This window comes from Stygiolobus caldivivus (assembly GCF_019704315.1).
Classification (GTDB): Archaea; Thermoproteota; Thermoprotei_A; order Sulfolobales; family Sulfolobaceae; genus Stygiolobus; species Stygiolobus caldivivus.
This window is the reverse complement of sequence record NZ_AP024597.1, coordinates 288,357-403,699: the sequence shown is the minus strand read 5'-3', so window position 1 is coordinate 403,699 and position 115,343 is coordinate 288,357. Positions and strand designations below refer to the sequence as shown.

Here is a 115,343-nt window from a genome sequence, read left to right as displayed (position 1 = left end):
TACTCCCTACACATCTTTCCACGACCGCATTAGTTTTAGGGTTAAAACCCTTCTTAAAGGTGATAAAACATGCCCATTCCTGAGTTAGAAAAATCTATAATAAAAGGTGTAATTCAAAAAGATAAAGTAGTAGTAGATGGAGTAGAAATAGATGGAACTTGGAACGCCTTTTTAATGGAGAGGACGCAGACAGGATACGATCCTACAGTATGGGACGAGATTGCAAATACGCTAGAAGGGTATACGATAAGTGCTTGTTGGCAATGCGGGACATGTACTTCTGGATGTACTATGAGAGAATATGATCCGAATTACGGTCCTAGGAAGTTCATTGACCTAGCCAGAAAAGGTGATAAGCAAGGGTTAATAGAGCTACAAAATAGCATTTGGAGGTGTGTATCTTGCCAGAAATGTACTCATAGGTGTCCAAAAGGAGTATTGGTAGAAGAGGTGGTGCACGCAATCCATAATTACTTGCATAAGCACGGCCTTGTAAAGAAAGACCCCGGTACGATCTTCGATGAATTGTTCTTGGAAACTGTAATGAAGAATGGTGGGAGGATCTCAGAGTTGACTCTTGGTGCTGCGTCAGCGAAAGCCGGTTTCGTCTCTTTAGGGGTAAAGGATCTTATCATGATGAGCGGAGCCATGTTAAGGTCTGGGTTAATCAAGGAGTTAATGAAGCCCAGCAAAGTTAAAAACTGGGATAGGGTTAAGAAGGTATTGGAGGAGGCAATGAAGGAGGAGGTGAGGCCAGAATGACCATGAGGCTAAATAACCCATACGGAAAAGTAGCGTTTTATCCAGGCTGTTCATTAGACGGTTTAGGTAAGTCTTACGAGGTGTCACTAGCACTGGTAGCAAAAGACCTAGGTCTTCACTACGAGAAGATAGAGGACTATAACTGCTGTGGTGCTTTAGAGGTTAAAAACGTAAATACTATGGCAGGGTTGTTGCTCCCCGCAAGAAATCTGTCCTTAGCCAGGGAAATGGGTGCAGATGCTGTAATGTCTGCTTGTCCAGGCTGTCATTACTCGCTTTCGAGGACCCACTATTACATGACCAAGTACCCTAAGCTTAGAGAAAAGGTTAACATGTACCTCGAGAAGATGGGTGAAAAAGGATACGACCTTCAGTTATTGATGATTCATGCTGTAGAGTTCATTTACAACACAGCGGGTCCAGAAGGTGTTAAAAGCCTGGTCAAGAGACCATTAAATGGCTTAAAAGTAGCACCTTATTACGGATGCTTATACGCAAGACCTAAACAATATATCTTAACCGGTTATATGAAGATAAAGGACGACCCAGAAAGGCCTTTCTTCATGGACGAGTTGTTAAAAGCTGTTGGGGCTGAAGTAGTACCTTTCGAAGCTAAGACTATGTGCTGTGGAGGTCCTCACGTATACTCTGACCTAGATGTAGCACTTAACTTAGAAGCTAGGATACTAAAGGAAGCTAGGAGGAACGGTGCTGAAATGTTGGTTGTTGACTGCCCATTAGGCGGTGTAGCACTAGAGACTAATATGAATAAGATAGCGTCGAGATACGGAGAGGATCTGAGGATGCCTATAGTATACTTCAGCCAGTTATTGGCTTTCGCTTTTGGTCACTCTCCGGACGAAGCGTTGCTGACTGCTAACATAACTAATCCCATGCAAATACTCAAGAGATTTATGTAATATTTTCTTTTTTCCTTTTTTACTCTCTCAACTTTTATTTTTCATGAATTCCTTAAGCCATCCTATTACAGCATCATCGTTATTTTCACTTAAGAATGTAAGGTATTTTTGTAAGAAGTCTTGTGAAGACTTAGACGCGATATATGATTTTCTAAGTCCTTCTAAAGAAGTCTGCCTAGTAATTTTGAACGACTGTGTTATACTTCTTCTTCCTGAAAAGATTACTACTGTAGTCATTTTATCTGTTATTATTATTCTAGTTATGGTAGATGAGAGTAATAATAGCCTAAAAATTATTTCCTCTTTATCGCAGACCAGAGTTATTTTGTCATCTTCGAAAGTAGTGATAACGTTTTCATTGCCTTTTTTCTTCACTATTTTAAACCCTTCTCTTTCAAGTTTTTTCTTGTATTCATCATTTAACTTACCTTTTCGCAATAACTCTTGTTCTTCAATTAGGATACCTTTAAACTCCACAATTTCTAATGTGAATAATTGGATATGAAGATTTCGTTTATCCCGGCCTTTGTGGTCGTCTTACTAATAGCCCTTAACTCTGTTATAGTTACTGGATTTATCAACGGGAGTAACGCTACTGTGTCTTTTGTTAAGCAATTTGGTCCTAACCTTTTGGTAGGATTTTCAAACGGCACTATTGTTATCGAAACACCCTTTTGGCAGGTCTTGTTTATGGCTCAGATAAACTACACTAAGATAATAGGTGTTTCCGGGTCTCTTGTATTTCCTTGGGGGTACAAGCAGATCCCGTCAAGTTTTCAGCACAAGTTGCTAATATTTATGAACAATTCTGGCTATTATGGTTTGGTTTTGCCCAGTTTTTATTCGCCTATTCTAGTCTTGAATTCATCTAATTTAACGTACTTAGCATCCCAGCAGTTTCCAATTACTTCAAAGAAGATAATCTATATTTCTCCTCTATACCCCACTATGGAAGGTAAAATAATTAACAATTATTTGGTGTTATACAACACGTCAGAAGTAATACTAGTCAGCCTAGCTAATTCTATTATATTCTCCCTGAACCTCTCTAGCAATTCGGAGAATTATACTGTATACAAAAACTCTACTGTCTTCAATAACGTAATATTTGATGATAAGGGAGATGTGTTATACCCTTCTTATTACCACCTTAAAGTCCAAAATATTTCTTCCATTTACTTTTATGGTGGACAATATTTTTACATATCAAATAATACGTTATATGAGAACGGCGTGAAGTTAATTGCCCTGAATTTCTCGTCTGATATAGATAAGGTTTATATGCTTAATAATACCTATTACATATTTTTCACGAACGGTTTTGTATTAGAAAATAATAAGCTTATATATATTGGATATAACTTTAGTTTTCTAAACGACAAATACATTATAATAAATGACTCAGTGTATACGTTAAGTTTGACCAGAGTATCTCAACAATACAATTTCACACCTATATATTACTATGAGGGAATAGCGATCAGCGATAAGCTGGACGAGATACTGCCTAATAACTTATCGTCTTTACTCATAACTGAAAAGGGTCTCCCTAAAGGTACCCTTTGGGTTGCTAACTATAGTGGCATAATATATTATTCTACTTCAAGTACGTTACGTGTTTATAATTTAACCGATACACCTTCATTTTTTTCTGTGCTTCCGTACTTCGTTGCTTTATATAAAAATGATACGGTTTACTTTAAGCAGATCTATGTGAGTTTATGGGTAGAAACCCCCTTAGTGCCTAGTAACATAACAATAACACTGGTATACTCCCCTCTAGGTAACTTTAGGTTCAGTCTACATCTAACCATGACCTCTCACAGTCAAAGGATAATCCTACCCGTAGGTTACTACATTATAGGTTATCACGGGTTGAACTACGCTGTAAATTTGACTTCAAGTAAAACCGTGTATCTTAATATGACGTACTCTACGGGGAATTCTTCTGGTACAAGTACTGCTATCAGAGGCCCTTCGAGCCACTTTCATACTTTAACACTGATTATTCTTCTCCTGCTAATTATCGGGATTATATTGTTTATTTTAAGAAATATAATCAAAAGGTAATTATCACTCTATCAGCTATTTACTTAAAATACAAAGATTTAAATATGTGTATTTTAATTATATAATGTGATAAAGTATGGAATTGGAAATAAGTAGAGTTAGGTTACCATCAGGGAAGGAGGTAGGTCTCGTAGAGGCACTGAGTTTTTGTTATGACCTATCAGACACAGACTTTCAGGTACTCAAATCATTACTCAACAGTGATGGTAAGAATGAGGACATGTTGGCGGAGCAACTAAAACTGTCAAAAGCTTCTATTAATAGGAGCGTTAATAAATTAGTCTCTTTAGGTTTTGTAGAGAGGATGAAAGATTCTTCCTCTAAGGGAGGAAGACCTAGATATATTTATAAGGCCATCTCAGCCGATAGACTAATAGATAAGATCACGAATGATTTTAGGAAGTGTGCAGAGCTTTTTAGCAGTGTATTACCTAAAGAGTTAGAGAGTTAAACACTTTAAGACAAATCAATTTATTTCCTATGTCCGTTTTTCTCTTATGAAAAGTATACTTATAACGGGCCTAGGTTTTATTGCTACTAACAGTGCTTATTACCTAGCTTCGGATTACGATGTGACTGTAACATATAGAAATTTAAACCCCGTGAAAGAGGTATATCTAAAAATCTTGACAGAAAAAGGGGTAAAAAATGTCCAATTGGATATTGTGGAAGAGGAATCTAGACTCAAGGAAGTAATTAAGGACTTCGATATCGTGGTAAACTTTATAGGTGAGATAAGCGGTACCCCTGGAAATTTAAGACGTTCGAACGTAGAGATCCCTACCAAAATAGCCGAAGTTGTTAAGCAACAAGGAAAAATAATGATACATACTAGTGCCTCTACTTACGGTATTACCGGATTTGTTAAAGTCGAGGATCAACTAGGAGATGGGTTGAAGCCTGGAACAGAATTTGAAAAGTCAAAACTGGAGGGCGAACTATCTGTGTACAAGATCTTAGGGGATCACGCTTTTATATTTAGACCTACCTTGGTTTACGGTAGGTTTGCCGCCCATATACAATTTGTAACTATGTATAAATTAGTTAAAAGAGGACTTTTACCAGATTTAAATATTTCTTTCATGCCTGTTAGTGCTAAATATATAGCGCGGGGGGTTAAGGCAATTATAGAAGGTAAGAGACCATCTAAAAACTACTTCTATGTAACAGAATGCGAGCCTATTAAAATTTCAAAGATCTTTGAGGTATACTCACAAGCTTTAAATAAGAAAGCTATTAGGGTAAAGATTCCGACATTCATGGCTAAAGTAGCTCTCCCTTCAGACGTGCGCCAGTTATTGAAATACTCAGGGACTGTATTTGACTGTTCTGTGTTCAAGGAAATAGTCTCTGACTTAGCTTTTGACCAAAATGAGCTGATAGAAAATGCGAAGTTCCTAGCTGAGCTTGATAAAGAGAATATCTTGATCCCTACATGAAAAGGGGGATAACTTCTGGCCCACGGGCTAGTTCTAAAGCACCATATAATCCTCGGACAAACCTGCTTTCATAACCTTAAGTATGGTGCCCTTGTCTCCAGCCCGTAAGATTACTTTCCGTTTTTTGAACGTAGGCGTTTCTGAGCTACGAATGAAAGGTATGATGAAAGTGTCCTCGAACATATATCTTAACTATTTAGAATGAAATTTATGGCTCGGTCGAGATAGAAATAAAATAAGGAGAGAAACCAATAAAAAGACCGTAATCCCTAGGTTCAAATGAATAAAAATAAGGCTCTTGTCTACTTTATCTTAAAATTATCTAAATATTCGCTTGGTAAACTACAACATGCGTCGTAAAGTGGGAGGGCGAACTCTTTTAATACTTTAGGTGATGGGTTTGCAATTCTCTCCACTAAGCCTCTCCTAATAACTTCTTTATCTAACTCTTCCTTAGTTTTATGTGGTCTCATACATCCTAAGCTGACTTTGCCCTGCATTAGTTCGCTCCCTTGCTGTATTAGCTTAATTATTTCAGGTGTACTCGGCGTACTAAGGAATTGCGAAGGAGTCCCTTTAGTGGGGATTAGCACTAAGAAGTTAAGTAAATATGGTTTAAAACTTGAAGCAACTCTTATACTCTCTTCGACGTTATCATTAGGTAGTCCGAGCATTATATGAGGTACAATATACCTAGGTCCGTAATCTATCAATAATTCTAAAGTCTTTACGTAGTCCTCTCTAGTTCTTCCTGTTAATCCTTTAGACTGAAAGGCCTTAGGTGAGTATGCAAATTCGAAATCTACTATGTCTACGGCGTCTCTAAGTTCTTCAATAGTCTGTTTATCTAAGAGCCCAGGATGTATGTTGAAGACAATGCTATCCCCGTATTCTCTTTTTAAGTCCTTGAGGACGGGTATATATGGCCTTACTTCCAGCTCTCCCTTTTTGTTAAACCCTCCGCTGATTAAGAACCCGCGAGTACCGGTTTCATATCTTTTTTTAACATATTTATAAAGCTCTTCAGGGTTTATAGCTCCTTCCATTGAACTAATATATTTTGATGAACAGTAGAAGCAATTAAGGGAACAGGTTCCTCCAGTCAGGCTCAATACTGCAAATTTTTTCATTGTCATAAATCCTAGGACCATTTAAAATCCCTCAAAGGTATATTGTAAAGGGTTCTGTCTAAAGGGCTTTCATTATAGTAAGGCCTATCACATGAAGGACACCCTGATGTAAGGAACGCAATTTCACTGTCTTTGCCTGTTGATAATCTATACCTGATCTTCTGTATTTTACGATAATACTCCAGAGGAGGTCTTTGCTTACTCTCAAAGGGAGTCCCCTTTACCGGCGTAAAAGCAAAGAGTGCCACTTCAGCCCCTATACTGTAAAGTTCCTCCATAGTATTGACTAACTCTCCTTCACTCTCTCCTAAACCTACTATTAAATGGACGTAAACGTGTCTTGCCCCGAATACTTTTACAGCCCTCTTTATAAAGTCCATATAATAGTCAAAAGAATAAGGTTTCCCCACTTCTTTCCAGAGGCTTTTCACCGTGTCAAGACCAACACCTAAGTAGTCTACTCCTAATTCTTTCAACTTAAGTAGTAGTGCATCGCTTACAGGGGTTATAGTCACTGATTTATGGCGGGAGTTTATTTTAGACAGTACCTTTATTACTTCATCCTCAAACCCTTCTTTAATAACTGTCTGTAAACATACCCTGTCGAACGTGGATAAATAGTCCTTTATTTCCTCTAGTTCTAAAGGGTACCACTTAACTCTAGATAAATAAGTCTTGTCAGCTGTACTCAGGGCCGACTGTGTGCAGAACTTACATGAAGCTCTACACCCACCAGTCTGGAGTAGATAAGCCGTATTACTTATTTTTATTTGCTTTTTGATAAAATAGTAAGTCCCAGCTGAAACCAGTACTTTCAACTTGAAAACCTCCTCCTTATCTCTCGTATATCGTCATCCGTTAAATCAAACTTCAGGACTTCGGCTATTTCGTCTATGTGCTTTTTATCTTCAGACTTAGGTATTGGGATGGCGTCCTTCTTTACGTATGCTAAAGCTACTTGTGCTTGGCTTTTCCCATATTTCCTTGCTATGTCCGCCAGTCTGTCTTCAGCCTTTATCTGGCCTTGACCTAGGGGAGAATAAGCTATTACTTCTAAACCCTGTTTTTTTGCAAACGGGATGAGGTCTCTCTCAGGAGAAAGGTTGTATATACTGTACTCGATTTCATCTGCAACTATTTCATATTTCTTTGCGGTCGCAATAGCTTCCTTCAGTAATTCTACGTCAAAATTACTGACACCGATGCACCTAATAATCCCTTTATCTACTAGCTCCTCCATAGCCGATATGGTCTCACTCAGTTTAACGCTAGGGTTAGGCCAGTGGATAAGGTATAAGTCGATATACTTAACGTTTAGGCGCTTAGCACTATTCACAGCAGATTTTATTACGTCATCGTATTTCAGGTGGTTACTCCATACCTTAGTTATTATGAATACGTCATCTCTGTTAAAACTTGAGACAGCTTTACCTACTAATTCTTCTGTATGTCCACCCCCATACATCTCTGCCGTATCTATTACGTTTATCCCTTTTGTTATGGCATAAGATATTGCCTCAATGAATTTACCGTCATTAGAATAATCGGGAGTCCAAAAACCCCCGCCCATTCTCCACGTCCCCAAACCTATTTCGCTTACCTTTTTTTCACACAATTCCTTCAAACTCTCTCACCACTTCCCATATCGATTCGAGGTATGAGGGATGAGGGAAAGGAAAGTCAAATAGGGATCTAACATCGATGTTATACCTTATTGCCATTGCTAATAGTGTAATTATCTCCTCAGCCCTATCAGAGAACGCTACTCCTCCTATAACTCTTCCGTTTTCTTGACATATTTTCACAAACCCTTCCGTTTCCTTTTCTGCTATTGCCCTCGGTAATGAGACCATGTCTATTTTTTTACAATCACCTTCAGTCCTCCCCACATAAGCTATCTGTGGTATAGTGTATATCACCTTAGGTACGGCCGACCCGTTGTACGGCCTTTTATTTCCGGCCGCATTTAGGGAAGCTGTTACACCTTTGTGGATAGCCTCATGGGCGGTAAAAGACCCTGTTACGTCTCCTGCACCATAAACTCCTTGCATAGGTGTTTCTAAGAACTCGTTTACTTTTAACCACCTTTCTCCTCTTAACTCTTCAAACCCCTCAAGGTTGGGTTTCCTACCAAAGCTCAAGAGGACTAGGTCTCCCTCTATTCTTTCGCCTTTTGACGTAATTACGGTGTTCCCCTCGATCTTGGCCTCGACCCCCATATGTAGCTTAAACCCCAGTTTTAAGAAGTGGTTCGTTACGCTTTTTCTTAAATCTATATCGTGTTTAGGGAGGAGTAAGTCTTCCTTCTCAACTACGTGGACTTCCTTACCTACCATTCTCAGTAACCAGCCGTATTCTACTCCTCCTACTCCCCCACCGACCACTACCACTTTATTAAAATCTCTACTTAAGTAAGGCAGGTCGTCCGACGCTAGGGCGCCTATGGGTTTTAGCGTCCCGGTAGCTACGATAACCTTATCCGAATTTAGGGCTTGCCCGCCTACTTCAATTTCCCTGCCCTTTAACTTAGCTTTCCCGTGAATTACCTTAACCTCGTGGCTCTCCAACGCGTATTCTTCACCTTTTGAAACCCTATTTACTGCGTCTTTAGCAAGTTTCGTGAGTTCTTCATATGTGAAATTAATTGTCTTCCCTACTCTCGATATGGTATAACTTAGGACTAACGGGTGTAACATTGCTTTAGACGGAATACAGCCGAATAGTACACATGTACCGCCTAGCTTGTCCTTTTCTTCTACTAAAGTCACTTTTTCCCCTAGCGCAGACGCGGTAATGGCAGCGTAAAACCCTGCAGGTCCCGATCCTACTACTGTTATCATGATTTAATAATCATTCCAAAACTAAAATAACTTATATGAGGCTCATTAGAGAAGGTGGAAATCCAGCTGATAGGCAAATGGCCCTTGACGAGACGATGTTAATACTACTGGATAAAGATATCATACCCGAGACCGTTAGGCTCTGGAATTTTAGTCCTACGACACTCTCAATAGGACGGTTTTTAGCTGTAAAGGATTGGGTAAATGAAGACCTTCTGGCTAAATATTCTATTCCCCTAGTCAGGAGGTTTACCGGAGGGGGGCCAGCTCTTCATGATGAGAATGGCGAGATAACTTGGACTGTTGCATTAAAAGTTGATGATATGATGAAAGCCTATAGGGTAATAGCGGAGGGGTTGATCTTGGCAATTAGGGAGTTTGGGCTAAAAGGTGAATTCACCCCTATCAATGACGTTGTAATTGAAGGTAAGAAGGTAGTAGGAATGGCGGGTGCGATGAAGAAGAACGCAGTCATTGTACACGGGACTTTTATGTTCGATACTAACGTGGATTTGATGGAAGTGATAAAGAGCCCGCCGGTTAAAGAAAAAGAGAGGGGGAAGCCTAAGACAAGGATTACGACAATATCTGCTATTTTAGGTGAAAAGGTAAGCCGGGAAAAAGCTTTAGGTGCTCTTCTTAAAGGGTTTTCTGAAGTGTTTAATCTGGAAGACGGTGGACTTACGGAGCTCGAGTACGAGGTATCAAACCAGCTCAGGTGGAAATACAATAACCCTAAGTGGAACTACGTGAGGTAAGATGGTCTGCGAGGTCTCATTCCGGTCTAAACAAGGCAAGACAGTTGTACTCCGTGTTTATAGTGATAAAGTAGAGGTGACAGGGGATTTCTTTACATCAGAAGAAGATTTAGAAAAACTAGAGAAGTGTCTGGCAAACGGTAATAGAGAGTGTAACGTCTATATACTAGGTGTTGAAATAACCGAGCTCTTTGATGCGGTCCAGGAGTGCAGGAAGAGTAAAAAGGACTAACGGGTTACTAGATACCACTGTGATCACCTTTAACTATTCGTAACTTTAAACTTTCTCTTAGGATTTATAAACAGTTCTTATGCAAGAAACACACTAACTTAATTTTATAAGCGGTATATTTAGATATATCTAAGTATGTCGGAGTACGACCTAAAGTATGCTTATAAAGCTTTGGTGATCCTAGCCCCACTAGCGGTAGCCGTAATGTATACTGAAGGCATGTTGATCCCAGCTTTACCTTCAATAGCGAGCCAATTTGGCGTTTCGTCAGCTACAGTCAGTTGGGTGCTCTCAATATACTTGCTGACAGGGACTATTATGAACCCCATTGCCGGAAAACTAGGGGATATCTTTGGTAAAAAGAGGGTTTTAGAGTTAGTGATCTGGATCTATGCAATAGGAGTTACCCTTACAGGTTTCTCTCCCAATTTTCCATCTCTCTTAGTCTTTAGGGCGATCCAAGGACTAGGCTTAGCTATGTTCCCTTTAGCCTTCAGCTTAATCAGAGAAGAGTTCCCTCCCAACCTAGTCCCCAAAGCCCAAGGGTTAGTAAGCGCGATGTTTGGAGTAGGAAGTGCTATAGCACTGCCTTTAGGTGGTTATATCGCACAGAACTTCGGCTGGCAATATACGTATCATACTGTAATACCAATAGTCATCACACTAGCTATTCTCATCCACTTCTTTATCAGGGAATCTAGGATCAGGTTAAAGGCTAAAATCGATTACATAGGAGTTGCCCTATTAGGTTCAGCCCTAGGCACGTTGATATTCGGGTTTACAGAAGCCCCTACGTATGGTTGGACTTCAGCCACCACGCTAGGCTCTCTCCTAGTATCACTTGTCATATTCGTAGCCTTCTTCTACGAAGAGAAGATTTCTCCATCACCCTTAATGCCTTTAGGGCTAATGAAGAGGAGAAACGTGTTAGTAGCGAATATAGCGGCTATTGTAGCGGGTTTCGCTCTGTTTATGGCCTACCAGACTCTGACTTATTTATTAGAGGAACCTAAGCCTGTAGGTTTTGACTTAGATATACTCTCAACTGGCCTCTGGTTAATACCTTTAGCCTTGGTTCAGATGGCAGGTAGTGTAACAGCCGGTAGGTTTATTTCGAAGAAAGGCCCTAGACCGGTGCTAATCTTCGGCTCTTTCTTACTTATCCCAGCTTACTTAATACTCTCGCTCTTAATAGGTAATGCCGGTCTGGGTACAATAATATTATTTGCATCAGTTGCTAATTTGGCTGCAGCACTACTTAATGTGTCGTTAATAAATATCCTTGTTTTCTCTGTAGAGAGACAATATATGGGCATAGCTACTTCTCTCAATACCGTATTTAGGTTATTGGGAGGGACGATAGGTCCTGCTGTAGCTGGGGCAATTATGAGCACTTTTGAGACCAGTATAGTATACCCACTAGTCATTAACGGGCAAATAAGCTATATGCCAATCACCGTCCCCTCAGACTTCAGCTTTTCCCTAAACTATCTGGTAGCGATGGGTATTGCGATTGTTATGGCAGGCCTCTCATTAACGTCAAAGAACATAAGGCTAGGACAGAGTACTAACAGGGAATTATTAAGAGAGTAAAAAATAGTTTTTCCTTTCCTCTTTATTTAATTTTGTTTCATCATTCTATCCTTTAATTTTTCTTACTTGTTCTATCGCCCACATCATGGGGCAATACCCACCGCACATTGTACAAGCCTTAACTTTCGGTTTACCAAACTGAGTATATACCTTATAGGCATTTTCAGGGTCGATCAGTTGAGATATCATCTTATCCCACTCTAACTTACCTCTGTAGGTACTCACTTCATCGTCCCACTTTCTAGCCTTTTTACCTAATTTTACTATATCACCTACGTGTGCAGCTATTTTGTATGCTATAGCACCCTCTTCTACCTGATTAACCGTAGGTAGCCCTAAGTGTTCTGCGGGCGTTAGATAACAGAGTAAATCCGCGCCGGCTGAAGCAGCGAGTCCCGCACCTATTGCTGAAGCTATGTGGTCATATGGTGCAGCTATATCGGTTGGTAGAGGCCCTAATACGTAGTATGGGACTCCTCCGGTCAATTTTTTCATCAATTTAACATCCCATGCCACCTCGTCTAGGGGCATATGACCAGGGCCTTCTACCATTACTTGTACTCCTTTACTTAGCGCGTCCTTCACTAGCCTGGCAGTCTCGAGTAATTCTCCGACTTGAAATTCATCATGTGCGTCAGCCGTCGCTCCGGGTCTGAGCGCGTCACCCAGTGAGATTGTAGCATCGTATTCCCTGAAAAGCTCTAAGAGGTAGTCCCAGTTCTTCCTATATGGGTTTTCCGAATCATTGTGTATCATCCACCCTGCTATCATGTCTCCCCCTCTGGAAACTATTGGTATTACTCTACTACTTTTCAATGCTCTAACCGCTAAGTCTTTTGTAATACCGGCGTGTATTGTCATAAAAGCTACGCCGTCCTTTAACTGTTTTTCAATAGCAGTAACCAAATCATCTTCAGTAAAGTACGCTCCACCTGATTTTTTCTTAAATGACTCTATAAACACCTGATAAACCGGCACAGTTCCTACTGGGAGTTCGCTATGTCGGATAATTTCCCTCCTAATTTCATCTATATCACCGCCCGTTGATAAGTCCATTAATGTATCTCCCCATTTGTTGGCTACTTTCACTTTCTCTAGCTCCATTTCGAGGTTTACTACTTCACTTGACGTCCCTATATTAACGTTGACTTTAGTAGTAACGCCCTTTCCTACAGCGATGAGCCTTTTGCTGGGTCTTTTTATATTTCTTATCAGAATTATTTTGCCTTCAGCTATTCTTTTCCTTACCTTCTCAGGAGGGATCTTCTCTAATTTGCCTATTGATTTTATCTCATCTGTGATGATACCCTTACGTGCGTCTTCAATTATCGGCATATTGTACTATTGGATTAAATAACTTATAAACCTTATTATATCCAATATTAATACTATTAAGTAAAATTTAGTTAAAGTTAGTATATATTAAATTTAATAAAAATAATCGGACGACTTTATCCACGTTAATTTAAGGTAATACACGAGGTTCGTGAAGTAGAATTTGTTTTGTAGTAATAAGTAAACATCTGAATACAATGAACTATTTGTCCTTAAGACTGATAAAATGAGTCCCTTTTGAGTTCTGATTATCGGAGCTTTAACTATTACTAAACTAACCCATTCGATGGGTTTAGCACTGAGTTTATACCAGATCTCAGTCATAACTTTAACGGAGTTTCCTGAGTAATTCAATGCACTAACGTGGTTATGTTGTAGTCTAAGTCTCAGGAAATAATTAGATAACTTTAAACTTTAATATTTATACCTAGTCAGATACTATGGGTAAGTCCTTTTCCTCCCACAGTTGCAAACTTAAGTGTGTCGGAGGCACGTCATGTAGCGACTCGCACTTAGCTAGTGGCCCTTATATTAAGATTACTCTTGCCCTTTATTAACTGACAGGGTGTAAATACCTTGTTAACCGAGTTCCCACTCCTTCTTATTAAAGTTAGTATAAAGGAATTCTCTTATTTTTCCCATCATTAGTGGGGTTATAGGTAAAAACTTATCATTAAACAAGTGGTATTTATTTACTTTCACAACCACGATATATCCAATTCTACCTTTCCTTAACGCGAAGATCGAACTATTAACCATAGCCTTGAACCCACCCATAATAATGGTAAACTCAATATCAGCCCTGTACGGGGTTAGCCTTGCATTCCCTTTTTTTAACTTTATTGTAAACTCTGAGTCCATATATTCTACGTCTTCCCAACTAGCCACCAAATTAGAAGCATAAGATGACCAACCTAAGAAAATCTTTTGTTTTAAATTTGCGAAATACCCCCATATAAAAGGAATTAGTGATGCTATTAGAGAGTATTTAATGAGGTCGTTTGGACTTATAAAAAATAGGACGATAAACAAGATACATGATATTGCAAATTGTCTAGGATTTAACACCCACGTGAGAATAGAACCTAAAATATAAGTTATAGGTAAGGACAGCAATATAAGATAAGGGTAGAATTTATATGAAATGATTACTAGGGCTATAAACAGAGATAGTATTAAAATTATTCTATAATAAATTTTTCTCTTGACCTTTCGATAATTGTCAACTATTTCTCTAGGGTCTTCATATAACGGTTTTAGGTTTTTTATAGTTTCATTGAATTCATTTCTGCTTAATGAAATATTATTATCAGATATTACATTCCAAGGAATTTCCATGAATGTAATATTGTATAATTCTTACTTATATATAAAATCAATCGTAGATAGGACTACAGAAAGCCCTTTATACTATGGAATCTATCAACTTTATACTTTTTTTATCAAGTCTATTTAAATTAATCTCGAAGACGTCATCACTGGTATCGATTATAAAAAGCCTTCCGTCTATTTTAATAATACTTCCCCTTCCCCGTGTCCTTATTTTAGTATAACCTCGGTCAGTCTCGATATACCAAGTAAACTCGTCTCCCGTAGTCGTTATTTTATCTATTCTTAAGACCTTAGGTATGAAGTATTTCCTCTCTAAATAGCCGGAAATTATTTCATAACCTTTAGGTCTAAACGCGGTAAAGATATTGCCTTCCTTAGTTTTTAAAAGTAGTAAATCAGGGTTAGATAGTGGGAAGGGTTTAGATATCTCTACCTCGTAGGTTATCCCGTTTATCTTAGCCCTCCTCTCGTCCATGAATTCGACTTCTTTTACCGGCTCTAACATCTGTAAATAGTCAGAGAATGAAGACAATTCTTCTTCCCCATGTTTTTCTATGCTAGCTTGAAAATACTTAAGCTGGTTTTCAAATATAGAATAAAATTCACCTCTTTTATTTACTAGTGAGGTAATAGTCCCTTCTTCTACTATTTTACCCTCCTTTAGTACAATAATCCTGTTAACGTATTGGAGTGTGGAAGCCCTATGGGCAACAATTATAATAGTTTTGTCTTTAAATTCCCTGATTATTCTCTCCATTATTATCGATTCAGTTAAACTATCCACTGAGGCAGTCGCCTCATCGAGTATAATAACATTAGGTCGTTTTAGGAATAACCTAGCCGTTTCTATCATCTGCCGCTGCCCGCTGGAGATCTTATTACCTCTTTCACCTAGGTGGGTGTCATAGGCAAAAGGTAGTTCCATAATGAACTCATGAGCTCCGCTAGCTAAAGCTGCTGCTATAATCTCCCAAGGCTTAGCGTCAGTTTTCCCGTACCTTATATTGTATTCTACAGTGCCGTAAAATATAGTGGGCTCGGCCCTTATTAATCCTATTTGGTTCCTATACGACTTTAATTCAAGGTGTTTAAGCGGGAAACCGTCCACTAAAATCTCACCTTCGCTCGGGTCATAAAACCTCAGTAATAACTTAATAATCGTAGACTTCCCTGAACCGCTCCTCCCTACTATCGCAATTCTTTCCCCTTGATTGATTTTTAGTGAGATATTATCAACTACTTTTTTTGCTCCTTCGTAAGAAAAACTTACGTCTTTGAATTCGAAACTTCCCTTAACTTTTATTGATATAGGCCTTTCAATTTCCCTTATTTCACTCTTAGTGTTTAATACTTCTACTATCCTTTCCATTGAAGTTAGAGACTGTTGTGTAAAAGGTATGACTGAAGTAATTAAGTTTTGAACGGGTTGATAAAACATTGAGGTATAGGTCACAAAAGCTACTAAGGTCCCGAGCTGTAGTGTACCATTGAGTACAGATAACCCGCCTATATACCAGATAAGGACAGTGACCGTAGATATTGTAATAGAAATCAATGGGAACCACTTCAAATTAGTCTTTATTACTCTTAGCTGGGCATCTACTACTTCTTTGCTTAGTTTAGATAACCTAGATATTTCGAAGTTCTCTGAGGTATACGACTTTATACTGTCTATATTCGGAATAGTATCTGTAATCAGAGATGATATATCAGCACTCCTCCTCCAGAGTTTATGATAGGCGATCTTTGACATCCTCCTATAGCCAATTGTACCGAAGATTATCACCGGTAGGGGGATTAACGCGTATACACCTAAAGAAGGCAGGACTAAAAACAACGCCACTCCTACCCCCACTATAGTACCCATGGTAGTGACTAGTGAAGGTATCCCCCAAGTTACGAACCATAAAGTATTATTGATATCTGTAGTCAACCTGGACAAAATCCTTCCAGTGTTATATCGGTCTATAAAACTTGAGGACATCCCTAACACATGGGCGTAAAGCCTAAGTCTCAAATCATTAATAATTTTCTGCCCGTTCATATTAAGTAATAAGTTTTGGAGTGAAGACAGGAATACGTTGCCTACGTTTAAAATGAAAAGGAGGAGTATTAACTCAGGAAAAAGAGTAATATTCTTCTTCTGAAACACGTCGTTAATTAGCAACTTGAGAAGGTAGGGTGGTATTAAAGTAATCACTACCAGCGATGATGAGGCGATAATCCCTCCGACTATACGCCATTTATAAGGAGATAATAATGTTCCTAAAAAGTCTGTAACTTTTACCCTTTTATCCTCCTTCCTGCTTTCCGGTACTTCCTTACCTTTAAGGATCTCATATAAGTCTAGCATTTCCTCCTTTTTCTTGTTCGTAAATTCACAGAGTAATCTCCAATCCCCTTGATATTTTATCTCGATATAATTATATCCTAGCCCCTCTACTAACCTTACGTCTTCAATTTTGCTTAATTCATACAATCTCTCTTTTCCAACAACTACTCTATCCGTATCAACGACAATCTTTACTTCGGAAAATTTTCTGTCTTTTAGGTCAGCTGTGAATTCTCGCAAGCTTTAGATTACTCTTTCTCCGAAGTTTAATACTTTCCCTTAAAAATCACTCAAAAACCTTCAGGTGGTCGAACTCGCTCCTCATTATTACTTGTCTGGTAATAGCTTTAACTTCCTCTACTAGGCTAGGGTCGTAACTTAACTTTCTCGATGTGGGTGAATTACAAGATTCTTTTAGGTATTCATCTCTCATATCACCTAATTTTTTACTTACTTCTTTTAAAGACCCAGCGTTTTCTCCTACGCTTTCTACCAGGTAATATAAAGCCCTAACTTTTTTTCTGAACTCGTGGAAATCTTCTACCTTTAGAGACCCATAATAATCCCTTATCTTTTCAAATACCACGAGTCTACTCCCATAGAGTTTAGGGAGGTAACAAGAAGATACTCTTGGCAATATTTTTGTTACCTCAGATACCATATGCTCTCTATCTATAGGCATACATTGTGAAATATCGGAATCCCTTATTTTGCCTAAGATCTTTACAGCTTCCTTTGAATAATATATACAATGTGGGCTATAATATAACCTACTCAGAGTTAAAGCTAAGGTAAGGTATTTCCTTAAGGCTACTCTAGTGTCATGAACCGACTTAGGTGAGGGGTTGAATTCAAGAGCTTTTCTCAGGTTCTTATTTGCATAGACCTCAGGTCTCACTTGAGCTCACCTCTAACGTAGTTAATTATTTCCTTATGTACTTCCTCGTAGTTTCTATTAGTCCTTACTACCTTTAGGTCATATTCCCTAGAAATCTCGAGGAGATACCTCTGAAAGGTTCTAACGTGATAGCGGAACGAAGTATAAAGGTCCTTATTTATACACAAATCTATTGAGGAGGTTAACGGGTCTATCTTCCCGTTCTTCATAATTACCCTCCTGCTGATAGTACTCACTGGTGCTACCAAGGCTATAGCGAGGTCTGGCTTTAATGCAAAGGACAAGACGTCGTTTATCCAGTTTTTATCAAGGCCCCTAGTTAACCCCCATGCCATCAAAGTGTATACATACCCGTCGGCTAATACTACAAATCCCGAATTAAGTGCTTCTTTTACAGTATATTCTATTTGATCCGCTAGATCTGTAGCGTATGCTAGGAATAAGGTTATCCTCTGGAACACTAAGTCCCTCTTAACTTGGCTGAGTTTAGCACCCAGTAGTTGGCTGGACTGGAGCCCTATTATGGTTACACCATACCCTTCTTCCTCAAGGTATTTCTTCACTCCTTGGAGGTGGGTGCTCCTCCCAGACCCTTCTACTCCTTCAATAGCTATTAAGATTCCTCTTTCCACAATATTTCACCTACTTTTTCTCTGATTTCCATCTGTATCGATTTAGGGTCTTTCTCTCCGTCTATAACGTAAAAGTTTTCACTCTTTGAAAGTTTATCGTAAACAGAGAGCACGGCTCCCTGATACTTTATAAACCCATCTTCAGGCTTCAAATCTGGAAAAACGTCTACCCCTGCCTCATTAGGTTTGATTTTCCTCCTGTTTTCTCTTAAACGCCTTAACGCCTCTTCAGCAGTGACCCTGATAAAAAACACTATATCAGGCTTTATTGCGAAAGAGTAGAGTTTTGCTACCCAATCTATACTTAGCCCTCTTACAGAGTCCCTCGCATACGCTGTGTATATATATCTATCTGAAATCACCACGTACCCCGCCCTATACATCGGCAGAATATACTTTTCATATCTATCGGCGAAGTCTGTGGCGTGGATGAGGCTATATGTTAAAGGTGTAAGTAGGTTCTTCTTTTTAGCCTCCTTTATTATTTCATGTAACCACTCTGAAGAGTTCCACTCAGTTAAATACACTGGTACCCCTTTAGCCTCTAACCAGTCCTTAAGTAGCTTAGCTTGGCTAGATTTACCAGAACCATCAATCCCCTCAAAAGCTATAATATGCCCTACCATTTCCTGACCCCGAGTTCATAGGAGTCCGTTATTTCCTTAACTTTCTTTGCTTTGATAAGCAGAGTATCTTTATCTATGAGTTTTTTAACTTTGTTATAATACTTTTTCTTAAATTTCTTAGCTATTGCACAGATAGTAGTTACCAAATTTATCTCGTCCGCTCTGTATCCAGGTAATGTGAGTTCTCTTAATACCTTATAGCAGGCCATGTATGGGTCGATGAAATTGGACGCTTTCATTATCTGTAAAAAATAGAATGCTGTAGCCACTATAATGTCATTAGTCTCTGCTAAGACGTTTTCGAATGACGAGGTGAGCGGTTCAACATTAAACTGGTATGATAGACCTTCTAACCAAAATTCCCTTAATTTTTCTACAGTATCAATTTCAGACTCCATTAAAACTCCTTCACGGAGCCCAAAAGCTGAAGTTATTATGCTGTCCTTTCCGAGGATTTCCATTAACTCCTTTATGACTATTGCAGCAGAGTGTATCGTTAATGCCCTTTCCGTATCAATACCGGGTAGTTGCGACCTTTCACTAATGCTCATTGAAGGTAAGATTTTAGAGTACTTACTTATCCTCTCATAACTCACTGTGTACCCGTGTATTTGGTTCAGTTTTACCCCCTCGAGTTTTAAGTCCATTTTAGCTATCGCCCTTAAGTTACCCCCACTACCTACAAGGACCCCTTTTGATGACGGTAACGAGGCTAAAGCTATCCTAACTTCCTTTCTTATCTCCTCAGGGCTTTTATCCATAAGCCTCAGACCGCCTAGCGGAAACTGGTAGATTTCCCTTATTTTTCTCTGGGAAAAATAAGCAATTTCTAAGGAGCCCCCTCCGATATCAAATACTACTCCCTCATCTATCGGTAGAGTGTTTATTACAGCTAGGGCCGAGTACCTACCTTCTTCCTCTCCGGATAACACTGTAATTGGTATGTCGATTGTTTTAGATAACCTCTCAGAGACCTCCGGTCCGTTCTGTGCGTACCTGAAGGCGCTCGTCCCTAGTACTTTTACTTCTTTAATACCCTTCTTGTCTAAAAACTCCCTAAACTTACGAAGAGTTATTTCAGCCCTTTTTACGTTTTCTTCTGGAATCGGCTTCCCTTCACTTACTCCTAATCCTAACCTTACGTAGTCTTTTAGTGAAGCCGTAAGCCTAAAAGAATTATTAGGGAAGACCGTGTAAAGGGAAAGCCTAAAAGAGTTATATCCCGCGTCTATTACGGCCTTATAGTTCATAGTCTCTTCATTATTTTCTGTGTTAGGAGTATAGTAAGTTTACCTTTAGCGTTCGTAGGGTCAAACTCCACTACTGCAACTCCTCCCTTTTTTAATTCTACCTCTCCTCCCGTTATGGCTTTAATAAATGTTGACAGATGTGGTTCATGTCCTACCAGCATTATCGTCATTTCTGTTTGTGCTGAGTTTAACTCCTTTAGTTTTTCAACGAGTGCACTTACGTCTTGGTCAGGCTCTAGTTCGCGGATGGTCTCTATCTTTAAGTCTTCGTCTAGTTCCTCCAAGACGGCTTCAGCAGACTGATAAGCCCTTATGTAGGGGCTGGAGAATACCTTGTCTATCTTGTAGCTCATGTTGTCTATAAAATTCGCTACTCTCCTCATCTGTTTTAGTCCTTTTTTAATAAGTTTTCTATCTTTATCTGGTATATTTTCTACCTTTGGTTCGGCTTCCCCATGTCTGACGATTATTAAATGTAACATATGCGGTTTACTCCACATAAGTTAATAAGTATTTACACGTGGCTTATATATAATACTATTTAGGCACTATAGTTATATATTCCATATATAGAAAACTTCTAAACTTGTTATTAAGTTAAGTCTCTTCTAACTTTCACGTAACGTAAAACTCGCTTCCTTTAATCCACTATAAGAGGAAATATAATTTGTACTAGAATTATGAGGAGACGTAACTTTAAGCTATACTCCGTCATAGTTTAACCGCAATATCTCTAAAGTTACTTAAAAAGTTTCATGTGGAGAATAGATTGCACTTTGAAGCCTTAGATAAGATAGCGAACCTCCGGATATAAACATCGAATCTCTTTAATTCTCCTTCAAAGCAAGAGGACGAGTCAATTTTACATCCAGTCCAAATGACAACGTAAATATTTTACAACTTGATTTAAGATGAACCGTTTGTGGAGGAATTTTGAAAACTTACTATTACTTTATACATAAAAATTGTTTTTTACGGGAAATATGGGGTAGCTAAGTCATATTTTCTCTTCCTCAAGCTATTATATACTTCAGGATATTCGTTCTTGAGATATTCCTCAGGCAGGGTACTTAAGTCGTATAAAGGTGTTTCGGCGTTTTTCTTCTTATGTGACTTTACCACGTTTATCATATTAGGTCAGATTTATACTTAGCTTTAAACATTTAAAAAGTAATCTCTAAAGTATAAATAGGTATTAACATCTGAACCTAAGTTTATATTATTTAAAATATTTATGAAAACTTGCACAATTTAGGAAATTTAGCAGTTAGAAATTCTTACGGTAATGAGCAGTATAAAATCAGAAATTTTGTTGTTATAGTTATGCATAATTAAAAATGAAACACTTTTTTGAAACTTAAGTAAAAGCCCAGCCACAGTGCTAATGTCATTATCCCTGCCGACATTATAATTTCCTTGTCAAGCCTCACGTAGCCTTGACTTGCAAACATATCTCCTACTAGTATAGACGAGATCGAGAAAGATAAACCAAATGATACTAAAGACAGTCTCATATAGATGACAGTAATACTCCAGCTTAAAAATAGTTCTATACAAATGTATACAAGAGCTATATTGTTAACTCTATCTTGAATAAGTCTTCGTCTTTTGTTATAGTTGTCTTACAACCGAATTTCTCAGCTAGCGGTATAATATCCCTTTGAACTACAGTGGCATCATCGGTAATAACCAGCAAGGTATCACCCTTACTCATTTTTCTCAGTTTGTTATATACGATTAAATGAGGTACAGAGCAACATAATCCTACTAAGTTTACTTCAGATCTCATCTCTATCACTTATTTTAAAATATGAAAATAAAAGTTAATTAAGCTGATTATTGTAATTATAATTTATGGAGCTCAAGGTTAATGGAGCTGACAAGATCCTAGATGTCGAGAAATTCTCACGGCTTTATTTACTTAAGAATATTAAAAAACTAGACTGGGGTTATGAAGCCGAACTGACCCTTACAAGGTTTCTAAGTTTCAAGTGTTTGGTATATTTGAAAGGGAAAGACCTAAAAATAGTAGAAAAAAACGGAAAATTTATAATCAAAATTAGTGTAAATGACAACCTTGTAACAGTAGATGTAGAGACATCAAACATCTTATTAAAAGAGACATTAAAGCTTAGGTTAGAGAAAAATATCGAAAAATATAAAGACGTTATATCGCAAGTTACTTCTATTGATAATTCTTCAAAGCGTAAAAGAACCGTTTTTATGAAGAGCGTGGGAGACCACTTATTAGACCTTAGGGGGCTAGTATGCCCAGCTCCAGAGATAGAAGCTAAGAAAAAGTTAATGGAGATTAGAATCGGAGAAAGTCTAGAGGTATTAGTTGATAACCCAGCCGCGGTTGAAATAACGTTGCCTGAAGTAGCTAAATTATTCAACTGTAGGTATGAAGTATTTAATATGGGGGATTACGTATCATTTGTGTTTTACAAATTATCTGCTACGCCAACCAGAACCGATTATGTAGAGGCGATAGAGTCGTTAGATGTAGAAAAGATGAAGGAGTTACTTAAAGAAGGTGAATTTAGAGCATTTCTTTATGTCTATTTCGATAAGATTGTAAAAAACATGTCGTGCTACGGTATTAAGAGGGAATACCTTAAACATGAAGGGTTCGGACTAATATCAGCAGCACCTATTGGGAGGGGCTGGCTACTAACCGCGATAGCTGACAAAGAAAAGATCTTAGCAATAAGACTGGATACGGATGAAGGGGTTTATTTCGGGGAAGAGGCACTTGCAAGGCTACCCAAAGAAGGAGAGGTTAATATATTTTATTTGTCTCATAATAATTAGAAATAAACTTTAAATATGCGAAAAATTTAATAAAAAACTAAAGGATTAGTAACATATGCTAAAGAAAGACTCATGTGGTTGTATTGTAGAAAGGAAGTACGCATCGGATTACTTAATTAAAAGGCTATACAGTTCTGGGAAAGGAAAAGAGATATGTAACAAAAAGATTGATACTTCTAGATGGTTTAGGCTGTATTATTCCCCGGCAGAAAAGGTAGTAACATATAAGTCGTCTGAATGTCCCCTAGTAATAATCTGCCTTGAAGCGTTATGTGAAGCTTATGAAGAGAATAGGGGTTTAATATCCCGGGATATCGCCTTACAAAAACTGAGGGTAATTAAGGGCCTTCAGATCAATACTCTGGTTGAAAGGGTTGTTGACGAGTTTACCGGGTGCCTCTCGAATGGCTAAAAGCGTAGCTTACATAGTTGAGTCTAACTTAGGCTCTTATATACTGGGCAACATGGTAATCCCACAGTTAGAGGAAGATAGACACGGCGCAAAAGTGATGGGTATGTTTTTCATTCACGATAACGTTTACTTATTAATGGAAGGGAACCCTATGGCAGAGAGGCTAGAAAAACTAAGTAAGGAGAAGGGGATATACCTCCAAGCTTGTGACCAATGCGTATATATGAGGAACCTAGCTGATAAAATAATAAAGTCGGCTAGGGTCGGTTGTTTCCCAGACTTTTATAAAGAGGTTCTTGATAAAGTTGACTTAATTATAACTATTTAGCTATTTTTTCGTAAATTTTTTAATTAGTGTATAAAGGGTTTATAAATCAATAATTCTTTTATTTACTGTTATTCTATTTAACCACGATAGATATGTCGTATAAGGTATGGCTATTAGCAGGGTTTCTAATAATCATCCTTATAGGTGTAGGCGCTGCGTACATAATGATGAGGAGTCCCTCATCTACTACGACATCCCCAGCTAGTTCTGTTGTTTCGCCGAGTACGTCCCCGTCAAGCCCAGCAAACAACAACTTCTATTTCTTAGTCTTTACGCAAAAGGGAATAGCCCAAGTTATAAACCCGTTTTCAACAAGCGCGCAGTTCTTAGGATTCCTCCACGTAGTGAATATTTCAATAAATGTACCGCAGCAAGTATATTATTGGGACGAGGTTCCGGCTGAACAAATGTTTTCAGGTAAGTATATTTTAGTCCCAGTTAACAACGGGACAGTATACGTTATAGACTCATCGACTATGAAGGTAGTCCAAGACTTTACGGTAGGGGACAAAGCAGGGTTCATAGGTATAGCGATCTCCCCTAATGGTCAATACGCGGCTATCGCTGACGGACCTTCAGGTGTAGTAGAAGTCATAAACTTAAGCAGTCTGCAGGTAGTATGGAAGGAACAATTTTTGTCACCTACAGGGAGGACTTATTACCCTTGTGATGTGAGGTGGGCCCCTGATGGTCAGTATCTGATTGTCCCCTTAAGGTTCAATAACAGTGTAGACACTCTGAACGCAATGTCTGGTAAAGTGATGACTGTGCTAACAGCTTCGCCTGGTTCACAACCTTACATGGTCTCTCCTAATATGCAGGGTACAATGCTAGCAGTGGAGTATGCGGGGAATAACTCAGTAGGGTTTTATTCATTACCTAGTTTACAGTACATGGGGATGGTAGCTATGCCCAGCGGAGTAACGCCCCAGAGGGGCACTTTTACACCTGACGGTAAGTACTACCTAGAGGCACCGGCAAATAAGAACGAAGTAGTAGTTATTTCAACTTCGACGTATAGTGTGGTAAACACTATTACCTTACCCAGCATCTCACCCGCTGGTCTAGCTGAAATAGGCATAACACCCGGAGGGAGCTATGCTTATGTAGTAATCCACGGTTCCGTTACCAGCGGAGGGATGATCGTCTTAATTAGCTTAAGCTCTATGAGCGTTGCATATGAAGTGCCCTTGACTACTGCACCTTCGTTTGCCCTACCAATAAGCGTCTCGACGGGTAGCTATCTGGTAGATAATGTAATGTTACCCCCGATAACTGGCCTCCACTGTTGAGGTGAACCAAGTGACATTGAAAATAAATCCTTTTTTCTATGTTTTTGCCTTTTTTAATTTTACAATTTTTCTTCCTATAGTAATAGCGGGCTTAAGAGTTTACGTTCTATGGTATTCACCCTTAGCCGATACCGGGCAATCTACTTTTTTAGACCCCTTTCTACTCTTTATACTCTCGTACCTAATAGTAAGTGTAATAGTAGGGTACGTTATCTTTAGGCTTAAGAAGGGGAGGTTTATCCTCGTTTCAGGACCGATGAGGATTAGGAATGTGGTTAAAGCTACGTTAAAGGACAAATTTGGCAGATACATGGTGTTATCGTTCCTTATAGGCTATTTTCTGTCCTTTTTGATCGTATCTGGTCTGTGGCTATTACCTAACGTTAACGTGAGCTCTTACTTCATTTGTCTAACCGTAGAGACGTACCAAGGAAGCGGAATTCAAGTATATCCATTACCGTTTTTTGGCTCGTATTTCGCTATGAACGAATGGCTAGTAGTTCTAGGTGTAGTCAACGATATGGTGTTAGCCGTGGCTTTAACCTTAGGGTATTATATAATGTCCCTGATATATGTATCCCTGAATGCTTTCGAATGGAAAGTCCCAAGCGGCTTTAGGCTAGCTTTAACCAATAACGTGGGAGGTTTTTTAACCGCCTCAGTGCCAGCTCTAGGGACAATTGCCGGCATATGTTGTCTTACCCCGACTGCAGTTAACTCTTTACTCTTCCTTATTTCATCTTCTTACCCTGCTGTGACGAAAGGGCTGTTGTGGAAGTATGGAACCTTTATATTAGGAGCCTGGACTGGGGGTATACTCCAAGCAATCCTCTTAAGTTCTCCGGTCATACTGGGAATGATCCTTATAGGGATAAGTGCATTCGAGGTGTATAAGATCTCTAATATGATTGCTAATAAGGTGAGATTATGAGCAGGAGGAGGGTAAGAGAGGAGAAAGTAACACCCTTTAACAAAGTATTTCCGATCATGGTTAGGATAGCGTTGGCTACAACATGGATATATGCTGGGGTCTTTGAGAAGCTCTTAAAACCAGGTTACCTCAACCCTGCTTCAACTTCCTATGTCGGGGTAACAATACAAGTCCTAATGCAGGGCCCTCTTATGAGGGGTTTCTTAGAAGCTGTGGTGCTACCTCATGTCTACTTGGTAGGGCTCCTCGTCATGATTGCGGAGATATGCTTCGGTGTATTTACCCTTACCGGTACTATGTCACGTTTCGTTAATACTGTTGCGTTCTACCAGAACTTGATATATTTCCTTTCAGCATATTGGGCTGATACGGAAGAATACGGTATAAACCTCATGATGATGATCCTTGATCTGTATATAGTCTTCAACGGTATAGCAGGCCCTTCGGTAGACTCTTTAATTAGCAAGAAATTGAGGAAAATAAACGACTGGAAGCTCTGGTTTATTGTAGGTACTATATTCTATTTATCGGTAGTTCTTTACCTTTATTTCACATAAAATAATTAAAACCTTTATAAATCAATTATTTTTTTATGCATTCATTTGAATCATATATTGAGGGTTGTAAAGATGAGTGAAGAACTAAAGTCCAAAAACCCAGATGTAGTACTAGACGTAAGGGGCGAGTCGTGTCCAGTACCTGAGATGGAGGCAAGTAAGAAACTTAAAAAGATGAAAGCAGGGCAAGTGTTAGAAGTAGTCACAGATCACCAACCAGCAGTAGATGTGACTTTGCCTTCATTAGCTAAAAACTTGGGGTACCCATTTACCGTAATAAAGGACGGAGAGGCGTATAAGGTGAGGATCCTAAAGGTGAAGTGAAAGTGGCAAACCCCACTATGGTTTTAAGCCCAGTTTTTTCTGAGAGCTGGGCTGAAGTTTATGCATTTTTTGCACTTGGTGGTTTTATTTTAGGGTGGGTAGCTCAGAGGGGAAACTATTGTTTTGTAAACGCTATGACCTCAATTTTTACGACTAGGAGTTTTGAACGTTTTGGTGCACTCCTTATATTATTTGGTCTTTCTGCCTTAGGTTGTGGGTTATTAGTAGCCTTTGGTTTAATCCCCGCGGTAGACCAGTACTATTTTAATTACTTCGGTGGTTGGTATATACTTGTAGGCTCTTTCATATTTGGATTCGGCGCTGCATTGGCAGGCGGATGTAATTTATCAATGCTCTACAGAGCCGCAAGCGGTTATGTACAAAACTGGATAGAGCTGTTCGGTATGATGATAGGTACATATGTTTTTGCTATCGGTATATGGCCATTCCAACAGTATACTATGGAGAAAGGTATTTTCTCTACTACAATGGGAGGATATGTGGAGTATTTACCTTACGATATATTTCACTCCGTATCACCAATGGCAATATACGCTACTACTTTGATGATAGGTTTGCCTCTAGTATTTCTAGGCATATACTTACAGCAGTATACCAAGAAGAAGTGGCTAGCTAACCTTAGGATGACGCCACCGGGTCTACCAATATCGATGACGACTAATCCCTCTCAAGAAGCAATTAGTGCAGAAAAGACTAAAACCGACTGGAAGAAGGAAGTTAAGGACTTATTACTTTTGAAGAAGCCTTACGGCACTAACCTAGCTACAATACTGCTGGCATTAGATATCTTATTGGTCTTCATTGCAGGTGCAGGGTATACCTTCAATTATCTAGTGATCACTTCTTCAGACGGCGGTAGGTTCTTTGAGTACATCCTCATGATATTTGGAGTAAACTTATTTACGAACACCCCATGGTTTAATGACTCGTTACCGATAGTTGACCCAAGCACTCTAATGGTAGTGATGCTGTGTGTAGGGGCTTTTGCGGCGTCTTTCCTTAGTGGGGACTTCAAGATAAGGATTCCTAGGGAGAAGAAGAGACTCCTGATAGGCTTTGTCGGTGGGATGCTAGTGGGAATAGGCGTAAGGATGGCTCTAGGGTGTAATGTGGGCCTAATGTGGACTAACTTTGCCCAACTAGGTTACGACGGCATAATATTCCTATTCGGGATGCTAGGCGGTGTCTATTTAGCAGTAAAAGTCCAGGAGAGGTTATGAGCAATGTTAGAGGCTAAATATTTAAGAAGGTTATTAGCCCCTCTGGTCTTATCTTTATTTGCAATTGGGTGGTATAGGTTCAGCGAGGTTACTTTAGCACACGCGAACCAGATAGCTTTAAACACCGCGAACTTTGCCGTGTACGTACAGCAACAGCAGTTCGAGGGTTACCTCACAGCCGCAAGGTTCATATGCTATACGGTGGTTTATGTAGGTCTCGCCTTGTTCTGGTATAATCTAGTAAAAATTGTGGAGGTGAAGGAGAAAAATGGTTGATGTAGCAATTATGATGGTCTCCGGAGACTACGAAAAGATGTATATGGGGATTGTTACTGCTATAGGATATGCAGCGAGCGGGAACAAGATTTACATGTTCTTTACAATGGACGCGTTGAGGGCTCTTACTGAAGAGAATGAAAAAATAGTACTACCTAACGCTAAGCCACTAAAATACTATTTAGAAAATTTAATGGACATGGCTGGTGAAGATCTAGAGATCACAGCATGTGAACTAGGTATGAAAGTTAAGGGAATTGAAAAGTTAGCTTACCCTGTTAAGATAGGAGGAGTATCGGAATTTGCCCTCAAAAGCGGAGAAGCTAAGATAGTACTTGTGTTCTAGAGGTCTAACCTTTAATATGTTTTCTTCTGTCTTATTTTTCCTTTTTTCTCATTCAGTTTGGCTAACTGTTAAATACTAACGTCACGTTTGTTTATGTGAAGATGAAAAAAATTACATCCCTCGGGAAATTGGAAGAGCTTTTATCACAAAGATTAGTCTATATTTCTACACCCCCCTTGTTAGAGAGGCTTTTTAAGAAAATTCCAACTAACAGTAAAATAATTGTTGCTCCAAATGAATTTAATAGCTTATCTGAGTTTGAAAGTTACGTCAGTGACATAAGGAATAAGGATAAGGGAATAATCATAGGTCGCGGATATGTTATAGACTTAATACGTGGAAAAGTTAAATTGGGCAAACCTTCTACAAGGCTTAGAGGGAACGTATTAGTCTTGGACTACAAGAGGGCGATAAAAATTCTTGATAAGTATAATGTCAAAAATAAGTCTAAAGTGCTTGAATATTCCTCATTGCCTTTCGATAACTGTACTTCTTATATCCCAGTACTACTGAGAGAAGCTATTAGACTTGAAAGGGAGGGAAAATTAGACGAACAAGTCAAAGTAGTTAATAGGTTCAAGTTATTGTTATATAAAACCCCCTCAGCAAAAGAGCCCATTGAAGCACTAAAGGGGTCATATAGAGGTCTAAACCTAAGAGAAGACTGGGAAAGGCTCTCTACGTTTTGGAGGGAAGTGATCTATTATTATCTAGACTCTTCACTTGGACTCCTACCAGGTGAAAGTAAAAGGCGACTATCAGACATCCCTAACTATTCTTCACCTAGTCTGGTAGATCTAGATCTTATAGAATTTCCTGAGTATATAGACTTAGTTGATTTAGGTCTGAGAAATGCACTTAACGGTAAGAGCGTATATGTAGTGGGAAACCTAAGGTCAGGTAAAACTACTCTTTCCTCTATCATAAATAAGAGGGCTAAACAGTTAGGCTTTGACTTAGAAGTAGTAGACTATCATGACTCTGAAGGTTTTAAATATATAGAGAGAATTGCTAGAGAAATCGGGACAAAAAGCAATGTAGTAGCTGTACTTACGAATGACTTATATAGGGTCTTATCAATAAAAGGCGGCCTTATATTAAAACCTGGTAATAGGGTTATCTCGGCTTTAGCAGAGAGGAAAAACCTAGCCTTAAAGTTTGATAACTCGTCGTCCGACACCCCTCTGAGTTTTCTATTGACTTCCAACGGTACACCGTACGACGACTATTTTTTCGAGTATATGTTTAACGTAATTTTTGACGCAGACCCAAATAAAGTACTCTGGTATCTCCCATTGTTAAAAATAGCAAAAGATTACGGTGTACCGATCCCCGAAAAACTAGGATATTTGGCATTGGAGTCCTACGGGAGGAAAGTAGACCTGGAAAAAGACCTAGTAATCAAGTGGTTCTCTACCATTAAGAACGAAATAAAGTTTAAAATAGGTCTCGAATACGGCACAGACCTAATTGACACAGTAGAGATACCTAAAATAAAAAATAAATTGAAAGAAGTGATAACGTCACGGCTGACTCCTCAACTAGCAAAGTCACTCATTGAACTGTATTACTACTCCTTAGTTAACTTAACTTTTGCAGAGCTCCCAGACCTTGGAGACCTAAAGGACTATTTAGTGTCTAGGAAAAGAGTAAACAAGTTAATTAAGGAAGTATTAGAAGAATTGATGCCGGTTCTATTGGAAAATACGGCAGGAGAAGTAGAAAAAACATGTTTATCACTAAAGACGAGATTATCGGTCTTCAGGGACAAGGTTAATAGCGGTGAGGTAGACGAGGTTATCGAAGACGCGCTTTTAGCCCCTTATAAGCTCTTATCTGACATTAAAATTATACTAAGTAATGAGAACTCCCCGCAAGACTGTGTAGAGTCTGCCGTGCAGATAGCAGTTTCCGCTTCTAAAGGAGGTAGGACTGATTGGATAAAGAGTATAATACCTGATTTAGTTAAGAGAGCTAGAGAGAACAAGCTGTTCTCCCACCTATTTTCAGTCGTATCATTTTACTACCTTATGGACGAAGATGACGAACAAGTAGAAGAGGTACTGAGGCAACTCAACGACGAGTACGCTATTTTCCCGCTTTCAATAGTTAAGTACAAGAAAGGGGGTCTGGAGAGTTTAGAAATCCGAGACCCGTTAAAGGCTACCCTAGTATATGGGATATTAGCAGACTATGCCCTCTCTAATAAAGACGTGGTAAAGTTGGCTTTACTGTACGAGAAATTCAGGAGAAATGCTGTCAGAGTAAAGGAAGTGGAAATTAGTAAGGAAGAGGCGTTAATTCTCTCGGACTTTTTGATGACGATACCGACGTCCAATGTAGCAGTAATTTATAAATACTTGGCCTCGCTGAAAAGGAGGCTTGATGCAGGAATCGGTTATACATTATTGTTAACTCACCCCAAGTCAGAGTCTGTAAAGACTACTATCGAGCTGGTAGAGAAGTTAAGTAACGACTGGTTCAATGAAGTAATGAGCAACGTAAAGAAGGGTGAATACGTTGATGAGGACTGTATGGACCTCTTAAAGATGTACCAACTTAGAATTATGAAAAGCATTGCTAAGGGTGAAAAATATGAGTACAAGACAATACTACGGGACGCCATGGAACTGAGGGGCTTATGCTCACAAGTCAAGAGTTCTGATATTAAGGGGGCAATTGATATAGTTTGTAACTTAGCTAACGTAATCCTCTATAATAACCTAGAGGAAACAATAATATCAGGGACTTCTATCGACCTGGCTATATATCTAGGTAGTCTAATACTTTTAGGCTATGATAATAAGCAACCTTTCTTTAACGTTATAGCTAAACAAGTTGTAGAAAAAAACCCGTTAGATTCTCTTGAAAGACTATTGGTTGAGTTGATTAATGCCTCAATTTATGGAGATAGGAAGAGTCTGGATGAAATAGTGAGCAGGATAAGGGATAACTATTATACAGCTATGGCAGAAGTCTTAATGAAAGTAGTATGGGATAAAAAGAGGTTAGTGCTAGGTCTGATCCCTTTCATAGGCATGTGGCATATAACAGGGAGCAGACCCAGGTTAGTGATGTGATTTATACTCCTTCTAGGCTTAAAAGGCAAGAACTAACCCTGTCACATGGGTTGATCTATTTAGTCATAAGGGATTAGAGTCGGCATTTAAATGTTGACTCGACAACATTTTATTACCTAAAAACCCTTAGGTCTAATATATTTTTACAGTTTGTTAGGGGCTAAAGGATTTTATATTTTTACATTACGTTAAAAATATATGATAGAAATCCTTATTAATTGAAATTTTTTACAATAAACGATGAGAATAAGTAGTAAAATTAATGATATTCATTAAGTTTATGACTAGACACGATTATTTTTTATGGTAAGGTAATTTCCCTAAACTACTATACGATTAAGGTGTAGAACTCTAAAGGACTCAACATAGAATGGAGTATAAGTAGTATGTAAGTGTTCTAGTAATGAACAGCTAACCATGATTTTTTGAATGAATACTAACCGAGTAAAATTTTCTTTTCTTACTTTTTAACTCTTAGAAGAATTATTAAAATAATAGCGACTAAGGCTATAATTGCTAATGAAGCTATGTAAATACTTGAGGAAGGTATACCAGATGAGCTTGGAATAATTGAAGACTCTGTCTTGCTTACGTTAGTTAATCTAGAGGAAGAAGTTTCATTAATGGCGTTAGTAGAATAGGTCTGAGTATATGTCGGTGATGGTGTTGGCTCAGGTTGTCTTGATGAGCTTGTCATAGTCGGAGATGAAGATGTAGTAGTTACCGAATGGGTCACAGAGGTATACACGTTAACTGAAATCACTTTACTTTCATTAATACTCCCGAGAGCGTTCTGTGCTTCTACTGTAAGTAACACTGTCTCGTTCTTGGTTATATTAAGGTAATAGATCGTGTCAGAGGTAGACCCAAAGAAAGTATTATTAAGAAATACTAAGTAAGTCGAAGGGACTTTTTCCGCCCAAGTCAAGACCACTACTGTATACCCGCTATAGTGGAACTGCTGTACGTTTATAGTGAAAGGTTGAGGGACTCCTCCGATATATATGAGGGAAGGAGTTGAAGAGATTTCGTAAGCCGGTGGAAAGAGAGAAGAGATCTGCCCGTTGACCTTGACTACAAATAAATATAGGTTAGAAGTCCCTTCTATGGCTTCAGCCAGACTCAAGGAAATGCTCGGAGCAGACGTGGACCCACTGCTGGTGTAGAGCGTAGACCAGTCTTTCAGTTTAAAGACATAGTTATAGTAGGTTACTTCTGCTTGGCCACTCCTATATATGGAACTTACTACTACAAGGCCTCTATAGTAACTAGCTGTAGCTGTACCTTGGAGTTCTTTAACGTTATACACACTGCTATTTTCTACGTTATACTCTGCCAGATAGGAATAATCGCTGGACGTATATACTAGTAGTATAGTCTGGTTATTAACTACGTCAAACGATGTAGGATATAAACCTTGATAAGTAGGTACTTGCTCTATACTTCCCGCGGTCAGGTTCAGGACAAAAATGTCCTCAGGCGGTAAAGATGCAGAGGATATACTACCGCTCCCCAGTTGAAGTAATGCCAGTTTGCTAGTGGAATTAGCTATAGTGATTAAGTCTTTAGAGAGGACTGAGACCGAAACTACGTTATTAATAGGTAAGGTCTTGTTATAAACTACTTGACCAGTTAGTGTGATAATGACGAGGTATGGCGTGTCAGAAGTTATACTAGTATACCATATAGCGTAGATATAACCTTGATATATGCAGAAGGCTTCAGTGAAGCCGCTGTTAATTATGTTGTGAAAATTACTCCAAACCCCATCTTGATAACTTACGCAAGCAAGGTACGCACTCTTAATAGCAGGACTGGAAGGATTTATAGAAGTAACACCTGCTGCGTAAATAAAATAGACACTATTATTTAAGGCAAAGGGTTTTGACACTATCACGCCATTTTCAGGAGAGTAAGAAGGTATATCGTACCCGCTCAACTGTGTTGAAATCGAGTTTATAGTATACGACCCAGATAAGCTAGTACTACCTTGGGCGTTTATTACCAAGTAGAAGATGTTTTTCCCACTTATACTACTCTGTGAGGCTTCTATAAATGTTGCGCTTAATGAGGCTGATATTTGAGCTGTTGCAGACAAACTCGTGGGCAGTAAGAGCAATGCGGTTATTATAAACAGTGTAAGGGTAGGATTGCTTAAGTCCCTCGTTTTCCCATTTTTCATAAAGTAGTATTACTAACTATTCGTAAAAAGTTTTATTTCACTAATTGGATGTGCGTGAGGATTTGGAATAATATAGACTCTCTATTTTTTATACAAATTAACTGGTTAAAAACTTTTTAATAAAATCGCGTTTTATAATAGTATATATGAGGTATACATCTTAAATTTTTTCGTTATATTTAAAATCTTCCGCGATATACCTATACAATAACTGTTATATAAGATAAGATATATAATACAACAAGTATTAAATTTCTATTATATTATTAATCCTATATGAATGAATTAAGTAATGTGACTTAACTGGAAGGTGGTACAGGTTTTCGTAGCAAATACATGTTAACATTCTATATGATTAAAATTATAACTTCATTGTTTTCCATCTTACTAGTTTTTCGTATTATCCAAAAAATTAGCAGCTATATTCGGTCAGCCTATAACGGGTAACAGTAGCTTTAAGTACGTATCCCCGACGATAGACTTGACCTTTAGTACCTGACTGAGTATAAAATACTATGCTTGCTAAGACAAATAGAAAAATCTTAAAAGGTACTTGAACCTCTCGCAGGATAGGATTTTGATGACTAGATTCCAACCAAGGGATACTGATTTAAGGAAAGAGATAAAGGCTATTACGACTCCTGCTATAATGCAAGTAAATAAGATAACGTATTAAGTACATCAGATTATGTTAATTCGGAATATAGCAGGGTTCACTTGATTAGGCTAATTTAAGATATTAATTTTAGGTAATACCTAGTACTTAGTAATTTCGTGATAGTGAGAAAATTTTTATCTGACCTTCTCAAATATTAGGTAATGAAAGTGAGAATTATATATGATGACGGAAAAGAAGAAGAAGTAGAACTTAACAAAGTAGAGGTAATTAAGAGTGAAAAAGAGGGAAAAAATTACGCTCACTTTAAATATGTGAGAAGCAATGAACCAATTACTATAATCCATATCTATGTTCCTACTAACGAGAGTCCTACGGTTACTCCGGTAAATGTAGAGGAAGAGATTAAAAACAAAGTAGGTACTGTTGTTAGATATAAGAACGTAGCAGATGAGTTAATTTCTAGAGCAAAGATTGTCCCTCTTCAAATACCTAGGGATAAGTGTTATTTTTGCGGTGATCCAGCGTCAAACCAGTACAATAATAAACAAGTTTGTTCAACGTGTTTTTCATATCTCACCAAATATGGCGAAAATAGTGTTGAGTTCAGGAACTACCTGAATAGGAAACTGATGAATAAGCTTATATAAACTCTATTAAGTATCGTTTTCCTACACTTATTTTAGGTCAATCGGATAGAATTATAGGTAGTTTTATGGGAATAAATCTGGAAAAACCTTAAAATAGGAATATAGGGAAATTCTTTATGCACCCTAAGATTTCGATTTTCGTCGTATATTATAACTCTGAAAAAGAGGGCGATCTTCTTCTTGAACATCTTAAAGCTCTAAAAAACTTAGATTACCCTGATTACGAAGTAATTTTAGTTGATAACGCTTCTAAGGACAATACTTACAAGATATTATCTGGTTTCATAAATGGGGATAATAGGTTTAAATTAATAAGATCTGAAAAAAACACCTATTTTAACGGCGGGAATAATTTAGCGTTTAGATACTCTTCTAATGAATCAAAATATTTCATAACTGTTAACCCAGACGCTGTTCCTAATAGCGACATGGCGAGGAATTTAGTCGAGTTAATGGAAAGAGATCCTAACGTAGGTGCGGCACAAGGCATTATTAGAACAGATAAGAATAGAATTGATACAGGACGATTTATAGCAGATAACGGAGCCGTAATTAGGCTGCACTTAGTTAAGGATCCCTATAAGGAATCATATGTTACATACGTAACTGGAGCTATGATGATAATAAGGGCAGATTTTCCACGAAAGAGAGGATTCATATTTAGAGAAGTTCCTCTTTTATATTTTGATTCTAACGTACTAGGGTTAGAACTGTATGCTAACGGTTATACAGTAAAATACTACCCCATCGAAACTGGGTATCATAAAGGCAGAGCAAATACTCCAATAGATTTAAGCGATAAATTCATTATAACATCTATGTTTCTATTCTTAATGAAATCCAACTCAAAGTTTAAGAAATTTCTTCCATTATTTTATTACTCTAATTACATTAAAGAATATGTAAGGAAAACGCTTAATAAACCTCTAGCGTCACCTAAGAAGATTAAAGAAGCCTATGTGACAGCTAAAAAACTCGCTAATACCTTAAATATGACTATAGATATATACACCGCTCCTCACATAGAAGTTCCTTACAGATATTATATGCTGGATTTATTCTCTGCAAAAGTTAGGCAGAAGATCATTAGTGACTTAGAAATGTACAGACAGCATGTGATAATCCCACAAGAAAGCATCATGCATAAATAGTAGTTTAAAACTTCGTCTTCTTTTTCCATCTCACAATTTGAACGAGTGTGGTCAACAATTTCATTAATTTGAAATATTTACATTTATCATCACCCCCTTGCCTAACAAATACACAGGAGCGTAAAGCACATTATACACCAGGAAAAACACAGACAACCACCTCACCAACGTGTACTTACTCGCGTCCCAAGGGAAGTGGGAGTCCATGGGCGACAACCTATGCTTCAAACTCCTGAACCCCTGCTCCGCATAATCCCTTTCCCCGAACTTCACCCTCTTGTGCTCCACATTAAGCCACGAGAAAGCGTTATATACTGTAGCACCGTCGTGCAGGTAGACGACCTTGTCGACCCTCACGTTAAATACCCTCCTCGCCTCCTCTTCGACCCCACCCATGCTTGCGAGCACAACGAGTACGTGTACACCGCTCCTCAAGCTGGTGACCATGAAGAAGGGTATAGCCTTGGTATTAACGTCCCTAACCACCCACACGTAGTAGTATTCGCCCTTTACAGCCCTCACCTCAGTCTCGTCAATGGCGTATCCCCCGCTCAAGGGGACGACGTACTTCACGTAGCTCAACCTCCTGAAATAGTAGAGCAGTGTTGAGTGGGGTAGGTGTGTCCTCCATGAGGAGAGCCCTGCTAAGTACTCGGCAAGGGCGTGAGCTATTGTTTCTCTCGGGTAAAACCTCGGGTTAAGGTTAATATACCCCATTAGGGTTATTTGGGTGAGCACGGGGACTTTCCACCTAGTCCCCATGTTCTCACCTCAAGTATTACTCCCGTGCTCACCCTAAAAAAGTATTACGTAGCTCTTCTTTAAAGGGAGTTTTTCTTGTATCTTTAAATAGAGAAATGACATTTAATATAATTTATTTCAGATTAACTAAATTGTTGTCCACTCTCATTTGAACATTGAAAAGTGTACGCTCCAATTTTACAACCAGATAGGTTTATATTTTGTCAAAGATAGAAATTGTTAATGAAAATACTTATAAGTGGAGGAGCAGGATTCTTAGGTTTTCATCTGACAAAAGCATTATTGGAAGAAGGAGAAGAAATAACAATAGTTGATGATCTATCAACCGCGAAATATTTTGACATACGAAGGGATGTAGAATTTATTAAGAAAAAAGTTGAAGAATTTGATACAGATAAAAAGTACGATATTGTTATTCATTTAGCTGCTAGACCCTCACCAGAAGACTATATACAGCATCCAGTAGATACGGCCTTGTCAAACTCTTTAGGTACTTATAGAATGCTCGAAATAGCGAGAAAGAGTAACGCAAGGTTTGTTTATACTTCTTCATCTGAAGTATATGGTTCCGCTTCGATAATTCCGACTCCAGAGACCTATTGGGGTTATGTAAATCCGATAGGTATAAGGAGTTGTTACGACGAGAGTAAGAGGTTCTCAGAAGCCTTGATAATGGCCTACTATAGGCAATATAAGCTGGATACAAGAATTCAGAGGCCTTTTAACGTGTACGGCCCCGGCCTTAGAGAAGATGGAACATATGGTAGAGTAGTTTCAAGGTTTATTTACCAAGCACTGAAAGGAGAGGATCTGACAGTGTTCGGAGATGGAAATCAAACCAGAGCATTTCTATATATATCAGACTGGGTTGAGGCTACAAAAAAGTTAATATACAAAGACGAATTAGCAGGAGAAGTATTTAATATAGGTTCCGACAAAGAAACAAAAATCGTTGATTTAGCTAAAATGATAATAAAGCTCACCGATAGTAAATCCAAAATAAAATTCCTTCCCCCTAGACCCGATGATCCACCTAGAAGAGCGGCAGATATAACTAGGGCTAAAGAGAAACTAGACTGGTATCCACAAGTATCTCTCGAGGAAGGGTTAAAACTTACTATTAACTGGTTTAAGGGTGTATTACAATGAAGATAGGTATTGTGGGCTTAGGTGTTGTAGGATTAGTTACGGGCGCAGTGCTAGCAGATCAAGGGCATGAAATAGTCGGAGTTGACATCGACCAAAATAAGGTTAAAGGTCTGCAGTGTAATCGTTCCCCCATCTATGAACCAGGTTTAGACGAACTTCTCCAAAAAAATAAAGAGAGATTTACATTTACCACGGATTATTCAATGTTAAAGGAGGCGGACGTTGTTTTTATTACAGTTGCCACCCCTACTGTAGAAGGGAAAAACTATATAGGTTATGTCTTAGACGCTGCTAAGGCTATGAAACCTTATCTTAAGAGAGATACTATTGTAGTCGTTAAAAGTACTGTAGTCCCCGGTACAAGTAGAAAAGTAAAACAGATAGTAGAAAGGGAAGTAGTGTCTAACCCGGAGTTTCTAAGGGAAGGAAACGCTGTGGTAGACACCGCCAAGCCAGACAGAATAGTGATCGGGAGCGACAATAAAGCCTCAGGAGATATGATCGAGAACTTATGGTCATTTACAAAGAGTACTGTTTTAAGGACTTCCATTGAAGAAGCTGAAATGATCAAGTACGCTGCTAACTCTTTCTTAGCGACTAAAATTTCATTTATCAATGAAATTGCAAACCTATGTGAGGTGATACCCAACTGTGATGTCAATACTATTGCTAAGGCTATAGGACTAGATAAGAGGATAGCCCCTTATTTCTTAAATGCTGGCTTAGGTTACGGGGGTTCATGTTTTCCCAAGGATACTCTAGCCTTTGTGTCATTTGCTAGAGAGCTGGGAGAGGAGTTAAAGATTATAGAAGCTACTATAAAAGTTAACGAAGAAAGGCCTAAAAGGGCAGTAAAGATAATGAAAGAGCTATTAGGTGGTCTTAATAGTAAAACAGTCTGTATTTTAGGCATTGCTTTTAAGCCCAATACGGATGATACTAGGGAAAGTGTAGGACTAAAAATCGCTAAACTATTGTCTGATGAGGGGGCAAATGTCTTGGCATACGATCCCAAGGCTAAAACATCTTTAGTAAAAATGGTGGGCAGTAAAGAAGAGTGTGTAAAGGTGGCAGATGGCGTGATAATAGCTACAGAGTGGGAGGAGTTCAGAGGAATAGAACAAATGCTTCAAGATAAGGCTGTGCTAGATGGAAGAAGAGTCCTTGACCCCAACAAGATGTCAAGAAAGAAGTTCAGGGCAATAGGACTATATAGGGGTGATTAATATTCATGCAGTAATTACTGCAGCTGGTCTTGGAACTAGATTGCTTCCTGCATCTAAAGAAATTCCTAAGGAAATGTTTCCTATTCCCTTTAAGGGGCAATTTAAGCCTATAATTCAAATTATTTTTGAGCAACTATACGATATCGGAATAAGGGATTTCATAATAGTAGTCGGAAGAGGTAAGAGAGTTATTGAGGATCACTTTACGCCTGACTACGACTTTATTAATTATCTCGAATCTAAGGGTAAGGTAAACCAAGCAGATTACTTAAGGCAATTTTATCGGAAAATAGAGGATAGTAGAATAGCCTTTGTTAACCAGCCAGAACCTAGAGGTTTTGGTGACGCGGTGTTAAGGGCAGAACCCTTCGTCCAGGGAGAATTTCTAGTAGTTGCTGCGGATACTATTCTATCTACAATACCTATATCTTCTATGGTTGTTAATTCATTTTTAGTTACCACTGTCCGGGATCCAAGACCTTATGGTGTAGTAGTTGTTGATGATGAAGGATTTGTTATCGATGTTGAAGAAAAGCCAAAGGAACCCAAATCTAATTTAGTTATAGTTCCGTACTATATTTTTGACAAGGATATCTTTGGTGAATTAAAACAAGTTAAGTATAATGATGAACTCCAACTGACTGACGGCATAAAAGGTCTAATAAGAAAAGGTAAGAAGTTTAAGGCAATAAAAGTAGATATAGTTTACGATTTAGGTACAATAGATAATTATATTGAATCAATAAGAAAGCTCGTAACTTAACTACTATATATTTAATAGTCATAGTAATTTTTGTGATAGCTGCGAAGAAGTTTAAAGAACTGAATCTGTGCTAATGTGCGTCAAGAACGAATGAGTTATGATAGCTGCTGTATGTTATACGGTCGGACGTTAAATTACCTTATATAAAAAAAGTCTCGCCTTTTTAGGGCTAGGATGATGAACATTTAAATACGCCTTTTTTCTAACGATAATTCAATGGCTAGGAGGGGAAAAACTAATCAGAGCCACAGTTTCTATGAAGATTGGTTTATCAGACTCCCTCCTAGTACTTGTTAATAACTATGTGAAAGCGTTAAGGTGGGTCTTATTTTGGTTGAGAGAGAACGTTAAGGACCCTAATATGAGCTGAGTTATCGGAAAAGTCCACGAGGAGTTATACTACGAGTTAAGGAGTGAGTACAAGCTTCCTTCAAAGATAGCTGAGGACTGTTATCGTGATGTATTATCAATCTACAAGGGTTGGTATAATAAACCCGAGAAGAGGTCGGTTTCCCTAGAGTGTATAAAACGTAAATCTGGCTAACATCTAGGTTAAGTTATAACGTGGACTTAGAGGGGACGAGTGCTAGGATTGCTGGTGTCGGTGAACTCCTAATCCTAGGCTACCCGGTGAACCTTAAGGAGCACTTGGGCTGGAAGATGAAGGAGGTAGACTAGTCATCAAGGACGGGTGTGCTTTCCTCAAGGTCACTTTTGAGGAGGAGAGAGAGAAAGTTGAGCCGAAAGGGTGTGTAGTCATGCACATAAACACGAATGAAGTCGTAGTGGGTAAAGATGATTCCCATTATGTTTGGATCTCTAAGCGTCTCGATGAGGTTTATGAGCGGAAGTCTTTAGCCTGAGGCCTTCAAGGAAAATGTCCTAAGAGGATGATGAGGGAAGTTTCTCGTCATCGGTTTTCCGTGTTAATGCAGTTACGAGAATGATAGGGACGTTATCGCTGTCATGAACTTGAGTGAAAGGAGGTTCTCTGAGCTTCTAGACTGCCCTCAGATGAGAAATGTTAGCCCGAATTAATGAGGGAAACCGCCTCTATTTAGAGCGATGAGAAAGTCTAATAACTTCTATATATATGATTAATAGTAGTACTCCGCAATACCATTTATTGAAAACCCTGGTGGTTATATATTACCCTAAACACTTATGGTCGTACTTATACCTATTTTATGTTAAATTTTTTAGAGTTTCAAGTCTTGATCATGAAGTGTATAGTATCAAATATCTATGACAGTAAAACATATCAGACGTGATGATTTTGCGTAAAATGCCACTTGCAATACATATAATCTTATTATGTGTTTATTTATAAATTAACTTCATCGTAGTGTCATCACTATGGTGTTTATATTCTATATTCACATTAGGACATATAAAACCTTTTCTTAGCATCTTCTCTCTATAGAGGCTTTCATTAATTAATAAATTTATACCCTAATGATGACATTATGTCCACATTCTAGCGTTAGATGAAAACTTATATACGCAGATTTTTTACTGAATTGTAAGAAAATATTAATCTTAATAAATTTTAAATTTTTCTTTTGAAGAGATTTTTTCTGTTCTGATGGTATAACTTTAAAAGTTTTAATTATTATATAAGTGAATATAAAATATAAGGCTTAAAAATATATTATATATTACTACTATTTTTATGGTATTTATTCTCTATTTCAATCTGTATTTTATTAAGCTGAGATGCAAGTCCCGCCATAAAGAATCCATTTATTCCAAGAAGGATAAACATTACGCCCATTAGAGCATATCCACTGTGGAAAATCCCGCGTAACATATACTCTAGCATAACATATCCCATAGTGGCTAAACCTGGTATTATAAGTAGAGAAATTATTAGTGAGTATACTAAAAACGGATTATAAATCCATGCCAACTTCAGCATATGTAGTACTATCTTTAATCCGTCTTTGAACCCGTTTAACTTTGATTTACCTATCCTCTTTTCATATCTTATTGGTACGTAGGTTACCTTACCTTTTCTTACCATCTGTGAAGCTATTTCTACTTCCACTTCGAATCTCTTTGAACTTAGGCTTAATGTCTTAGCTATATTAGTGTTCAGAACATACATTCCTGATAAAACATCTCCTACATCAGCTGAGAATAAGAATTGGAATAGTCTATTTATTATTCTATTCCCTATTCTATGAATAAATGATATATTCTTTTCTGACCTTTTTCCAATTACTTCTACGTGTTTCTGTGCATGTGCTAGTAATTTATGAAGTTCCGAAGGAGGATAACTGCCATCAGCGTCAAGAAATGCTACAAAAGGTGTATCCACATAATCGAGTGCCGTCTTAACTGCACCCGTCTTACCCTCCCAGTGCTGATAGATAACTCTAGCGCCTTTAGACTCAGCTATTTCAGCAGTTTTATCAGTCGAGTAACCGTCAATAACTAATATGTTATTAAACCCTTCCTTCTTTAAGTCGTCAATAACTTTACCGATTGCTTCCTCCTCATTTAAAGTGCATAAAACTACAGTTACTAGATCATTTATATTCTCTTTTTTAATTTCCTTTCCTACTATGTTGTTATTGCTATTTTCTGTTGACATTAGCTTCTCTTTGTATTACTATCAGGATGTGATATATAAACTTCTCTCTTTATCAATTACTATCTAATACTAAGGCTGACTAATTAGATCTAATAGATTATAACCAATTTAAACTAATTGAAATTGTCGTGATAAATAAAAGACTATGTCAAATTAATACTCTAAAATGTATCTTTGAAATAGTAATAAATAGGTTACCACAGTAGAATAAAAAGGGAGTTAGATTAATCTGATTCAAATAAATTAAATATTGCTATAGCTATTAAATATAAAAATATTGCCAGAAAGAAAAATTCATCTAGATATCTATCATTACTAACTACAATTAATTTAAGCAATAGAATTATCAACCAAGTAATAGTAGTATTTAGCGTAGCTTGCCCCTATTGAGATCATCTATTATTTTAAGGAGTAAATCTATAGCTGTTTTAGGAGAGTGGTTCTTAGCAACTATTTCTTTATTAGCTTTAAACCTCTCAATCTCGTTATCGTCATTAATAATACTAATTATCTTTTCAGCAAACTCTTCCTCTGTTTCCGCATTAACATAACAAATATCATCAATACCTTCTATAGCCTTCTTCGTTGCTATTATAGGCTTACCTGAAGCCATGTACTCCAAGACTTTCAACTTTACTCCTCCGCCTCTCTTTATTGGCGCTACGCAAATATCGGCCCCTAGTATATACGGTACAGTGGACTCCACATAGCCTGTAGCGTATACCGGAGGAGAGACGGGTGGAGGAGAAGGTCCTACTAGATAAAAGTTAACTTTATTCTTACCATTCAATTTTCTATTAACAATTTCGGCTATCTTAGTAATCATTTGTGCTGCTTCTCTATTAGGCGGATAACCCATTCCCCCTACGAATACTACAGCAGGGTGATTTAATTGGGCCGGTTTATAGGAGTTAAAGGCTTCAACGTCAATTACGTTAGGATAAACGAAAATTTTCTCTTTATCTATACCCTGTCCTCTCAATAGATTTAACTCTACTTTCGAAGGTACTAGAATTGCATCGCATTTTTTTGAAAGACCTTCAAAAATCCTTATAATTCTTTTTCCTATTTTAGTCAAACCTACATCTTGTATAGATTCTAACGAGTGAAGGTGTAATATACATTTGGCTCCGGAAAGTTTTGATGATATAAGGCTTGGAAGAATAGGCCATGCAGTCTCTGAGATTATAATATTAGGATCCTCCTTAATTATCTTCTTTAAAAAGAACGGAGAGAGTTGTCTGAGCCATAGTAGCTTTTTCCCTGGCTCTTCAGCTCTCCTTTCAGAGTAAGATATTATTTTTGCATCTATATTTCTTCTTTGTAATTCTCTTAAGTTTAAGTAAACTTGCTCATGTATACCTCCCCTTTGGGGGTAGATACTGTCCATCATTATAAACCGTATTTTTTGCAATCCTATCTAGTAGTTCAATAAAAATACATTTTAAAATATTTTCTGCCTAAAGCAAGACTATTAACATTGTAGATAGATTCTGAAAAAGATTAACTATTTACACTTCTTAACTCTTTCTCGTATTGTCTCATAATATATTTCATTTTAATATTCTCCGAACTTATTGTAACGAGAGCTGCAATCCACCCCTTTATATCTTTTTTATACATCTTTATCCATTCTATATAATCCACAAACTTAGGCTTAACTTCAGATCCAGGTAACATACTCAGGTATATCCTATGCAGTGAAATTTGCCTAGCTAAATAGTCTGAGAAAGGTTTCTGATCGGCTATTTTCTTTCTTATTATTTCTAGGGAACTAATATAGCCTTGCACGAATTTCTTTCTTTTCTCAAGCCATGATTCAAAATCTGTAGGGAAAATAGCCGTAGTATTCTCAGAATGATATCTTCTGAGTGCAAGAATTTTGGGTGTAACCAATAAATCATATTCAGAGGCTAAAGCAGAGTAGAAATAAAATGAATCGATTCCGTAGTTAATCTCACGAAGTAGATTAGAGTATTTAGTTATAGCATCTCTTCTTATGCAAATTGAACTGCTATTTCCGTCTGGTTGATATCTCATAAGTTCTGTAAATTTCTTCTTTTTCTCACAATTTTTAATATATATTTCATTGTAATTCTTTTCCTTTGGAATCCGAGTAGGGATATCATTATTTATAAATCCGTAATTTGCGTGCTTAATATAGCCTAGATTTTCATACTTACTAAAGTAATTAAGTACAGTTTCCAACTTTTCGCTCAAGAAAAGATCATCGTCGTCCAGAAAGCATAAAATTTCACCTTTAGCTATGTCTATGGCCTTCGCTATAAACGATCTATTTAATGGTTTAACTTCAGTTACTGATATTACTCCATTTTCTTCAAGGAACTTATCTATATAGTCATTATTATAGGCCTTAGCTACTATTATTTCATATTCTGATCTGTTTAAAGTCTGGTTTAATGCTGAAGTGACTGCATCTATTATGTATTTCTGTCTTCTAAAATCTACTGTTATTACGGATATCATTATTTGCATTACTAACTAATTAACAATAATCAGCTATTAATTTGATTCTGACTAAGATCTAAATTAGATGCTCTTTATTAGTAATTTAGAATAAACAGATTCACGCGGGAGATATATTGGGTTAGTACGCTAAAAATATAAAGAACTACAGGACTCTATTATATGCTATTTCCTATAGCCAGAACTGTCATTTAGGAAGACAACAGATATCATTTTAATGTTTTTTAATTAGCCCCTTACTTATTAGGTAGCTCTCGTCGTATATAACCTTACTAGGCCTTTCCGATAATCTTTTCTTGATTAGCAGAGGGATCCTAGATAAGACCCATATTGATGCCTTTATCTTTGCCTTAGCTGCTATTGGATCTTTTCTTTTCAAGATGTCTAAAAATATACTGCCAACAAAAACGATGGCCAGCTTAGGATAATTCTTAATAACGTATGCCGAAGAAAAATTCTTTAGAAAAAAATAGATTCTTCTGCTTTCCAAGAAGTATGTTAGCCTATATAATCTTTTCTTTTCATCTAAAGAAAAAGATCCGTGCTCGTGGTGAATTACTTTTGCGAAGGGGTAAAAGACGACTCTTATACCTCTTTTCCATGCCCTAAAGCAAAGATCTGTTTCATCATAACCGTAGAAGTATTCCTCGTCGTATCCACCAACTAAATTGAATACATCTCTGCTCATTCCTATCGCAGCGCCTTTAGCGTATAGCACTTCGATTATCTCGTTTACGCTATTTTCACTTAATCCTCTGTTGAGTTCATGAGGATAGGCTAAATTATCTATCAGCCCCCCGGTAGCGTCTAAAGTACCGTCTTCTCTCACTAATTTTAACTGTACTATTTCATTAGGTCTCTCAGATATATACGACATAAACTTTTCTAGTGTATCTGGCATTATTTCTGTGTCATTATCTAGAAATAATAAGAATTTACCCATTGAATATTTTACTCCGATATTTCTACAATATGCTAGTCCTCTATCTTTTTCTATTTTTACATTCCTAAATCTAATGTCATTAAAGCCGTTATCGATGATGTCAATCACTATCACTTCAAAGTCCTTAAACCTGGATTTTAATAACGACTCGTATAGCTTGGGAAATTTATCTTTTCCTTTTACGTTTACAACTATAATACTTAGTGATACCATATTCTATTACCTAATTCTTTGCACTACTCTTTTAGATATGGCTTCTCTAATAGATTTCATCTCTGGATATCCAAAGATTTCGTCTCCCAATAGATTAAGGAAAGTGTTTTCTTTTACCTTTTCTATTTCCCTAATCTGTTTTCTCTTATTTATTACATAGTTAATATTAGCCAGGGCAGAAAAGATACCTTTTAACTTAGCTTTTCGGTTTGGGGGTCTAAAGGCGGATATAAATCGAGCAGTTAGGATAAAAGGAAATAGTGTGAGTAACTCTTCAGTGTTATAGTAAGAGAGGAGTAACAATAATTGGTTTCTCATTAAAAGGTATGATGTAAAAGGCGATGGAAGTTTTTTGAAAGTGCCGTGAACTTCATGAAGCACTTTTGATTTAGGTACCATAAGAACTTTGTATCCAGCCCTGTACAATCTCCATGACAAATCTGCGTCTTCCCAATAAAAGAACAAGTAATCATCAAAACCTCCTACTTTTTCTATGTAATCCCTCCTGGTTAGAGCTGCTGCAGTAGAGAACCACGGTATTTCTCTGGGTTCTTCTCCGTAGGGCCAGTCTGTATATAGGCTCTGGCATGCAGCTACTCTTTCATCACTAGAAATGACCTCATATAATGGTAATAACCAGTCTTTTGGAGTATATACGTCATTGTCTAAAAAAGCCATATATTTTGTCTTAAATGTTTTAATCGCTACATTTCTAGCATACGCTGGTCCATAATTCTTATCGAGAGGGATTACCCTTACACCTAGGCTTTTTAAATATTCTACGCTACCATCCTTAGATCCGTTGTCTACTACTACCACTTCTTTATTCGGATAATCTGTGTCTAGAACGGAACGCAAATATTTTTTTAATAGTTCAAGGCCATTATAATTGATAATAACTATTGTTATTTCATCCATCTTATTCTTGAGTATAAAATTTTGAATACCTAATAAATAAGTTTTTGTTGAACGTAAAGTATTAAAGATAGTGATGGGCGTAGATTACGTTAAACTGTCGGATTTTATTAGTAGGCTAATTTACTGCAAAAATATATAGATTTTTATCAACTACTCTGTAGTCAGAGCTAGTTACTCTCCTTGGAGTAAAAATATCGAATTTAGTAAATAAATAAGAAGATTTATAAACTGGATAGTTAAATTAGACAAGATCTTGAAGGTAGTTTACGTCTCTCCATTTTACCACCCGGTGAAAGGCGGTGTCGAAAGCGTAGTAAAAAGAGTAGCCGAGTATATGGTTCAAAACGGGGTTGAAACTTATGTGGTAACTTATAATAGGGACAGACTTTCTAAAAATGTATTTTCAGAAAAAGATGAAGTAAATAAAGTAATTGTTATGAGGCTTCCAGTAAGTTTCAGCTGGAGTCATGGAAGTTATTCTCCTAAATTAAAAGAAGCTTTGAGGTCTTTAAAGCCAGATATAGTTCATGTTCATGTATGGCGTCACCCTCACGTTTTCCAATTGGCTAAGGAAAAATATAGGAAGATCTTGCAACCTCATTCTCCATTTTATCTCCCTTCACAAGTAGGGGTTGTGACGTATATATACTATAAGATTATAGATACGTTCATGGGTTCTACGTTTAAAAATTACAAAGTCGTATCCATGACACCTCACGAACAAAAATTTTTAGAAGAAAAATTCGGCGTTACATCATATCTAATTCCTAACGGAATAGATGATAAATATTATAACTTAAATAGTGAGAGAGGAGATTACATTCTTTATTTGGGAAGGATAAGCAGAGAGAAAAATATAATGACTTTAATAAAAGCATACAAGATATCCGGCTTGAAAGATAAACTAGTTCTAGCTGGTCCGGATAACGGGTTAGCAAGGAAAGTTATTGAATACTCAAAACGCTATAACCTTAATGTAGATTATAAGGGAGAAGTTTCGGAAGAAGAAAAAATAGAGTTATTAAGAAAATGCAAGTTCTTAGTAAATCCAAGTCCATATGAAGGCTTCGGACTGACTTTAGTAGAGGCTGAGGCTATGGGAAAACCTACTGTCATTATAGGTGAAGGCGGTCAACTTTATGCTGCCCCACCTAATATAGCTAGTCTAAAGGCGGAGAATAATCCTGAGTCTTTGGCTAAAGTGCTTGTTACCATTGCTAATGATGAAGACATTTATAATAAGTTAAGTAAAGGGGCAAGAGATTGGGCTGAAAACTTTAGGTGGAGTAAGATCTTACCCAGCTATTTAGAACTTTATAAGGAAATTTTAGGATAGAATGAACTTAACTAAAGGTGAAATTACTCTGAGCCCAGAATTATCTATGCTTGTGATTAATAGTTTTGCTTCACCTTTACTGATAAGGCCTATTTTATAGTACAGTTTATAATTAATAAAGAGTAGTCCTAACCCGACCACGATCAAGTAAGGCAAATGAACAGGAATGAATACAAAAGGTAGGAAAAGTAATGACGGAATTAAGTATATCCTCGAAATAGTCCCAATGGGAAATTTATAATTAGGATAGAGTGATTTTACATTTATTAGCGCCACAATATAGCCTGGAATCCAACTAATCCAACTACTTAAAAAATATCCTAGTGGTCCTAATAAAGGTATTAGAACACTTAATAAAATCGCATAGAAGACAGTATTTATGGACGATATTTTAGACACTGTCTTGGAATCTCCTCTAAATAGTATGACAGAATTTAGTATAGGAAAACCTACAAGTGTGGTAATAATAGGTGATATCATAGAAAATTGTAAGTAACGAGGTGCTAAAGTATAAGAGGGCCCCGCTATTATATCAATTATGGAGTACGAGAATCCTATTACAAAAAACACTAAAGGAATTTGAGATATGCTGTTTACTTTAGTAAGTTCATTAATTACGTTTACCATTCTTTCTCTTTGAGAGTAATCTATTTTGGCTAAGATAGGTTGTATGGCATAACTTAGAGGGTTAAGTATTGTGTCAAATACATATCCTATTTTTGAAGTTGCATTAATATTCGACAGTTCTATAATACTTAAAAAACGATTTATTATGGAATTTGTGTAGGCACCTCCTACGTTGCTTAGAATCGACGGCACTATTAAAGGCAATCCAAACTTTATCATTTCCTTTATAAACAGTAAAGAGGGTAATGTGGTTCTGTTTAAAACGCGGTGTTTTATGAGCAGAAAAACTCCGTAAATTGTGGCAGCGCCGTATCCTAAAGCATAACCTAATATTACCCCATATATTTTATCCCAGATTAGAGCTAGGCTTATACTGAAAAATGTTTGTGATGAATAATGTATTATCCACAGTTTACTATTATCTTTAGTAAGTTCTAATCCTAAAAGCCCTGAGAATACAGAGCTAAAAGACCAATAGAAGATCAGATACAGACTAGCAAACTTGGCGTATGGAATTACTTCAGGCTTGTTGTAAACATATAATAAAAATAAAGGGGATATGAAGTATGCAATTAACGATAAACTTGCTCCGAATATTATGTCAAAAAGCATTCCAGAAGATATGACCTTATATGCATTCTCTATTCTCTCCACCTTATACTTAGCTACAAACTTAGTAACTGCAGTATTCACGCCCAAATTACCTACAATGTTTAATAAGTATACGAAGCTCATCGCTATAGAGAGTTCCCCGTAAAGTTGGGGCTGTAATATCCTTATAACAAGGAAGCTACCTATAGCACCTATCGCGTGAGAAATGAACCTACCTTGCAATAAGTTTACATAGTTATTGAGGAGATTCTTCCCAAATTTCTCTAATTCATCTGACATTATTTTTTACCTACCGTTATCTCGTATACATTTAAAAGTTCTTTCGAAAGATCCAAATAGTTAAACTGTTTAGCCTTTTCCAGTCCTTTCTTCACCAGCTGATCACGATAGCCCTTATCACTAATTACTTTACATGTCTTCTCAGCGATGTCTACAGGGTCTTCGGGTTCGACTAACTCTCCTACCCCCTCAGCCAGCTCTTTCATAGACCATCTATTAGAAGTTATTACTGGTGTTCCGCATGCCATGGCTTCGATTATAGGCATACCAAATCCTTCATAAATTGAAGGAAATAGAAATGCTTCACTTGCATTATATATTTTTACCAAGGTCTCATTTTCAATTCTCTCTATTATATCCACTCTATCCTTATATTTACCTAATTCGTTCTCAATTAAACTTTTACCGTAGTGCCAGAAAGCGCCTACGATAAGAAGTCTTATGTTATCATCACAAGAAGCTATATATTTAAATGATTTAATCAAGTTTACTGGATTTTTTAGCTTATCAAAGCGGGAGAGATTAAAGATAAATTTACCATATTTTTGTCTTATATCAACTATTTCGTCTTCGTTTAATTTTCTAAAAATAGGATCTAAAGGGTTGTAAACTACGCTTACTTTATCTTCATCAACCCCTAGGAGTTGAACTATTTGCTCTTTTGTTGAGCGAGAAATAGCTATTACTCTATCGATAAACATTAGCGAAAACTTCAAAATTGATATATTTGTTTTTTCTTTTCTATCAAGAAATTCTTTGACTATTAATGGTTTCAGATCATGAATTGTAAGAACTTTGGAGTAAGATGAAGGGAAAGGTAATGAAAGGAGTGATGATACATGAGGATATAGTAGATGATAAACGTTGGGTTTAAGTTTCTTTACCGTAGAATACGTAGAAAATACATCAGTGAGAATGTCTTTTTTACCTATTTTGGGATATCTTTTTATCTTAATATATTTTAACCCAGATTGGTTTATATTGTATTTGGAAACCAAATATGTATCTACTCCGAGGCTATTAAGTCCGGTATAAAATAAGTATGTAAGTCTACCTAGACTCCAACTCCTATCTACTCCAGCATAAGCGAATAATGCTACTTTCATAATCTTGTACTTAGCTTTAGATATAGTAACTTATAAAAATTAAGTGTTAAAAAACTATTTCAGATAATAAACCAACTTTAATTCTATAGTAAATCAAAGTTCAACTGCCTTTCTAAACCTACAATAAAAATCGCTAAATCTGTAATTCTTAACAGTATTTATTCCATTCTTTGCTAGATAATCGGCTAGCTCGGGATTATCAAGAAGTTCTGATACTGCGTTAGCTAGTCCTTTGTAATCTTCTCTAGGAACTATAATAGAGTTATATCTATTAATAGCATATTCTCTGCTTCCTCCATTATCGGTTAACACTACTGGGGTTTTACACGCCATTGCCTCTAACGGCGGTAGACCTAGACCTTCAGCTCTAGACGGAAAAACAAATATGTAAGCTGAAGAATACAATTTTATTAACTCTTTTTCGCTCACTCTTCCATGTCCTACATACTTGAAGGGAATTGGTAAGGGTGAGTCCTTATGGTTTATTACGTGAATCTCAAAATCGTTTCTCTTTTTTAGGAGTTCGTTCATAGCTTTAACAAATATATCAAAACCCTTATTATACCCTGGTCTAGCTATTGTTAGAATTATACGTTTCCTATTTGATGGCATATCAGCTTGGCATTCATGAAACGAGTCCGAGATAAAATTACCGATATAGATAACATCTTTTGAATATTTATAGACTTCTTCCATTAAATACTTAGAAACACATAGCTTGGTCAGGGGTAATGAAAATGCTTTTTCCATCTCATATTTTCGAAATTTCGCCGCAGGACCATTAGCAAACATCTCAAAAGTATCTTGAACAAGGTGATACCTTCCACCACACTTATGGGCAGCTTTTGCTGTGTAAAAAGAAGTCGCTATGATCCTTTTTCCACCTGTTTCTCTTACAATTTTACTTAAATTTTGAGTGTTAATAAAAAAGAGAAGCTTTAGCAAAGGAAATGTAAATACTCCCTTATGTTCTAGTATATATTGCAGAGAGAAATAAATTCTCTGCAATTTAGGTTGAATTCTTACATATGTATTAAAGTTTCTTAGCTCTTTCTCCTTATATCCATACCCTACAATAGAAGCAAAAGCTACAGAAATTCCATCTTTTAAAAGCCTATTCGCTAATTTGTATATCAGCAGTTCTCCTCCTGATCCACCTAGTCCCCACATAACAAAAGTTACAGCTACATTATTTTCGTCATTCATGATTAATAACTATATTCTAAACCAATTTTAATTATATAAACTTTAAGTTATATAAAATAATTGGATATAACAAATACTATATCAGATGTAAGATTCAAAAAATAAATTTAAAATTTAGTTCTTGTTAATCATGCCATACTTAACGTTAATCTCTATGTACGAGATTAAATTTTTTAATAATCAATATACTTTTTTATAGTATATAAGGTAAAGTAAGCTAATGATATTAAATTGAATTCTCAGATACCAAGAAAACCATGCTGACTTTTGACTTTAAAGTCTATCAGGTAATAGTTGATAGAACATTTTTATTCGGTTTCTAAGCTTGTAAATTAAGTGGTAAATAAAACGACCTAATACCGTTTTTATCACGTTTTAAACATATTTACTTTTTTGAAAATAGTTTGTCATCAACGATAGAGTCTCAGAAAATATTTCTTTATTATTGCACATATCTTCTTCATATTTCATTAGATTATAGTGAAATTGTAGATCCCAATTAACACCCCATCCAGTATAGGGCTCTAAAGGCCTTTGGATATATTCAACGCAATTGTAAGTAATTCTTTTCTCTCCGTTAATATAGTATAGTATTTTTCCAATATGATATAAAATTTTAGATTTCTCATCTGTTAAATTAACGGGTAATCCAACAGAATATAAGTCCCTATACTTTAGTATTGTCTGTGTTATTTTAAAAAAGAAAGGCTAACCATTTTTATACGTCCTTATATGTTCCCCGAATATGTTCTTGTACCCTGGTAAATATAGATATTTACAATTATCTGTTAACCTAAACTATAAATCCCAATCTTCAGTGAACTGGAAATTTCTCCATCCTCCAACTTCAATTAGAAGATGTCTTGGCGCTATAATTGGAAACGAGCTTCTACCTATTTTAACTCCAAAAGAAGAGTATTTTCTAAAATAATCTCCTAAAAATATCTCAAAGTTATTATACATTTGATCTGAATCCAACTCCGTAACATAGTTACCACTGGACTGTTGGAGCCCAAAATTCCTTGCAGCTCCTTTCCTTCCCTTATACCTAAACACCCTTACATTATCTCCAGCAAACTTTTGCATAATGCCATACGTATTATCTTTGCTGTAGTTATCAACCAAGATTAGTTCATAATCCATATCTGCTTTATTAATTTCTTCAATTACGTTCTTTATTAATTACATTTCCTATTACTGGCGACTCATTCTTCGCGGTTATTATTATACTTTAGGAAAACCATTGGCTATAGTATCTATATACCAAAATATAAGCTATAAAGTAATTAATATACCAATATATCAAGGTTATTTAATCGACGAAAATAAATAGCGGAATTAGCCGCTAATGGTTATACTAGTTTGCGTGTATGGGTTAAGTGATTTTAGGGTATTAAAATCGTTTAATTTATAATAAATCTCTAATTATAATTTAGAATATTTTTTACGATCTGGGAAAATGAATATGCTACATTATCCCATGAATATCTAGTACCGCAATCTACAGCAACTTTCTTGTAGTATTCATAGTCATTAAGTAAGATTAATGCTTTCCGCAATAGATCTTCCTTATTGCCTATTTCAGCTAATTTTACCGCTTCGCAGTCTCCAAAATACTTTTGCATTGCTGGAATATTATAAGTCACGACAGGAGTGCCAGATGCTAAGGTTTCGGCAACGACGATCCCAAATGAATCGATATAGGTTGGGTAGATCATGATCTTCGAAGAACTCATTAAATTATAGAGCTTATATTTGTCCTCTATTTTACCTAAATATTCTATATTATCAGTATCGTTAAGGTAGTCGTTAAGGTTAAAACGGTAATCTTGTGGACCAATTAAGGCGAATGAGTTATATCCTAATTCTTTTAACTTTCTCATTACATAGATTGTATCCGGCGTTCCTTTCATATACCCGAGTCTAGCCACATGGATTGCATCATATTTAGTAGTTGCAGACTCTGTCGCTCTTCTAATCTGGTCTATATCTACGCCTGCAGGTGGCTCTAATGGGATACATGTTACTCCATAATCCTTTTCCAGTTTATCCTTTAATATGGAGCCCGCGCAGATATTTTTCCCTGATTTTTTAATTCTAGAATAATAATTAAGAGTATTTATAAACCACACTGTTCCTTCTATTGGATTAGACATTTTTATTAGAGACAATAAAAACTTATATAAGGGAAATTGGATGAAAGGCTCTGCGAAAATTAAATTAACTGATTTACTTCTGTAGCTATATCCTACTATTAAATCAAAGTCTTTACCTACTTTACTGACGATTGATCTTAAAGCGATTGATTTATATAAAAATCTATAGCTTTTACCAAATAATGTCTTAGGATCATAGTTTTTTCTTATAAGTTCATAATAGATTAAGTGTTCCTTTAATTCTGGGTAATTTTCGACAAGTCCCCTTTCTCCTTTTCCTAAAAATTCTATGATCCCAAACTTGATCGAGAAATTTTCCGATCTTTTAATGAGCTCAACAATGGTTGATGTCGCACCAGAAAGGGAGGGTTCGCCTATGTTAATATAAAGTGTTTTAATCATCGACGGTGATACTATAAAATGTTTGGAATATAAATCTTCATGAAACTTGAAGAGGTTGAGCGATATGGATAAATATTTCGTCTTATTAAAATCTAAATATATGAAATATGAATGACAGAAACGTAGAACCATTGGTTACTATTGTAATCCCGACACTAAACTCAGCTAAAACAATTGAGAATACACTTATGTCTATCGATAAACTTGACTATAGCAACTTCGAAATTATAGTAGTTGATGGAAATTCGACCGACGGAACACTAGATATTGTGAAACGATTTACGTCAAAATACAACATTAGAATAATCATCGAAAGTAGAAGGGGAAGAGGGGTAGCATACAATAGGGGCATATTAGAAGCCAGAGGGAAGTACGTTGCTTTCTTGGATAGCGATGCAATGATAGCGACCCCAGGTTGGGTTAGAAATGCCGTAAATATAATGGAAAAAGATAATAAAGTAGGAGTCGTATTTACGAAAGTTTTTTCTCCACCGGAATCTAAATTTATTCAAAAAGTTATAGACACATACCTATGCAAAGGGTTTACAACTGCAAATGGAGCTATTTATAGAAGAGACGCTGTACTAAAAGTTGGTGGTTTCAACGAGAACATGAACTATATGCAAGAGGATGAACTACTATTCAAACTTAAGAGGGCAGGTTATACTTATTATGTTAATTATGAAGACAAGATATATCATTTCCACAGAGAGAGTATCAGGGCTTACGTTAAGCAGAACATGGAAGCTGCTGAAGGTGCAAAACTTTATAACTATTATACGGGTGAGAAGTGGATAATAAAAGATTCAATAAGCCGTGTCGCTATATTTCTACTAAGCGTTATTGTAATTGCCATAGCTATATTTCTACATTACTTCATTATTCTTAGTCTTATATTGCTATTATCTTATCTAGGACTTTACCTTAAGGTAAATAAGGAAACTTGTAGCCAATATAAATTTTCAAAATATACTATTCTCTCGCCATTTATGATATATATATCAATAGTAAGTTATTCGATCAGCTTTTTATTTAAAAAGCCAAGAGTGAGTAAAGATGGAGCAAAATCTACAGCAGTTAATACAACAGTATAAAGAAGTATATTATGCTTATGAGCATCAATACCAACTTATCCATGATTTTTTCTACTTAGTGTTCTTAATCCCGCCTATTTTCGCTATGGTAGTGCTTATATATAGAGATAAAATAACAAACTTTTACAATAATTTATGGTATTCCATCCACAAAAGATCTAAAATTATGTCCGTTAAAAAGAATAGTAATACAAGTATGTTTCTCGGTATTTTTCTAGGACTGATAATTTTAGCCGGTCTTTTCTCATTTGGGTATTATGTACTCCAAGTACAGCCTAAAGAGCAATTCCCCATCATGTTACTACTTAATGCTCAAGGCTCGCTAGGAAACTATCCTACGAGTCTGATTCCGGGAGAAAATACGAGTGTAATTGTTTTGGTAAAAAATTATGAGGGAAAACCAGAGTTATTCATGATTAAGGTTTACCTTGTTAACTCATCGAGCAATATTACTATAGGCACATACTATAATATTGTCCAATATAAAGGTGAATGGGAGCAATTGATACCTTTTTCCATAAAGGATCAAGGACAGTATAAGGTTCAGTTCTTTCTATACTATTATGATATCTCTTCATCTTCTTTTAGGTATACTGGAGTATTCACACAATTACTAGTTAATGTGTCTTTATAAATTGAAAATAGGAATTATAAGAATATAAGGTAACTACCAGATTTCTTCAAAATAACTAATATTAAGTAAATTACTAGAAAGGATATTAATATAAGAGAGATTTAAACGCAGTATTATAAGGTTTTTTCACATAAAACGGATGTTAAGTAATGATATTTATGTAGGTCTAATATAATTTTAAATTATATTGTCTATATAGTTTATCTACATTTTTATATTGGCGACATATTGTTTTGGAAAAGATTATATACCATCTAAACAACTCGCTTATAGTAATGACTCAAAGTATAACCAAAGAGCTTATAGGATTGACGGTGGAAGAGGCAGTTGAGGAACTTATTAAACAAGGTTATTCTAAGGAAGAAGCAATAAAAATAATAAGAGAGAACTATAAGACCAAAGGTGGTTTTAAATTCAGTCTAGTAATGGTCCACATTTTATCAGTATTACTTCTTCTAACTCTACTATATCCATCCGACTCTTTCATGATCATTCGTATGCTAATAGGTTTTCCGTATATTACGTTCCTACCCGGATATTCTTTACTTCTCTCGCTCTATAAAGACGATATAGGTGAACTTAACAATCTGAGCAAATTCGGTCTATCATTAGGTATTAGTTTTGCTATTATTGTCTTAGTGGGCCTATTACTCAATTTTACTATAGGTCTTGATCAATTAACAATTTTAGTATCTGGAATAATAATAACAGAATTATTTGCAATTTATGCTACTATAAGAGGGTGAGGCTATATGAATTACAAATATTATCCGGTAGCGTTAGCTATCGTATATACTATTATTTCAACTATCTTAAGTGCGAGTGGTTTAACAGAAATAAGGATATATCTGATCCTTTTTACAATAGGCAGTATTTTAGTAGAGTTATTATTTTATCCTTTTCCAAAACCCGCTAACTATATTATCATAGGTTTGAACGGATTTCTCGTCGTACTTTCTTTATATTATTTCTTCCAGTTTATAGGTATAATTTAGGTGATGTAAATGAGTAAGGTAACTACAAAAATAAGTCCTATTTCTAATTTACCCCTTATACTACCCACAGTCTTGTTAACTGCGTCATTAGAGTTGATCATCTATAATATCCTGAAAATTGCAATTAATAATTATGATTTATTGAAATATCCCCTAGGTCTTACTCAGGAGTTACCGCCCTCATATTGGATTAGTGAAGTTATCTTAATTCTTTCAATGATATTCACTATAAGGAACTATAAATTAATGAGTAAAAGACAATATTCTATCTTATACGGAATACAATTTGTGCTGATAATGTTTAATACATACTTTGTTTTTTACTTTATTAACCCTGTATTTATACTTTCTAGAGATGAACTAGGTCATTCCTCAGAAGTAATATTACTCCTGATTAAACATACTACACTGCTTAATCCCGCTACATATCAAGCGTATTATCCGTTCGGTTTTATCTACGGAGCTTATGCATTTATCTTCTCTGGCTTAACTCCTCTAGAATACTTCATCTATCTAGGTCCAATGATATATCCTATCTTTCAATTTATAATAGGTTACGAGGTAATCAGACAGTTCTTATCTTCTCCTATGTCTGAAATAGGTGGGTTAGTACTTATATTATCTTCAATGCCTTTTTACGTGGCAGAATGGTCTCCTCAGCTAATGTCGTATAACCTTCTATTACCCATCTTTTTGCTTTTTGCCCTAATAGTGAAGAGAGGCGGGTTTAGGTTCATTCCTTTACTTATAGTTCTTTCAGCTCTAACAGGACTTACAGATATAGCTACGTTCGCCAGTGCAATAACCATAGATATTGCGACCTTAGTCTTTATAAAGAAAATAGGAAAATTCAATATACGCTATATAGGGTATACAGCTCTGCTAACGGCAATGGTGTATGTATACTGGACTTTCTTTAATCCTCTTGCAAGCGGTGCATTAGGTGGAGACCACTTTTTATTGAACAACTTAATAAATGTGATAGAATCTATATTTTTACCCCAAGCTACCAAAAATCTAGTCCTTCCAACAAGTAAGTTGGTGTATACTTTCATACCGCCGTCTCCATATCATTTCGTCTCCGTTGCCAGTAAGTTACTACAAGGTCTGATATTCCTTTCCATGCCATTAATGATATTTTTATACAAGTTAATCAGGAAAAGAACAAATAGTGAACTGTGGCTCCTTTTTGTTCTAGGTTCTTCCTTAATATTAATGCAGAGTATAGTAGGGCTAACAAATAATGTAAGCAATGTGTTAACTAGAATGATACCTCAAGCAATGGTATTCTATACCGTAATTCTTGTTCTGAGTCTAGCCAATAGAAAAACCTTGAGTTTAATATTTATGATATTTCTAATTTTGGATATACCTTTATCAGTGCTCGGTTATGCAATGATAGCAACATCAGAGCATTCTCCTCCTGCCGCATTTTACGGTGGGGCGTTACTAGGTAAGTATGGTATACCATCTGTATCCACTTATGAGTTCTGCGAAGTAGTAAACGAATACCACGGCCAGATGGTTCCGCCCTATAACCTACTTCCTAAGGACATCGAATATACTGGACCTTACATTGCAACTCTTATATATTACTTTAGCGGGCCCACGGTGAATAGTTATGAAAAATACTATAACAGTGTTATACAGAATAAGTCAATTATCCTAAATTCAGGAGAAATGATAGTTGCTTTGAAATACTAGTAGATTTCTTTATAAACTTTGAGTATTTTTTCGGCTATTAAGTCCCAATCAAGCTCCTTAGCAATATATTTTGAGTTTTTACCTAAATATTCCCTGTTTTCTACGGCTTTCATAATAGCTAATGCTATTTCCTCAGGATTCGAAGGATTTACTACAAAACCGTTAAACCCGTCTTTAACTACAAGTATATTAGGGCTTCCCCTAGCGACTATGATTGGTAACCCACTCCCTAAGCCATCAAGGACAGCACTACTAACACCTCCGTCTCCGAACGAATCCCCGATCATTGTCAGCACGTCAGCAGCACCATAAACGTATTTTCTTTCACAATAAGGCACAGGTTTTTTGAATATTACCCTATCTTTGATGTTTAGCGAAGTTGCTAATTCCATCAACTGGTCTTTGAGGTATCCCCAAGCTACTAATACCAGTTTAGCATTACTGATTTTCTCTGAGACTTTTTTAAACGCGGTTAATAGTTCAGGCAGTCTTTTACCATGAACTAATTGCCCGAGGTATAAAATAACTATGTCATCTGGTTCGAATCCTAGTTTTTCTTTTAGAACGTCTTTTCTTTCAGAGACAGTTAGTCCCTCTATATCAACCCCCAATGGGATAATCTCCAAATTATTAACGTGGTAATGTTCTTTGACCTCTTTATATATAAATTCATTAGGGACTATATATTTTTTAGCAAACTTGTAAATTAGACTTGAGTATATTGTTCTAATGATCCTCTTGCTCTTTTTCTTTTCTCTTAGACTACTAGCACCTATTATTGTAACGATTTTACGCCCTTTAAAAGGTATGAATTCAATAGCAGAGTAATAACCTCCTATTGCGTGTATTATCTCTGAAGAGTTTATTTCTCTATAGTTTTTGGTAATAGCTCTAAAAACTCTATAATAGTATCCTAATCCTTTAGTGTAGTTTGGTGTTCCAGCCGTTATCAATTTGAAATTTTGATTAACATATTTCACATCGTCTTTAATTCCGACCCTAATTCCTATCACTTTTATATTCCTTTTGCTTAGTCTTTTAGCAAGTTCGTAGGAATATACTTCTATTCCATCCCATGGCTTATCAGTAGATGGTATAAGCGTTACTTGCATTGAGTACCTTAAGCTAAAATAAATATAAAAGCTTTATACGATTATTGTATAATAGCTTATGTTCGTTAGCATTATTATTCCTACGTCTAATGCGGAAGACACTATTGAAAAAGTTCTAAATAGTATTATATCGCAAGATTTTAAAGAATTCGAAATCATTATAATAGATAATGGTTCTGAAGACAAAACAGAGGAGATCGTGAAAAAGTTTTCCGAACAAAATAAGGCTAATATAAAGTACTTTAAGTATGAACATAAATTGGGACATGCAGGTGCCATAAATGAAGGGATTTCGAAGGCGTCTGGAGATCTGGTCCTAATTTTACATGATGATCTAGTGTTAGGAGAGAGTAACTGGTTAAGCGAAATGGTAAAAGTAATGGAGAAAGACGAGGTTGGAATAGCGTCATCGCTTTTTGTAACACCCGTAAGGAAATTAAACAGTATTATAAACAAAGCCTTTTCGTATATTTACATCTTAGGTTGGCATGATACAAAAGTAGATCTAGGAGTACAAGAAGTAATGTATACTGGACTAAACAATGATATGATTAAAAGAAAAGTAATAGAGAAAGTAGGATATCCAGATAACACGTACAAGTACGGAATGCATGATATAGACTATTCAGAGCGTGTTAAAAGGGCAGGTTATAAAATAGTCCTTAACGCTAAAGTTCATGTAGAACATTTACTGTCCTCATATCAAAGGTCGTTAAAGGGCCATATTAAAAAAGCCTGGCAATACGGATACCCCTCATCAGTGATCATGAAGAGATACGGATATTTACCTAATTTAGATAACATGATGTTTGCAGTAGGCCTTTTAATGTTTGCCCTTTCGATCTTGCTGCCCAGCCTTTTCCTGCCTCTTGTATTTTTATTGGTAGTCCTCTCCATTATCTCGTTTAAGCTCGAACAGCCTAATTTTTATCGCAAGAATAAATACTTGATAAGAGCTAAGAAACTGCTACTCGGTAGCATAAGTGCGTTAATAGGATACCTTATTTTTCATCCATTACTATTTCTAGCATATGGTGGGGTAGTTATTTTATATAGAGCACTTAGCAACACGATCATTTCCTTTAGGGAACTCAAAGACGTAAAAGTATCTTTATTGGTCTTCTTATTCTATCCGTTATGGAATTTAATCAGTGGATTTTCAGTCTTAGGAGGGTTTTTCACTTTTCTAATAATTCCCTATATAAAGAAATTATTTGGCTAAGTATTTTTTCATTATCATATTTTAATAAGATATCCTCCCTTGCCTTAAGTCCCATTTTCCTGACCGTTTCTTTATCTAATTGAGATATTTTGAAAAGCGATTCAGCAAATTCATTTAAGTCGTATACGTTTACATGAAAGCCGTCCACCTTATCTGTAACTTGTTCTACTAATCCTCCATTTCCCTTAGTCACTATGACTGGCCTTCCGGATAGCATAGATTCTGTTACTACTCTTCCCCAAGTATCAGGGACTAAAGTAGGCACTACTATGAAATCTACATCTTTTAGTATGTTCGGTAACTCTTTAACGTATTGTTCGTAAGGTAGCCTTTTTGTCAGGATCACTTTATCTCTTATCCCTAACTTATCTACAAGCTCTACTACCTTAGGTTCCTCCAACCCGCCTGGGATTTTCAATTTTATATTGGGATTCTTTCGTGCAGCAATATTTATGGCGTTTATGAGCTGGAATACTCCTTTCCCTTCGTCGGGATAGCTGAGGTATGCAAAGATAAAGTCTTTCTCTGATGGTTCATAGGGTACGTACGGGATATCGGGATGTAACCCGTTGATGTTTATAATTCTTATTTTATCCTCTGGGTACCCTCTTTGTACTAAGATATCCTTTACTATATTACTTACCGCTAATAATATATCTGCTTCTACCAAATTTTTCTTAATCCACTCTAATTTACGTCTTGCATAAAATGCTTCGATATAGGAGAGGCTAGCTCTTATTCCAGACTTCTTTTGTTTTATTGACCTAGATAGTTTAGACAAGGTCTTGCAGTCACAGTCCCCGCAGTCCATAGAATTAAAATAACAAGTAGGCCACCAGTACTGAATATTGATTACCGATTTGACACCTCTCCTTTTGCTCTCTGGCAGAATCCCGTGCATAGCGTTTGCCAAATGTATTATAGATTCCTTTGGATCTGGAGAAATTATATCCAGGATTTTTTTAGCATAATTACTTTCATTTACCATTTTTTCATACCCAAAGATTCTACTTTTGGGCGGTTCAGGTAAAGTCTTGTAATCTGATTTGAAAGTAGTGTATAGCTCTGAAGTTATACCATGTTCTATTAGCATTTTATGAAGTAGTAATACTGTAGCAAATGTACCCCGCTGCGGAGTTTCTGATATAATATGTACTCTCATTTACTCTAAATGCTATAAATTCTACTTTATTAAGTTTCTCTCCGGCTAGTAGATTAAAGTGAATAAAGTGAAAGAATGAAATAAAAATATACGGATTTATTTATTAAGCAAAGAATCAATAACGGGAATAACTTTAGATTTAAATGTAGAATACGTAAATTCTCTTGCCTTATTCAGAGATAGAGTTTTCATTTTATAGTATAAGTCATAATTTTCTATTAAATCTAGTACGTATTTGGCACCTTGTTCTATGTTTTCATATGCAAAATCTAATTTTCCTTCGTCTACTATGTCCATCCACGATCCGGTAGACTTATAGACTACTGGGGCAGCTCCTACAGACATCGCCTTGGCTACCCCTAGACTTACGTTATCATTCTTACGTTATCATTCCTCATGCAATGAAGTACGACCTTAGCTCTTTTCAGTATATCCCACTTTTCCTTCTCTGATACGTCTGTCAATAACTCTACTTTACCCTTTGATAATTCTTGAAGTTTTCTGAAATAAGGCATAGACGAACGAGCCTCGTTCAGTCCGCCTATTATTTTAAACTCTACATCGCTTCTTTTTTCTTTTACTTTTTTAGCTATTTCTATAAATTCATCCCAATGTTTAGGTTCTACAAATTTCCCGACTCCTACTACAAGGTTTTCTTTCTCGTAATCAGAGTTGAGGTCTAGTTCGTCTTCTAGTATAGGTGGATATACAACGTCGCATTCTTGATCTATTGTACTCTTAGCTACATTCCTTATGTATTTGGAGCTACATATTAATCTTTTCGCTTTTACAATTTTAGTTAATATTTTATAATTTATATCGAAATAAGCTTTTGCTATTAACTTATAGTTATTCCTTATACTATCTCTGTTAGTGAATATAAACGAAGGATAGATCACGTATGTAGGAGAGATCAAGTCCCAATTGTATTTCAGTATAATAAAGGTTAACCAATAGATCTATGTGTTTTAAATTCTTAATGATTTTCAACACTATACTATCTACAATCCCAGAGAATACTGATCCATTTATCAATTTTATATTTCTGTTCTTTATGATTCTAAAATATTCTGGATAATCCTTACTTAGTGATTCGTCCGATAAATCTTGGATTTTAAAACACACGCCAGTTAGTCAGATACACCGTATTCTTTAAACAATTTCATGAAAGCTAAAGCTACTTTAGACTCGCTAGTGCGTGCTAAAGAGGGAATTAAGAGAAAAACTGAGGTGCCGTTCATAACATATGACAAGTTAAATTATAGATGACATTCGTTTTCAAACTTTCCGTAGAACTATATTATGTTATATATCTTATTATATCATAAATAGATCTACTAAAGGAGTGTTATAAAATATAGTTCATTACACTATTTTCTACTCTATTTACGCCTTTTAAGACATATAGATTCTACATATTCTTCTGCCATAAGTTATCATTTCTCTCAATAAAGGAAGAAAGTTTAATATTTAAGCTAGTATAAGGTAGACTAAAAGATATGCTACTAGAATACTTAGGATTAGGGTTACTGGCTTTTCACTTCGCTGAACCTGCGTACTATTATAGCTATATCAAAAAGCACTGCTGCAATTTACCCCAAGGCGATGAAGACATTCATCCGTCAATTTCGGTTATAATACCTACTTATAATGAACGGGATAATATAAGGAGAAAACTACGCAATGTATTAGACAATTATTCATTAGACAAATTGGAAATTATAATAGTTGATTCCAGTACAGATGGTACATATGAGGAAATACAAAAGGAAATAGCTACCCTTAATCTAAAAAACGTAAGGTTAATCAGAGAGGATAAAAGAAGGGGTAAAATATATGCAGTACGAGAAGGTATAAAAAGTGCGTCTAACAATATTGTTATAATAACCGACGCTGATGCCTTTTGGGAAGGTTCTGTAATAGATGCGGTGAAAATCCTTAGAGGTAATGTAGGAGCAGTAAGCTGTATTAAAAAAGCTACAACGCAGTTAGAGAATAACTATAGAGATTTTTATAATATAATAAGGCTAGGTGAATCTTCGATATACTCGACACCTATATTTCACGGAGAATTTACAGCATTCAGAAAAGATGTATTAAAACCCGAGGAAATACCTAATGCGGGTGCAGACGACAGTACTATTGCCACTTTGGTCTCATTAAAGGGATATAGGGCAATATGTAGCGACAAGGTAATCGCTACCGAGATAGTACCTAAGGGGTTTGATTACTTTTCATGGAAAATCAGGAGAGGTTCTCATCTTATAAGGCACTTTATAAGATTTTTAGGTAAAGTGATAAAGAGCAATAACGCTAAGTTCAGGAAAATATTCTTGGAAGAAACTTTTCTCCACCTAATTAACCCTTGGCTATTGATTTTAGGTCTGGTATTTATAGGATTATCAAACCTGGTTCTCTTTGCAGTTCTTATAGCTCTGGCATTAGTAGGGCTCTTTCTACCTCCCATTAATAAGCTTCTAAGGGCTTGGTTAAGTAATCAGTTCTTTCTCATTCTTTCCCAGCTATATGCTATGAGAGGTGAGGTACTGGCTTGGAAAAAGCAAAAGAAATACTAACCCATGTAACCCATACGTTTTACCCAGTAGTCGGCGGGATAGAAAAGGTAATATATGAGACTGCTAGGAGACAAGCAAAAAAATATGAAGTCTACGTCGTTACTTCTGACAAAAATTCTGGGCAAATAAGAGGTCAAGAGTTTACTGTAAAGCAGATAAGAAGCCTCAGATTTTTTAACATGCCTGACTTAACTTACCCCTTAGGACACGATGAAATCCTGGCTAAATCTAACATTATACATTTTCATTCTCAAAACTCTCTCTTCTCTATTAAATTGCTAGAGAATTCTAGTAGGTTTAAAGCAAAAAAGGTTTTCACGTTAATGGCTGTAGACTCTCTAAAGGATCATCCTAATAAAATTATCAGAACCTTGTCACACTTCTATTCAAGATATACTATCTCTAAAGTTTTAACTCTAAGTGACGCGTTAATAGTGAAGAATGAGAGAGATAGAAAGATTCTAAGAGAGAAGTACAATAAGGATCCTTATTTGGTTCCAGACGGAATTGACGAACTTTACTTTAATTTTCCCTATAGTGAAAATTTTAAAAAAGAGAAACTAAAGGGGGAAGATTATATTCTATATATAGGAAGGTTACATAAGCTAAAAGGAGTAGATATTCTTATAGAGAGTTGTAGATTTTTGAACACAAAAGTAGTATTTATTGGACCCGGTAACGTGGAGTATTATAAGCTATTATCTCGCAAAAAAGGAGTAGGTGAAAAATGTATCTTTCTAGGATATTTAAGTGAAGAAGAGAAAATAAGCGCAATTGACGGCTCAAGTGTCGTGGTAATCCCCAGTATTTCTGATTATGTTGAAGCCTTCTCTTTAGTTTTAAGCGAGGCGTGGAGCAGGGGTAAAGCCGTAGTGGCATCTAGTGTAGGTAGTCTTACTTATAGGATTAGGAACGGTATTAATGGTATACTGGTTAAACCTAATGATCCTAAGGATTTGGCATTTGCTATAAATAAGATCATAAATGATAAAGAACTCGCTAGAAAGTTGGGAGAAGAGGGTAAAAAGGAAGTCATGGGCTGGGACAAGGTAATAAGCTTATTAGACGGAATTTACAATAAACTGAAGAATGAATAATAATATTATTTGGAGCTATATAATCGCTTTAGGAATAGTATTAATTGTACTAAACCAGTTTATAGTTTACTATCCTCCATTTACAATACTTGGATTAGGTATGACCCTAGTTGGTCTGTCAGCGTTTTCAGTGAATATTGTAAATCCAAAGGACTCAAAACTAGATCTCCTCGTAGATACGTTTAATATGAATTTAGAAAAAATCTATAGGTATTATGGCGGAGAAAAGTACTATAGATTGTTCACACCATCATCTATGGGAGCTAATGGTCTCCTGATGACTAATAAGTACCCCATAAAGATAAAGTACATAGCTGGGGATTTAGTCACAGTTTTTGACGATGGTTCAGTGGGAATATTTATTGAAACACCTGCATCATTCATTATAAAGGAGATGAAAAAGAGGGGGATTACATTTGTTGAGAGTGATGAGTTTTTGCTGAGAAAGGCGCTAGTAGAGTTATATGACTTTTCTCAGGACGTGAAGGTAACTAAAGTTGCCGAGAAAGATTTCTTAGTAACATTGAAAAACCCAGATCCTGACAAATACTACGGAATAATGGGATATATTCAGGGAGTAATTTTAGCATCTATAATCGCTGAAAAATATAATAAAATAAGTTTTATTGAAGATGAAAAAATGGTGGGTAATGATCTACAAGTAAAAGTCGGTGTAGAATAATTACCATGAATTCTGGTACACAGATGTGTTTTCGAAAACTTTATTTTCATGATAATATAGCTTATTCTCTAATGCTAATGTTCTCATATCATCTACTGGAGATCGCCGCAATAATTATTTCGGTTACAATTGTTTATTACTATTTATCTAAAAAGAGCACTCTAATCGAACTTTATTTCAGCTTAGTTCTTCTTATTCTTTTTATTTCTGGTAGTCTGATCGAAATTTTACATCTTTTGCTTTACTCGTCGTTTTATAACTTAGCTGCCTATATATTACTTGTCGGTGGTATTCCCTATCTATTCCTCTATGCTATAAGGTATTATAAATTAGTCCTAATACCTGAGGTTTTATCTTTTATATTAGTATCGATAATAATTATCTCTATAACCGGCGGGGTCATACTGAATCAAGCCGGATATTCTTCTAATCTACAGTATATTGTAAATCCGCGAGTGGACACTACTCCTCTATTTTACGATTATATGAATCTGCTTCGTAATTCTTCATTCCAATACCAGGTCGAATTACCTTCTAATCTACAAAACCAGTCCATTGAACTAAGAAGTTTAATACTTAATTTTACTAGTTGTCTTAAGAACTTAGAGAATTTAAGTGACATTTATTATCAGACTCTTAAACATGGATATATAGAGAACTCTCATAAACAATACATTGAAGAATTAAAAATTTTTGAGAACCTTACTACATACTACAATAAGATACAGTATACATCAAGATATTTAGCCCGTTTTTCATTAGATAAAATCTACCAACAATTTCTAGTTGAGCTAGAGTCAAATTATACTAAAGCAAATGAAATAATTAATAATCTAGCTACTATTAATAACTTAATTTCAAGCCTTCCCAATACTTCCCATATTCCGATTTATATAAACCTAGAGAACAAAATATTATTTTTTAATAAGACAAATGCAATAAAAGGAGAAATAATACCCGTCAATTATTATGGTGAAGTAAACGGAACGGTAATAGTTAATTATCTTAATTATTCTTTGCATTTACCGGTAATTAACAACACATTTTCCTTTAATTTCACTCTAAATAAATATTTATTAAATGTGACATTTACGATCATTTACTCAGGCAATAGTGTTTATTTACCTAATATTTCTACCTTCATACTACATTCTAATCTCCAAAAATCGCTCTTCATAGCTAAAATACTTAGCACCAGCGAAATAAAGCCGGGAGGGTATTTAATTATAAAAGGCTATGCAAGTGGTCTTGATAGAACACTAATTGCAAATTTATATAATCAAAGTAAAATCTATACAGTATCTGGCAACTTTACAATAACCTATCCCTTACCTTATAATTTGACAAATACATCGTATACGTTAAACCTAACCCTATTACCTAAAGGTATAGAAACTCCTTCTCAGTTAAAAATTTCCTTTATTCCTAGATTATATAACTCGTTCTTAACTGTTGATACTTCGTCCAAATGGATAATACCTTCTCTACTTACGGTAAGCGGGAGGCTTACAGCATATAACGGTAGCGGGATACCTGGTATTAAGGTATTCGTATTTGTAGGGAACCAGAGATATGAAGCGATTACAAACAATGAAGGTTATTTTTCAGTACATATCAAGCCTAAGCTTACCGTAATTTATGGTAAACAAGTAATATATGTAGAAAGTGACCCTCAATACTATTATTATAAAAAGGTTGCGAGTACCTATACTACCATTTATAACCCTTTAGCATTTATAATACCTTTAGGAGCTGTGATGTTATTGTATATACTAAGGAAGATAAGGAAGAAGAATAGGAGGGAAAGGAGGAAAGACACTAAACTAGTAGAGTTAAAGGTTAGGTGAAGACGATGAAACTAGTTCCATTAATTCTGATAATTTTAATATTATCGGTATCTATATTGTATCTAGTACCAGATAATAATCAATTTTCTCCTTATAATAAAGGTCCATTAGGGCTATCTATCTTATTCAGTATTGTGCATAATATTTCTAACTCTAACACGGTCCTTCTACTAGTCTTTTATCCAAATCTTAAACAGTTATCTTCGCTGAATATTCTAGGATTCTTAGAGGAAGGCAAGACGGTCGTCATAGCTGGGAATTATACTTTACTTAATACAGTCTTTAAAAAATTTAACTTACCTATAATATTCGGTAACATAATTATTACAAGCAATACTCATTATTATATGGACACTGATTACTTACTCTTCTCATATAAAAATTGGACCCTATTATTTCCTTATCCCCACCCTATTATCGGAGGAAATCCAATGATCAAATTTAGTAACCAAGTTCTGGTATCTTGTCTTAAAGTATCTAATGGAAAGCTTATAGTTATTTCATCACCTTATATCTTCATTAATAAGTTTATCACTGCTTTTGATAATGAGGAATTTATAGCTTCTATTCTAGGTGATAATTCAACAATTATTATCGTTTATCATAATACAGAGTTTGATTATGTGAAAGGTATTATTAGCAAACTGTAATTTCAGACATCTTACTGTAAAAAGTTGATTGTAGAGGTCTATTAATTTAATTGTTATTTGAATAATTTTAATATATTAATAGTTTATGAATAATAGAAAATTATAGCTGTCTATTATATTTAAAGTAAGTAGATAGTATCTGTATTCTAAATTTTTTTCCTATTCCGACAAATAAAATATATGGGAAAAGTTTAATATGACTTTTAGCTTACTCAAATACCTAAATGAAAATTACAGTAGGTAATCTAAACAACCGTGGGCTACTGCTCCTTTTTATTCTATTTATCATTATTCCTTTATCTTCCACACTCTATCATGCATCAGTGATAAATCCCGTTGAAATAATATCTAATTATCCCTTTTATCTAAACGGAAATCTAGTCCCACCTGGCAAGTATCAAGTGACAACGCCTGTAGTAGACTTATCTTTTGAACCAGTTCTTAACGCCACCTCTTCATCTAGAATATATCTAATGGGAGTTTACATTAATGGTACACTGATAAATCAATCATCGTTTACATTTTACACGGATCTAATAGGTCCTACTATAGTCGAACCGGATTATATTCAGCAATACTATGTAAATGTAAGCAGTATTGTCCCTGCTCCTATATCTTCAGGATGGTACAATAAAAGTGAAAAAATAACTATCCCCTCCAATTATTATTACCAAAAAGGTTTGACAAGATATGTTCTTTTAGAATCTTTAGTGAATAGAACAATAGAAAACTCCTTCGTAGTTAATTCGCCTTTGAACGTTGTTTTCTTATACAAAGTAGAATATTATGTTAACCTTACAGAACCAGTCTTCGGTTATATTAATGGTAAGTATTCTCTAATTCAACCAAATTGGTATGATTTCCATACGAACATAACAATACCGCGTTACATTTACATTAATAATCTAACTAGGCTCTACACTTACGGAAACTTTATCGGCCAGATCTCTCTTTCCAAACCACTTATAATTAACGATACTCAGGTCACGCAGTACTTTATAAAAGTTGTGAAACCTATTTCTGCATTAGTGAACGGTAAGAACGAAACTCTAAGCTCAGGGTGGTATAATCAGAGTGACAAGATTTATATTCCTAACGTAATACCGCTAATTAACGATTATAGAATCCAAATAATAGGTAACGTTACTGGCTATAATGAGATTCAGTCACCCCTAATAATAGACGATAAAGAAGTATTACAGTACTTGATTACTTTTCCTTTTAAAGTTACGGTCAAACTGTCTAATGGTACGGTCTCCTCGGCCTCTATATTCTGGGTCGATAACGGTACTGACGTCAATGTTCCGGTTCAATATTATTACTTCAATAACGTGAGTAGGGCACTAGTATTCAACCAAACATTTGATAAGCCAAACTTTAACGTTCTAAATTATACTAAGCAGTACCTCATTCAAGTATCTTTACCTATTCCTGCCTACATCAATGGTGAAAATCAGACCTTAACTACTGGTTGGTATAATAAGTCCTTAAATATATTTATTTATAAGGTCTACTATATTACAAATAATGAGAGAATATACATGATAAAAATTAATACTTATAATATTTCGGATTTAAACTCTCCCGTCAATATTAATGATTATTATATACTCGAGTACATGATTAACATTACTGCATATTATGGTAATACAAACACCATCATTTATAATGTGAAATTATGGGAACCTTCAAATAGTACATTTCAGATACCGTCTGTTTATGAGTTTGACGGAACTATTTTTGAGATTAGTCCTAAAAATTCTACAACTCTGTACGTTATAAAGCCAATCAGTGAAGATGTAGTTTATAACCCTATTAACCAATCAGTACAAATAAATGTAATAACTAACAATCCTGATTTGCTTATAGCAATTATTTTAATCGTTGCAGTATCTATAGCAACTATCCTATTTATACAGAGGTTAAAGAATAATACTACATCTAAATAGTATTAGTTTATATAGAACTTTATGCAAAAAATTTATATAAAAAGCAGAGTTTCTATTTTATTCATATATTTTCTTAAAATTAATAATCTTATCTATGTATTTTTTCCAGAAGTACCACACAAAAATCATTAAAATACTGATTGAACTCATTAAGGCTGTAAATATTAAATTTAAATTAGAAGTAACAAAAATAATGCTAATAATGCCAATTAAAAATGTAGAACTATTTACAGCAGATAAGTAAGTTAAAATTTTTCTCATAAATTCCTCTTTTTCATAAACTAAATTTACTAGTGTAAGCCTATCCAAAAAGTTAGCTAAGGTTATCATAGTCTCCTTTCCTTTATTGTCACTTATATCACCTGATATAATCTTGTTCCATATTTCTATTGATTGTTCAGAGACATATCCTACATATTCAGATAATTTTAGTATTTGTCTTAAGTACGAAATCTTGGAATTAATATATGTAGAGTAGATTAGTTCTTTATTTTTACTATAGTAAGAATAACTAACATATGTTAATGTAAGGGAAATAGAGAACGGAATTATAAGCGTTTCCAGTGCAAATTCATCAAACATGACTATTCATATGTTATTATTTGGACTTCATAAATTAAATATTTTATTTCATTAAGGTAATCAGCGATAAGTTCAAATTATTATATTTTATAGGACTTTGGAGCTATAAACTCAGGAGAGTTTTTCTCTCTAACACACCTCTTGTATTCCATTATAAAAAGATTATTGCTAAAATAAAAACCGTAGGCACATCTGGCTTTTTAAAGTGTTTGCTTGTTTACAAATCCCTAAGAAATAGCCCTCCTCATGCTCTAAGCATATACTCTCAAAACCTCCTTGTGGCGATACGAAGCGTCATTGAAGAAATACTTACCGAGATCCTTGTGCAAATGCCCCTCACAGAGGCCTGCAGTATTTAATAGCGTAACGACTACCGTAAGAAAGACGAGTCTTACTTAGTTACAAGTTTTTCGCCTAAGGTAATACCGGTTATACAAATAGGTTAATAACGGTACCATGCCCGTACTCTCTGCTGTTATGCACTAACCTTATAATTCGAAAGTAAAATTAAATAAGCATGATAACTTCAGCAAGTATAAGCGGGATTCTTAACAGAAGGTTTGTTAATGAAGATGTAGGTAAGTTAATAAACGCCGGTCTAGTAGATAAAGACTTAGTTAACCTGTTGTTAAACTTCCTTGCGACTAAGACAAAATTCCAAGATTTATTGATCTTCAATAACATAAAAGGAAACAATACATCGCTCCTTAATAGGGGTAAAATCTGTTTTGTATCGGTATCTTTTAAGCCCCCAATAAATGATGAAACCATAATCGACGTGTTTAATGAATTTAAGGATAATTACCTAAAAATTTTTGAGAAGGACTTAATCGGCTTTGAATTTTCGTTCAAGGCTGTTGAGGACGGAAAACTAAGACTCCTTGATATCCCACCTGAAATCAAAACAGACCTATTTACCTCGCCTAAACTAATGGGCTTTAGAATAGTGGAAGGCGGTTCCGAGATCTCGCCAGAGAGTATAAATTACAAGGAAATAATCGTAGAGCCACTCATTGAACAACCTAAAATATTATTGAGCCTTACATATAGGAATAAGGTTATAGATGAAAATACTATAAGGAGCCTTATAATAGGTTCTATGGAACTCGCTAAGAAGGTTATTAGTTAATGGAAAATCCTTTGCGCCAAACTTATTTTAGATAAAGTCCCTATTTTAATTTAGAGTTATCACCTTTCACTACACTGGGCTCCTTTTTTAGCAGTAGGTAAATTAAACTCGTGGTAGATTATAATAGTAGATTATTAAAATTTACAAATATTCATAATAGTTATGAAGACGTTTTGGTATATCGACGAACAGTCATCTAGCTCATACCACGCACATGCGATAAAGAATTTAATTGCTGACGTTGAAGGGATACAGAACGTAACTATAGCCGAGACATATAGTTTCGGTAGAGTGCTGATTATAGACCAATTAATTCAATCAGCCGAAGAAGATGAGTACATATATCATGAGTCGTTAGTACACCCTGCAATGTTAGCTTCTGAAGACCCCAAGAGAGTACTGATAATAGGTGCCGGGGAGGGGGCTACAATAAGAGAGGTCTTAAAATATGACGTAAAAGAAGTGGTCGCAGTTGACATAGACAAAAAGGCTATTGAGGTAGTAGAGAAATATTTAGAGTCTTGGCATAACGGGTCCTTCAAAGACCCGAGAGTGAAGCTCGTATTCCAGGACGGCTTTAAATTTGTGAAAGAGTATACGGGGGAACCGTTTGATGTTGTAATACTTGACCTTACAGACCCTACTGGGACTTCGCAGTCGAGGAACCTCTATACACTAGAGTTTTACAAAGAAGTAAAGAGGTTGGTTAAAGACGTAATGGTGACTCAAGGTACCTCACCATATCAGTCTCCCCATTCGTTTTCGAGACTGACTAAAACCCTCACAGAGGTATACAGATACGTCTCAGTGGGTCTGTCGTTTATCCCTTCGTTTGATACAGTCTGGGCTTTTATATTCTGTTCAGATAAGTTTAATATTAGGAACTTAGACGTGAAAAATAGGATCGGAAGGGTCAAAGGTGAACTTAAGTATTACGATGAAATTACTCACAAAAACATGTTTTTCTTGCCTAAGGATATAAGAGGACTAATAGAGGGCGAAAAAACCGTAGCTACCTTGTCTAATCCTTTAAACATTCTAGAGGAATAATCAAAGTGGTGGTCAGTTCTTTTTTATCTCTTTGCAAGAACTACCTTTTTCTATTTCCTTACACACTATTAGGTCGTCTTCAGTGGCGTCTAGGAGCATTATTATTTCGTGTTTAACTTCTCTTTTTTTCATAAACTTATAGTCCAATGCCTTAAACATATCAATAGCTGAAAGGTTGGTACTCTTTGTTGATGCAACGACCAGAGAAACCCCTTTTGATTTAAAGTAGTCTTCTGCTTTTTTCACTAATGTTTTACCGATACCTTTTCCTCTATACTCTGGTAATACACCTACATAAAAAATCCCACCTATATCTTTCTTCTTTTTCAGTTCAGCGAAGCCTACAGGATTTCCTTTTATCTTTATCGTCAATATTTTCGAAGAATTTATGTTTTTTAGGGCGTAATATGTATCGTAGGAAGAAAGAGACTTAGATATCAAATCTTCTATACCCATATTCCCGAAGCCTTTCCTTCAAGATAATTTTACCCAACAAGGATTAATAAGAATTTTTACCAATTAACTCTCACGGGGTAACATATAGAGTTTTAGTAGTTAAATGTATCTGCGACCAGTATTTTCCCGATAAAGAGTAAAATCTCTTAGTTTACTCAATCCCTACATTAGGTTTCACTCTATTTAATCCCTCATAATTGTTATTCCATCATAAGCCTAAAGCGTTACGGATCCTCTAAAACCGCTTGGTATATCGTAGAGGGGACGACCCTTTAAACTCTTAGCGAGTATAAATAGGGCGTCCAAGTAGAGCGGAAGTTAATACTAAATGGGTTTATTTTTTTCCTTTACTCTGGTTATACATAAGTAAGAACCTCACCTTATAATCCGCTGTGCGTCTATATAACACTGGTTAATTAATGATACCATGTCTACATTAAGGACATTTGACTAATGTTCTTTAATAACCTTTATATATTAGTTCGGCTATGAACAGTCTATGCGTCAAAACTTGGTACTTACTGTTATAGTACTTGGGACCTTAATGGCAGCTGTAGATACTACAATAGTGCTCTTGGCCTTGCCTACAATCACGTTATACTTTAAAACTGATTTATACACATCGATATGGGTTTTACTATCCTATTTATTAGTTCAGGCCGTTATTTCTACACAAGCGGGAAGGATAGGTGATATAATAGGGAGGTCAAGGATATATAATATCGGCTTTGCTTTATTCACCGTAGCCTCGGCACTTTGTGGCCTTTCAAATAATGTTTACCTATTGATTGCCTTCAGGGTCATCCAAGCTCTAGGGGGAAGCTTAATTTCGGCTAATGGCACTGCACTTATCGCGGACTTATTTCCTCCGAGCAACAGAGGTAGAGCCTATGGGTTAACTGCTTTAGGGTGGAACATAGGAGCATTAGTAGGCATAGTATTAGGCGGGATCTTAACTACACTGCTGGGATGGCAATATATATTTTTCATTAATGTGCCTATAGGTATATTTGCTGTCGCAGTAGGACTGAGGGAAATCAGAGATATTAACCCCACCAAGAGTAAGCTTGATATCACTGGGAGTATCATCCTCGGTCTAATATTGATGCTAGTGTCTTACGGTCTTATAGACATTGCGGGAGAAGGACTAGATCTGAGTAACATCCTGTACGTGGCGGTCGGGTTAGGGCTCTTACCGCTATTCGTGCTGAATGAGATGAAGGTTGAAAGGCCTATTGTTAACCTCAAGTTACTAAAAATAAGGTTGTTAAGCTACTCGTTATATGCGTTACTCTTCCAAGGTATAGGAGGGCTTTCCCTAACTTTCTTACTGATAATGTACCTTCAGGGCGTAAAAGGCCTCTCTCCGTTGTACGCGTCTCTGATCCTAATCCCAGGTTATGTGGTAGCGAGCATATTATCTCCGATAGTAGGCAAGAGGACGGAGAAGACAAAACCTGGGCTATTAGCGTCCATAGGGTTGACAGGTACTCTGATATCATTAATACTGTATTTCATTTTCCTGACCCCCTATTCTTCGCCTTATTTGGTCTCAGCGATATCTATAATAACTGGTATAGGTTCTTCTTTATTCTGGCCCTCTAATAACACTGCAATAATGTTTAGCGCACCTAGAGAGTACTACGGAGCCGTTTCAGGCTTAGCGAGGACTTTTAGTAGTATTGGCACAGTATTGAGTTACGTAATAAGTATAACTGTAGCTTCGGTCTCGGTCCCCAGATATGTCGCATTTGAGATATTCCTGGGGACTGATGCGTTAGACAGTAAGACGATGGTAGTGTTTACTCAAGGACTTCACTATGCGTTTTTAGTATCCTCGGTGTTTATTCTGGTCTCAATGTTATTATCTATCTTAACCGCAGTAGTGAAAATTAAGAGTTAATCTGTAAATAATTTCTTTAAATAAATAGAGAAGAAAAAGTTTTATCCTTATTGCTTAGCCACCTTTTTTACTCTCCACCAAAACAGACCTCCCAAAAAGACCAACACTAAGATCAGAACTAATACTGAGATAAGGGGTATATTAGGACGAAGGACGAGCGTTTCTTGTATGTATTGGTTTACGACTACCTTAGCACCGACAGGTGCATTATAGGTTCCCTCCCATTTTCCTTCGTAAAAGGGGGGCACAAATGCGTTTAAGCTCACTGTCCCTCCATTTTTAACCCAGTAAGTCACAGAGAAGCTACCGTAATTTAAGTAAACTTTATATTCCGTCTGGTAAGGAGCAATCACCTTATTGGAGGAATTAATGTAAATGTAGTCTTGCCCTACTAGGGTATACCTTTCGGTGGGACTAACGTAAATGTATTTTGGAAGAGTGACCACGGATCCCTTATCAAACCAATTTGTAATCACACTCCCGTTAGGGTATTCGATCTCTACTAGATACTGGGGAATGTAGAGCCCGCTTACGTTTACAAGTAGGGGCATAGACGTGTTAACGCTGATATTAATAGGTTTGGTTAAAACGTACCTTTCATTATTACTTATGTTAATTATGTTGGGTAATGTGACTATCGAGTTGATACTCAAGTTATAGCCTACAATTGAGAAATTAGGATAGAGTAAGGAAAAGATAACCTTTTCGTCGTAGTAACCTGTGAAGTTGTAAACCTGAAAAATAACGTTATTTGGGATAACCTCGTTTTCCACGTCTACTTTTTCTAGGTAGAGGAAAACGTTTTCTCCGACCTTTAAGGTTGTAGGAAATGTAACGTTATAGGGAGACGTTATGTAAAATAACTGGTTCTTATACAGCCCTACACCGTTGACAATAATAGACTGGTTTATAAATGTTAACGGGACTTTTGGGGGTTGGTAGTCACTTGTTATAAGACCGTAATTAGGGCTTCCCACAGCTACTACTATGTTATCGTTAGACCCGAGGATAGTGAAAAGGTCTGATGAGGACCCAGTGGCATTAGTACCGTAGTTATAGAGCGAAGGAAAAGGTCTTAGACCGCTCTCGTTATAAAACAGTGCCAGCTGGGAATAAAGTGAAGTAAAATTAGTAACTGAGTTATACCCGCCAAAGACCAGTTCTACATTCCCCTTTAAATAGTAATTCACTATGAATTCAGCGTTCCCTTGGATTTTTGCCGTAATAGGAGTAATCACTCGTGGAGGGAGTGACCTAGACCCGTTCTGTATTATAACGTACTGAAATTTAACGAGGGTATAGGGAGAGTTGTTGATAAGCGAAATTATCAGGTAACCTGCAAGAGGTAAGGTATAATAGATTACAGTGGAATTTACAGTTTGTTCACCGTTATTATATGACGCTACGAAGAAAGTATTATTTTGTGTGTTGAATACTAAACTTTCTTGTACCCACTCTATCCCGTGAGGTGTCAGTACTGTGCCACCTAGTTGTAAACTAGCGTAATAGGGATAAGTTGAGGTCAAATTTAAAGCCTTGAGGGAAAGTATTTTGAAATACCCTATGATCTGTTGAGTAGTTATGTTATACGTAATGTTTTTTCCATCTTGACATATGCCATAAGACACCAGACCTACGGGTTTTGGCTGAGTGCTAACGAGTTGGGCCGAAGATAGGTGTGCGAATGGTACAGTTATGAAGACTGTTATAAGGAGGAAAACAACTAATAAAGCACGCATCGTAATTATTATAATAAACCTTTAAATAAAGCTTCTCACAATTTTGTCAACTACAATTAAAAAATTTATTATTTTTCTCAAAAACCGTCTTTTTGTCTTTATTCTTCACTTTTGTCTGGTGCTATAGTTACCGAACTGCTCAAAGTCCCTATAAGCATCAATAACATACCAACATATAAAGGGAATTCGGGGGAGGCTATTTTCACTACCCCAGCTAAGCCCCCCGCGAAAAGGAACGCACCCAAACCTATTATACTACTACACCCGCACAATTTTACGCCTTTTCTCATTTATCTCACATGTTAATTTTGTTATATAAGTTTATAAATTTTTTGTTTTAATGATAACATTAATTAAAGCGTAAAATACAATTATTAATAATAAAATGTAAGTCATGTTTAAATCAATAACTCAGCGATCATTATTTAATGAAATTAGTTATTTTGAAGTCCCTAACCACAGTGAAGGGAGAGTGTGGGTTAATCCCAAAAGCTAAAATATCAGAAGAATATGCTGAACTATTAGCCTACCCAGTTAACTTACAAGGTGAACTATACTACATCTTTTCTCTTGCAATGTTAAAGCTCTTAAAAGAGAGGTGTGAAGAATTAGGCTTAAACGATATAGTTATGAGGATTAACGTACTCACGAGAGACCCCATATCTAAAGGCACGTGTATATGCGATAACAGTACCACTATTACTTTTAAAGGTGCAAGATTACACGAGGAGATCCCTCTTACAGATTCTGAGGTCTTCTTCTATGGTCCTGATATTGCAAGGGAAAAGAAAAAGGAAGAAGTGTTAACATCAATTCGTAACCTCAAGAAAATGCTAAGACTTGACGATTGGGAACACATAGTAGTAGTCGGAAACGACTTATCCTTAATTGACTGTGATAACCCCGAGTTCCCACCACTTACATTTTTCCAAACCTTCGTTAAGGACGATTATCAGTTAAAAGACCCACAGTATAAAGTCGTTACAATACTTCAACCTACCTGACTTACCGGTGGAGGATGGGGATTTCCTTCAATTTTCTTCATGTACTCTTTATACATACACCTATCTTGAATCACTATTAAGCCAGCTTTCCTTGCTTTTTCAGCCGCTTCATCGTTCCTTATCCCCTCTTGTAACCATATGACCTTTACGTCCCCCTTTTCTTTTAATCTCTGTAGGACTTCATCAATTATTTTGGGCACGTCCTGAGACGGTCTGAAAACTTCTACTACATCTATTCTATCGGGGATATCAAGAACACTCTTGTAACTTTTCCTCCCTAGTACCTCACTCACGGTCGGGTTAACCGGGATCACGTTATAACCTTTCGACATTAGGAACTTAGGGACTTGGTGAGAAGGTTTAGAAGGGTCTTTAGAGAAACCTACTGTAGCTATATTTTTATAATTCCTTAAGACCTCTTCAATTACACTTTCTTCGGGTTGGTTACTGATCCCTATTCACCAGAGATATTATTACTTTAAAAGGTTATTAATTTGGTTATATGCTAAAGTGGCTTTAGGTAAAGGCCCAAGCTTTACGATGTATTTCCTCCATATTTTTTGAATAATTTGCCTATACAACAATTATATTATTATTAACAATAATTATTGCGTTATTACGTTTCCGAAAGGATCACGTTAACCTTGCGAGTTTGTCGATATTAGGGAATCAGGCTTGTAGGTTATGCGAGTTAATAGCTCCACGGAAAGGCAACTGTTAGAATACCACCCTCGCATTTATTATGAAAAGGGCATGACACATGATGTAACGTGGGTCGTTTAGTGTGTGAGGAATTCATTTAATAAACTTATAACTCTTAGACTCGTGGTCAAAGTATATTAACCCCATCTTACGTAGGAGCAAGAATAAGGGGAGAAGCCTTTTAGGTAGCTTATCCTCTATTTTATCTCCATACTTCTCAAATAACAGTTGTAAGAGGTCTATTGTATCTTTAAAACTTACGAGTACCTTATTATCATCAAGGGATAAAATAAATAACAATGGATGGAGGTTCTTGTTAACCTTTTCGCTTTCTACGATTACGTACTCGTTCCTGAGTATCTGTTCACAGAGTACAGTTGGACTATTGTTTTTTCTCTCGTCATATGGTACGGCCTTTACTAATTGCCTTATCATAGTCTCTATTTCGTCTAGTTTTTTCATCAACTCAGAGTTGCGTTCTTCCCCGAAATTATAAGTAAATTTTTTCCTAGAAGTTTCATTACCTAGTAGATAATTTAAAAACTCATCGTCCACATAAAACTCTTGTATATAAAAAGAGGATTGAGGTAAATGAAAGTTACAGTTAAGTATTTCGCTTTCCTCCAAGACTATACTGGAAAAGAGTCAGAGGTTGTAGAAACCAACTGTAAAGATGTGGACTGCCTTAAGTCCCAACTGGAGGACAAGTATGGGAAAGAATTTGGAAAAATCTTAAGAGAAGGTCTGGGTAATATAAAGGTCTCAGTCTTGGTCAATGGTAGAAAGAAAGAAGAGATAAACGACGGCGATGAAATAGCCATATTTCCGCCACCAGCTGGGGGAGAACTCAAAATAGGTAAGAGGTTAGACATACTTGAAGAAATAAGGGAATTTAGGAACGAAGCGGACGAACAAGTCGGCTCAATGGTAGTGTATTTAGGTATAGTAAAAGGAATAGTTGAAGGACATAAAGTCTATGAACTAAAGTACCAAGCATATGAGGAATATACGAAAAAGAGGTTCGAGGAGATAATTTCCACTCTAAAAGAGAAGTATAAAGACCTAGTAAAGATGAAGATCATCCACGTAATAGACGACCTCAAACCTGGGGAAGACGTGTTTTTGGTAATGGCATTAGGTAGGGGTAGAAAAGACACCATTAACGCTGTAGAAGAAGCAGTTGAAATGGTTAAACACTCAACCGGCATATGGAAACTTGAGGTGAGAGACGACGGGCAATTTTGGGTGGTAGCAGGTAACACGAGAGTGAGGAGAAATGAACAAGGCGGTAGCCCTTAGCGTCGCAGGTCTCGACAGCGGGAACGGAGCAGGTCTCGAGACCGATATTAAGGTCTATGAAATATTAGGAATACATGGTGTAGGAGCCCTAACAGCTATTACTGCCCAAAATACACGGGGTATTTCAAGGGTCTACCCGTTACCTCAGGACGTGCTGAAAAGCCAATTAGACGCTCTCTTTTCAGACTTTGATATAAGGTCGGCGAAGTTGGGCATGATTTATACTAAAGAGCAATTCCAGATACTTGTAGACTCTTTACCTTCAGCCATACCGCTGGTTACTGACCCCGTGATCTATGCAAAAGACGGGACGCCACTAATCAAAGATATAGACGAGTATAAGAGGACTATTTTACCGAGGACCACTGTGTTAACTCCTAATGCATTAGAAGCTTCGCTTCTATCGGGCCTCAAGATAAGGAGTATTGAAGACGTTAAGGTGGTGAGCAAACTGATATCGAAGAATTTCGGCATCCCTTATGTCATAATTAAAGGCGGACACTTAGAAGGGAAATACAGCGTAGACGTACTATATGACAGTATAAGGGATGAATACCACCAGATAGGCTACGAGAGGGTAACTTCCAATAAGAATACTCACGGGACCGGTAGCGTATTCGCTACTGCAATTTCTGCAGGCTTAGCAAAAGGTGAGGACATAATTTCCTCATTCAGGACCGCCAGAGACCTTTTGCAAAGTTCAATACGCTACGGGTTAGAAATAGGAAGAGGTATAGGGCCCATTGACCCGGTTAGTCCAACGTTGGTAAAAGCAATGAGATATGATGTAATTAACGAAATGGAAAAGTTCGCTGAGACAGTAGAAAAGTGGGACGGGTTTTACAAGCTAATCCCTGAGGTTCAGTCCAACCTAGCTCATGCAATCCAGCCGGAGTATGTGAAAGGTTTAGAGGATATTGCAGTATTCAGGGATAGGATAGTAAGGAACTGGGACAACAGGGTCAGAGTAGGGCTACCGGTAGTCTTTGGGAAACCTACTCATACCGCACGTCTTTTGCTTACTATCTTGGGCTATAATAACAAAGCTAGGGTACTTATAAACATCCGTTTCAGTGACGATGCAGTTAGGTTATTGAAAGAAACAGGTTATGATGTAATAGAAGTCAATAGGGAGCTTGAGCCCAGCTCACATATTGAAGGTAAGAGTATGCAATGGTTAGTTACGTTTGTGCATAATACTTACGGCAGTATCCCGAACGTCATTTTCGATAGGGGTGTAAAGGGTAAAGAGGCGATGATCAGGCTCTGGACTAGTTCAATAGATGAAATGATAAATACGTTAAAGTACCTGAGTGAGAGGCTATGAATGAGGTAGACCTCGAGAGGATCCTCGCCGGCGGTAAGAGTCTGGTGCGTACGGGTTGGATGCAGAGGGGAGTACCTCCTGCTGTAGGGGAGACAGTAGCTCAACATAGCTGGGAAGCAGGAGTTATAGCATATTATTTGTCCAAGAAGATCTTAGAAAAAGGGGTAGAACTCAGCCCTGAAAAGGCAGTTACGATAGCTGTATTCCACGACATAGGAGAGACTTTGTTAGGGGACTTACCCAAGTGGGCTTCGGACAAGTTACCCCAGAAAGAAGAGATCGAATTAGAGGCGATTAAGGAACTTGGTTTAGGAGAGGAGCTCTTCGAAGAGTATAAAGGTAAAAGCCTTGAGGGGCAGGTAGCCAAGTTCAGTGAGATGCTCTCTACTTATCTTCAAGCTAAGAGGTACCTAAAGCAGGGATATGATGTGGGAGAAATATTGAACAGTTATCTGAAAGTACTTGAGGAAGTTAAGAAAAAGTTTCCTTTCAATTTGATTGAAGATGTGATCAATTTTCTAATAAACGATTTAATTAAGTAGCTCTTCTTTTTTATAGTGAGAGACTATGAAAATGGGACCAGGTAAAAAAGCCCCCGAGGAGGTAAATGTTCTAATTGAAATACCAATGGGGTCTAATATAAAATACGAATATGACGAAGAAGAAGAAGTAGTAAAGGTAGATAGGGTCTTATACACGTCTATGGTATATCCCTTTAACTACGGCTTCGTGCCTGGTACTTTAGAAGAAGACGGGGACCCAATAGATGTGTTAGTGATAACGTCATACCCTATTTTACCCGGTACGGCAATTGAAGCTAGGCCAATAGGCATGCTCTACATGAGAGACGAAGAGGGAGAGGATGCAAAGATAATAGCTGTTCCTAAGGACAAAATAGACCCGAGTTACTCTAATGTGAGGGACATTATCGACCTACCCGAAGCGGTGAAAAACAAAATCATGCACTTCTTCGAGCACTATAAGGAACTAGAGCCCGGTAAATGGGTCAAAGTTTCAGGTTGGGGGTCAGCCAACGAGGCTAAAGCGAGGATCAGCGGGGCTATTAAAAGGGCCTCAGGAAAATAAATATGGAGTTTTTTACCATAGTAAACCCCTTTAAAGACTTTTTAATTGTCCTCTTAGCCCTCTTTTCCGTAGCCCCTTCGGTCTGGAATATACTCCAAGCTTATTATTATAAGGTCGGAACGCGTACTCAGTTCAGAGATACGTGGCGAGAAAAAAACGAAAGATTTTACTCGATAATAGTTGCAGTTAGAAATGAGGGAAAAGAAACAATTAAGGAGCTAATAAACAACTTGGCTTCGATAGACTATGACAAGTACGAGGTAATAATAGTTTCCGATGACACTGAGAGCTATTTTAAAGAGGTATTCAGTGCGGTAACCTTACCTGCTAATTTCAGGGTAGTCAGGAGGGAGAGCCCCAAGGGGGGAAAAGCAGGAGCACTGAATTTTGCGGTTAACTTAGCTAAAGGAGATTACCTTGTCTTCCTTGATGCCGATGCGAGAGTAGGAAAAGGTTTTTTCCAAAAGTTGAACGAGAAATCTTATCTAGCTTCTGCACTTAGAATAAGAATTTACTCCGACGAGACCACACTACAGAGGTATTATAAAGAGTTCACAGAAAAGGTCATGTTAGCTCTGTTTAAGGGCAGGTATTTTCTGAACCTCCCTATTTTTCCTAACGGATCCGCTTTCTCTATCCGTAAGAGTGTATTATTAAGTGTTGGCGGGTGGAAGGAAGGTGCAATAGCTGAGGATTTGGAGTTGGGGATAAGGCTGTTCCTCAAAGACGTGAAAGTAGTGTTCTTTGAGGACATAATTGTTTATTCAAAGGCTCCATATACTCTATACGACCTATACAAGCAGATAGAGAGGTGGTCTTACGGTTCATCACAGATATTTTTACTTTCCGCGAAAATGGTGAGAAAGGGTATAAGCGGTTTAGAAGGGTTTATCTACGCACAGCAGTGGGGATTATATCCTCTATTTTTACTCACGCTCATAGTGTTTAACGGTCTCGAGTTCCTACTTGAGCTGGATCAACTTTTACTCCTAACTCCTCTTCTCGTCTACGGTATTTCTACCGTTATATATGCACTGGTTCTGGGACAGAAAGAAGGCGACCTAAGAGTAGTACTCACCATACTAAACGCTTCAGTAGCCGGTTATTCAAGGGGGCTTTTCAGGATCCCTTATAAATGGAGGGTTACCCCTAAGGAAAAGAAAGAAGAGAGAGGTGAGGATGATACTAGAAAAATTAACTTTTTAAAAATAATACCTATTTTCCTTCTCTCCTTTATAAACGCAGTATTTTCGTATTGGTTATCATGTATTGTATTACTGGGGTTAGGAGTTATTGAGTCACTTGTTTAACTCCTGCCATCATTTGTATTTCTCTCATTGCCTCTTCTGGTCTCAGTGAGTATTTAATTATGTACTTCTTCAATATCTTGTAGCTGTCTCTGCTCTGCACTATTTGTCTAGTACTTGCCATCATCTTCAGGAACGTGGCTCTCCTCTCTATCTCTGCCTTAGCATCATCAAAGTTTTTACCAGACTCTTCAATTCTAGACCTTAAGACCATGGCAGCGTTATAGTCTAATATGTGAGTGTCAGTGTTGGGATCCCATCTCACGCTCTGCCTTAGGTCGTTGTAGGAGACGATCTCGTTTATTGAGACAGCTCTCCTCCTCAACAATATTTTGTCACCGACATATACTGGCAACCTCCTTACTGTCACAATGATGTTCATCATAGGTATCCACTCTGAGGGGATGTTTAAGGGTTCATTCATTAACCTTTTAACTGCGCTTTCAGCGTCGTACGCGTGGAAGGTCGTTGCACCACCGTGCCCAGTAGATATAGCTTGGAACAAAACGTAAGCTTCTTCACCTCTGATCTCTCCGACTACTATTATATCAGGCCTGTATCTTAATGATAGCTTCAGTAAGTCCATTAAACCTACTTCCTTACCGAGCCCACCGTATGCAGGTCTCGCATATAATTGGACCCAGTTATCTTGGGCCAATCTTATTTCAGGTATATCTTCAATTGACACTATCTTCATGGACTCCTTGACTAAGTTCAAAATAGCGTTCAGCACTGTGGTCTTTCCTGCTCCAGTCACTCCTATGACCATGAAAGAGAGTTTCATATCTATGGCATACCATAAGTAAGCAGCAGCTTCTGGGGATAGGACCTTGCTGTTTATAAGGTCTAAAATAGTTATAGGGCTTTCCGAAAACCTTCTTATGACGAAAGATGAACCGTTAGCTGATACCTCTCTTCTAAACGTCGCCGCTATTCTATCTCCTTTAGGTAATATACCGTCTGCTATGGGTGTAGCTACTGAAATTGTCTTATTGGCTAACGAGATAAACCTTAAAACAAGTTCATCGAGCAGCTGTTCACCATCGATAATTTTTCCAAACAAGTTCATCTGTTTGGTGATTACGATGTTTGTCGGTGTGTATTCGAACTGTCTATGGTATACGTATATCGGTAAATTAAGTCCGCTTGACGAAATATCCTCAATATTATGGTCTAATAACAAGGGGGTCAGTATGTTATAACCGAACATATTTCTTAGTAAGTAGTACAAAGCTACTTTGAATGGTGTTGAGAGTACGTTGAGTTCACCTACTCTTCCTTGGAATACCTTAAGTTCCGGTCTCTTAGAGCTTAGATCGACCAAGATTTTGCCTAAGGGCACATGGTCGGTATCTGCTAGCAGGCTCCTCTCGACTTCATCGATTAAAGTTAGGTAGATGTTGAAGGTGTTCACGTCCATTAGGGGCTCAATTAAGTTATACTTATAAATACCCTTTTCCTCGTCGTATGTAATGAAGACGTTCGGCTTAGCAATAGATAGTTCTATCCTGTTTTGGCTAAAGTCATTTGCTATGTCCTCTGGGATAATATTGGATAAGTCTATCTCGTACTGAGAAAAAACTTCTCCCTCTATCGTCTGCACGGGGATAAAGAGGGGATAAAGCGAAAATGGTAAATCTACTTCTTCAGCTCTGACATTCTTGTTTTTATTGTTAGTAGATATCTTGGGTAGTTTTATCTTCAATTTTTGTGAACTCATTACCATATCTATCCCTTTCCTTCTATATAAGTTTTCATAAGGTCGGTGCCTGGCTTGATACAAACGAGAAGTGTAATAGTAAGGTCATTATCAGTAGGACCATTGTTATAACTAACAATATTATTGCGTGCTTATACCCATTGGCAATCCTTCCCCTAGCCAGCTTTCCTACTAATAGGCCGGCGAGCATAGAATTAAACACTGATGAGAGGGCTGTCATGTATATGGCTTTAGGGACTAATGCTGTAGCTACAGCTAAGGGCCCATAAGTGAACGCATATCCGCCAGTGCTTATAAGGGATAGTATAGCACTGGATAATATGACCGAGGTGATCAAGGCTAGGATTGACCCTATATATGGCATGTATAGTAGGACTTTGATCTTGGAGTAGTACTCATTCCTTATCCTGATCTGTGAGTCCAACTGGTCAGCCAGTATCTCAACTGACTCGGGAGTCAAGCTACCTATCTCGACCATATCAGCTAATGAATTAAAGGCAACCTTCGTCGGGAAATCAATTATATTTTGTGATGCTTTTCTGAAGGCGTCTTTAACTGGCATACCTAGACGTATATACGCATAAAGCCTCCTCAGAACAGACTGTAACTTACCCATTTCTTTGTTTTCTTTCAGGTTCTTGATTATCGTCTCAGGAGAAAGTCCAGCCCTAACCCCTTCTCCTATAGCCCTTAATAGCCTTACCACATATATGTCATACCCTGTCCCCTCATTTAATTCCCTCTGGGCCATTATTGTGGGCGGGACTAGTGCGATTATAAAGCCCAAAGTAAGCCCTACGACAGTAGCGGGCACTGCGTAAGTGGTTCCCGATAGGGTAAACATGTCGACTACCAGGAACTGAGGTGCGATCAGTGGATAGTGGAATATCCTAGCCATTAGGGGCTCTAAGGCTATCATTAGGATTATCCCTAGTATGAACCCTACTGGTATCATTTCTAAGAACAGTTTGTCAGCCTTCAGGGGCTTTTCGGGGAACTTGAACTGCAAAGAGTCAACAGCGAATATGAACAATACGTTGACCATAGGAACAAATACCACTACCAAGATCCCGATTATTGGTAGGGGTAGAAGCTGTAGTAATGTGAATACTGATTCAAGGATTAGTATCAGATAAATTGTTATAAAACCTGATGCTAGCCACGTTACATACCCTTCTCCGACCCCAGACAGCCTATCTGCAGCTACCGTAGCCAACAGTTCAATTCGTTTTATGATATCTTTTACTTTCGTAGACATTGTCTCGTAAACCGGTGCCCCGCTTACTATAGCCGTAATATAAGTACTCATCAGTTCCTCATAGAGCTTAGAAGGTACTACTCTTATTGAGCTATCTACCGCCCTCTCTACACTTTCCCCCAAATAGTTCATCCTTTTTACTATGTACTTGGAAACCCCGTTAATGTAGGAAAAAGCCTTAGTCTTACTTATGTTCTCAAAGAGTATCTTAGGAGATAGCCCAGACCTCAAGAAGACTAGGAAGAGTGCAGCAAAGGCCGGAGTTTCAGCCTCGATCCCAATTCTCCTGCTATCAATCTTCTGCGAGATATTAAGGTTGAATACTAGATAGGTAACAGGTGGGATAATAGTACCGAATATGAACCCCATTATTCCGAATACTGCATATTTAGGCTCACGGGTTAAGACAAAGTCCCTAATCCCTATAATCCCTATTACCCATAAAGCTACCATTGCTACCAAAGCGACTATCATAAAGAACAATAATCTTGAAGCCAGAACTCTAGGGTCATCAGGCAGGCCTGCTTGCTTAAGTTTTTTCTCAAATGATTTAGCTAAGGATTTAGCTAAGGATGACTTATAAAACATAAGGTCAATCTGACTATAGTTAGACTTGGGTGTTGGTGATGCACTCCCTTTTTTAGATTTTTTCTTGCCAATAGATATTGCCATTGGAATAATTTATATTATGTTAGCATATAAACTTTTTATAGTAAACTCAAGCAAATAACTACTTCTGATTATTCATAAAAGACTTAAAAATTGACGTTAAGTAATATGTCTGTGGAAGGTTTTTATCTTATTATTAGGTATGTATTTCTACTACGTCTCCGTCTTCCAATACATGGTCTGCTCCTACTTTTTGTCCAGGGAATTTCGCGGATTTACCCCATATCTTAGCATATTTAAACTGTTCTGCAAATTCATTGTGGAGTTTTCTTGCTACGTCTATTACTGTAGACCCTCTTTTCACTACTAAGGGTTCTCCCGAAGGTTTAGAGCCAGGCTCCTTAGTATAAACTCTTATAACATCAAGGGCCTTAAATATACTCTCCTTCAGTTTATCTATGTTATTCCAATTGACGACAATAGTGTCCGGATCACTAAAGTCTTCAAGGGTTACAGTCACTGATGGTTTGTATATGGTAGTTTGGAATACTTCTCTTTCTACATCGTCAAGCGACACCTCTCCGAAAACCTTTACTAAGGCGTTCTTTATACCGAAGCCTTCAAGGTATTTCCTTACCTCTGCCTCAGTAGTGTTGACTAACTTCCCCATGAGCACAATCCTTATCCCCGTATTCCCTTGTCTGACCCTATCAATCACGATTTTTCCTCTAGGTTTCCTTAATGTTATCCCGTTGGATTCAAGGTATGACTTTATATTGTCGAAAGTCTGTTTATCCCTAACTACTATTAATAACTCGTCAGCGTTTTTTGCCAAGCCTAAGATCCTACCTATCAAACTCCTTGCCTCGAAAATTAATGGGGGCGTGTTTATTAACTGGATCTGGACGTCTAAGTAGTTCATCATGCCCGGTACTGGTAAGTCTTCAGGGTCGTTTTTCACGTTGGTCAGTTTTTTCATCAGTGTATTTTTAAGGTCATTATCGCCTATAATCACTACTTGCCCCGCGCCTTCCTTTTCTACGAAGAACTGAAGGCCTTTACCCAGCGATGAGGACTTCCTTTTTTCGAGCTGTGCCTCTTCTTTCAATTCAGCAAGTCGTCTTTTAGCCCAATATACTAGGTTTTCAGTACCTTTGTGCTTGGGGACTGCGCTTAGAAATTCTTGTAAAGCTTTGATCTTGTCCTCTGTTGTTTTTGCGTCCATATACTTTATCCATTTGGCTTTAGCCTCAGCTGGTAAGTTAGTGACCATGTTTACTAATATAATAATTAGGGGCTATCTCTTGTAAAATTTTCCACGACCTCCTTATTATAGGTGGCGGTTTATCAGCTCTGGAATACGTGCTCTTTATCCACGATATTGTTTTACTGTCACCGGGGTAACCGCTACCGAAATCTCCATAAATCTCTTTTAACGTATCGGTGACTTTATCTCTGATTACCTTAGCTACAATACTAGCTGCACTACATTCGGGGAAGAGCACGTCAGCGTTATGGACTACATTTGCTTCACTCCCAATTTCCTTTATAAACTCAATAACCCTTTCTTCCTTACCTACCTTGTCTACGGTGATCTTTGATGGCCTGTAAGGCAGCGATAGCTGGATGATCTTTATTACGCTATCGTATGTCAACTCGTTTAAGTTCTCCCTGTCTATGTCTTGGGGGAGTACTTTAACTACTATCACGCTCACGCTGTAGTACGCAATCAGTTTAAACAGTTCTTCTCTCTTTCTCCTAGTCAGTTTCTTACTATCTTTTACGCCCAGTTTGGCTAAGAGGTCGGCTTTGTGGTCCTCAACTATAACTCCGGCTACTATCATCGGTCCTATTATCGAACCCCTTCCGGCCTCGTCTATCCCTAAAAGGATCATACTCTTACTGATATCACAAGTTTTGCGAACTTTTTACCGTTTTTTATTGTCTCGTCCTGATAAGTCTCGACCACTTTCACGTCTTTGACACTTGAAGTAAAAGTTGATACTACCCTTCTCGCTACACTTTTCTTTATAAAGTAATAGTCTACTCCTTCCTTTCCTTCGGCGATATCCGATATGCTATCTATGGCTTCTCTGTCTAGAAAGGACTCAAAAACGCTCTTTTTCTCAGGGGACAGTACTTTATCCCCTTTGCTCCTTAGCTGTATTATAGCTTCATAATAACGTGATTTCTTCTTTATACAATCGGGGCATACAACTCTATCGATCCTGAGGCTGACCGTCCGTATAACTCTAAATTCCTTCCCTTTTACTCTCCCTTTAACCTGGATATCGACGAAAGAATGCCCGTTCGGGTCAGAGTACTGGTTCACTATGTCGTAGTTGAACTCCTCAACACTCGGGTCAAATTTTACTTTCCTTCCAAGTTCTCTATATATCACAGACTCTACCGGGGAGATCGTTATGTCCTTCTGCTTTACCCACTTTCCCTCAGCCCATATCGAACCGCAAATTTTACATACTTTTCCGCTTATCTCCTTAGGGGTTTCTACCAACTCTTTGGTCTCTAAATAACAGTCAACACAAAGAGGTCCTATAAGCTCCACGTTCTCTTTTCCGCATCTAACACAAAACCTAGCCATCTTACATGTTATAGACTTGTGCGAATTTAACTCCTTCTATCTCCAATACACCATCTTTAGCAACATATCCTCTTTTAATTGCCTCATCTACAATTTCCCTGCCTACCAGGCTTACTACATTGGCTTCTTCAAACAGAGTAAATGCAAAGTCTAGGCTTACCTCTTCTCCAGCATAGAACTCCCTGTTTACTGCAAGGGAAATATCTCCTTTTTTAAAGACCTTGCCTAATAAATCCGGTTCACAAACATTTACAAAAACATAACCTTGCTCCCTTATCACGTTTAAAATAACTCTTTTCATATAGGTTTCACCGGCGTTTGGGCACCGCAAGCGAGGCAAGAGATATACCATATCTTCTTGTCTATTTTGAGCACCGTATCTAAACTCTTACACGTACTGCACTGGACATAACTTCTTAAGAACCTATCCATAAGTGCGCTCACTACTGCTGAAGCGAATTTTCCTTGTATTACGAGTTGACCGTTTTCGTTTATTGAGCCTGGGGCACCCAATTCCTTAAGCAGATACCTCATACAGATCTTATTATCCCTCCTTATCCTATCACAATACTCAGAGAAATTCCTAATTATAGTAGTAGTACCTATATGTAAGATTATTAAGTTAGGTAGAGTTTGCCCGCTAACGCTCATGTCTTTTTCTGGCAATTTCTTGTATAATCTATCTAGCAGAGCCTCATACTCTTTACCTGTCTGATGTGAATCCACAAGTAATCTTAAGAACTCTAAGGTTTATATTACTTGTGATTAAGAGTGAGGGTTTACATTGAGACTTATGGATGTGCTCTGAATAAGGGGGACACATATATAATGATGAGTATGTTAAGCGAAAGGGGCCATGAAATAGTAAAAGACGCTGAGGATGCTGATGTAATCGTCCTCAATACTTGTGCTGTGAGGTTAGAAACGGAAGAGAGGATGAAACAGCGAATTAGGGAACTTAAAAAATCTAATAAAAAGTTAGTAGTAGCAGGCTGTTTAGCCGGAGCCGAACCCGCAACAGTTATGTCAATAGCCCCAGAAGCGTCTCTCCTAGGACCTCAGACCGTAGAGAAAATAACTGAAGTAGTTGAATCTAAAGAGAGAAAAATATACTTAGAAGGGGAGAAGCCACTATTCACTCCCAAGGTATTTGAAGGTAGAATTGCTATAATCCCAATAGCTGACGGCTGTGCTGGAGATTGCAGTTTCTGTATAACTAAACTAGCAAGGAGGAAACTTAGGAGCTATCCTCCTCACTTAATCGTAGAGGCTGTAAGAGAAGCAGTTAAGAAGGGTGCTGTGGAGGTAGAGCTTACGGCCCAAGACTCAGCGGCTTATGGTCTTGATTTAGGGGGTATAAGACTGTCCGACTTAGTGAATAAGGTCGTTGAGATAGAAGGGGACTTCATGATAAGGATAGGTATGATGACACCTGAACAAGCCATGAGGAGCCTTGACGAGTTAATAGAAGTCCTTAAAAACAACAAGGTGTTTAAGTTCATTCATTTACCGGTCCAAAGTGGAGACGACCGTGTTCTAAGGCTCATGAATAGGAAGTACAGTGTAGACGAATATAAGGAAATGGTGATGGAGATTAGGAGTAAAATACCGGTAATAAATGTGACTACTGATATAATTGTGGGCCACCCGGGGGAGGACGAAGAGGCATTTAATAACACGTTACAACTTATGAGGGAACTAAAATTTGAGAGGATTCATTTGGCTATGTATTCTATAAGGCCAAATACTAGGAGTGCGTCGATGAAACAAGTACCAGACCCGGTAAAAAAGGCTAGGATGCAGGAGGCCAATAAGTTATATGAAGAGTTAGCCTATGAGGTTCATAAAGAGTATGTGGGTTCAATTTCTAATGTGATAACTACCGAAATGGGTAGGAAAGGCTCAGTGATAGGTAGGACGTTAAACTATATCCCAGTAGTTATTAGGGATAGCGTAGAGTTAGGTAAGAGAGTAGACGTTAAAGTAACTGAGGCGTCGTTCTTTGACCTAAGGGGGCACCTCCTTTATCCGCAAGTTGTAAGAAATAGTATGCTATGATAAGTTAAGTTTTAAAAAATTTAAACTACTTTAAACATATTGTCTTTGTATGTCAGATGTTTACATAGTTTCGGCGGTAAGGACACCAATAGGTAAATTTGGAGGAGCTTATAAAGACCTTCCTCCAGTAGAATTAGGTGCGATAGCGATAAGAGAAGCGTTGAAAAGGGCTAATGTAGAACCGAACAAAGTTGACATAACAATTATGGGTAATATATTGAGGGCAGGACACGGACAAGACCTAGCTAGACAAGCAGCAGTTAAAGCAGGGATCCCAATGGAAATAGAAGGGTATTGTGTAGACATGGTGTGTTCGTCAGGTATGATAAGCACAATTAACGCAGCCCAGATGATCAAAAGCGGAGATGCAGATATAATTGTAGCGGGGGGAATGGAAAGCATGAGCCAAGCTATGCTAGCAATAAAAAGTGAAGCTAGATGGGGAGTTAAAATGCTCTTAGGTAAACAGCTTTCATTCATTGACACAATGTTAATGGATGGACTTACGGACCCTTTTAATATGAAACTTATGGGTCAAGAGGCAGACATGGTCGCTAAAGCCCATAACTTTACAAGGAGAGAGTTGGACGAAATCGCTTATGAAAGCCATAAGAGAGCTGCAATGGCTACTGATAAAGGGTATTTTAAGGACGAAATAGTCAAAGTTACTGTAGACGGTAAGGAGGTAACACAAGACGAAGGTATTAGGAAAGACACTTCTGTTGAGAAACTGTCTCAGTTGAAGCCGGCTTTTACCCCCGATGGTTTTCACACGGCTGGAAATTCGTCTCAGATAAGTGATGGTGCTTCAGCACTGGTTTTAATGAGCGAAAAGGCTGTTAAGGAGTATAAAGTTGAACCTTTAGCAAAGATAATAGGGTATAGTTGGGTAGGGATTGAGAGTTGGAGGTTCACTGAGGCCCCCGTATTTGCTGTAAAGAAACTCCTGCAGAAGTTGAACATGGACATTTCTCAGTTCGATTACTTTGAGAATAATGAGGCTTTCGCTGTTAACAACGCCCTATATAATAGGTATCTAGGAGTACCGTACGACAAGATAAACGTGTTTGGAGGAGCTATTGCTTTAGGCCATCCTATAGGAGCTAGCGGTGCTAGGATTATAACTACATTGATTAACGTATTGTCTAAAATGGACGGGAAGAGAGGGATAGCAAGTATATGTCACGGTACAGGCGGTTCTACCGCAATTGCAATCGAGTTATTAAGACCTCTATAACTTTAAAGGGTATGCTGTAAATGATATGGTGGTGATTAACTGATTGGCTAAAAAGAAATCAACATCGCCGCAACCTACCAGAGAGGTCCCAAAGCCTGAAGAAGGAGAAGTATTATGCGTAGTTAAAAGGATGCTCGGTGCTGAGCACATCCAGGTTTTATGTTTAGATGGTAAAGAGAGATTGGGAAGAATACCGGGAAAGATGAAGAAGAAGATGTGGATAAGGGAAGGCGACGTAGTGTTAGCCGCACCGTGGGATTTTCAACCTAATAAATGTGATATTGTTTATCGCTATGAGGAGAGTGAGGTTAGAAGGCTTATTGAGGAAAAAGTAGTTAGTGCAGATATTATTGAGCAATTGAGAGGATAATGGTTTGATAGATGGAAAGAGAAGGAAAGAAGAGAAGAGGATAAAAGACGAGGATCTTTTTAAAGTAGTAGATTCAACGATAGACTCGCGCACTTACCTCTCATTAATTCAATTAGCAAGAAAATTACAAATAAAAGAATATTATGGTGCTATTTCTTCTGGTAAGGAAGCTAAGATATACCCTGCCCTTACAAAGGATGGGACTTGGTACGCTGTAAAGATATATTATGTTACTACAGCTGCTAGCAAAAGAGCATTAGAAAAGTATACTATAGGAGACCCACGCTTTAAAGACGTAAAAATTAAAACTACATTTCAGTTAATAGAGACTTGGGCAAGGAAAGAATACAAAAACCTAGTTAGGTTGTATGAAGCTGGAGTATCTTCTCCAAGACCAATTTTTGTCTATAGGAACATTTTAGTCATGGATTTTATAGGCCAAGACGGGATTAGGGCACCTCTGTTGAAAGAGCTCTCAGAAGAGGAGATCAATGAAGACTTGTACCGTAAGGTCATAGGAGAACTAGAGAAGATGGTCAATATTGCTCACCTAGTTCATGGTGACTTGAGCGAGTATAACATAATGGTGTGGGATGAAAAGCCTTATATAATTGACGTTAGCCAGTCGGTAGACCTCCAGCACCCTAACGCCTTAGAGCTCCTTAAGAGAGATATAGAAAATATCAACAGGTTTTTTGAAGACCACAATATAAGTGTAGAGTTAGTAGAGGATATATTAAGCAGGCTGAAGATCAGTAATGTGAACAGCGATGATGTACACGACAGTCCCAGATGATAAGCTCCACATAATAAAGGAGTTAATACCTAGGTTAGAAGAAGTGAGCAACACTACGATAGAACTAGATGAAAAGACCAAGTCTATTAAGGTTACACCTAAGCAAGGGAACGCTTATGATGCAATGAAAGTGAAGTCTGTAATAAATGCGATAGGCTTGGGGTTTAGCGTAGACGATGCTATGAAACTTATGTCGGACGACTATGTATTAGAAGTGATAGAACTAAAGGACTTCTCTAATAGTGTAGACTCTTTAAGGAGGATAAAAGGGAGAATAATTGGCGAGAAGGGAAAAGCCAAGAAAATAATCCAAGAATACACGGGAGTCCAGATCCTAGTAGGGGATCACATAGTAGCTCTTTTAGGTAATGTAGAACAGATGTCCATTGCAAAAAGGGCAATAGAATTGCTATTAAAGGGAAAAGAACACAATACTGTGTATAAGTACCTAGATGAGGCGGAAAGAGCGATGTCTTTTGCCGGCTCGAAAGGGTTAAAAGAGGGACTTAATAAACTCTAAACTATCTGAGCTATATTTACTAGAATAACTCCTTATAACTTTGTCGTATGTAGAAAGGATTAGTTTAGTCTTCTCGCTGTTCATAAGGCTTTTTAATCCCTCAATATCTCCCCTATATGCATACTGGAAGAAGTGAAGCAACACCCTTTTAGGCTCACTTAATATTTCTTCGGTAGTGTAAAGTTGAGGTGTAGGTTGCATTACAAGTGTTAGGTGTGTCCCTTCAAGCATGGCTATCATTGCTAACTTGTAAGCGGAATATTCTCTAGTTGGAGACTTTTTCGAGGCTTTGACTTCAATATAGTACTTGTTCCCTGACTTCTCTGCTTCAATATCGTGGGTAGGTAGGTCTACATACTTTACATTAGTGAAACTCATATCTTCTAGAACTTTTATCGCTCTCAATTCCATTGCAAATCCCAAAATTATACCTTTAGCCTTATCTAATGCATAGTCTATTTCCTCATCAGTTAAGCCGTACTTTTCCTTCAGCTCTTCAATGGTTTTCACACTATATTATTAAATTGCTTTGAATAAAAGACTTCTATGAACTAACTCGGTATATTTTCTATGTCTTTAATAAACTAATTTACAGTCGCCTAACCTTTTTTTCCCTTCTTCCCTAATCCTTAATACGTCTTCGCCTTCGACCTCGCTACTTTTCGTGCCGTATCGGGCAAATAGTTCCTTTTCTAGATCATATTCGGTAAATATTCCTACTTCATTCAACCTCCTATTTGCATCGTCCAATGAAGAAAAGTCTTTCAATACTTGGGCTAATGGAGATGTTGAAATTACTACCTTTGGATCCAAAAAGAACATAATGGAGGACACCGGTGTTACGTAGACCTCTCTCGTTCCACCCCTTATTTTTACACGACCGTATAAGCCATGAAAAGCTTCATACGGTATTCTCGAAGCCTCTGTCCTTACGTCATTTAGGACTATCTCTAGTTTTTCAGCAATACTTTCGTCAATACCTTTACTGTCCTTTAGTCCGCCAAGCCTAGCTATTTCTGAGATCCTTTGTAGAATATAATCATGTTCCAACTCACCGTCACTCCCTGCTCCTATTGTAGCTAAAAGGGATTTAATCCTCAAATTCCCCAGCACATTTAACATAATAAAGTCTATCAGAGGGCTGCCCAACGTTTTTTCGCACCCTTTTGCTAGGATATCGCCCCCTGCGTCGACCCCGACCACCAAATTAACGTTATTCCTCTCTGAAAAGTCCTCAATACCCTTTACCAAGTCTTTTAGTCCTTTCTTTATACAGATAGAGTACCCTTTGGGGATCCCGGTGCTCTTCATCAACCTCACTATCTGAGGGATAACCACTTTACCCAGCCTTATGGAGTAAGACCTGGAGTTTAGTTCTGTTATGATATCGTTAACTCTAACATGGTTTTCGAAGTCGCAGATAGGTCCTGGTACTGGGTCTTCTACATACCTCTCCCAAGTTACTGCTCCCAAAATTGTCTCATATCCCTTGGACTCTAAGTATAGTGCTGCTACGTAAGCTGAGACTACATCTCCTCCCCCGCCTAACCCGAATACAAACGCTTTCATAAAACCCTTTTAACCGTTATGTCATTTTATACTTTAGGTTAAACAATAAGAATACACCCAAGTAATAGGTGGACTTAAGGTGTATTATCTGTTCTGTTACTTTAAACAATATCACTGTAAAGAGAATACTCAGTGTTCATAAATGAGCGACGTAATTGATAATTCAAGCTCTTATATAAATGACTATACTCAGACATTTGATGAAGACCTGAGAATAGGGGAAGCCCTATCTCACATTTTAGCAGCAGCATCAATTGTAGAGGAAATAGAAGGAGAAACTGATGACATCAAGGAAACAGTTAGAAGGTATGTAGACGCGTGGATTGCTAGTTTAGTCCCCATCAATTACTCCCCTGGAATGGCTGAAGTAATAGGGAGTAAGATAAACAGAAAATTGACCAAGATATTCCCCGATGTAACCGAGGACGACCTAGGCGAGACGTTAGAGATGGTAATTGAGGCAAAAAGGGAAGTAAATAACGGGAATCTCCCCCCAAACTATAAAGAAGTAGAAGTCAGGATAGAGAAAATACTACGAATATTAGGGGTAGACCTGAGTGTGTTAAATAAGTTTCTGGAAGGAGACATAATTACACAGCAAAGTAGATTAATATCTGCGTTCGCAATTGCAATTGCTATAGCCAGTGTGTGGGATCCTAAATGGATAGCGGACTATCAATAACTGCTGAAAAGCTAATAGAAATAACAGCAAGGCTTGCGAGTAAGATCAACGTTAAGGACGAAGAAATAGAGAGACTAGTTGGATTATCATCAAAGAATATAGCTAAGAATGCGTCTCAAAAAGTAGCTTTTTGGTTAGTAGAACAAAAGGAGTCTTTACTCTATTGTAAACTTTGTGGCAAAGGCCCTTTTACTAAAAAGGGCTTGTATCTCCATCTGACTAGGTTACATAAAGAGGAGATTAAGGGGATGTTAATGGAAGAATTGAAAAACGAGATTAAAGCCCTTATATAGAAGAGAGAGCCTTGTCAAGGTCCTCTATCAAGTCGTCGACATCCTCTATCCCAACTGATAACCTCAGCATCGTGTCTGTAATGCCTACTATTTTCCTTTCTTCTGGTGATAAGGTCCTGTGTGACATCGTAGCTGGATGAGATATTGTTGAATTTACACCGCCTAGTGTTTGAGCAGCTAAAATTACATTGAACTTGGTCATCAACTTTATACTATCTTCCATTGTTCCCTTAATGTCGAAACTTACTACTCCCCCATAACCCTTTAATACTTTTCTTGCGATCTCGTAATCCGGATGTGTCTTTAGCCCGGGATAATATACTGCCCTTACTTTAGGGTGTTCGGCTAGGAACTCCGCTATCTTTGACGAATTTGAGTTAATGACGTCCATTCTGATCTTCAGCGTCTTCATCCCCCTTATTACGAGGTACGCAGCATGTGGGTCTAAGGATGTGCCCAGTGTCCGCCTCATCAGGTCTATCTTGGTCATTTTATCTTTTCCACCGGCCGCGAGGCCCGCTATTACGTCGTTATGGCCTGCGATGAACTTTGACGCGCTATGAAGGACTATATCTGCACCTTGAACTACGGGCTTTTGGTTTATAGGAGTGGCGAAAGTCGAGTCTACAATTAGTGTACTCCCGTTTTCCTTGCATACTTTCGACAGCGATACGAGATCTACTACGCGTAGTATAGGGTTCGAGATACTCTCAACGAAGACCATATCGTATTTTTCGCCCTTTGCCATCTCTATTATATGCCCGGGGTTTGCAACGTGTACTTCTACTCCCCAGCCTTTCAAAAAGTCATTAAAAAACCTATACGTCCTACCGAACATATCTCTGTGAATTAATACTTTACTCCCAGGTTTTACGAGCGTTAAGAGTGTTGATGAGATCGCTCCCATTCCTGAAGAGAACGCTACTCCCATCTCAGCTTCTTCTAAATCTGCTATCATTTCACCTAGTTTTAAAACAGTAGGGTTTACCTCTCTACTGTATCTGTACTTTTCTCCGATCGGATAAGCATACGATGAGGTCTGATAAATGGGCGTAGTTATAGCTCCTGTCTCTTGGTCTATTCCTTCTTTTGTTACCTTAGTTCCGTCCCTCAATCCAAGCACCCCTTGCTATCTTTGCTTCCTTAACACTACACTCATAACCGTAAGACTCGCAAATTTTAAGTCCATCTTTAATAATTTGGGCTTTATCTGATTTCTCGTCCACGAAGACAGCTATGGTAGGCCCCGCACCGCTCACGCAAGCCCCTATGGCATTGTGATTCAGCGCGACTTCTTTTAATTTGCTATAATACGGGAAGAGAGGTTCCCTAGCCTTCTCCACTATATCGTCATTTAACCCCGTTCTTACTAACTCTCTATCACCTTTTATAAGTCCTATCAGTAGTGATGACAAGTACCTGGAATTTTTAACTAATTTTTGAAGTTCTACGTGTTTCGGGACCATCTCTCTTGCCTTTTTCGTTTTGGCTTCTATGTTAACCTTAGGGATAAATAGGATAAGACTAAAGGGGAGGTTAACTGGGATCTGGACAACCCTTACCGGTTCACTTGAGACTACAGCTACCACTCCTCCGACTACGCTCGCAGCCACATTATCTGGGTGAGGAGAACCTGAGGCAGCTATCTCGCCTAACATTGAAAATTTTACTAAATCGTCGTTAGATAGCTCTAATTTAAACAGTTCGTTAGCAGCTACTACCGCGGCTGAAGACGAAGCTCCGCTACTCCCCATACCGAGACCAGGTGGAATCCCTTTATTTACTTTTACTTTAAGCTTAGCCTTTATGTTAAACTCCTCCAGCAGCTTAATCAGGGCAAAACTCGCAGAGTTCTGCTCAGGGATATTCGGTACTCCTTCTCCCTCAACATAAACTTGGAGCGATGAAGACGGTTGTGAAGTGATCTCCACTGAATCATAAAAAGCGTCATGAGCCATTGCTAGGATATCAAACCCTGCACCTAAATTTGCTGAAGACGAGAAAGCTTTTGCAATAATTTTTTCGGACATTAGGCGTAATGTTCTCGGATCGCTAAAAAGTATTATGTTATAAATGGTTTTTGAATTTAGAATTTCTTATGAAGACCTTTAGTCTCTCTCTCCTTATAGCCTTACCTTGGTTTAGGATAGTGGAGGGCACGAAGATCTTAGCTTTACCTATGAAATTGAGTGCTGAAGAAGGATACCTCAACTTAACTACCGGGTTTTGGACTATCTTTGAGATCCCGACCCATTCCCAATAACCGATCTCGTCACCATCACCCACTTCCATCACGTCCCTCTCTAAGACTAAATCCTCTTTTTCTTTTACGTCTTCTGGATAAATGTCGCTGACTACAAGGATATCGCCTATCCCGTATTTTAAGGCTTTTATAGCCGCTAGGGAGCCTAGAGGCAACATTCTAAATGGTTGAGGTAGTTTAGACATTATTGTAGGTTCTTCTTCCCCGATGTAAACTGGGCTAGTATCAAGTTTTCTTACGTACACTCTGACGCTTTCGCCTTCATTTACTTCCTCTCCCGGGTTTAACCCTATATACCCGTCTGCTAATGAAAACGTCCCGATCATGTAACTATCGAAAGGTACCGCAAGGCAATAGAATTCATCTTCTCGTTTAAAGAGGAAAACGGGAATGTATGTAAACCTCTTCTTGTCAGCTGAAATCTTGTTAATAGCTTTTGCCTTGACCGTAATATAATCATCGATTTCACCACCATTTTTAAGGGACAAATATTTCTCCACAATCTGTTCGCTTATCATTATTGTAGACACCATATTACCGGGCAGACCGAATACCGGTTTACCTTTGACTTCTGCTAGGATTGTAGGTTTACCGGGTTTGAACTTTATACCGTGGACTATGATCTTACCTTCTTCCCTGATGACCTCGTGTACAAAGTCTTTTTCACCCGCGCTTGTCCCACCCGTTAGTATTACAACGTCAGCACTTGAAATTCCCTTATATAGTTCTTCCCTTATTTTTTCCTTGTCATCTGAAACCAGAGAGGTTCCTACGACCTCGTATCCCTTTAACCTTAACCTTGAGGCTAAATAATAAGAATTAGACTCGTAAATTTTGCCCGGCGAAAGGCTTTCTCCAGGTTTAACTAATTCGTTTCCTGTGGTTATGATATAGATTTTTATTTTGCGGTATACTTTCACTTTATTTATTCCGACAGAAGCTAAAAGAGCTATTTTTTCTGGTGTTATTCTTTCTCCTTTCCTTAAGACCAACGTGCCTTTAGGTATATCACTACCCACCCAACCTATATTTTCACCGAACTTTAGTTTTTTAGTTATTTTTACCGTATCTCCTTCTCTTATCGTTTCTTCTACTTTCACTACAGCCGTTGCTCCTCTAGGTATGGTCGCCCCGGTGTCCACTTCGACCGCTTCTCCTCTTTCGACCTTCAGGTCTTTCCCTTCTCCTATACTGATCTTTCCAATAACTTTCAATTCTCCAGGCGTGTCATCAGCTATTACTGCATAGCCGTCAACTGTAGATCTGGAAAAAGGCGGGAGGTCTAGTGGTGAGTGTACATCTGACGCAGATATCCTACCTAAAGAATTTATAATGTCTACTTCTTCTATTTCTGGAGTTGAAGGGGATAGAGAATAAATAAGTTTTTGTAAAGCTTCCTCTGGAGTTAAAAGGTTTTCCTCTTTTAATATAGCACGCATATAAAAAATAAATATGAAAAACTGTTTATATCTTTATTTTACATGCTTATGAGGGATGCTTTTTTCAATTCGTTTAAGACCATTACTACCGGTTCTCTAACTTGATCAGGGGATAAGTTAGCCTCTTGGCTTATCTGATTTACTATTTGAGTAACTGTCCTATTCCCATCACACATCTCCCATACATAATAAGCTATGGGAGCCAACTCGTAAACCTTATCCTCTGCCACCTTTATTATATATCCTTCTTCGTCTTCACTTTTATCTACAAATTCACCAATTTTTTGTGGTTTTAAATCTTTTACCTCATCGAAGTTAACTCCTTCTTTTTCAGGTCCTAAATCAGAGCTCATTCCTCTTCCTCTCCTTCTTCTCTTCTAGGTCTCGGTCTCCTTCCTCCACCGAACCTTCTTCCTCCTCTTTGTGGTGGTCTCCTATACTCTCCCGCAGATGGTATGTTCTCTGGGATCTGGTCTGCCTCTGGCACTCCGTCCTCTTGAGATTCTGATATCTGAGATTTACTGCCTGCGTTTAGTTGTACTTGTCCTTTGTAAGCAGTAGTCCACGCATTATCTATTTTAACTACAGAACCGGCTTTAATTGAACCAGCCAGGTTTCCCCATAAAGTTAGTTTTATCCTTCCTGTTTCGTCTCCAACCACAGCTTCGCTTATAGTCCTAGTCCCATTCTTTGTCTGTATCTGCCTTGGCTCGCTTGCTTCTATTACTCTTACAGTTAGGTTTACGTTTTCCATTCCGGGTTTTAGGTTACCTACTTTTTCTTCTCCCATACGATTCGACTCTCGAAATTTGTTAAAAATAATTCTTCCTTTGTGATATAAAAATTTATGCGAATCACTAATTTAGGGATAAAATTACGTATCTTTCATAATCTTTTATTTAGTTTGATTAAACCATATATTTAAAACACAAAATGAAATTCATACTAATGTCAACTTTTAAGCTGTGTATCTATAATTAACTTGGGATACTACTGTGAGTAGTAATAACGTCAATCAGTTATTAGAATATCCAAAAAAATTTGTTGAAGCACTGTCAGCCCCCTTCGTAGGTAGAGAAGAGGAAGCCAAAGTAATAACTTTGGCTCTACTCTCAAAAGAACATGTTATCTTAATCGGAGAGCCTGGAACAGCTAAATCTGCCTTAGCAAGGAGGGCAGCTGACTTGTTAAATGCTAAATTCTTCATGTACTTACTGACTAAATATACTGAGCCAGCAGAACTTTTTGGAGCTCTTGATATAAATGCCTTAAAGCAAGGTATATATAAGAGGATAACAAAAGAGAGACTCCCTGAAAGTGAAATCGCGTTTCTAGATGAAATCTTCAATGCGAACTCAGCCATACTTAATGCACTTCTCTCGTTACTAAACGAGAGGGTAATATATGACGGGTATAACGTCATCCACGTACCATTGAGGACACTAATATCAGCGAGCAACCGTGTACCTGATGAGCCTGAACTAGACGCCTTATACGATAGGCTTTTACTAAGGCATTACGCGAGGCCAGTAAGTGAAGACCTATGGAAAGACTTGATCAACTCTGCATGGGACTATGAATTCTCAGGGAAATGGAATGTTTCAGAAGCTTTGATGAGTGTCCAGCAACTCGATGAATTATATACATTAATACCACAAGTAGACCTATCCCCGGTAAAGGGCAAGTTACTTAAGCTATACGCAATTCTGGAGGAAAAAGGTATACATTTAAGTGACAGGAGAAAAGGAAAAGTACTAAAGATAGTTTCAGCACATTCTATCCTGAACGGTAGGCTCAAGGCGTTAGAAGAAGACCTAATAGTCCTAAAGTATATTGCCCCCAAAGAGATAGATGATTTTGAAAAAGTTTCAGCTTTATTATCCGAGGAGTTAAAGACACCAATAAAGTACATGAAAGAGCTTAATGAAATCTACTCTAACGTTAAAGAGGCAAGTAAATACGTAGAAGCTGCTAATGAGTCGGATCCAAGATTAGTCGAGTTAATAAGGAGTTTGAGGGCTACAAGGGATAGGGTTATAGCTCTAGGGAAAGAAAGTGGAGACGATAAAGTAGAGGAGTTTTCAAAAGAAGTTATTAATGAGATTGACAAATTATTAGAGAAAGTAGCTAGAAAGCTGGGGATATATCCTTGAGTGAAGGTTTTTTAAGGGGAGTAGAATATGAAGACCCTCTAGTCAGGTATAGGGGGGAAAGGATAAGCTATACGCTTAAGAAATTATTAGGTAGAGAAGTCCAGCTCGATGAGAACTTTCTTATAGATATATTTTACCTTCACTACTTACCTATGCCTATTCCAAAGACAAAAGCTGAGGTATCGAAGGAAAAAGAAGTTATGTATAATTTTGTAGACATGATGCTCGGCTCAGACTTAGTATTAAGAAATAGGGAGTACTCTATAGCAAACTCGGCTGTTAGCATGGCCCTATCAGTAAGCTACGTCCAAAACCTTATAGAAGAATTAGAGAGGATAAAGAGGACTTCCCAGTCCCAAGAAGAAAGGCAGATGGCAGAGCAAATACTAAACGGGTTAATGAAAGGTAGCGGAATGAGAGAAGGGCAGAAAAACAGTGAGACGCAACAGAACCAACAAATGGAGAAACTGATGAAACAAGTCCATGAAAAAGCTCTGAGTAAAGCTATGGAAGACGCAGAGTCAGTTAGGAGTATGCAGAGGATAGTAGGAGGGAACGGTGCAGGTACTGGCTCTATACTTAATTTTGAAGGGGAAATCCATGAAGTATTAAGGCTAGCTAGGAATACTGAAATAAAGAAGATCCTCGAATTCCTAAGCGGGATGCCCAGGCTAGGAAGTTATACTAAAAAGAAGACCACAAGGTTCTCTAGAGGGGAATTATATGGTTATGAAGAAGGCTCAGACCTAGAGAGGTTAGTCCCTTCAGAGTTAGCATACCCAGAGGAACTCTTTTACATAAAGCTAGCGGAGTCACAGTTACTCCTCTATCAGAAAAGGATAAAGGAAGTTTTAGGCCCCATTTACCTTTTACTAGATAAATCAGGTAGTATGGACGGAGAAAAGATAATATGGGCTAAAGCCGTAGCACTTGCACTATACAGTAGGGCCAGGAGAGAGAACAGGGACTTTTATATAAGGTTCTTCGACAATATACCATATCCCCTGATAAAAGTCATTAGAAATGCAAAGAGTAAGGACGTAATAAAGATGATTGAATACATAGGTAAAATAAGAGGAGGGGGAGGGACTGATATTAGTAGGTCTATAATCTCGGCGTGTGAAGACATTAAAGAGGGGCATGTTAAAGGGGTGAGCGAGATAATATTGCTCACTGACGGAGAAGATAAGATAGCGGAGACGACTGTTAGGAGGTCTCTTAAAGAAGCAAATTCAACTCTTATAAGTGTAATGATAAGGGGAGATAACGCTGATCTGAGGAGAGTCGCAGACCAATATCTAGTTGTTTACAAACTAGATCATGAGGACTTATTAAGGGTTGTTGAGTCATGAAGACGGAGGCCTCAGTATCATTCACCGCTAATGCGGCGTCAACTGAGCATGGCGTCGCCAATAATAATGTCGAAAAAATAGTATAAAAATGTTGAGCGACCCGAACTCTGAGCTAATGTGATGAAGAGGTTTTTACTGAAGAGAGGTACGAGGATAAATACTTTAAATCTTCTTCTAAACTTTTTTCATCTTCTTCTTTTATCCACATTAGTCCGCCAGCTGCATCAACTATTTCTCCCTTTAACTTAAGGTCCTTTACCTTATCCTTCCAGTTAAAGACGTCCTTAGATATTACGTGTATATACAAATCCCCATCATTCCTTAAGTGCACTTTTCCCCAGAAATTCCCAAACGAATATTCAAGTTCTTTAGCAAACGGTTCTTTACCGGGTCTTTCGCTTACTGGGTACCAACCTTTTGTTACTTTTGCCCCTAATTTTGTGAAGACGTTAAATATCGCGTCTTCACTCATCAGATAACACCCTTTGTCCTTAGTACTTCAGTCGCGTATTTGCCTAATCCTAATTCTTCAGGCGAAAAACCGAAAGCCAGTCCCAACAGCTGAGTAATATAAATAGCCGGCATTGTCCAATTAACGTTAAATTCAGACATTATCCTAGTCTGTAATGAGTCCAATTGTAAGTGGCATAAACTACACGGGTGAACCATTATATCTGCTTGTTGGTCTTTTGCACTCTTTAAGACGTTAAAAGCCAGTTTTATCCCGACCTTAGGGTTACTCCCCATTAGGGGAAATCCGCAACACGCTTTATTCATCACGAAGGGTACGGGCGTTGCACCGGTTGCAGCTATCAAGTCTTCCATACTGTGCGGCTTATATGCAGATTCAAACCCCATGATCTCCTCTGGCCTCAACATCTGGCAACCGTAGTATGAGGCTACCCTCAATCCGGTAAGAGGTCTTTTGACTTTTTCTTTGATCTTTTCTACCCCTACATCTCTAACCAAAACCCATACTATATGTTCGGCAGTTGCTTTGCCCTGATAGTTTATTGATGTACCTTTCATCCTCTTTTCTGCTTCTTTCCTAAGGTCTTTGTTTTCCTTATACTTGAACGTGGCTAACCTATGACTATGCAGGCAAACACTACAAGGTGTTACCATTTTTGTCTGGCCCATCTTCTCTACGATAGATAAGTTTCTCAAGTTTAATGCTATGTGCCCTATCTCGTCATATTCGTCTAGGAAACCTCCTCCACAACAATTCCAGTCCTTGACTTCCTCTAGCTTGAGACCTAAAGTTTCGAAGACTTTTCTAGTGGCTACGTCAACATCTTTAGAAAGGCCATGCGTAGCACAGCCTGGATAATAGGCGTAGGACATTTTACTCACCTCTTAATATTTTTCTCACTTCGCTTATATTCTCTACAGGTTTCTCTTTAACAAGAGCATACTTCAGCTTACCACTCTGCAAAAGGTAGATCATATCCCTAAGGGATCCAATAACCCCGTAAGTGCTCAGGTATACTTTAGCTTCTTCAAGTTTTCCGCTCTCAAATATAGATTCGAATACAGCTTGAGTGTGCTTCTCACCCGTTTCGATCACTGGACTTTTGACTTTAGCCAGCTTTGTATATGCCCTTGTCTTCTTTATTGCCGTAACAGGCTCAACGTCTCTAGGGCAAACGTTATAACACATATAACAATAAGTACACCTCCATGCACTGTCTAGGAGTATCTTCTCCCTTTCTTCAGTAATTGTATCTCTCGGGTCTGCCAAGAACCTAAAACCTTTAGCGTGGGCTGCGGGACCTAAAAATTCAGGGTCATTCCTTACGCTAGGACACGAAGATACACATAACCCGCACCATATACATTGTGCGAATTTCCACAGCATCCTCTGGTCTTCTGGTTTTAACCTGTGCTCTGCCTCTCCTTTGAGGACTTCTTCACTGGGGTATAGTCTCGGTTTAACCTTATACATCCTTTCATAGAAGTCATCTAAATTTACAACTAGGTCTTTGACCGGTGTAAAATAGTCCATAGGCTCTAATGTAATTACATTACTCCCATATTTTTTGACAGTATCTATAACTAGTGTTTTACAAGCTAGTCTAGGCTCTCCGTTTATTTTCATCCCACAACTACCGCAGACTGCCATGTGACATGCCGCTCTATAGGCAAGTGTGGGGTCTTGTTCTGTTTTTATCCTCCTTAAAGCTTCCGTAAATTGCGTAAATCTGTCCACTTTGAGTTTATATTCCTGCCACCAAGAGCCTTTATCCTGAGAGAACCTCTTTACTTTTATTATTACTTCCATCTCTTCATTTTGTAAGGACATGACTATCACCTATTAATATACTCTTTCTTCGGGTTTCCACTTGGTCATTTTAACTGGCTTATAAGTTATCTCTACAGTATTTCCTCTTAAGTAAGCGATAGTGTGTTTTAGCCAGTTTTCGTCATCTCTCTTGGGGTAATCGAGTCTGTAATGGGCTCCCCTTGACTCTTTCCTGTTTAATGCGGTTACAGCGATAACTAGTGCTAAATCTAACATATTCTTCATCTCCAAAGCGTTGTAGAACTCGGTATTGTATACCTTAGACTTATCTAGTACGTAAGTATCTTTAGCCATATCTCTCAGTTTCATGATTTCTGATACTGCGTTCTTCATGCCATCTTCTGTCCTGAAGACTCCTACGTCTTCCCACATAACCTCTCTTAACTTGTTGACGACTTCACCGAAGTGTACGCCACTTTCCCTTTTTACCACGTCGTAAGCCGTCTGTTCAGCTTTCTCAGCTTCTTTATCTATGTCCGAGGAAGGTTCAGAGTATGACCTTAAAAACTCGACTACAGCCCTTCCGGTCTCCCTCCCAAAGACAAGAGTTTCTAATAACGAGTTTGAACCTAACCTGTTAGCACCGTGGACGGAAACACAAGCCGCTTCTCCAGCCGCAAATAGTCCTATCAGGTCTGGGTTTCTCCCAGTTATATCCACATCTATCCCTCCCATATAGTAGTGTTGAGCAGGCCTTACTGGGATCATTTCCTTTGTTGCGTCTATGCCAGCAAAGGACTTAGCTGCTTCGTATGCTAGGGCTAACCTTTCTTTAATGTATTCCTCTCCCAAGTGCGTAAGGTCCAGTCCCACATACCCGCCTGGGAACCCCCTACCTTCTTTTACTTCGGTAAGTATAGCCCTAGAGGCTATATCTCTAGGAGCAAGGTCGAGCTTTTTAGGTGCGTATCTCGCCATGAACCTTTCTCCCTTATTGTTCCTTAAAATTCCACCTTCTCCTCTTGCTGCCTCGCTTATGAGTATGTCCGAAGGGTAGAGTGCTGTAGGGTGAAACTGTACGAATTCGGGGTCTTTCAGTGCTACTCTCGCTCTTAACGCCATTGCGTATCCGTCACCAGTGTTTATGTAACTGTTAGTTGAATGCTTGTATAACATCCCCATCCCCCCTGAAGCCATAACCACAGCTTTTGCCTTGAAGAACACCGGTACCATGTTTCTCATATCAAAGGCTACGACTCCCCTGACTCTACTATCGTCCCTAATTAGCTCCCAAGCAAACCATTCGAAATAGAAGTCAACTTTCCCTAAGCCTGATGTCCTCTCATAGACTGTATGGAGAAGTGCCATTCCGGTTTTATCTCCTACGAACCTTGTCCTAGGATAAGTCTGCCCCCCAAAATACCTAACTGCTACCCTACCGTCTGGCTGTCGGTTAAATAATGTTCCCCAACTCTCCAGTGTCCTTACTATTTCACCTGATTTATAAGATAAGAGCTCTGCTGCGTCTTGGTCTACTAAGTAGTCTCCACCTTTTATGGTATCATAAGCCATGTAATCGGGGTTATCATTAGGGTCTGAGTTCCCCTCAATATATGCTGCTATACCCCCTTCAGCGGACGACGAGTGAGACCTTGTAGGAAAAACTTTAGATATCACCGCTACGCTGTACCCAGCTGAGGCTATTTCATGAGAAGCCATTAGTCCAGCAAGACCTGCCCCTACTACGACTACGTCATAATTAACCTTCTCCATAAGATGAAAGACGTGACGTTGTTTAAAAACCTTGTTCACAACAATTCTTGCAAGGTATGTACAACAAATTTAGGCTTTACATCACTGTTTTCTACGTCTTTATCGGTAGATATTCCAGTTAATACTAACACCGTATCAATCCCGGCGTTTATACCCATTTTTATATCTGTCTCTATCTGGTCCCCTATCATTACCGCTCTATTAAGGTCTCTGTCTAAGTCTGCTACTAAGAAAGCTACTTCTATCATCCACGGGTTAGGCTTTCCAGCTACGAAATCCGGTGATCTCTTTAAGGCAAATGCTATTGCCTCAGCCAAAGCACCTGCACCCAGTTTTAACCCGTCTTTAGATGGCCATAGCCTGTCCATATTTGTGACTATGAACTTAGCCCCGTTCTTTACTGCTCTCATTGCTGCGGAGAGTTTCTCGTAAGTGCAGAGTCTATCAAGTCCTATAACCACTGCGTTGGGTGTCTCCTCCTCGATGTCCCTCACATTAAGGATTTGGAACCCATGGTTTTTTAGCTCCTCTACTAGCCCTTCTTCTCCGACTACAAACACAGTTTTAACATCTGTCTTTTGCCTTAAGTAAATAGCTGTAGCTGTACCACTTGTTATTATTTGTTCAGGTGATATCCTAAGACCCAATGAGGTCAACTGCCTGGAAAGGAGGACCCTGCTAAAACCAGAATTGTTAGTTAGTAGTAATACCCTTTTCCCTAGGTCTATCACTTTTCTCATAGCGTAAATATTAGGCCATATTGGTTCTCCTTCTCTAATGAGTACTCCGTCTACATCGCTGATTATTAGTTCATATTCACTTAAGGACATTTGTCTCAAGCTCTTTTAATTTTTCTCTCAGCTTAATTTTTAATTCGCTTTCGTTATCCGAAAACCCGAAGTACCCAAAAGGAAAGTAAACTAGTTCTTCACAGCTCCAACTGCCGGTGAAGGCTGGGGCTACCTTGAAATAATATTTAGTGTGTCTGCCTTCAAAAATTCCGATAATAAACACGTTATTACCTTTTTCAGCTACGTAGATTTCGCACTCGTCATTATCATTGTTTTTTCTCAATATTTTATCTACTCCTATGTCATCTTTTGACAACAACATTTTAACCCCCATAACGTGGAATAGAATGTGAATTCTGAAGCTATTACGAGAAAATACTACTCGAAGATTAAAAGTTTGCCAAACATTAAAGTGATCTCCGGAATTTCCGTCCTAGAGACAGGTTTAGTCTACTTAAGGAGTTTGACCATAGGTATAGATTATTTCATATCATTGATACTTTATTTTTCTGTAATGTTATTACTCCTCAGAGACCTTAAAGTCACGCTTTTTTTCCTTGACCTAACTGCGTTTACATACCTAGTTTTTTCCTTTCTCACCAAGGAAGTTTTCTTCTCTTTTGGAATCTTCGCACCTCTAGCTGGATATGGGAGTCTAGCAAGTAATTCAGAACTAAGAGCAACCGGGATCATATTTTTATCTACTTTTGTACCTTCTCTCGCTTACGGTTTTAGGCCAATAACACTGGCCTATTCGTTACTTATCTCCTCGGTATTTTACGTTTACATTTACTTGTTGAACAGAAAAGGAGAGAGGCTTACAGGCTTTAAATCGATGCAGATCGTTAGACCGTTTATAATGGGTGTAGTAAGGAAGGACTATGAAGCATTGGAGAAGTTCCTCGATAACTTGGGGATTAAAACCAACTTAAGGATCGGGATATTTAAGGTCTCCGACCACTTCCTAGTCCTACCTAAGATCCATTTTGGACTGAGTGGCGAAATAGGTAGCTCCAAGTTTCCATACTACTTAGAGTCCCTAAACCCTAAAAACATAATTTTTCACGGGCCCGGTAGTCATGAAATAGATATCACGAGTAGTAAGAAGACGATGGAAATAGCAAAGCTGGCGTTTTCGGAAGAACTTAACGACTCAAACTGGAAAGACCAATTATTTTACGGCATATATGCTTGGAAGTCTAAGTGTAATTTTAGGGGCATAACCCTGCTTTTCTCCAAGTCTACCCTTACTTTTGTCGAGAGGCCTGGAAAGGGGATAGACGACTTACCTCTAAGGCTTTGGGACTACATTACCAAAGAGAGCGATTACGTAGTCGACTGTCATAATGAGTACTTAACAGAGGAACTGCCAAAGCAGACAGATAAGTGTATTATAGAGGAAATAGAGGCTATTAAGAAACAGAGAGAGAACGCAACTCCTAAGCCTTTCCTTATATCGTTTAAGGAAGGCCAAGTAAAAGCTTGTGAAGGGCTCTGTAAGAAGACGATTAGGGTGGTAGTAATTTCGGACGGAGAGAAAAAAATAGGCATCATATACCTCTATGCAAATAATTCCGACCCGTCGCTTACTAATGCCATAAGAGATAGACTAAGTAAAGTTGTAGATATCCCGTTACTTGTCACGCCCGATGACCACACTTGCACCGCATCTTCGATGAGAGACCTCTACCTACCTGCACAGTATTGTGATGAGCTAGTCCACCTCGCTGAAGACTTGGTCAAGGAGGCGGTCTCTGACCTTAAAGAAAGTAGTTTAAGTATAAAAGAATTAGACGTAAAAGGCGTGAAGGTGGTAGGAAAAATAGTGTCGAACTTTGTAGTAGCTTTAGAAGAAGTAGGGAACTATACTATGAGGACTTTTTGGATACCTCTAGTATCTCCTTTGATCTTAGCGATTATATTCATTTTAGTTACTGATGGCGTTATTAAATTCTAGTATTGTCCTGTCCACGCTTTCTTTCCACTGCTTTAACATTGAGGGAGATTGAGGGTAATTTTGGTATAGTTGCTTGATCCTTTTCATATATTCGGCCACAGTTTTCAGCTTGAATAATAAAGAAGGTCTACCTAAACCTGATATGACTCTCATAGCTTTTTCAGCTGCGGATAAATGTAAGTCGCCTTTTTCACTAGCTTCTAATAGGTCTTCTTCTTTTATTACTTTTTTCTTCATTCCGTAATCTATATCCTCATCACTTAATTTTTGAAGGAATCTCCTGAAGATATCTAGGCTCGCTTGTTTAGCCCCGTATTCGTTTATATAACAAATGTTCATATTCCATAGCCCGTTAGTAGAGAAATCCCCGGTTTCATATGCTGAGAGAATAGCCTTAGCCGCACAGTAACCAGATATCATTGCAGACCCCTTTCCTCCGCCGTGAACAGGGTTAACCGTATAAGCTGAGTCACCTACCACTATAATCCCGTTCCAGACCATAGAATAAAGTGGGCGTCTTGTGGGTACTAAAGCTCCTCCTTTAACTAGGAGTTTACTCTTATCTACATCTGGTGCATAAGCGTCAAGGTACTTCTTGTAATATTCGTGAATACTCCCATAGTTCATCCCCCCTTGTATTCCTAACCCGACGTTAACTTTGTTTTTGCCCTTAGGGAAATACCACCAATACCCGCCCGGAGAGGCTTTCTGTGTAACGTAGATCCTCAGATAGTCGCTGTCCTCTATATCGTCTCTAGTTAAGAGTACTTCTCTGTAAGCTATATCTGTATCCCTCTCATCTAAGTCCTCAGCTACGGGTAGAACCGGAGGTAGTTTACTCCTGAAACTTCTTGAGTAGCCAGTAGCCTCCACTACTACCTTAGTGTAAACCGTCACTTCCTCGTTAGTCCTCCTATTGTTCAGTACAGCTCCGACTACTTGGTCATGATCAAGAATAGGCTTTACTGCAGTAGTCTGGTCCCATATTTCGACCCCTTTTGACTCGGCTTCCCTCAAAATCCTTTGGTTATAAGCAGGTGCATTTAACTCAAACCCTTCTCCGTTCACTGTCCATACGGTCTCCATGTCGGGGCTGTACAGCTTAATACCGCTTATCTTATTTTCTAACTCCTCACCTTTAGGGTATGGCATCCCGAGTCTGTCAAAATGTGCTTTACTAACTGCATCTCCGCAGGGCTTATCCCCTATCCTATTCCATGGTTTACTATCTATCAAGAGGACTTTTAACCCGCGACCTGCTAGGTGGAAAGCTGTGCTTGCACCAGCGAAACCTCCACCGATAATTAGTACGTCATATTTTAATTCCTTCAAACTATTCACGCTATTTCTCTTACTCAATTAGTAGGTTTTAAAACTATTTTCTACTAACCCTACTGGCTCGGATTTCTACAATTATCTTTAAGTAAATTAGCCCTTATTTTATTAGGTAATTGAGAGAAAATTTTCTCTATTATATTTCTATTTTCAGTATCACAGTAGAGAAGAACCCCTTCCACCTGCATTTCGGCTGTTTTTTCTAAGACCTTCTCTGTTTCGTCTTTTTTCCATAGGAATAGTTCATAACCTATGTCAATATTGTCTAACATTGCTTCTCTTATGTGGTCTACTACTTTGTGGAAAGGCTGGTCTGATATTACGTTTATTATTACCTTTTTACTCCCGCTACTTCTTGCATCTGAGAAAAGCTTCCTGAAAGTCTTCTCTAAATTTTCATTTCCCATTGCGACTAAAGCTATTACTGTTTTCATCTATCCAAGGTATCTTTAAAGAGTATTAGTGTTTTTCGCCGGTTTGAGGAAATACTAGGTATTCCGTAGGACATCATTTATTGTTAACGGGACAACTATGTATTGTGATAGCACAAATTATATATCACAAGTTCGACGAGCGAATTGAAGAGATCACGAGGAAACTGAGGAAGTTAGGGGCTGAAATAGTATTTACAAAAGGGGATAAAGCCTCTGTGTGGATAAATTCATACAACGTTTGGAGTGAAGAGGACGAATACGATGTCGTAGAGGGGTTCTATGACGTTAAGATCTATGAGATGTTCAGGAGAATAAGGTTCGGCGTTAGCTCTTAATTTGGCGTATGAAATGCGATGAGTCAGTAATTACTAAATAACCCCTAGCCTCAGGTGGATATTCTCTAGTTACTCCCCCGACGTATATTACTCTAGCCAGTTTGTCGACCTCTAACC

At 37.6% G+C, this 115,343-nt stretch carries 119 protein-coding genes and 1 pseudogene (2 of these 120 cut by a window edge); 59 read left to right on the top strand and 61 right to left on the bottom strand.

All coding sequences use genetic code 11. From position 1 onward, the window contains the following. The 3 genes in view from KN1_RS01970 to KN1_RS01960 are tightly spaced (at most 2 nt apart) and all read left to right on the top strand, a layout consistent with a single transcriptional unit that may run on beyond the window. Positions 1–83: the 3' end of a hypothetical protein gene (locus KN1_RS01970; protein WP_221289170.1), read on the top strand. Its footprint begins 601 nt before the window's first position; the window shows 83 of its 684 coding nt (coding positions 602–684); its start codon lies off the left edge, out of view; it ends in the stop codon at positions 81–83. Continuing rightward, the gene (locus tag KN1_RS01965; protein WP_221289169.1) at positions 70–762 is read left to right on the top strand and encodes a 4Fe-4S dicluster domain-containing protein; all 693 of its coding nucleotides are present in this window, start codon (positions 70–72) and stop codon (positions 760–762) included. Before KN1_RS01970 ends, KN1_RS01965 begins: the two co-directional genes overlap by 14 nt. Positions 763–764: 2 nt before the next feature. Further along, positions 765–1,682, top strand: coding sequence for a CoB--CoM heterodisulfide reductase iron-sulfur subunit B family protein (locus KN1_RS01960; RefSeq protein ID WP_221290454.1), 918 nt, complete (start codon positions 765–767; stop codon positions 1,680–1,682). A 27-nt stretch (positions 1,683–1,709) separates the two neighbouring features. Here the strand turns inward: KN1_RS01960 and KN1_RS01955 are convergent, their stop codons facing one another. Continuing rightward, the gene (locus tag KN1_RS01955; protein WP_221289168.1) at positions 1,710–2,159 is read right to left on the bottom strand and encodes a hypothetical protein; all 450 of its coding nucleotides are present in this window, start codon (positions 2,157–2,159) and stop codon (positions 1,710–1,712) included. Between the two features lie 18 nt (positions 2,160–2,177). Here KN1_RS01955 and KN1_RS01950 point away from each other — a divergent pair, with 18 nt between their 5' ends. From KN1_RS01950 to KN1_RS01940, 3 genes are all read left to right on the top strand, one after another. Next, a complete protein-coding gene (locus KN1_RS01950) occupies positions 2,178–3,752 on the top strand; it encodes a hypothetical protein (RefSeq protein ID WP_221289167.1) in 1,575 nt (524 codons plus the stop codon). Positions 3,753–3,828: 76 nt separating this feature from the next. Beyond that, complete coding sequence (gene lrs14, locus KN1_RS01945; RefSeq protein ID WP_221289166.1) at positions 3,829–4,203, top strand: Lrs14 family HTH-type transcriptional regulator; 375 nt, start codon at positions 3,829–3,831, stop codon at positions 4,201–4,203. Positions 4,204–4,249: 46 nt separating this feature from the next. Continuing rightward, complete coding sequence (locus tag KN1_RS01940; RefSeq protein WP_221289165.1) at positions 4,250–5,191, top strand: NAD-dependent epimerase/dehydratase family protein; 942 nt, start codon at positions 4,250–4,252, stop codon at positions 5,189–5,191. 302 nt (positions 5,192–5,493) lie between these two features. Here the strand turns inward: KN1_RS01940 and KN1_RS01935 are convergent, their stop codons facing one another. Genes KN1_RS01935 through KN1_RS01920 form a run of 4 tightly spaced genes read right to left on the bottom strand, consistent with a single transcriptional unit; the run spans position 5,494 to position 9,161 of the window. After that, complete coding sequence (locus KN1_RS01935; protein ID WP_221289164.1) at positions 5,494–6,342, bottom strand: LipS1 family lipoyl synthase; 849 nt, start codon at positions 6,340–6,342, stop codon at positions 5,494–5,496. Then, positions 6,333–7,139, bottom strand: a complete 807-nt coding sequence (locus KN1_RS01930) for a radical SAM protein (protein ID WP_221289163.1) — start codon at positions 7,137–7,139, stop codon at positions 6,333–6,335. The genes KN1_RS01935 and KN1_RS01930 overlap by 10 nt, the downstream gene beginning before the upstream one ends. Then, a complete protein-coding gene (locus tag KN1_RS01925; protein ID WP_221290453.1) occupies positions 7,136–7,891 on the bottom strand; it encodes an aldo/keto reductase in 756 nt (251 codons plus the stop codon). The genes KN1_RS01930 and KN1_RS01925 overlap by 4 nt, the downstream gene beginning before the upstream one ends. Positions 7,892–7,928: 37 nt before the next feature. Next, the gene (locus KN1_RS01920) at positions 7,929–9,161 is read right to left on the bottom strand and encodes an FAD-dependent oxidoreductase (RefSeq protein WP_338057060.1); all 1,233 of its coding nucleotides are present in this window, start codon (positions 9,159–9,161) and stop codon (positions 7,929–7,931) included. A 35-nt stretch (positions 9,162–9,196) separates the two neighbouring features. On the opposite strand from KN1_RS01920, the gene KN1_RS01915 reads away from it, so the two are divergent. From KN1_RS01915 to KN1_RS01905, 3 genes are all read left to right on the top strand, one after another. Continuing rightward, a complete protein-coding gene (locus tag KN1_RS01915; RefSeq protein ID WP_221289162.1) occupies positions 9,197–9,919 on the top strand; it encodes a lipoate--protein ligase family protein in 723 nt (240 codons plus the stop codon). A gap of 1 nt (position 9,920) precedes the next feature. After that, positions 9,921–10,151 carry a hypothetical protein gene (locus KN1_RS01910; protein ID WP_221289161.1) on the top strand — a complete coding sequence of 77 codons (231 nt, stop codon included), beginning with the start codon at positions 9,921–9,923 and terminating at the stop codon, positions 10,149–10,151. Positions 10,152–10,286: 135 nt separating this feature from the next. Next, positions 10,287–11,744: an MFS transporter gene (locus tag KN1_RS01905; RefSeq protein ID WP_221289160.1), complete on the top strand. Its 1,458-nt coding sequence runs from the start codon at positions 10,287–10,289 to the stop codon at positions 11,742–11,744. Between the two features lie 45 nt (positions 11,745–11,789). On the opposite strand, the gene thiC is transcribed toward KN1_RS01905, so the two are convergent. The 11 genes from thiC to KN1_RS01850 form a co-directional block, all read right to left on the bottom strand. Then, on the bottom strand, positions 11,790–13,079 hold the full coding sequence (thiC, locus tag KN1_RS01900; protein WP_221289159.1) for a phosphomethylpyrimidine synthase ThiC: 1,290 nt from the start codon (positions 13,077–13,079) through the stop codon (positions 11,790–11,792). 579 nt (positions 13,080–13,658) lie between these two features. Next, on the bottom strand, positions 13,659–14,417 hold the full coding sequence (locus KN1_RS01895) for a hypothetical protein (RefSeq protein WP_221289158.1): 759 nt from the start codon (positions 14,415–14,417) through the stop codon (positions 13,659–13,661). Positions 14,418–14,484: 67 nt separating this feature from the next. Beyond that, on the bottom strand, positions 14,485–16,983 hold the full coding sequence (locus KN1_RS01890; protein ID WP_221289157.1) for an ABC transporter transmembrane domain-containing protein: 2,499 nt from the start codon (positions 16,981–16,983) through the stop codon (positions 14,485–14,487). A 46-nt stretch (positions 16,984–17,029) separates the two neighbouring features. Further along, complete coding sequence (locus tag KN1_RS01885) at positions 17,030–17,641, bottom strand: CHAD domain-containing protein (RefSeq protein ID WP_221289156.1); 612 nt, start codon at positions 17,639–17,641, stop codon at positions 17,030–17,032. After that, on the bottom strand, positions 17,638–18,273 hold the full coding sequence (locus KN1_RS01880; RefSeq protein ID WP_225905755.1) for a dTMP kinase: 636 nt from the start codon (positions 18,271–18,273) through the stop codon (positions 17,638–17,640). Before KN1_RS01880 ends, KN1_RS01885 begins: the two co-directional genes overlap by 4 nt. Then, positions 18,255–18,899: a dTMP kinase gene (tmk, locus tag KN1_RS01875; protein ID WP_221289155.1), complete on the bottom strand. Its 645-nt coding sequence runs from the start codon at positions 18,897–18,899 to the stop codon at positions 18,255–18,257. The genes KN1_RS01880 and tmk overlap by 19 nt, the downstream gene beginning before the upstream one ends. Further along, complete coding sequence (locus KN1_RS01870) at positions 18,893–20,149, bottom strand: Ppx/GppA phosphatase family protein (protein ID WP_221289154.1); 1,257 nt, start codon at positions 20,147–20,149, stop codon at positions 18,893–18,895. The genes tmk and KN1_RS01870 overlap by 7 nt, the downstream gene beginning before the upstream one ends. Further along, positions 20,146–20,631, bottom strand: coding sequence for a phosphohistidine phosphatase SixA (gene sixA, locus KN1_RS01865; RefSeq protein ID WP_221289153.1), 486 nt, complete (start codon positions 20,629–20,631; stop codon positions 20,146–20,148). Before sixA ends, KN1_RS01870 begins: the two co-directional genes overlap by 4 nt. A 490-nt stretch (positions 20,632–21,121) precedes the next feature. Further along, a complete protein-coding gene (locus tag KN1_RS01860) occupies positions 21,122–21,280 on the bottom strand; it encodes a hypothetical protein (protein WP_221289152.1) in 159 nt (52 codons plus the stop codon). Positions 21,281–21,480: 200 nt separating this feature from the next. Next, positions 21,481–21,663, bottom strand: coding sequence for a hypothetical protein (locus KN1_RS01855; protein WP_221289151.1), 183 nt, complete (start codon positions 21,661–21,663; stop codon positions 21,481–21,483). Positions 21,664–21,719: 56 nt separating this feature from the next. Continuing rightward, a complete protein-coding gene (locus KN1_RS01850; protein WP_221289150.1) occupies positions 21,720–21,938 on the bottom strand; it encodes a sulfurtransferase TusA family protein in 219 nt (72 codons plus the stop codon). 65 nt (positions 21,939–22,003) lie between these two features. Between KN1_RS01850 and KN1_RS01845 the strand changes: the two genes are divergently transcribed. From KN1_RS01845 to KN1_RS01795, 11 genes are all read left to right on the top strand, one after another. Then, positions 22,004–22,963 carry a sulfurtransferase TusA family protein gene (locus KN1_RS01845; protein ID WP_221289149.1) on the top strand — a complete coding sequence of 320 codons (960 nt, stop codon included), beginning with the start codon at positions 22,004–22,006 and terminating at the stop codon, positions 22,961–22,963. Positions 22,964–23,018: 55 nt separating this feature from the next. Beyond that, positions 23,019–23,375 (top strand): hypothetical protein, encoded by a 357-nt coding sequence (locus KN1_RS01840; protein ID WP_221289148.1) that lies wholly within the window; start codon positions 23,019–23,021, stop codon positions 23,373–23,375. Further along, positions 23,368–23,703, top strand: coding sequence for a DsrE-related protein (locus tag KN1_RS01835; RefSeq protein WP_221289147.1), 336 nt, complete (start codon positions 23,368–23,370; stop codon positions 23,701–23,703). Before KN1_RS01840 ends, KN1_RS01835 begins: the two co-directional genes overlap by 8 nt. Before the next feature lie 92 nt (positions 23,704–23,795). After that, entirely contained in the window at positions 23,796–24,995 is a 1,200-nt protein-coding gene (locus KN1_RS01830; protein ID WP_221289146.1) for a YncE family protein, read from the top strand. 10 nt (positions 24,996–25,005) lie between these two features. Next, complete coding sequence (locus tag KN1_RS01825) at positions 25,006–25,926, top strand: hypothetical protein (RefSeq protein WP_420857154.1); 921 nt, start codon at positions 25,006–25,008, stop codon at positions 25,924–25,926. After that, the gene (locus tag KN1_RS01820; RefSeq protein WP_221289145.1) at positions 25,923–26,483 is read left to right on the top strand and encodes a TQO small subunit DoxD; all 561 of its coding nucleotides are present in this window, start codon (positions 25,923–25,925) and stop codon (positions 26,481–26,483) included. Before KN1_RS01825 ends, KN1_RS01820 begins: the two co-directional genes overlap by 4 nt. Before the next feature lie 72 nt (positions 26,484–26,555). After that, a complete protein-coding gene (locus tag KN1_RS01815) occupies positions 26,556–26,807 on the top strand; it encodes a sulfurtransferase TusA family protein (RefSeq protein WP_221289144.1) in 252 nt (83 codons plus the stop codon). A gap of 17 nt (positions 26,808–26,824) precedes the next feature. After that, positions 26,825–28,048 carry a YeeE/YedE family protein gene (locus tag KN1_RS01810; protein ID WP_221290442.1) on the top strand — a complete coding sequence of 408 codons (1,224 nt, stop codon included), beginning with the start codon at positions 26,825–26,827 and terminating at the stop codon, positions 28,046–28,048. A gap of 3 nt (positions 28,049–28,051) precedes the next feature. Further along, positions 28,052–28,324, top strand: a complete 273-nt coding sequence (locus tag KN1_RS01805) for a hypothetical protein (RefSeq protein ID WP_221289143.1) — start codon at positions 28,052–28,054, stop codon at positions 28,322–28,324. Beyond that, on the top strand, positions 28,317–28,670 hold the full coding sequence (locus tag KN1_RS01800; RefSeq protein ID WP_221289141.1) for a DsrE family protein: 354 nt from the start codon (positions 28,317–28,319) through the stop codon (positions 28,668–28,670). Before KN1_RS01805 ends, KN1_RS01800 begins: the two co-directional genes overlap by 8 nt. A 95-nt stretch (positions 28,671–28,765) precedes the next feature. Beyond that, positions 28,766–31,750: a hypothetical protein gene (locus KN1_RS01795; protein ID WP_221289140.1), complete on the top strand. Its 2,985-nt coding sequence runs from the start codon at positions 28,766–28,768 to the stop codon at positions 31,748–31,750. A gap of 460 nt (positions 31,751–32,210) precedes the next feature. Here the strand turns inward: KN1_RS01795 and KN1_RS01790 are convergent, their stop codons facing one another. Further along, positions 32,211–33,932, bottom strand: coding sequence for a hypothetical protein (locus KN1_RS01790; RefSeq protein WP_221289136.1), 1,722 nt, complete (start codon positions 33,930–33,932; stop codon positions 32,211–32,213). Positions 33,933–34,751: 819 nt separating this feature from the next. On the opposite strand from KN1_RS01790, the gene KN1_RS01785 reads away from it, so the two are divergent. Beyond that, a complete protein-coding gene (locus tag KN1_RS01785; RefSeq protein ID WP_221289135.1) occupies positions 34,752–35,198 on the top strand; it encodes a hypothetical protein in 447 nt (148 codons plus the stop codon). A 116-nt stretch (positions 35,199–35,314) separates the two neighbouring features. Then, on the top strand, positions 35,315–36,349 hold the full coding sequence (locus KN1_RS01780) for a glycosyltransferase (RefSeq protein ID WP_221289133.1): 1,035 nt from the start codon (positions 35,315–35,317) through the stop codon (positions 36,347–36,349). 63 nt (positions 36,350–36,412) lie between these two features. Here the strand turns inward: KN1_RS01780 and KN1_RS01775 are convergent, their stop codons facing one another. Next, positions 36,413–37,111: an IS6 family transposase gene (locus KN1_RS01775; protein ID WP_221289132.1), complete on the bottom strand. Its 699-nt coding sequence runs from the start codon at positions 37,109–37,111 to the stop codon at positions 36,413–36,415. A 222-nt stretch (positions 37,112–37,333) separates the two neighbouring features. On the opposite strand from KN1_RS01775, the gene KN1_RS01770 reads away from it, so the two are divergent. From KN1_RS01770 to KN1_RS14655, 4 genes and pseudogenes are all read left to right on the top strand, one after another. Next, positions 37,334–38,260 (top strand): NAD-dependent epimerase/dehydratase family protein, encoded by a 927-nt coding sequence (locus KN1_RS01770; RefSeq protein ID WP_221289131.1) that lies wholly within the window; start codon positions 37,334–37,336, stop codon positions 38,258–38,260. Then, positions 38,257–39,486, top strand: coding sequence for a UDP-glucose dehydrogenase family protein (locus KN1_RS01765; protein WP_221289130.1), 1,230 nt, complete (start codon positions 38,257–38,259; stop codon positions 39,484–39,486). The genes KN1_RS01770 and KN1_RS01765 overlap by 4 nt, the downstream gene beginning before the upstream one ends. A gap of 1 nt (position 39,487) precedes the next feature. Next, positions 39,488–40,249: a sugar phosphate nucleotidyltransferase gene (locus KN1_RS01760; protein WP_221290439.1), complete on the top strand. Its 762-nt coding sequence runs from the start codon at positions 39,488–39,490 to the stop codon at positions 40,247–40,249. Between the two features lie 256 nt (positions 40,250–40,505). After that, positions 40,506–41,109, top strand: a pseudogene (locus KN1_RS14655) (RNA-guided endonuclease TnpB family protein); the annotation flags it as partial. 791 nt (positions 41,110–41,900) lie between these two features. Here KN1_RS14655 and KN1_RS01755 read toward each other — a convergent pair. The 5 genes from KN1_RS01755 to KN1_RS01735 form a co-directional block, all read right to left on the bottom strand. Then, entirely contained in the window at positions 41,901–42,845 is a 945-nt protein-coding gene (locus tag KN1_RS01755; RefSeq protein WP_221289129.1) for a glycosyltransferase family 2 protein, read from the bottom strand. 367 nt (positions 42,846–43,212) lie between these two features. Further along, a complete protein-coding gene (locus KN1_RS01750; RefSeq protein ID WP_221290437.1) occupies positions 43,213–44,238 on the bottom strand; it encodes a glycosyltransferase family 4 protein in 1,026 nt (341 codons plus the stop codon). A 110-nt stretch (positions 44,239–44,348) separates the two neighbouring features. Continuing rightward, on the bottom strand, positions 44,349–45,341 hold the full coding sequence (locus KN1_RS01745; RefSeq protein WP_225905754.1) for a glycosyltransferase: 993 nt from the start codon (positions 45,339–45,341) through the stop codon (positions 44,349–44,351). A gap of 205 nt (positions 45,342–45,546) precedes the next feature. Then, positions 45,547–46,488, bottom strand: coding sequence for a glycosyltransferase family 2 protein (locus KN1_RS01740; protein WP_221289127.1), 942 nt, complete (start codon positions 46,486–46,488; stop codon positions 45,547–45,549). 6 nt (positions 46,489–46,494) lie between these two features. Further along, positions 46,495–47,406, bottom strand: a complete 912-nt coding sequence (locus tag KN1_RS01735; protein ID WP_221289125.1) for a glycosyltransferase family 2 protein — start codon at positions 47,404–47,406, stop codon at positions 46,495–46,497. Between the two features lie 253 nt (positions 47,407–47,659). Here KN1_RS01735 and KN1_RS01730 point away from each other — a divergent pair, with 253 nt between their 5' ends. Next, positions 47,660–48,742: a glycosyltransferase family 4 protein gene (locus KN1_RS01730; RefSeq protein ID WP_221289124.1), complete on the top strand. Its 1,083-nt coding sequence runs from the start codon at positions 47,660–47,662 to the stop codon at positions 48,740–48,742. Here KN1_RS01730 and KN1_RS01725 read toward each other — a convergent pair. The 5 genes from KN1_RS01725 to KN1_RS01705 form a co-directional block, all read right to left on the bottom strand. Beyond that, positions 48,734–50,260, bottom strand: coding sequence for an oligosaccharide flippase family protein (locus KN1_RS01725; RefSeq protein ID WP_221289122.1), 1,527 nt, complete (start codon positions 50,258–50,260; stop codon positions 48,734–48,736). The two genes, KN1_RS01730 and KN1_RS01725, sit on opposite strands and share 9 nt — an antisense overlap. After that, on the bottom strand, positions 50,260–51,366 hold the full coding sequence (locus KN1_RS01720; protein WP_221289121.1) for a glycosyltransferase family 4 protein: 1,107 nt from the start codon (positions 51,364–51,366) through the stop codon (positions 50,260–50,262). Before KN1_RS01720 ends, KN1_RS01725 begins: the two co-directional genes overlap by 1 nt. Positions 51,367–51,459: 93 nt before the next feature. Beyond that, positions 51,460–52,572: a glycosyltransferase family 4 protein gene (locus KN1_RS01715; protein ID WP_221289119.1), complete on the bottom strand. Its 1,113-nt coding sequence runs from the start codon at positions 52,570–52,572 to the stop codon at positions 51,460–51,462. A 798-nt stretch (positions 52,573–53,370) separates the two neighbouring features. Further along, positions 53,371–53,715, bottom strand: a complete 345-nt coding sequence (locus KN1_RS14650; protein ID WP_258712547.1) for a glycosyltransferase family 2 protein — start codon at positions 53,713–53,715, stop codon at positions 53,371–53,373. Positions 53,716–53,993: 278 nt separating this feature from the next. Then, positions 53,994–55,130: a glycosyltransferase family 4 protein gene (locus KN1_RS01705; RefSeq protein WP_221289118.1), complete on the bottom strand. Its 1,137-nt coding sequence runs from the start codon at positions 55,128–55,130 to the stop codon at positions 53,994–53,996. A 107-nt stretch (positions 55,131–55,237) separates the two neighbouring features. Here KN1_RS01705 and KN1_RS01700 point away from each other — a divergent pair, with 107 nt between their 5' ends. The 5 genes from KN1_RS01700 (at position 55,238) to KN1_RS01680 (ending at position 59,557) form a co-directional block, all read left to right on the top strand. Then, positions 55,238–56,224, top strand: a complete 987-nt coding sequence (locus tag KN1_RS01700; RefSeq protein ID WP_221289116.1) for a glycosyltransferase family 2 protein — start codon at positions 55,238–55,240, stop codon at positions 56,222–56,224. Continuing rightward, entirely contained in the window at positions 56,187–56,858 is a 672-nt protein-coding gene (locus KN1_RS01695) for a DUF1616 domain-containing protein (RefSeq protein WP_221289115.1), read from the top strand. The genes KN1_RS01700 and KN1_RS01695 overlap by 38 nt, the downstream gene beginning before the upstream one ends. Before the next feature lie 275 nt (positions 56,859–57,133). After that, on the top strand, positions 57,134–57,604 hold the full coding sequence (locus KN1_RS01690) for a DUF1616 domain-containing protein (RefSeq protein WP_221289114.1): 471 nt from the start codon (positions 57,134–57,136) through the stop codon (positions 57,602–57,604). A 6-nt stretch (positions 57,605–57,610) separates the two neighbouring features. After that, positions 57,611–57,853: a hypothetical protein gene (locus KN1_RS01685; protein ID WP_221289113.1), complete on the top strand. Its 243-nt coding sequence runs from the start codon at positions 57,611–57,613 to the stop codon at positions 57,851–57,853. Positions 57,854–57,862: 9 nt separating this feature from the next. Further along, positions 57,863–59,557 carry a hypothetical protein gene (locus tag KN1_RS01680; protein WP_225905753.1) on the top strand — a complete coding sequence of 565 codons (1,695 nt, stop codon included), beginning with the start codon at positions 57,863–57,865 and terminating at the stop codon, positions 59,555–59,557. Here the strand turns inward: KN1_RS01680 and KN1_RS01675 are convergent. Further along, positions 59,554–60,669: a glycosyltransferase family 4 protein gene (locus KN1_RS01675; protein ID WP_221289112.1), complete on the bottom strand. Its 1,116-nt coding sequence runs from the start codon at positions 60,667–60,669 to the stop codon at positions 59,554–59,556. The two genes, KN1_RS01680 and KN1_RS01675, sit on opposite strands and share 4 nt — an antisense overlap. Positions 60,670–60,727: 58 nt before the next feature. Between KN1_RS01675 and KN1_RS01670 the strand changes: the two genes are divergently transcribed. After that, positions 60,728–61,891: a glycosyltransferase family 2 protein gene (locus KN1_RS01670; protein ID WP_221289111.1), complete on the top strand. Its 1,164-nt coding sequence runs from the start codon at positions 60,728–60,730 to the stop codon at positions 61,889–61,891. Here KN1_RS01670 and KN1_RS01665 read toward each other — a convergent pair. The 3 genes from KN1_RS01665 to KN1_RS01655 all read right to left on the bottom strand — a co-directional run bounded on the left by KN1_RS01665 (position 61,848) and on the right by KN1_RS01655 (position 63,970). After that, positions 61,848–63,053: a glycosyltransferase family 4 protein gene (locus KN1_RS01665; RefSeq protein WP_221289110.1), complete on the bottom strand. Its 1,206-nt coding sequence runs from the start codon at positions 63,051–63,053 to the stop codon at positions 61,848–61,850. The two genes, KN1_RS01670 and KN1_RS01665, sit on opposite strands and share 44 nt — an antisense overlap. A gap of 96 nt (positions 63,054–63,149) precedes the next feature. Next, on the bottom strand, positions 63,150–63,398 hold the full coding sequence (locus KN1_RS01660) for a hypothetical protein (protein ID WP_221289108.1): 249 nt from the start codon (positions 63,396–63,398) through the stop codon (positions 63,150–63,152). Between the two features lie 20 nt (positions 63,399–63,418). Continuing rightward, the gene (locus KN1_RS01655; RefSeq protein WP_221289106.1) at positions 63,419–63,970 is read right to left on the bottom strand and encodes a glycosyltransferase; all 552 of its coding nucleotides are present in this window, start codon (positions 63,968–63,970) and stop codon (positions 63,419–63,421) included. A gap of 582 nt (positions 63,971–64,552) precedes the next feature. Here KN1_RS01655 and KN1_RS01650 point away from each other — a divergent pair. From KN1_RS01650 to KN1_RS01625, 6 genes are all read left to right on the top strand, one after another. Continuing rightward, a complete protein-coding gene (locus tag KN1_RS01650; protein ID WP_221289105.1) occupies positions 64,553–65,629 on the top strand; it encodes a glycosyltransferase in 1,077 nt (358 codons plus the stop codon). Continuing rightward, positions 65,605–66,726: a glycosyltransferase family 4 protein gene (locus KN1_RS01645; protein ID WP_221289104.1), complete on the top strand. Its 1,122-nt coding sequence runs from the start codon at positions 65,605–65,607 to the stop codon at positions 66,724–66,726. Before KN1_RS01650 ends, KN1_RS01645 begins: the two co-directional genes overlap by 25 nt. Continuing rightward, positions 66,719–67,408: a hypothetical protein gene (locus KN1_RS01640; protein WP_221289102.1), complete on the top strand. Its 690-nt coding sequence runs from the start codon at positions 66,719–66,721 to the stop codon at positions 67,406–67,408. Before KN1_RS01645 ends, KN1_RS01640 begins: the two co-directional genes overlap by 8 nt. A gap of 71 nt (positions 67,409–67,479) precedes the next feature. Next, complete coding sequence (locus KN1_RS01635; protein ID WP_221289100.1) at positions 67,480–69,255, top strand: carboxypeptidase-like regulatory domain-containing protein; 1,776 nt, start codon at positions 67,480–67,482, stop codon at positions 69,253–69,255. 5 nt (positions 69,256–69,260) lie between these two features. Further along, positions 69,261–69,905, top strand: a complete 645-nt coding sequence (locus tag KN1_RS01630; RefSeq protein ID WP_221289099.1) for a hypothetical protein — start codon at positions 69,261–69,263, stop codon at positions 69,903–69,905. A 224-nt stretch (positions 69,906–70,129) separates the two neighbouring features. Then, on the top strand, positions 70,130–71,854 hold the full coding sequence (locus KN1_RS01625; protein ID WP_221289097.1) for a hypothetical protein: 1,725 nt from the start codon (positions 70,130–70,132) through the stop codon (positions 71,852–71,854). 57 nt (positions 71,855–71,911) lie between these two features. Here KN1_RS01625 and KN1_RS01620 read toward each other — a convergent pair whose 3' ends face one another. Further along, on the bottom strand, positions 71,912–72,436 hold the full coding sequence (locus KN1_RS01620; RefSeq protein WP_221289095.1) for a hypothetical protein: 525 nt from the start codon (positions 72,434–72,436) through the stop codon (positions 71,912–71,914). Between the two features lie 517 nt (positions 72,437–72,953). On the opposite strand from KN1_RS01620, the gene KN1_RS01615 reads away from it, so the two are divergent. Next, entirely contained in the window at positions 72,954–73,565 is a 612-nt protein-coding gene (locus tag KN1_RS01615) for a hypothetical protein (protein ID WP_221289094.1), read from the top strand. Between the two features lie 162 nt (positions 73,566–73,727). After that, positions 73,728–74,615 (top strand): spermine/spermidine synthase domain-containing protein, encoded by an 888-nt coding sequence (locus KN1_RS01610; protein ID WP_221289092.1) that lies wholly within the window; start codon positions 73,728–73,730, stop codon positions 74,613–74,615. Positions 74,616–74,627: 12 nt separating this feature from the next. Here the strand turns inward: KN1_RS01610 and KN1_RS01605 are convergent, their stop codons facing one another. Beyond that, a complete protein-coding gene (locus tag KN1_RS01605; protein ID WP_221289091.1) occupies positions 74,628–75,071 on the bottom strand; it encodes a GNAT family N-acetyltransferase in 444 nt (147 codons plus the stop codon). 499 nt (positions 75,072–75,570) lie between these two features. Between KN1_RS01605 and KN1_RS01600 the strand changes: the two genes are divergently transcribed. Further along, positions 75,571–76,974, top strand: a complete 1,404-nt coding sequence (locus KN1_RS01600; RefSeq protein ID WP_221289090.1) for an MFS transporter — start codon at positions 75,571–75,573, stop codon at positions 76,972–76,974. A gap of 47 nt (positions 76,975–77,021) precedes the next feature. Here the strand turns inward: KN1_RS01600 and KN1_RS01595 are convergent, their stop codons facing one another. Next, entirely contained in the window at positions 77,022–78,713 is a 1,692-nt protein-coding gene (locus KN1_RS01595; RefSeq protein WP_221289089.1) for a thermopsin family protease, read from the bottom strand. Between the two features lie 98 nt (positions 78,714–78,811). Further along, positions 78,812–79,003, bottom strand: coding sequence for a hypothetical protein (locus KN1_RS01590; RefSeq protein WP_221289086.1), 192 nt, complete (start codon positions 79,001–79,003; stop codon positions 78,812–78,814). Positions 79,004–79,141: 138 nt separating this feature from the next. Between KN1_RS01590 and KN1_RS01585 the strand changes: the two genes are divergently transcribed. Then, the gene (locus tag KN1_RS01585) at positions 79,142–79,717 is read left to right on the top strand and encodes a hypothetical protein (RefSeq protein ID WP_221289084.1); all 576 of its coding nucleotides are present in this window, start codon (positions 79,142–79,144) and stop codon (positions 79,715–79,717) included. Here the strand turns inward: KN1_RS01585 and KN1_RS01580 are convergent. Together KN1_RS01580 and KN1_RS01575 are read right to left on the bottom strand one after the other, a co-directional pair. Next, positions 79,705–80,169, bottom strand: a complete 465-nt coding sequence (locus KN1_RS01580) for a CoA-binding protein (protein WP_221290429.1) — start codon at positions 80,167–80,169, stop codon at positions 79,705–79,707. The genes KN1_RS01585 and KN1_RS01580 overlap by 13 nt on opposite strands. A gap of 343 nt (positions 80,170–80,512) precedes the next feature. Then, the gene (locus tag KN1_RS01575; protein ID WP_221289082.1) at positions 80,513–80,974 is read right to left on the bottom strand and encodes a hypothetical protein; all 462 of its coding nucleotides are present in this window, start codon (positions 80,972–80,974) and stop codon (positions 80,513–80,515) included. Between the two features lie 36 nt (positions 80,975–81,010). Here KN1_RS01575 and KN1_RS01570 point away from each other — a divergent pair, with 36 nt between their 5' ends. Genes KN1_RS01570 through KN1_RS01550 form a run of 5 tightly spaced genes read left to right on the top strand, consistent with a single transcriptional unit; the run spans position 81,011 to position 85,441 of the window. After that, positions 81,011–81,718 carry a MoaD family protein gene (locus KN1_RS01570; RefSeq protein WP_221289080.1) on the top strand — a complete coding sequence of 236 codons (708 nt, stop codon included), beginning with the start codon at positions 81,011–81,013 and terminating at the stop codon, positions 81,716–81,718. Then, the gene (thiD, locus tag KN1_RS01565; RefSeq protein ID WP_221289078.1) at positions 81,696–83,045 is read left to right on the top strand and encodes a bifunctional hydroxymethylpyrimidine kinase/phosphomethylpyrimidine kinase; all 1,350 of its coding nucleotides are present in this window, start codon (positions 81,696–81,698) and stop codon (positions 83,043–83,045) included. Before KN1_RS01570 ends, thiD begins: the two co-directional genes overlap by 23 nt. Continuing rightward, entirely contained in the window at positions 83,042–83,587 is a 546-nt protein-coding gene (locus tag KN1_RS01560; RefSeq protein ID WP_221289077.1) for an HD domain-containing protein, read from the top strand. The genes thiD and KN1_RS01560 overlap by 4 nt, the downstream gene beginning before the upstream one ends. 25 nt (positions 83,588–83,612) lie before the next feature. Continuing rightward, positions 83,613–84,131, top strand: a complete 519-nt coding sequence (gene ppa / locus KN1_RS01555; protein ID WP_221289075.1) for an inorganic diphosphatase — start codon at positions 83,613–83,615, stop codon at positions 84,129–84,131. Between the two features lie 2 nt (positions 84,132–84,133). Continuing rightward, the gene (locus KN1_RS01550) at positions 84,134–85,441 is read left to right on the top strand and encodes a glycosyltransferase family 2 protein (protein ID WP_221289074.1); all 1,308 of its coding nucleotides are present in this window, start codon (positions 84,134–84,136) and stop codon (positions 85,439–85,441) included. On the opposite strand, the gene KN1_RS01545 is transcribed toward KN1_RS01550, so the two are convergent. The 7 genes from KN1_RS01545 to KN1_RS01515 form a co-directional block, all read right to left on the bottom strand. Then, on the bottom strand, positions 85,422–87,158 hold the full coding sequence (locus tag KN1_RS01545) for a type II/IV secretion system ATPase subunit (RefSeq protein ID WP_221289073.1): 1,737 nt from the start codon (positions 87,156–87,158) through the stop codon (positions 85,422–85,424). The two genes, KN1_RS01550 and KN1_RS01545, sit on opposite strands and share 20 nt — an antisense overlap. Positions 87,159–87,192: 34 nt before the next feature. Beyond that, the gene (locus tag KN1_RS01540; RefSeq protein WP_221289071.1) at positions 87,193–89,088 is read right to left on the bottom strand and encodes a type II secretion system F family protein; all 1,896 of its coding nucleotides are present in this window, start codon (positions 89,086–89,088) and stop codon (positions 87,193–87,195) included. 133 nt (positions 89,089–89,221) lie between these two features. Then, on the bottom strand, positions 89,222–90,298 hold the full coding sequence (locus KN1_RS01535; RefSeq protein WP_221289070.1) for a TGS domain-containing protein: 1,077 nt from the start codon (positions 90,296–90,298) through the stop codon (positions 89,222–89,224). Next, on the bottom strand, positions 90,288–90,920 hold the full coding sequence (rnhB, locus tag KN1_RS01530; RefSeq protein WP_221289068.1) for a ribonuclease HII: 633 nt from the start codon (positions 90,918–90,920) through the stop codon (positions 90,288–90,290). The genes KN1_RS01535 and rnhB overlap by 11 nt, the downstream gene beginning before the upstream one ends. Continuing rightward, positions 90,917–91,627: a 60S ribosomal export protein NMD3 gene (locus KN1_RS01525; RefSeq protein ID WP_221289063.1), complete on the bottom strand. Its 711-nt coding sequence runs from the start codon at positions 91,625–91,627 to the stop codon at positions 90,917–90,919. The genes rnhB and KN1_RS01525 overlap by 4 nt, the downstream gene beginning before the upstream one ends. A gap of 1 nt (position 91,628) precedes the next feature. Next, the gene (locus KN1_RS01520; RefSeq protein ID WP_221289061.1) at positions 91,629–91,928 is read right to left on the bottom strand and encodes a DUF424 domain-containing protein; all 300 of its coding nucleotides are present in this window, start codon (positions 91,926–91,928) and stop codon (positions 91,629–91,631) included. Beyond that, positions 91,925–92,278, bottom strand: a complete 354-nt coding sequence (locus KN1_RS01515; protein WP_258712656.1) for a translation initiation factor IF-2 subunit beta — start codon at positions 92,276–92,278, stop codon at positions 91,925–91,927. The genes KN1_RS01520 and KN1_RS01515 overlap by 4 nt, the downstream gene beginning before the upstream one ends. 177 nt (positions 92,279–92,455) lie before the next feature. Here KN1_RS01515 and KN1_RS01510 point away from each other — a divergent pair, with 177 nt between their 5' ends. The 5 genes from KN1_RS01510 to KN1_RS01490 are packed head-to-tail and all read left to right on the top strand — an operon-like array spanning position 92,456 to position 96,608. Beyond that, positions 92,456–93,685 carry a tRNA (N(6)-L-threonylcarbamoyladenosine(37)-C(2))-methylthiotransferase gene (locus KN1_RS01510; RefSeq protein WP_258712655.1) on the top strand — a complete coding sequence of 410 codons (1,230 nt, stop codon included), beginning with the start codon at positions 92,456–92,458 and terminating at the stop codon, positions 93,683–93,685. Between the two features lie 49 nt (positions 93,686–93,734). Further along, a complete protein-coding gene (locus KN1_RS01505; RefSeq protein ID WP_221289058.1) occupies positions 93,735–94,922 on the top strand; it encodes a thiolase family protein in 1,188 nt (395 codons plus the stop codon). A gap of 43 nt (positions 94,923–94,965) precedes the next feature. Beyond that, complete coding sequence (locus KN1_RS01500; RefSeq protein ID WP_221289057.1) at positions 94,966–95,292, top strand: translation initiation factor aIF-1A; 327 nt, start codon at positions 94,966–94,968, stop codon at positions 95,290–95,292. A gap of 4 nt (positions 95,293–95,296) precedes the next feature. Continuing rightward, positions 95,297–96,088: a serine protein kinase RIO gene (locus KN1_RS01495; RefSeq protein ID WP_221289049.1), complete on the top strand. Its 792-nt coding sequence runs from the start codon at positions 95,297–95,299 to the stop codon at positions 96,086–96,088. Next, complete coding sequence (locus tag KN1_RS01490; RefSeq protein ID WP_221290426.1) at positions 96,066–96,608, top strand: RNA-processing protein; 543 nt, start codon at positions 96,066–96,068, stop codon at positions 96,606–96,608. Before KN1_RS01495 ends, KN1_RS01490 begins: the two co-directional genes overlap by 23 nt. On the opposite strand, the gene KN1_RS01485 is transcribed toward KN1_RS01490, so the two are convergent. Together KN1_RS01485 and KN1_RS01480 are read right to left on the bottom strand one after the other, a co-directional pair. After that, positions 96,582–97,118: a hypothetical protein gene (locus tag KN1_RS01485; RefSeq protein ID WP_221289046.1), complete on the bottom strand. Its 537-nt coding sequence runs from the start codon at positions 97,116–97,118 to the stop codon at positions 96,582–96,584. The two genes, KN1_RS01490 and KN1_RS01485, sit on opposite strands and share 27 nt — an antisense overlap. Positions 97,119–97,184: 66 nt before the next feature. Continuing rightward, positions 97,185–98,177 (bottom strand): DUF1152 domain-containing protein, encoded by a 993-nt coding sequence (locus KN1_RS01480; protein ID WP_221289043.1) that lies wholly within the window; start codon positions 98,175–98,177, stop codon positions 97,185–97,187. Between the two features lie 142 nt (positions 98,178–98,319). Here KN1_RS01480 and KN1_RS01475 point away from each other — a divergent pair, with 142 nt between their 5' ends. After that, a complete protein-coding gene (locus KN1_RS01475) occupies positions 98,320–98,859 on the top strand; it encodes a hypothetical protein (RefSeq protein WP_221289041.1) in 540 nt (179 codons plus the stop codon). Beyond that, the gene (locus KN1_RS01470; RefSeq protein WP_221289038.1) at positions 98,838–99,152 is read left to right on the top strand and encodes a hypothetical protein; all 315 of its coding nucleotides are present in this window, start codon (positions 98,838–98,840) and stop codon (positions 99,150–99,152) included. The genes KN1_RS01475 and KN1_RS01470 overlap by 22 nt, the downstream gene beginning before the upstream one ends. On the opposite strand, the gene KN1_RS01465 is transcribed toward KN1_RS01470, so the two are convergent. From KN1_RS01465 to KN1_RS01445, 5 genes are read right to left on the bottom strand one after another with little or no spacing between them, the layout of a single operon-like run. Further along, positions 99,145–100,266: an aminotransferase class I/II-fold pyridoxal phosphate-dependent enzyme gene (locus tag KN1_RS01465; protein WP_221289036.1), complete on the bottom strand. Its 1,122-nt coding sequence runs from the start codon at positions 100,264–100,266 to the stop codon at positions 99,145–99,147. The genes KN1_RS01470 and KN1_RS01465 overlap by 8 nt on opposite strands. Further along, on the bottom strand, positions 100,250–101,182 hold the full coding sequence (locus KN1_RS01460) for a homoserine kinase (RefSeq protein ID WP_221289034.1): 933 nt from the start codon (positions 101,180–101,182) through the stop codon (positions 100,250–100,252). Before KN1_RS01460 ends, KN1_RS01465 begins: the two co-directional genes overlap by 17 nt. Before the next feature lie 37 nt (positions 101,183–101,219). Then, positions 101,220–102,854 (bottom strand): molybdopterin-binding protein, encoded by a 1,635-nt coding sequence (locus KN1_RS01455; protein WP_221289032.1) that lies wholly within the window; start codon positions 102,852–102,854, stop codon positions 101,220–101,222. 38 nt (positions 102,855–102,892) lie between these two features. Then, the gene (locus KN1_RS01450) at positions 102,893–103,207 is read right to left on the bottom strand and encodes a PqqD family protein (protein ID WP_221289029.1); all 315 of its coding nucleotides are present in this window, start codon (positions 103,205–103,207) and stop codon (positions 102,893–102,895) included. Continuing rightward, positions 103,204–103,644, bottom strand: a complete 441-nt coding sequence (locus KN1_RS01445) for a single stranded DNA-binding domain-containing protein (protein ID WP_221289026.1) — start codon at positions 103,642–103,644, stop codon at positions 103,204–103,206. The genes KN1_RS01450 and KN1_RS01445 overlap by 4 nt, the downstream gene beginning before the upstream one ends. 205 nt (positions 103,645–103,849) lie before the next feature. Between KN1_RS01445 and KN1_RS01440 the strand changes: the two genes are divergently transcribed. Then, complete coding sequence (locus KN1_RS01440) at positions 103,850–105,007, top strand: AAA family ATPase (RefSeq protein WP_221289024.1); 1,158 nt, start codon at positions 103,850–103,852, stop codon at positions 105,005–105,007. Then, the gene (locus KN1_RS01435) at positions 104,998–106,359 is read left to right on the top strand and encodes a vWA domain-containing protein (protein ID WP_221290425.1); all 1,362 of its coding nucleotides are present in this window, start codon (positions 104,998–105,000) and stop codon (positions 106,357–106,359) included. Before KN1_RS01440 ends, KN1_RS01435 begins: the two co-directional genes overlap by 10 nt. 112 nt (positions 106,360–106,471) lie before the next feature. On the opposite strand, the gene KN1_RS01430 is transcribed toward KN1_RS01435, so the two are convergent. Genes KN1_RS01430 through KN1_RS01405 form a run of 6 tightly spaced genes read right to left on the bottom strand, consistent with a single transcriptional unit; the run spans position 106,472 to position 111,487 of the window. Then, on the bottom strand, positions 106,472–106,831 hold the full coding sequence (locus tag KN1_RS01430; protein ID WP_221289022.1) for a succinate dehydrogenase: 360 nt from the start codon (positions 106,829–106,831) through the stop codon (positions 106,472–106,474). Then, positions 106,831–107,703 carry a CoB--CoM heterodisulfide reductase iron-sulfur subunit B family protein gene (locus KN1_RS01425; protein WP_221289020.1) on the bottom strand — a complete coding sequence of 291 codons (873 nt, stop codon included), beginning with the start codon at positions 107,701–107,703 and terminating at the stop codon, positions 106,831–106,833. The genes KN1_RS01430 and KN1_RS01425 overlap by 1 nt, the downstream gene beginning before the upstream one ends. Before the next feature lies 1 nt (position 107,704). After that, positions 107,705–108,661 carry a succinate dehydrogenase/fumarate reductase iron-sulfur subunit gene (locus KN1_RS01420; protein WP_221289018.1) on the bottom strand — a complete coding sequence of 319 codons (957 nt, stop codon included), beginning with the start codon at positions 108,659–108,661 and terminating at the stop codon, positions 107,705–107,707. Positions 108,662–108,673: 12 nt separating this feature from the next. Then, on the bottom strand, positions 108,674–110,374 hold the full coding sequence (locus tag KN1_RS01415) for a succinate dehydrogenase flavoprotein subunit (protein ID WP_221289017.1): 1,701 nt from the start codon (positions 110,372–110,374) through the stop codon (positions 108,674–108,676). Between the two features lie 35 nt (positions 110,375–110,409). After that, on the bottom strand, positions 110,410–111,204 hold the full coding sequence (locus KN1_RS01410; RefSeq protein ID WP_221289016.1) for an HAD-IIA family hydrolase: 795 nt from the start codon (positions 111,202–111,204) through the stop codon (positions 110,410–110,412). Next, entirely contained in the window at positions 111,191–111,487 is a 297-nt protein-coding gene (locus KN1_RS01405) for a hypothetical protein (RefSeq protein ID WP_221289014.1), read from the bottom strand. Before KN1_RS01405 ends, KN1_RS01410 begins: the two co-directional genes overlap by 14 nt. A 27-nt stretch (positions 111,488–111,514) precedes the next feature. Here KN1_RS01405 and KN1_RS01400 point away from each other — a divergent pair, with 27 nt between their 5' ends. Further along, positions 111,515–113,122, top strand: a complete 1,608-nt coding sequence (locus tag KN1_RS01400; RefSeq protein WP_221289012.1) for a DUF2070 family protein — start codon at positions 111,515–111,517, stop codon at positions 113,120–113,122. Here KN1_RS01400 and KN1_RS01395 read toward each other — a convergent pair. Next, positions 113,093–114,454, bottom strand: a complete 1,362-nt coding sequence (locus KN1_RS01395; RefSeq protein WP_221289009.1) for a digeranylgeranylglycerophospholipid reductase — start codon at positions 114,452–114,454, stop codon at positions 113,093–113,095. The genes KN1_RS01400 and KN1_RS01395 overlap by 30 nt on opposite strands. Positions 114,455–114,513: 59 nt before the next feature. After that, positions 114,514–114,891, bottom strand: a complete 378-nt coding sequence (locus KN1_RS01390) for a DUF5751 family protein (RefSeq protein WP_221289007.1) — start codon at positions 114,889–114,891, stop codon at positions 114,514–114,516. A gap of 104 nt (positions 114,892–114,995) precedes the next feature. Between KN1_RS01390 and KN1_RS01385 the strand changes: the two genes are divergently transcribed. After that, entirely contained in the window at positions 114,996–115,226 is a 231-nt protein-coding gene (locus KN1_RS01385; protein ID WP_221289004.1) for a hypothetical protein, read from the top strand. On the opposite strand, the gene KN1_RS01380 is transcribed toward KN1_RS01385, so the two are convergent. Further along, a protein-coding gene (locus KN1_RS01380) for a phosphoesterase (RefSeq protein WP_221289002.1) crosses the window boundary here: on the bottom strand, positions 115,216–115,343 show its final stretch. Its footprint extends 412 nt past the window's final position; 128 of the gene's 540 nt are visible here — the last part of the coding sequence; its start codon lies off the right edge, out of view; the stop codon is at positions 115,216–115,218. The genes KN1_RS01385 and KN1_RS01380 overlap by 11 nt on opposite strands.

What these genes read in the sequence shown, in the direction of transcription:
- KN1_RS01965 (WP_221289169.1), top strand. Translation starts at nt 70, where the DNA reads ATGCCCATTCCTGAGTTAGAAAAATCTATAATAAAAGGTGTAATTCAA.
- KN1_RS01960 (WP_221290454.1), top strand. Translation starts at nt 765, where the DNA reads ATGAGGCTAAATAACCCATACGGAAAAGTAGCGTTTTATCCAGGCTGT.
- lrs14 (WP_221289166.1), top strand. Translation starts at nt 3,829, where the DNA reads ATGGAATTGGAAATAAGTAGAGTTAGGTTACCATCAGGGAAGGAGGTA.
- KN1_RS01940 (WP_221289165.1), top strand. Translation starts at nt 4,250, where the DNA reads ATGAAAAGTATACTTATAACGGGCCTAGGTTTTATTGCTACTAACAGT.
- KN1_RS01935 (WP_221289164.1), bottom strand. Translation starts at nt 6,342, where the DNA reads ATGGTCCTAGGATTTATGACAATGAAAAAATTTGCAGTATTGAGCCTG.
- KN1_RS01925 (WP_221290453.1), bottom strand. Translation starts at nt 7,891, where the DNA reads ATGGGCGGGGGTTTTTGGACTCCCGATTATTCTAATGACGGTAAATTC.
- KN1_RS01920 (WP_338057060.1), bottom strand. Translation starts at nt 9,161, where the DNA reads ATGATAACAGTAGTAGGATCGGGACCTGCAGGGTTTTACGCTGCCATT.
- KN1_RS01915 (WP_221289162.1), top strand. Translation starts at nt 9,197, where the DNA reads ATGAGGCTCATTAGAGAAGGTGGAAATCCAGCTGATAGGCAAATGGCC.
- KN1_RS01910 (WP_221289161.1), top strand. Translation starts at nt 9,921, where the DNA reads ATGGTCTGCGAGGTCTCATTCCGGTCTAAACAAGGCAAGACAGTTGTA.
- KN1_RS01905 (WP_221289160.1), top strand. Translation starts at nt 10,287, where the DNA reads ATGTCGGAGTACGACCTAAAGTATGCTTATAAAGCTTTGGTGATCCTA.
- thiC (WP_221289159.1), bottom strand. Translation starts at nt 13,079, where the DNA reads ATGCCGATAATTGAAGACGCACGTAAGGGTATCATCACAGATGAGATA.
- KN1_RS01895 (WP_221289158.1), bottom strand. Translation starts at nt 14,417, where the DNA reads ATGGAAATTCCTTGGAATGTAATATCTGATAATAATATTTCATTAAGC.
- tmk (WP_221289155.1), bottom strand. Translation starts at nt 18,899, where the DNA reads ATGGTAGGGCATATTATAGCTTTTGAGGGGATTGATGGTTCTGGTAAA.
- KN1_RS01870 (WP_221289154.1), bottom strand. Translation starts at nt 20,149, where the DNA reads ATGAACTATAAGGCCGTAATAGACGCGGGATATAACTCTTTTAGGCTT.
- sixA (WP_221289153.1), bottom strand. Translation starts at nt 20,631, where the DNA reads ATGTTACATTTAATAATCGTCAGACATGGGGAAGCCGAACCAAAGGTA.
- KN1_RS01860 (WP_221289152.1), bottom strand. Translation starts at nt 21,280, where the DNA reads ATGATAAACGTGGTAAAGTCACATAAGAAGAAAAACGCCGAAACACCT.
- KN1_RS01855 (WP_221289151.1), bottom strand. Translation starts at nt 21,663, where the DNA reads ATGAGACTGTCTTTAGTATCATTTGGTTTATCTTTCTCGATCTCGTCT.
- KN1_RS01850 (WP_221289150.1), bottom strand. Translation starts at nt 21,938, where the DNA reads ATGAGATCTGAAGTAAACTTAGTAGGATTATGTTGCTCTGTACCTCAT.
- KN1_RS01845 (WP_221289149.1), top strand. Translation starts at nt 22,004, where the DNA reads ATGGAGCTCAAGGTTAATGGAGCTGACAAGATCCTAGATGTCGAGAAA.
- KN1_RS01840 (WP_221289148.1), top strand. Translation starts at nt 23,019, where the DNA reads ATGCTAAAGAAAGACTCATGTGGTTGTATTGTAGAAAGGAAGTACGCA.
- KN1_RS01835 (WP_221289147.1), top strand. Translation starts at nt 23,368, where the DNA reads ATGGCTAAAAGCGTAGCTTACATAGTTGAGTCTAACTTAGGCTCTTAT.
- KN1_RS01830 (WP_221289146.1), top strand. Translation starts at nt 23,796, where the DNA reads ATGTCGTATAAGGTATGGCTATTAGCAGGGTTTCTAATAATCATCCTT.
- KN1_RS01820 (WP_221289145.1), top strand. Translation starts at nt 25,923, where the DNA reads ATGAGCAGGAGGAGGGTAAGAGAGGAGAAAGTAACACCCTTTAACAAA.
- KN1_RS01815 (WP_221289144.1), top strand. Translation starts at nt 26,556, where the DNA reads ATGAGTGAAGAACTAAAGTCCAAAAACCCAGATGTAGTACTAGACGTA.
- KN1_RS01810 (WP_221290442.1), top strand. Translation starts at nt 26,825, where the DNA reads ATGGTTTTAAGCCCAGTTTTTTCTGAGAGCTGGGCTGAAGTTTATGCA.
- KN1_RS01805 (WP_221289143.1), top strand. Translation starts at nt 28,052, where the DNA reads ATGTTAGAGGCTAAATATTTAAGAAGGTTATTAGCCCCTCTGGTCTTA.
- KN1_RS01800 (WP_221289141.1), top strand. Translation starts at nt 28,317, where the DNA reads ATGGTTGATGTAGCAATTATGATGGTCTCCGGAGACTACGAAAAGATG.
- KN1_RS01790 (WP_221289136.1), bottom strand. Translation starts at nt 33,932, where the DNA reads ATGAAAAATGGGAAAACGAGGGACTTAAGCAATCCTACCCTTACACTG.
- KN1_RS01785 (WP_221289135.1), top strand. Translation starts at nt 34,752, where the DNA reads ATGAAAGTGAGAATTATATATGATGACGGAAAAGAAGAAGAAGTAGAA.
- KN1_RS01780 (WP_221289133.1), top strand. Translation starts at nt 35,315, where the DNA reads ATGCACCCTAAGATTTCGATTTTCGTCGTATATTATAACTCTGAAAAA.
- KN1_RS01775 (WP_221289132.1), bottom strand. Translation starts at nt 37,111, where the DNA reads ATGGGGACTAGGTGGAAAGTCCCCGTGCTCACCCAAATAACCCTAATG.
- KN1_RS01770 (WP_221289131.1), top strand. Translation starts at nt 37,334, where the DNA reads ATGAAAATACTTATAAGTGGAGGAGCAGGATTCTTAGGTTTTCATCTG.
- KN1_RS01765 (WP_221289130.1), top strand. Translation starts at nt 38,257, where the DNA reads ATGAAGATAGGTATTGTGGGCTTAGGTGTTGTAGGATTAGTTACGGGC.
- KN1_RS01755 (WP_221289129.1), bottom strand. Translation starts at nt 42,845, where the DNA reads ATGTCAACAGAAAATAGCAATAACAACATAGTAGGAAAGGAAATTAAA.
- KN1_RS01750 (WP_221290437.1), bottom strand. Translation starts at nt 44,238, where the DNA reads ATGATGGACAGTATCTACCCCCAAAGGGGAGGTATACATGAGCAAGTT.
- KN1_RS01745 (WP_225905754.1), bottom strand. Translation starts at nt 45,341, where the DNA reads ATGCAAATAATGATATCCGTAATAACAGTAGATTTTAGAAGACAGAAA.
- KN1_RS01740 (WP_221289127.1), bottom strand. Translation starts at nt 46,488, where the DNA reads ATGGTATCACTAAGTATTATAGTTGTAAACGTAAAAGGAAAAGATAAA.
- KN1_RS01735 (WP_221289125.1), bottom strand. Translation starts at nt 47,406, where the DNA reads ATGGATGAAATAACAATAGTTATTATCAATTATAATGGCCTTGAACTA.
- KN1_RS01725 (WP_221289122.1), bottom strand. Translation starts at nt 50,260, where the DNA reads ATGTCAGATGAATTAGAGAAATTTGGGAAGAATCTCCTCAATAACTAT.
- KN1_RS01720 (WP_221289121.1), bottom strand. Translation starts at nt 51,366, where the DNA reads ATGAAAGTAGCATTATTCGCTTATGCTGGAGTAGATAGGAGTTGGAGT.
- KN1_RS01715 (WP_221289119.1), bottom strand. Translation starts at nt 52,572, where the DNA reads ATGAATGACGAAAATAATGTAGCTGTAACTTTTGTTATGTGGGGACTA.
- KN1_RS14650 (WP_258712547.1), bottom strand. Translation starts at nt 53,715, where the DNA reads ATGGATTATGAACTAATCTTGGTTGATAACTACAGCAAAGATAATACG.
- KN1_RS01705 (WP_221289118.1), bottom strand. Translation starts at nt 55,130, where the DNA reads ATGATTAAAACACTTTATATTAACATAGGCGAACCCTCCCTTTCTGGT.
- KN1_RS01700 (WP_221289116.1), top strand. Translation starts at nt 55,238, where the DNA reads ATGAATGACAGAAACGTAGAACCATTGGTTACTATTGTAATCCCGACA.
- KN1_RS01695 (WP_221289115.1), top strand. Translation starts at nt 56,187, where the DNA reads ATGGAGCAAAATCTACAGCAGTTAATACAACAGTATAAAGAAGTATAT.
- KN1_RS01690 (WP_221289114.1), top strand. Translation starts at nt 57,134, where the DNA reads ATGACTCAAAGTATAACCAAAGAGCTTATAGGATTGACGGTGGAAGAG.
- KN1_RS01685 (WP_221289113.1), top strand. Translation starts at nt 57,611, where the DNA reads ATGAATTACAAATATTATCCGGTAGCGTTAGCTATCGTATATACTATT.
- KN1_RS01680 (WP_225905753.1), top strand. Translation starts at nt 57,863, where the DNA reads ATGAGTAAGGTAACTACAAAAATAAGTCCTATTTCTAATTTACCCCTT.
- KN1_RS01675 (WP_221289112.1), bottom strand. Translation starts at nt 60,669, where the DNA reads ATGCAAGTAACGCTTATACCATCTACTGATAAGCCATGGGATGGAATA.
- KN1_RS01670 (WP_221289111.1), top strand. Translation starts at nt 60,728, where the DNA reads ATGTTCGTTAGCATTATTATTCCTACGTCTAATGCGGAAGACACTATT.
- KN1_RS01665 (WP_221289110.1), bottom strand. Translation starts at nt 63,053, where the DNA reads ATGAGAGTACATATTATATCAGAAACTCCGCAGCGGGGTACATTTGCT.
- KN1_RS01660 (WP_221289108.1), bottom strand. Translation starts at nt 63,398, where the DNA reads ATGTCTGTAGGAGCTGCCCCAGTAGTCTATAAGTCTACCGGATCGTGG.
- KN1_RS01650 (WP_221289105.1), top strand. Translation starts at nt 64,553, where the DNA reads ATGCTACTAGAATACTTAGGATTAGGGTTACTGGCTTTTCACTTCGCT.
- KN1_RS01640 (WP_221289102.1), top strand. Translation starts at nt 66,719, where the DNA reads ATGAATAATAATATTATTTGGAGCTATATAATCGCTTTAGGAATAGTA.
- KN1_RS01635 (WP_221289100.1), top strand. Translation starts at nt 67,480, where the DNA reads ATGCTAATGTTCTCATATCATCTACTGGAGATCGCCGCAATAATTATT.
- KN1_RS01630 (WP_221289099.1), top strand. Translation starts at nt 69,261, where the DNA reads ATGAAACTAGTTCCATTAATTCTGATAATTTTAATATTATCGGTATCT.
- KN1_RS01625 (WP_221289097.1), top strand. Translation starts at nt 70,130, where the DNA reads ATGAAAATTACAGTAGGTAATCTAAACAACCGTGGGCTACTGCTCCTT.
- KN1_RS01620 (WP_221289095.1), bottom strand. Translation starts at nt 72,436, where the DNA reads ATGTTTGATGAATTTGCACTGGAAACGCTTATAATTCCGTTCTCTATT.
- KN1_RS01615 (WP_221289094.1), top strand. Translation starts at nt 72,954, where the DNA reads ATGATAACTTCAGCAAGTATAAGCGGGATTCTTAACAGAAGGTTTGTT.
- KN1_RS01610 (WP_221289092.1), top strand. Translation starts at nt 73,728, where the DNA reads ATGAAGACGTTTTGGTATATCGACGAACAGTCATCTAGCTCATACCAC.
- KN1_RS01605 (WP_221289091.1), bottom strand. Translation starts at nt 75,071, where the DNA reads ATGGGTATAGAAGATTTGATATCTAAGTCTCTTTCTTCCTACGATACA.
- KN1_RS01600 (WP_221289090.1), top strand. Translation starts at nt 75,571, where the DNA reads ATGCGTCAAAACTTGGTACTTACTGTTATAGTACTTGGGACCTTAATG.
- KN1_RS01595 (WP_221289089.1), bottom strand. Translation starts at nt 78,713, where the DNA reads ATGCGTGCTTTATTAGTTGTTTTCCTCCTTATAACAGTCTTCATAACT.
- KN1_RS01590 (WP_221289086.1), bottom strand. Translation starts at nt 79,003, where the DNA reads ATGAGAAAAGGCGTAAAATTGTGCGGGTGTAGTAGTATAATAGGTTTG.
- KN1_RS01585 (WP_221289084.1), top strand. Translation starts at nt 79,142, where the DNA reads ATGAAATTAGTTATTTTGAAGTCCCTAACCACAGTGAAGGGAGAGTGT.
- KN1_RS01570 (WP_221289080.1), top strand. Translation starts at nt 81,011, where the DNA reads ATGAAAGTTACAGTTAAGTATTTCGCTTTCCTCCAAGACTATACTGGA.
- thiD (WP_221289078.1), top strand. Translation starts at nt 81,696, where the DNA reads ATGAACAAGGCGGTAGCCCTTAGCGTCGCAGGTCTCGACAGCGGGAAC.
- KN1_RS01560 (WP_221289077.1), top strand. Translation starts at nt 83,042, where the DNA reads ATGAATGAGGTAGACCTCGAGAGGATCCTCGCCGGCGGTAAGAGTCTG.
- ppa (WP_221289075.1), top strand. Translation starts at nt 83,613, where the DNA reads ATGAAAATGGGACCAGGTAAAAAAGCCCCCGAGGAGGTAAATGTTCTA.
- KN1_RS01550 (WP_221289074.1), top strand. Translation starts at nt 84,134, where the DNA reads ATGGAGTTTTTTACCATAGTAAACCCCTTTAAAGACTTTTTAATTGTC.
- KN1_RS01545 (WP_221289073.1), bottom strand. Translation starts at nt 87,158, where the DNA reads ATGAGTTCACAAAAATTGAAGATAAAACTACCCAAGATATCTACTAAC.
- KN1_RS01540 (WP_221289071.1), bottom strand. Translation starts at nt 89,088, where the DNA reads ATGGCAATATCTATTGGCAAGAAAAAATCTAAAAAAGGGAGTGCATCA.
- KN1_RS01535 (WP_221289070.1), bottom strand. Translation starts at nt 90,298, where the DNA reads ATGGTCACTAACTTACCAGCTGAGGCTAAAGCCAAATGGATAAAGTAT.
- rnhB (WP_221289068.1), bottom strand. Translation starts at nt 90,920, where the DNA reads ATGATCCTTTTAGGGATAGACGAGGCCGGAAGGGGTTCGATAATAGGA.
- KN1_RS01525 (WP_221289063.1), bottom strand. Translation starts at nt 91,627, where the DNA reads ATGGCTAGGTTTTGTGTTAGATGCGGAAAAGAGAACGTGGAGCTTATA.
- KN1_RS01520 (WP_221289061.1), bottom strand. Translation starts at nt 91,928, where the DNA reads ATGAAAAGAGTTATTTTAAACGTGATAAGGGAGCAAGGTTATGTTTTT.
- KN1_RS01515 (WP_258712656.1), bottom strand. Translation starts at nt 92,278, where the DNA reads ATGAGCGTTAGCGGGCAAACTCTACCTAACTTAATAATCTTACATATA.
- KN1_RS01510 (WP_258712655.1), top strand. Translation starts at nt 92,456, where the DNA reads ATGATGAGTATGTTAAGCGAAAGGGGCCATGAAATAGTAAAAGACGCT.
- KN1_RS01505 (WP_221289058.1), top strand. Translation starts at nt 93,735, where the DNA reads ATGTCAGATGTTTACATAGTTTCGGCGGTAAGGACACCAATAGGTAAA.
- KN1_RS01490 (WP_221290426.1), top strand. Translation starts at nt 96,066, where the DNA reads ATGTACACGACAGTCCCAGATGATAAGCTCCACATAATAAAGGAGTTA.
- KN1_RS01480 (WP_221289043.1), bottom strand. Translation starts at nt 98,177, where the DNA reads ATGAAAGCGTTTGTATTCGGGTTAGGCGGGGGAGGAGATGTAGTCTCA.
- KN1_RS01475 (WP_221289041.1), top strand. Translation starts at nt 98,320, where the DNA reads ATGAGCGACGTAATTGATAATTCAAGCTCTTATATAAATGACTATACT.
- KN1_RS01470 (WP_221289038.1), top strand. Translation starts at nt 98,838, where the DNA reads ATGGATAGCGGACTATCAATAACTGCTGAAAAGCTAATAGAAATAACA.
- KN1_RS01460 (WP_221289034.1), bottom strand. Translation starts at nt 101,182, where the DNA reads ATGTCCGAAAAAATTATTGCAAAAGCTTTCTCGTCTTCAGCAAATTTA.
- KN1_RS01455 (WP_221289032.1), bottom strand. Translation starts at nt 102,854, where the DNA reads ATGCGTGCTATATTAAAAGAGGAAAACCTTTTAACTCCAGAGGAAGCT.
- KN1_RS01450 (WP_221289029.1), bottom strand. Translation starts at nt 103,207, where the DNA reads ATGAGCTCTGATTTAGGACCTGAAAAAGAAGGAGTTAACTTCGATGAG.
- KN1_RS01445 (WP_221289026.1), bottom strand. Translation starts at nt 103,644, where the DNA reads ATGGGAGAAGAAAAAGTAGGTAACCTAAAACCCGGAATGGAAAACGTA.
- KN1_RS01430 (WP_221289022.1), bottom strand. Translation starts at nt 106,831, where the DNA reads ATGAGTGAAGACGCGATATTTAACGTCTTCACAAAATTAGGGGCAAAA.
- KN1_RS01425 (WP_221289020.1), bottom strand. Translation starts at nt 107,703, where the DNA reads ATGTCCTACGCCTATTATCCAGGCTGTGCTACGCATGGCCTTTCTAAA.
- KN1_RS01420 (WP_221289018.1), bottom strand. Translation starts at nt 108,661, where the DNA reads ATGTCCTTACAAAATGAAGAGATGGAAGTAATAATAAAAGTAAAGAGG.
- KN1_RS01415 (WP_221289017.1), bottom strand. Translation starts at nt 110,374, where the DNA reads ATGGAGAAGGTTAATTATGACGTAGTCGTAGTAGGGGCAGGTCTTGCT.
- KN1_RS01410 (WP_221289016.1), bottom strand. Translation starts at nt 111,204, where the DNA reads ATGTCCTTAAGTGAATATGAACTAATAATCAGCGATGTAGACGGAGTA.
- KN1_RS01405 (WP_221289014.1), bottom strand. Translation starts at nt 111,487, where the DNA reads ATGTTGTTGTCAAAAGATGACATAGGAGTAGATAAAATATTGAGAAAA.
- KN1_RS01390 (WP_221289007.1), bottom strand. Translation starts at nt 114,891, where the DNA reads ATGAAAACAGTAATAGCTTTAGTCGCAATGGGAAATGAAAATTTAGAG.